Origin of the sequence: Sphingomonas sp. CFBP 13714 (assembly GCF_014842205.1) — a bacterium.
GTDB lineage: Bacteria > Pseudomonadota > Alphaproteobacteria > Sphingomonadales > Sphingomonadaceae > Sphingomonas > Sphingomonas aerolata.
In genome coordinates this window covers 395,484-505,942 of sequence record NZ_JACYVG010000001.1, presented here as the reverse complement: position 1 = coordinate 505,942, position 110,459 = coordinate 395,484, and the positions used below count along the sequence as shown (strand labels likewise).

The 110,459-nt window shown below is 67.4% G+C and carries 118 protein-coding genes and 1 riboswitch (2 of these 119 cut by a window edge); of the genes, 63 read left to right on the top strand and 55 right to left on the bottom strand.

The features are described 5' to 3' along the window. The 4 genes in view from aguB to IFT54_RS02480 are tightly spaced (at most 8 nt apart) and all read right to left on the bottom strand, a layout consistent with a single transcriptional unit that may run on beyond the window. On the bottom strand, positions 1 to 641 hold the 5' portion of the coding sequence (aguB, locus tag IFT54_RS02495) for an N-carbamoylputrescine amidase (RefSeq protein WP_031395228.1). 220 nt of this gene lie to the left of the window's left edge; only the first 641 of its 861 coding nucleotides appear in the window; it begins with the start codon at positions 639 to 641; the stop codon falls past the left edge of the window. An 8-nt stretch (positions 642 to 649) separates the two neighbouring features. Continuing rightward, the gene (locus IFT54_RS02490) at positions 650 to 1,000 is read right to left on the bottom strand and encodes a DUF3147 family protein (protein ID WP_192069466.1); all 351 of its coding nucleotides are present in this window, start codon (positions 998 to 1,000) and stop codon (positions 650 to 652) included. Next, positions 1,000 to 1,968 carry an agmatine deiminase family protein gene (locus tag IFT54_RS02485; protein ID WP_192069465.1) on the bottom strand — a complete coding sequence of 323 codons (969 nt, stop codon included), beginning with the start codon at positions 1,966 to 1,968 and terminating at the stop codon, positions 1,000 to 1,002. Before IFT54_RS02485 ends, IFT54_RS02490 begins: the two co-directional genes overlap by 1 nt. Further along, positions 1,969 to 3,600, bottom strand: a complete 1,632-nt coding sequence (locus IFT54_RS02480; protein ID WP_192069464.1) for a M28 family peptidase — start codon at positions 3,598 to 3,600, stop codon at positions 1,969 to 1,971. Between the two features lie 234 nt (positions 3,601 to 3,834). Here IFT54_RS02480 and IFT54_RS02475 point away from each other — a divergent pair, with 234 nt between their 5' ends. Further along, positions 3,835 to 5,781 carry an alpha/beta hydrolase family protein gene (locus IFT54_RS02475; protein WP_342354747.1) on the top strand — a complete coding sequence of 649 codons (1,947 nt, stop codon included), beginning with the start codon at positions 3,835 to 3,837 and terminating at the stop codon, positions 5,779 to 5,781. A 118-nt stretch (positions 5,782 to 5,899) separates the two neighbouring features. Here IFT54_RS02475 and rpsD read toward each other — a convergent pair whose 3' ends face one another. Further along, a complete protein-coding gene (rpsD, locus tag IFT54_RS02470) occupies positions 5,900 to 6,514 on the bottom strand; it encodes a 30S ribosomal protein S4 (RefSeq protein ID WP_031394942.1) in 615 nt (204 codons plus the stop codon). 192 nt (positions 6,515 to 6,706) lie between these two features. On the opposite strand from rpsD, the gene IFT54_RS02465 reads away from it, so the two are divergent. Next, positions 6,707 to 7,006 (top strand): chorismate mutase, encoded by a 300-nt coding sequence (locus IFT54_RS02465; RefSeq protein ID WP_031394943.1) that lies wholly within the window; start codon positions 6,707 to 6,709, stop codon positions 7,004 to 7,006. 262 nt (positions 7,007 to 7,268) lie between these two features. On the opposite strand, the gene IFT54_RS02460 is transcribed toward IFT54_RS02465, so the two are convergent. The 5 genes from IFT54_RS02460 to rpiB all read right to left on the bottom strand — a co-directional run bounded on the left by IFT54_RS02460 (position 7,269) and on the right by rpiB (position 10,988). After that, entirely contained in the window at positions 7,269 to 8,423 is a 1,155-nt protein-coding gene (locus tag IFT54_RS02460) for a TrmH family RNA methyltransferase (RefSeq protein ID WP_192069462.1), read from the bottom strand. Positions 8,424 to 8,572: 149 nt separating this feature from the next. Continuing rightward, positions 8,573 to 9,037: a transcriptional regulator NrdR gene (gene nrdR, locus IFT54_RS02455; protein WP_031394945.1), complete on the bottom strand. Its 465-nt coding sequence runs from the start codon at positions 9,035 to 9,037 to the stop codon at positions 8,573 to 8,575. Then, a complete protein-coding gene (locus IFT54_RS02450; RefSeq protein WP_031394946.1) occupies positions 9,038 to 9,217 on the bottom strand; it encodes a hypothetical protein in 180 nt (59 codons plus the stop codon). It abuts the gene before it with no gap. A 5-nt stretch (positions 9,218 to 9,222) separates the two neighbouring features. Further along, positions 9,223 to 10,533, bottom strand: a complete 1,311-nt coding sequence (locus tag IFT54_RS02445) for a serine hydroxymethyltransferase (RefSeq protein WP_192069461.1) — start codon at positions 10,531 to 10,533, stop codon at positions 9,223 to 9,225. Then, positions 10,530 to 10,988, bottom strand: coding sequence for a ribose 5-phosphate isomerase B (rpiB, locus tag IFT54_RS02440; RefSeq protein ID WP_037529906.1), 459 nt, complete (start codon positions 10,986 to 10,988; stop codon positions 10,530 to 10,532). The genes IFT54_RS02445 and rpiB overlap by 4 nt, the downstream gene beginning before the upstream one ends. 160 nt (positions 10,989 to 11,148) lie before the next feature. Here rpiB and IFT54_RS02435 point away from each other — a divergent pair, with 160 nt between their 5' ends. The 4 genes from IFT54_RS02435 to IFT54_RS02420 are packed head-to-tail and all read left to right on the top strand — an operon-like array spanning position 11,149 to position 13,333. Beyond that, complete coding sequence (locus IFT54_RS02435) at positions 11,149 to 11,577, top strand: hypothetical protein (protein WP_192069460.1); 429 nt, start codon at positions 11,149 to 11,151, stop codon at positions 11,575 to 11,577. Positions 11,578 to 11,587: 10 nt separating this feature from the next. Next, positions 11,588 to 12,157, top strand: coding sequence for a sigma-70 family RNA polymerase sigma factor (locus IFT54_RS02430; protein ID WP_031441039.1), 570 nt, complete (start codon positions 11,588 to 11,590; stop codon positions 12,155 to 12,157). Next, complete coding sequence (locus IFT54_RS02425) at positions 12,150 to 12,869, top strand: anti-sigma factor (RefSeq protein WP_320481827.1); 720 nt, start codon at positions 12,150 to 12,152, stop codon at positions 12,867 to 12,869. Before IFT54_RS02430 ends, IFT54_RS02425 begins: the two co-directional genes overlap by 8 nt. Continuing rightward, entirely contained in the window at positions 12,869 to 13,333 is a 465-nt protein-coding gene (locus IFT54_RS02420; protein WP_192069459.1) for a DUF3429 domain-containing protein, read from the top strand. Before IFT54_RS02425 ends, IFT54_RS02420 begins: the two co-directional genes overlap by 1 nt. 11 nt (positions 13,334 to 13,344) lie before the next feature. Here IFT54_RS02420 and hemA read toward each other — a convergent pair whose 3' ends face one another. Both hemA and murI read right to left on the bottom strand, forming a co-directional pair. Further along, the gene (hemA, locus tag IFT54_RS02415) at positions 13,345 to 14,607 is read right to left on the bottom strand and encodes a 5-aminolevulinate synthase (RefSeq protein ID WP_192069458.1); all 1,263 of its coding nucleotides are present in this window, start codon (positions 14,605 to 14,607) and stop codon (positions 13,345 to 13,347) included. Positions 14,608 to 14,743: 136 nt separating this feature from the next. After that, positions 14,744 to 15,538 (bottom strand): glutamate racemase, encoded by a 795-nt coding sequence (murI, locus tag IFT54_RS02410; RefSeq protein WP_192069457.1) that lies wholly within the window; start codon positions 15,536 to 15,538, stop codon positions 14,744 to 14,746. A gap of 281 nt (positions 15,539 to 15,819) precedes the next feature. Here murI and plsY point away from each other — a divergent pair, with 281 nt between their 5' ends. Continuing rightward, positions 15,820 to 16,437: a glycerol-3-phosphate 1-O-acyltransferase PlsY gene (plsY, locus tag IFT54_RS02405; RefSeq protein ID WP_244648476.1), complete on the top strand. Its 618-nt coding sequence runs from the start codon at positions 15,820 to 15,822 to the stop codon at positions 16,435 to 16,437. After that, positions 16,430 to 17,566 (top strand): DNA-processing protein DprA, encoded by a 1,137-nt coding sequence (gene dprA / locus IFT54_RS02400; protein WP_192069690.1) that lies wholly within the window; start codon positions 16,430 to 16,432, stop codon positions 17,564 to 17,566. Before plsY ends, dprA begins: the two co-directional genes overlap by 8 nt. Here the strand turns inward: dprA and IFT54_RS02395 are convergent. Next, entirely contained in the window at positions 17,535 to 17,801 is a 267-nt protein-coding gene (locus IFT54_RS02395) for a hypothetical protein (RefSeq protein WP_192069455.1), read from the bottom strand. The genes dprA and IFT54_RS02395 overlap by 32 nt on opposite strands. Before the next feature lie 413 nt (positions 17,802 to 18,214). On the opposite strand from IFT54_RS02395, the gene topA reads away from it, so the two are divergent. Next, the gene (gene topA, locus IFT54_RS02390; protein WP_192069454.1) at positions 18,215 to 20,851 is read left to right on the top strand and encodes a type I DNA topoisomerase; all 2,637 of its coding nucleotides are present in this window, start codon (positions 18,215 to 18,217) and stop codon (positions 20,849 to 20,851) included. A gap of 44 nt (positions 20,852 to 20,895) precedes the next feature. Here the strand turns inward: topA and IFT54_RS02385 are convergent, their stop codons facing one another. Beyond that, the gene (locus IFT54_RS02385; RefSeq protein WP_192069453.1) at positions 20,896 to 21,192 is read right to left on the bottom strand and encodes a sel1 repeat family protein; all 297 of its coding nucleotides are present in this window, start codon (positions 21,190 to 21,192) and stop codon (positions 20,896 to 20,898) included. Between the two features lie 80 nt (positions 21,193 to 21,272). Further along, entirely contained in the window at positions 21,273 to 22,121 is an 849-nt protein-coding gene (gene panC, locus IFT54_RS02380; protein ID WP_192069452.1) for a pantoate--beta-alanine ligase, read from the bottom strand. A gap of 75 nt (positions 22,122 to 22,196) precedes the next feature. Here panC and IFT54_RS02375 point away from each other — a divergent pair, with 75 nt between their 5' ends. From IFT54_RS02375 to IFT54_RS02325, 11 genes are all read left to right on the top strand, one after another. Beyond that, positions 22,197 to 23,051, top strand: a complete 855-nt coding sequence (locus tag IFT54_RS02375; protein ID WP_243845586.1) for a division plane positioning ATPase MipZ — start codon at positions 22,197 to 22,199, stop codon at positions 23,049 to 23,051. Positions 23,052 to 23,085: 34 nt separating this feature from the next. Continuing rightward, the gene (locus tag IFT54_RS02370) at positions 23,086 to 23,340 is read left to right on the top strand and encodes a J domain-containing protein (protein ID WP_192069451.1); all 255 of its coding nucleotides are present in this window, start codon (positions 23,086 to 23,088) and stop codon (positions 23,338 to 23,340) included. 16 nt (positions 23,341 to 23,356) lie between these two features. Next, entirely contained in the window at positions 23,357 to 24,724 is a 1,368-nt protein-coding gene (gene pgmG, locus IFT54_RS02365) for a phosphoglucomutase/phosphomannomutase PgmG (protein WP_192069450.1), read from the top strand. A gap of 67 nt (positions 24,725 to 24,791) precedes the next feature. After that, on the top strand, positions 24,792 to 25,247 hold the full coding sequence (locus IFT54_RS02360) for a PH domain-containing protein (RefSeq protein WP_031440476.1): 456 nt from the start codon (positions 24,792 to 24,794) through the stop codon (positions 25,245 to 25,247). A gap of 66 nt (positions 25,248 to 25,313) precedes the next feature. Further along, positions 25,314 to 26,054: an exonuclease domain-containing protein gene (locus IFT54_RS02355; RefSeq protein WP_031394823.1), complete on the top strand. Its 741-nt coding sequence runs from the start codon at positions 25,314 to 25,316 to the stop codon at positions 26,052 to 26,054. Between the two features lie 110 nt (positions 26,055 to 26,164). Beyond that, positions 26,165 to 26,410 (top strand): hypothetical protein, encoded by a 246-nt coding sequence (locus IFT54_RS02350; protein ID WP_166746465.1) that lies wholly within the window; start codon positions 26,165 to 26,167, stop codon positions 26,408 to 26,410. Between the two features lie 357 nt (positions 26,411 to 26,767). Continuing rightward, entirely contained in the window at positions 26,768 to 27,010 is a 243-nt protein-coding gene (locus IFT54_RS02345; protein ID WP_031394821.1) for a hypothetical protein, read from the top strand. 185 nt (positions 27,011 to 27,195) lie between these two features. Then, a complete protein-coding gene (locus IFT54_RS02340) occupies positions 27,196 to 28,704 on the top strand; it encodes a sensor histidine kinase (protein ID WP_192069449.1) in 1,509 nt (502 codons plus the stop codon). Next, entirely contained in the window at positions 28,701 to 29,144 is a 444-nt protein-coding gene (locus tag IFT54_RS02335) for a response regulator (RefSeq protein ID WP_183936068.1), read from the top strand. Before IFT54_RS02340 ends, IFT54_RS02335 begins: the two co-directional genes overlap by 4 nt. After that, positions 29,145 to 30,176: a sensor histidine kinase gene (locus tag IFT54_RS02330; protein WP_192069448.1), complete on the top strand. Its 1,032-nt coding sequence runs from the start codon at positions 29,145 to 29,147 to the stop codon at positions 30,174 to 30,176. A gap of 111 nt (positions 30,177 to 30,287) precedes the next feature. Beyond that, positions 30,288 to 30,713, top strand: coding sequence for an organic hydroperoxide resistance protein (locus IFT54_RS02325; protein ID WP_192069447.1), 426 nt, complete (start codon positions 30,288 to 30,290; stop codon positions 30,711 to 30,713). A gap of 40 nt (positions 30,714 to 30,753) precedes the next feature. Here IFT54_RS02325 and msrB read toward each other — a convergent pair whose 3' ends face one another. Next, the gene (gene msrB, locus IFT54_RS02320; protein WP_031440471.1) at positions 30,754 to 31,206 is read right to left on the bottom strand and encodes a peptide-methionine (R)-S-oxide reductase MsrB; all 453 of its coding nucleotides are present in this window, start codon (positions 31,204 to 31,206) and stop codon (positions 30,754 to 30,756) included. Positions 31,207 to 31,701: 495 nt separating this feature from the next. Here msrB and IFT54_RS02315 point away from each other — a divergent pair, with 495 nt between their 5' ends. The 5 genes from IFT54_RS02315 to IFT54_RS02295 all read left to right on the top strand — a co-directional run bounded on the left by IFT54_RS02315 (position 31,702) and on the right by IFT54_RS02295 (position 36,915). Beyond that, positions 31,702 to 32,223 carry a Csu type fimbrial protein gene (locus IFT54_RS02315; RefSeq protein WP_183936065.1) on the top strand — a complete coding sequence of 174 codons (522 nt, stop codon included), beginning with the start codon at positions 31,702 to 31,704 and terminating at the stop codon, positions 32,221 to 32,223. A gap of 66 nt (positions 32,224 to 32,289) precedes the next feature. Beyond that, entirely contained in the window at positions 32,290 to 32,979 is a 690-nt protein-coding gene (locus tag IFT54_RS02310) for a fimbrial biogenesis chaperone (protein ID WP_192069446.1), read from the top strand. Continuing rightward, entirely contained in the window at positions 32,939 to 35,293 is a 2,355-nt protein-coding gene (locus IFT54_RS02305; protein WP_192069445.1) for a fimbria/pilus outer membrane usher protein, read from the top strand. Before IFT54_RS02310 ends, IFT54_RS02305 begins: the two co-directional genes overlap by 41 nt. Then, positions 35,281 to 35,739 carry a Csu type fimbrial protein gene (locus IFT54_RS02300; RefSeq protein WP_192069444.1) on the top strand — a complete coding sequence of 153 codons (459 nt, stop codon included), beginning with the start codon at positions 35,281 to 35,283 and terminating at the stop codon, positions 35,737 to 35,739. The genes IFT54_RS02305 and IFT54_RS02300 overlap by 13 nt, the downstream gene beginning before the upstream one ends. 114 nt (positions 35,740 to 35,853) lie before the next feature. After that, positions 35,854 to 36,915: a LuxR C-terminal-related transcriptional regulator gene (locus tag IFT54_RS02295; RefSeq protein ID WP_192069443.1), complete on the top strand. Its 1,062-nt coding sequence runs from the start codon at positions 35,854 to 35,856 to the stop codon at positions 36,913 to 36,915. A 51-nt stretch (positions 36,916 to 36,966) separates the two neighbouring features. On the opposite strand, the gene gyrB is transcribed toward IFT54_RS02295, so the two are convergent. From gyrB to IFT54_RS02265, 6 genes are all read right to left on the bottom strand, one after another. After that, on the bottom strand, positions 36,967 to 39,498 hold the full coding sequence (gene gyrB, locus IFT54_RS02290; protein WP_031440465.1) for a DNA topoisomerase (ATP-hydrolyzing) subunit B: 2,532 nt from the start codon (positions 39,496 to 39,498) through the stop codon (positions 36,967 to 36,969). 389 nt (positions 39,499 to 39,887) lie between these two features. Then, the gene (locus IFT54_RS02285) at positions 39,888 to 40,682 is read right to left on the bottom strand and encodes an OmpA family protein (protein ID WP_192069442.1); all 795 of its coding nucleotides are present in this window, start codon (positions 40,680 to 40,682) and stop codon (positions 39,888 to 39,890) included. A 96-nt stretch (positions 40,683 to 40,778) separates the two neighbouring features. Continuing rightward, a complete protein-coding gene (gene recF, locus IFT54_RS02280) occupies positions 40,779 to 41,903 on the bottom strand; it encodes a DNA replication/repair protein RecF (RefSeq protein ID WP_192069441.1) in 1,125 nt (374 codons plus the stop codon). 125 nt (positions 41,904 to 42,028) lie between these two features. Continuing rightward, positions 42,029 to 42,823, bottom strand: coding sequence for a Coq4 family protein (locus tag IFT54_RS02275; protein WP_192069440.1), 795 nt, complete (start codon positions 42,821 to 42,823; stop codon positions 42,029 to 42,031). Positions 42,824 to 42,933: 110 nt separating this feature from the next. After that, complete coding sequence (gene dnaN, locus IFT54_RS02270; RefSeq protein WP_031395114.1) at positions 42,934 to 44,052, bottom strand: DNA polymerase III subunit beta; 1,119 nt, start codon at positions 44,050 to 44,052, stop codon at positions 42,934 to 42,936. Positions 44,053 to 44,184: 132 nt separating this feature from the next. After that, positions 44,185 to 44,838 (bottom strand): outer membrane protein, encoded by a 654-nt coding sequence (locus IFT54_RS02265; RefSeq protein WP_031395115.1) that lies wholly within the window; start codon positions 44,836 to 44,838, stop codon positions 44,185 to 44,187. A 139-nt stretch (positions 44,839 to 44,977) separates the two neighbouring features. Here IFT54_RS02265 and IFT54_RS02260 point away from each other — a divergent pair, with 139 nt between their 5' ends. From IFT54_RS02260 to IFT54_RS02245, 4 genes are all read left to right on the top strand, one after another. Further along, positions 44,978 to 45,661, top strand: a complete 684-nt coding sequence (locus tag IFT54_RS02260; protein ID WP_192069439.1) for a histidine phosphatase family protein — start codon at positions 44,978 to 44,980, stop codon at positions 45,659 to 45,661. Next, entirely contained in the window at positions 45,658 to 46,131 is a 474-nt protein-coding gene (locus IFT54_RS02255; protein ID WP_192069438.1) for an invasion associated locus B family protein, read from the top strand. The genes IFT54_RS02260 and IFT54_RS02255 overlap by 4 nt, the downstream gene beginning before the upstream one ends. 208 nt (positions 46,132 to 46,339) lie before the next feature. Then, the gene (gene rlmN, locus IFT54_RS02250; protein WP_042466312.1) at positions 46,340 to 47,530 is read left to right on the top strand and encodes a 23S rRNA (adenine(2503)-C(2))-methyltransferase RlmN; all 1,191 of its coding nucleotides are present in this window, start codon (positions 46,340 to 46,342) and stop codon (positions 47,528 to 47,530) included. A 10-nt stretch (positions 47,531 to 47,540) separates the two neighbouring features. Beyond that, positions 47,541 to 48,281, top strand: coding sequence for a sulfite exporter TauE/SafE family protein (locus tag IFT54_RS02245; protein ID WP_342354745.1), 741 nt, complete (start codon positions 47,541 to 47,543; stop codon positions 48,279 to 48,281). 72 nt (positions 48,282 to 48,353) lie between these two features. Here IFT54_RS02245 and IFT54_RS02240 read toward each other — a convergent pair whose 3' ends face one another. Further along, positions 48,354 to 48,971, bottom strand: a complete 618-nt coding sequence (locus IFT54_RS02240; RefSeq protein ID WP_031439120.1) for a flavin reductase family protein — start codon at positions 48,969 to 48,971, stop codon at positions 48,354 to 48,356. 51 nt (positions 48,972 to 49,022) lie between these two features. On the opposite strand from IFT54_RS02240, the gene IFT54_RS02235 reads away from it, so the two are divergent. From IFT54_RS02235 to IFT54_RS02225, 3 genes are read left to right on the top strand one after another with little or no spacing between them, the layout of a single operon-like run. Beyond that, positions 49,023 to 49,799 carry a cytochrome b/b6 domain-containing protein gene (locus tag IFT54_RS02235; RefSeq protein WP_192069437.1) on the top strand — a complete coding sequence of 259 codons (777 nt, stop codon included), beginning with the start codon at positions 49,023 to 49,025 and terminating at the stop codon, positions 49,797 to 49,799. After that, a complete protein-coding gene (locus IFT54_RS02230) occupies positions 49,796 to 50,557 on the top strand; it encodes a molybdopterin-dependent oxidoreductase (protein ID WP_192069436.1) in 762 nt (253 codons plus the stop codon). The genes IFT54_RS02235 and IFT54_RS02230 overlap by 4 nt, the downstream gene beginning before the upstream one ends. Before the next feature lie 50 nt (positions 50,558 to 50,607). Continuing rightward, the gene (locus IFT54_RS02225) at positions 50,608 to 51,834 is read left to right on the top strand and encodes an SAM-dependent methyltransferase (RefSeq protein WP_192069435.1); all 1,227 of its coding nucleotides are present in this window, start codon (positions 50,608 to 50,610) and stop codon (positions 51,832 to 51,834) included. 125 nt (positions 51,835 to 51,959) lie between these two features. Here IFT54_RS02225 and IFT54_RS20860 read toward each other — a convergent pair whose 3' ends face one another. Further along, positions 51,960 to 52,349, bottom strand: coding sequence for an EF-hand domain-containing protein (locus tag IFT54_RS20860; RefSeq protein WP_031396586.1), 390 nt, complete (start codon positions 52,347 to 52,349; stop codon positions 51,960 to 51,962). 149 nt (positions 52,350 to 52,498) lie between these two features. Here IFT54_RS20860 and IFT54_RS02215 point away from each other — a divergent pair, with 149 nt between their 5' ends. Both IFT54_RS02215 and IFT54_RS02210 read left to right on the top strand, forming a co-directional pair. Next, positions 52,499 to 53,746: an argininosuccinate synthase gene (locus IFT54_RS02215; protein ID WP_234387459.1), complete on the top strand. Its 1,248-nt coding sequence runs from the start codon at positions 52,499 to 52,501 to the stop codon at positions 53,744 to 53,746. A 119-nt stretch (positions 53,747 to 53,865) separates the two neighbouring features. Further along, entirely contained in the window at positions 53,866 to 55,458 is a 1,593-nt protein-coding gene (locus IFT54_RS02210; protein WP_192069434.1) for a hypothetical protein, read from the top strand. Here IFT54_RS02210 and IFT54_RS02205 read toward each other — a convergent pair. The 4 genes from IFT54_RS02205 to IFT54_RS02190 are packed head-to-tail and all read right to left on the bottom strand — an operon-like array spanning position 55,421 to position 58,018. Beyond that, positions 55,421 to 56,566 (bottom strand): GNAT family N-acetyltransferase, encoded by a 1,146-nt coding sequence (locus IFT54_RS02205; protein WP_192069433.1) that lies wholly within the window; start codon positions 56,564 to 56,566, stop codon positions 55,421 to 55,423. The two genes, IFT54_RS02210 and IFT54_RS02205, sit on opposite strands and share 38 nt — an antisense overlap. A gap of 46 nt (positions 56,567 to 56,612) precedes the next feature. Next, positions 56,613 to 57,080 carry a RidA family protein gene (locus IFT54_RS02200; RefSeq protein WP_031396590.1) on the bottom strand — a complete coding sequence of 156 codons (468 nt, stop codon included), beginning with the start codon at positions 57,078 to 57,080 and terminating at the stop codon, positions 56,613 to 56,615. Between the two features lie 33 nt (positions 57,081 to 57,113). Beyond that, positions 57,114 to 57,740, bottom strand: coding sequence for a hypothetical protein (locus IFT54_RS02195; RefSeq protein ID WP_107930883.1), 627 nt, complete (start codon positions 57,738 to 57,740; stop codon positions 57,114 to 57,116). Continuing rightward, positions 57,737 to 58,018 (bottom strand): DUF3572 domain-containing protein, encoded by a 282-nt coding sequence (locus tag IFT54_RS02190; RefSeq protein ID WP_031395281.1) that lies wholly within the window; start codon positions 58,016 to 58,018, stop codon positions 57,737 to 57,739. Before IFT54_RS02190 ends, IFT54_RS02195 begins: the two co-directional genes overlap by 4 nt. Before the next feature lie 39 nt (positions 58,019 to 58,057). Between IFT54_RS02190 and IFT54_RS02185 the strand changes: the two genes are divergently transcribed. Continuing rightward, a complete protein-coding gene (locus tag IFT54_RS02185; RefSeq protein ID WP_192069432.1) occupies positions 58,058 to 58,420 on the top strand; it encodes a response regulator in 363 nt (120 codons plus the stop codon). 107 nt (positions 58,421 to 58,527) lie between these two features. Here IFT54_RS02185 and rpmG read toward each other — a convergent pair whose 3' ends face one another. Continuing rightward, positions 58,528 to 58,695 (bottom strand): 50S ribosomal protein L33, encoded by a 168-nt coding sequence (rpmG, locus tag IFT54_RS02180; protein WP_017977469.1) that lies wholly within the window; start codon positions 58,693 to 58,695, stop codon positions 58,528 to 58,530. 205 nt (positions 58,696 to 58,900) lie between these two features. Here rpmG and IFT54_RS02175 point away from each other — a divergent pair, with 205 nt between their 5' ends. The 5 genes from IFT54_RS02175 (at position 58,901) to IFT54_RS02155 (ending at position 62,458) form a co-directional block, all read left to right on the top strand. Next, positions 58,901 to 59,242, top strand: coding sequence for a hypothetical protein (locus tag IFT54_RS02175; RefSeq protein ID WP_042466204.1), 342 nt, complete (start codon positions 58,901 to 58,903; stop codon positions 59,240 to 59,242). A gap of 48 nt (positions 59,243 to 59,290) precedes the next feature. After that, positions 59,291 to 59,845: a TMEM165/GDT1 family protein gene (locus IFT54_RS02170; RefSeq protein ID WP_235188221.1), complete on the top strand. Its 555-nt coding sequence runs from the start codon at positions 59,291 to 59,293 to the stop codon at positions 59,843 to 59,845. A gap of 106 nt (positions 59,846 to 59,951) precedes the next feature. Further along, positions 59,952 to 60,449 carry a Dps family protein gene (locus tag IFT54_RS02165; protein WP_031395539.1) on the top strand — a complete coding sequence of 166 codons (498 nt, stop codon included), beginning with the start codon at positions 59,952 to 59,954 and terminating at the stop codon, positions 60,447 to 60,449. 74 nt (positions 60,450 to 60,523) lie between these two features. Continuing rightward, entirely contained in the window at positions 60,524 to 60,709 is a 186-nt protein-coding gene (locus IFT54_RS02160) for a DUF1328 domain-containing protein (protein WP_031395540.1), read from the top strand. Between the two features lie 138 nt (positions 60,710 to 60,847). Then, positions 60,848 to 62,458, top strand: coding sequence for a cisplatin damage response ATP-dependent DNA ligase (locus IFT54_RS02155; protein ID WP_192069689.1), 1,611 nt, complete (start codon positions 60,848 to 60,850; stop codon positions 62,456 to 62,458). Here the strand turns inward: IFT54_RS02155 and IFT54_RS02150 are convergent. Continuing rightward, entirely contained in the window at positions 62,455 to 63,279 is an 825-nt protein-coding gene (locus tag IFT54_RS02150) for a glutaminyl-peptide cyclotransferase (protein ID WP_192069431.1), read from the bottom strand. The genes IFT54_RS02155 and IFT54_RS02150 overlap by 4 nt on opposite strands. Positions 63,280 to 63,316: 37 nt before the next feature. Further along, positions 63,317 to 64,162 (bottom strand): cold-shock protein, encoded by an 846-nt coding sequence (locus tag IFT54_RS20680; protein ID WP_159511940.1) that lies wholly within the window; start codon positions 64,160 to 64,162, stop codon positions 63,317 to 63,319. 249 nt (positions 64,163 to 64,411) lie between these two features. Between IFT54_RS20680 and IFT54_RS02140 the strand changes: the two genes are divergently transcribed. From IFT54_RS02140 to IFT54_RS02115, 6 genes are all read left to right on the top strand, one after another. Continuing rightward, positions 64,412 to 65,032 (top strand): ribonuclease D, encoded by a 621-nt coding sequence (locus IFT54_RS02140; RefSeq protein WP_031438839.1) that lies wholly within the window; start codon positions 64,412 to 64,414, stop codon positions 65,030 to 65,032. A 7-nt stretch (positions 65,033 to 65,039) separates the two neighbouring features. Then, the gene (gene lptC / locus IFT54_RS02135) at positions 65,040 to 65,699 is read left to right on the top strand and encodes an LPS export ABC transporter periplasmic protein LptC (RefSeq protein WP_192069688.1); all 660 of its coding nucleotides are present in this window, start codon (positions 65,040 to 65,042) and stop codon (positions 65,697 to 65,699) included. Positions 65,700 to 65,704: 5 nt separating this feature from the next. Then, the gene (locus IFT54_RS02130; protein WP_056406775.1) at positions 65,705 to 66,250 is read left to right on the top strand and encodes an LptA/OstA family protein; all 546 of its coding nucleotides are present in this window, start codon (positions 65,705 to 65,707) and stop codon (positions 66,248 to 66,250) included. Between the two features lie 90 nt (positions 66,251 to 66,340). After that, positions 66,341 to 67,135 carry an LPS export ABC transporter ATP-binding protein gene (lptB, locus tag IFT54_RS02125; protein WP_244648472.1) on the top strand — a complete coding sequence of 265 codons (795 nt, stop codon included), beginning with the start codon at positions 66,341 to 66,343 and terminating at the stop codon, positions 67,133 to 67,135. A gap of 4 nt (positions 67,136 to 67,139) precedes the next feature. After that, the gene (rpoN, locus tag IFT54_RS02120; protein WP_192069430.1) at positions 67,140 to 68,669 is read left to right on the top strand and encodes an RNA polymerase factor sigma-54; all 1,530 of its coding nucleotides are present in this window, start codon (positions 67,140 to 67,142) and stop codon (positions 68,667 to 68,669) included. Positions 68,670 to 68,730: 61 nt separating this feature from the next. Further along, complete coding sequence (locus IFT54_RS02115) at positions 68,731 to 70,122, top strand: DUF418 domain-containing protein (RefSeq protein ID WP_244648470.1); 1,392 nt, start codon at positions 68,731 to 68,733, stop codon at positions 70,120 to 70,122. Here the strand turns inward: IFT54_RS02115 and IFT54_RS02110 are convergent. Beyond that, entirely contained in the window at positions 70,119 to 71,117 is a 999-nt protein-coding gene (locus tag IFT54_RS02110) for a ligase-associated DNA damage response exonuclease (protein ID WP_192069686.1), read from the bottom strand. The genes IFT54_RS02115 and IFT54_RS02110 overlap by 4 nt on opposite strands. 68 nt (positions 71,118 to 71,185) lie before the next feature. Further along, a complete protein-coding gene (locus IFT54_RS02105) occupies positions 71,186 to 71,791 on the bottom strand; it encodes a hypothetical protein (RefSeq protein ID WP_192069429.1) in 606 nt (201 codons plus the stop codon). Between the two features lie 92 nt (positions 71,792 to 71,883). Here IFT54_RS02105 and IFT54_RS02100 point away from each other — a divergent pair, with 92 nt between their 5' ends. The 3 genes from IFT54_RS02100 to IFT54_RS02090 all read left to right on the top strand — a co-directional run bounded on the left by IFT54_RS02100 (position 71,884) and on the right by IFT54_RS02090 (position 76,826). Next, entirely contained in the window at positions 71,884 to 74,316 is a 2,433-nt protein-coding gene (locus tag IFT54_RS02100) for a ligase-associated DNA damage response DEXH box helicase (RefSeq protein WP_244648468.1), read from the top strand. 66 nt (positions 74,317 to 74,382) lie between these two features. After that, positions 74,383 to 75,354: an aspartyl protease family protein gene (locus IFT54_RS02095; protein WP_192069428.1), complete on the top strand. Its 972-nt coding sequence runs from the start codon at positions 74,383 to 74,385 to the stop codon at positions 75,352 to 75,354. Positions 75,355 to 75,446: 92 nt separating this feature from the next. Further along, positions 75,447 to 76,826 carry a M20/M25/M40 family metallo-hydrolase gene (locus IFT54_RS02090; RefSeq protein WP_244648466.1) on the top strand — a complete coding sequence of 460 codons (1,380 nt, stop codon included), beginning with the start codon at positions 75,447 to 75,449 and terminating at the stop codon, positions 76,824 to 76,826. Positions 76,827 to 76,985: 159 nt separating this feature from the next. Here the strand turns inward: IFT54_RS02090 and IFT54_RS02085 are convergent, their stop codons facing one another. Further along, positions 76,986 to 78,950, bottom strand: coding sequence for a potassium transporter Kup (locus IFT54_RS02085; RefSeq protein ID WP_042466152.1), 1,965 nt, complete (start codon positions 78,948 to 78,950; stop codon positions 76,986 to 76,988). Between the two features lie 124 nt (positions 78,951 to 79,074). On the opposite strand from IFT54_RS02085, the gene pdeM reads away from it, so the two are divergent. Then, entirely contained in the window at positions 79,075 to 79,770 is a 696-nt protein-coding gene (gene pdeM / locus IFT54_RS02080) for a ligase-associated DNA damage response endonuclease PdeM (RefSeq protein ID WP_192069426.1), read from the top strand. A 15-nt stretch (positions 79,771 to 79,785) separates the two neighbouring features. On the opposite strand, the gene msrA is transcribed toward pdeM, so the two are convergent. The 4 genes from msrA to pabB all read right to left on the bottom strand — a co-directional run bounded on the left by msrA (position 79,786) and on the right by pabB (position 83,889). Continuing rightward, positions 79,786 to 80,445, bottom strand: coding sequence for a peptide-methionine (S)-S-oxide reductase MsrA (msrA, locus tag IFT54_RS02075; RefSeq protein ID WP_192069425.1), 660 nt, complete (start codon positions 80,443 to 80,445; stop codon positions 79,786 to 79,788). 84 nt (positions 80,446 to 80,529) lie between these two features. Then, the gene (locus tag IFT54_RS02070) at positions 80,530 to 80,679 is read right to left on the bottom strand and encodes a hypothetical protein (protein ID WP_192069724.1); all 150 of its coding nucleotides are present in this window, start codon (positions 80,677 to 80,679) and stop codon (positions 80,530 to 80,532) included. A gap of 199 nt (positions 80,680 to 80,878) precedes the next feature. Then, positions 80,879 to 82,078: a pyridoxal phosphate-dependent aminotransferase gene (locus IFT54_RS02065; RefSeq protein ID WP_037529965.1), complete on the bottom strand. Its 1,200-nt coding sequence runs from the start codon at positions 82,076 to 82,078 to the stop codon at positions 80,879 to 80,881. Positions 82,079 to 82,128: 50 nt separating this feature from the next. After that, complete coding sequence (gene pabB / locus IFT54_RS02060) at positions 82,129 to 83,889, bottom strand: aminodeoxychorismate synthase component I (protein WP_192069424.1); 1,761 nt, start codon at positions 83,887 to 83,889, stop codon at positions 82,129 to 82,131. A gap of 80 nt (positions 83,890 to 83,969) precedes the next feature. Here pabB and IFT54_RS02055 point away from each other — a divergent pair, with 80 nt between their 5' ends. After that, a complete protein-coding gene (locus tag IFT54_RS02055) occupies positions 83,970 to 84,638 on the top strand; it encodes an MBL fold metallo-hydrolase (RefSeq protein ID WP_031394761.1) in 669 nt (222 codons plus the stop codon). Positions 84,639 to 84,825: 187 nt separating this feature from the next. Here the strand turns inward: IFT54_RS02055 and IFT54_RS02050 are convergent, their stop codons facing one another. Together IFT54_RS02050 and IFT54_RS02045 are read right to left on the bottom strand one after the other, a co-directional pair. Beyond that, complete coding sequence (locus tag IFT54_RS02050) at positions 84,826 to 86,445, bottom strand: M28 family metallopeptidase (RefSeq protein WP_192069684.1); 1,620 nt, start codon at positions 86,443 to 86,445, stop codon at positions 84,826 to 84,828. Positions 86,446 to 86,483: 38 nt separating this feature from the next. Beyond that, entirely contained in the window at positions 86,484 to 86,927 is a 444-nt protein-coding gene (locus tag IFT54_RS02045) for an MAPEG family protein (RefSeq protein WP_192069423.1), read from the bottom strand. 207 nt (positions 86,928 to 87,134) lie between these two features. Between IFT54_RS02045 and rpmF the strand changes: the two genes are divergently transcribed. From rpmF to IFT54_RS02020, 5 genes are all read left to right on the top strand, one after another. Further along, positions 87,135 to 87,314 (top strand): 50S ribosomal protein L32, encoded by a 180-nt coding sequence (gene rpmF / locus IFT54_RS02040; protein ID WP_031438822.1) that lies wholly within the window; start codon positions 87,135 to 87,137, stop codon positions 87,312 to 87,314. Positions 87,315 to 87,341: 27 nt separating this feature from the next. After that, the gene (plsX, locus tag IFT54_RS02035; RefSeq protein WP_031395324.1) at positions 87,342 to 88,370 is read left to right on the top strand and encodes a phosphate acyltransferase PlsX; all 1,029 of its coding nucleotides are present in this window, start codon (positions 87,342 to 87,344) and stop codon (positions 88,368 to 88,370) included. Beyond that, positions 88,367 to 89,335, top strand: coding sequence for a beta-ketoacyl-ACP synthase III (locus IFT54_RS02030; protein WP_031395325.1), 969 nt, complete (start codon positions 88,367 to 88,369; stop codon positions 89,333 to 89,335). The genes plsX and IFT54_RS02030 overlap by 4 nt, the downstream gene beginning before the upstream one ends. A 94-nt stretch (positions 89,336 to 89,429) precedes the next feature. Continuing rightward, positions 89,430 to 89,729, top strand: a complete 300-nt coding sequence (locus IFT54_RS02025) for an integration host factor subunit alpha (protein WP_031395326.1) — start codon at positions 89,430 to 89,432, stop codon at positions 89,727 to 89,729. A gap of 8 nt (positions 89,730 to 89,737) precedes the next feature. After that, a complete protein-coding gene (locus tag IFT54_RS02020) occupies positions 89,738 to 90,097 on the top strand; it encodes a MerR family transcriptional regulator (RefSeq protein ID WP_192069422.1) in 360 nt (119 codons plus the stop codon). A 61-nt stretch (positions 90,098 to 90,158) separates the two neighbouring features. On the opposite strand, the gene IFT54_RS02015 is transcribed toward IFT54_RS02020, so the two are convergent. The 7 genes from IFT54_RS02015 to rpmI form a co-directional block, all read right to left on the bottom strand. After that, a complete protein-coding gene (locus IFT54_RS02015) occupies positions 90,159 to 91,727 on the bottom strand; it encodes a peptide chain release factor 3 (RefSeq protein WP_192069421.1) in 1,569 nt (522 codons plus the stop codon). A gap of 150 nt (positions 91,728 to 91,877) precedes the next feature. Continuing rightward, positions 91,878 to 92,753: an aldose 1-epimerase family protein gene (locus IFT54_RS02010; RefSeq protein ID WP_192069420.1), complete on the bottom strand. Its 876-nt coding sequence runs from the start codon at positions 92,751 to 92,753 to the stop codon at positions 91,878 to 91,880. 190 nt (positions 92,754 to 92,943) lie between these two features. Further along, positions 92,944 to 95,358, bottom strand: a complete 2,415-nt coding sequence (gene pheT / locus IFT54_RS02005; RefSeq protein WP_192069419.1) for a phenylalanine--tRNA ligase subunit beta — start codon at positions 95,356 to 95,358, stop codon at positions 92,944 to 92,946. Beyond that, positions 95,355 to 96,449: a phenylalanine--tRNA ligase subunit alpha gene (gene pheS / locus IFT54_RS02000; protein WP_031439311.1), complete on the bottom strand. Its 1,095-nt coding sequence runs from the start codon at positions 96,447 to 96,449 to the stop codon at positions 95,355 to 95,357. The genes pheT and pheS overlap by 4 nt, the downstream gene beginning before the upstream one ends. A gap of 22 nt (positions 96,450 to 96,471) precedes the next feature. Further along, positions 96,472 to 96,813 carry a GIY-YIG nuclease family protein gene (locus tag IFT54_RS01995; RefSeq protein WP_031395287.1) on the bottom strand — a complete coding sequence of 114 codons (342 nt, stop codon included), beginning with the start codon at positions 96,811 to 96,813 and terminating at the stop codon, positions 96,472 to 96,474. 285 nt (positions 96,814 to 97,098) lie between these two features. Beyond that, complete coding sequence (rplT, locus tag IFT54_RS01990) at positions 97,099 to 97,464, bottom strand: 50S ribosomal protein L20 (protein ID WP_031395288.1); 366 nt, start codon at positions 97,462 to 97,464, stop codon at positions 97,099 to 97,101. 19 nt (positions 97,465 to 97,483) lie between these two features. Then, positions 97,484 to 97,687, bottom strand: a complete 204-nt coding sequence (rpmI, locus tag IFT54_RS01985) for a 50S ribosomal protein L35 (RefSeq protein ID WP_031395289.1) — start codon at positions 97,685 to 97,687, stop codon at positions 97,484 to 97,486. A gap of 199 nt (positions 97,688 to 97,886) precedes the next feature. Here rpmI and IFT54_RS01980 point away from each other — a divergent pair, with 199 nt between their 5' ends. After that, entirely contained in the window at positions 97,887 to 100,010 is a 2,124-nt protein-coding gene (locus tag IFT54_RS01980) for an AsmA family protein (RefSeq protein WP_192069418.1), read from the top strand. 203 nt (positions 100,011 to 100,213) lie between these two features. Here IFT54_RS01980 and IFT54_RS01975 read toward each other — a convergent pair whose 3' ends face one another. After that, positions 100,214 to 101,044 carry an inositol monophosphatase family protein gene (locus IFT54_RS01975; RefSeq protein WP_192069417.1) on the bottom strand — a complete coding sequence of 277 codons (831 nt, stop codon included), beginning with the start codon at positions 101,042 to 101,044 and terminating at the stop codon, positions 100,214 to 100,216. A gap of 91 nt (positions 101,045 to 101,135) precedes the next feature. Here IFT54_RS01975 and IFT54_RS01970 point away from each other — a divergent pair, with 91 nt between their 5' ends. The 3 genes from IFT54_RS01970 to IFT54_RS20675 all read left to right on the top strand — a co-directional run bounded on the left by IFT54_RS01970 (position 101,136) and on the right by IFT54_RS20675 (position 103,236). Continuing rightward, positions 101,136 to 101,666, top strand: a complete 531-nt coding sequence (locus IFT54_RS01970) for a peroxiredoxin (protein ID WP_056673387.1) — start codon at positions 101,136 to 101,138, stop codon at positions 101,664 to 101,666. 95 nt (positions 101,667 to 101,761) lie between these two features. After that, positions 101,762 to 102,772, top strand: coding sequence for a GGDEF domain-containing protein (locus tag IFT54_RS01965; protein WP_311724103.1), 1,011 nt, complete (start codon positions 101,762 to 101,764; stop codon positions 102,770 to 102,772). A 335-nt stretch (positions 102,773 to 103,107) separates the two neighbouring features. Further along, the gene (locus tag IFT54_RS20675; RefSeq protein ID WP_274604119.1) at positions 103,108 to 103,236 is read left to right on the top strand and encodes a hypothetical protein; all 129 of its coding nucleotides are present in this window, start codon (positions 103,108 to 103,110) and stop codon (positions 103,234 to 103,236) included. Between the two features lie 43 nt (positions 103,237 to 103,279). On the opposite strand, the gene IFT54_RS01960 is transcribed toward IFT54_RS20675, so the two are convergent. Both IFT54_RS01960 and IFT54_RS01955 read right to left on the bottom strand, forming a co-directional pair. Continuing rightward, on the bottom strand, positions 103,280 to 103,918 hold the full coding sequence (locus IFT54_RS01960) for a YbhB/YbcL family Raf kinase inhibitor-like protein (protein ID WP_056673382.1): 639 nt from the start codon (positions 103,916 to 103,918) through the stop codon (positions 103,280 to 103,282). Then, positions 103,911 to 104,459 carry a hypothetical protein gene (locus IFT54_RS01955; protein ID WP_192069416.1) on the bottom strand — a complete coding sequence of 183 codons (549 nt, stop codon included), beginning with the start codon at positions 104,457 to 104,459 and terminating at the stop codon, positions 103,911 to 103,913. The genes IFT54_RS01960 and IFT54_RS01955 overlap by 8 nt, the downstream gene beginning before the upstream one ends. A 168-nt stretch (positions 104,460 to 104,627) precedes the next feature. Between IFT54_RS01955 and IFT54_RS20670 the strand changes: the two genes are divergently transcribed. Next, positions 104,628 to 104,753: a hypothetical protein gene (locus IFT54_RS20670; protein ID WP_260171387.1), complete on the top strand. Its 126-nt coding sequence runs from the start codon at positions 104,628 to 104,630 to the stop codon at positions 104,751 to 104,753. Positions 104,754 to 104,778: 25 nt separating this feature from the next. After that, positions 104,779 to 105,084, top strand: a complete 306-nt coding sequence (locus IFT54_RS01950) for an alkylphosphonate utilization protein (protein ID WP_031439303.1) — start codon at positions 104,779 to 104,781, stop codon at positions 105,082 to 105,084. Positions 105,085 to 105,139: 55 nt separating this feature from the next. Here IFT54_RS01950 and thiC read toward each other — a convergent pair whose 3' ends face one another. From thiC to IFT54_RS20985, 4 genes are all read right to left on the bottom strand, one after another. Then, the gene (gene thiC, locus IFT54_RS01945; protein WP_192069415.1) at positions 105,140 to 107,062 is read right to left on the bottom strand and encodes a phosphomethylpyrimidine synthase ThiC; all 1,923 of its coding nucleotides are present in this window, start codon (positions 107,060 to 107,062) and stop codon (positions 105,140 to 105,142) included. Between the two features lie 39 nt (positions 107,063 to 107,101). Beyond that, positions 107,102 to 107,209: riboswitch (TPP riboswitch) on the bottom strand. Positions 107,210 to 107,297: 88 nt separating this feature from the next. Next, entirely contained in the window at positions 107,298 to 108,161 is an 864-nt protein-coding gene (locus tag IFT54_RS01940) for a MipA/OmpV family protein (protein WP_234387246.1), read from the bottom strand. A 69-nt stretch (positions 108,162 to 108,230) separates the two neighbouring features. After that, positions 108,231 to 108,680 carry a DUF2141 domain-containing protein gene (locus IFT54_RS01935; RefSeq protein ID WP_244648464.1) on the bottom strand — a complete coding sequence of 150 codons (450 nt, stop codon included), beginning with the start codon at positions 108,678 to 108,680 and terminating at the stop codon, positions 108,231 to 108,233. Then, positions 108,586 to 108,816 (bottom strand): sterol desaturase family protein, encoded by a 231-nt coding sequence (locus IFT54_RS20985; RefSeq protein WP_446740656.1) that lies wholly within the window; start codon positions 108,814 to 108,816, stop codon positions 108,586 to 108,588. Before IFT54_RS20985 ends, IFT54_RS01935 begins: the two co-directional genes overlap by 95 nt. Before the next feature lie 480 nt (positions 108,817 to 109,296). Between IFT54_RS20985 and IFT54_RS01925 the strand changes: the two genes are divergently transcribed. After that, positions 109,297 to 110,055: a hypothetical protein gene (locus tag IFT54_RS01925; protein WP_192069413.1), complete on the top strand. Its 759-nt coding sequence runs from the start codon at positions 109,297 to 109,299 to the stop codon at positions 110,053 to 110,055. 16 nt (positions 110,056 to 110,071) lie between these two features. Here the strand turns inward: IFT54_RS01925 and IFT54_RS01920 are convergent, their stop codons facing one another. Next, positions 110,072 to 110,459, bottom strand: partial view of a GNAT family N-acetyltransferase gene (locus IFT54_RS01920; RefSeq protein ID WP_192069412.1) — the 3' portion only. 206 nt of this gene lie beyond the right edge of the window; only the last 388 of its 594 coding nucleotides appear in the window; the start codon falls outside the window, past its right edge — the gene reads right to left on this strand; the stop codon is at positions 110,072 to 110,074.

Below are 110,459 nucleotides of genomic sequence, written 5' to 3'. Positions count from 1 at the left end.
ACGATCGGGACGACGTTGCTGACCGCATGCCCGACCATCGCACGCCGCCACAGCCGCGCGGTGTCGAGGCTGGTGTCGTGCGGCTCGCTGCCGATCGCGGTCGGGTAGAACAGAACTTCGGCGCCCATCAGCATCATCGCGCGCGCGGTCTCGGGATACCATTGGTCCCAGCAGACGCCGACGCCGAGCGTCGAGCGGCCCTGCGCGGCGGCATGCGGCCAGACCTTGAAGCCGGTATTGCCGGGGCGGAAATAGAATTTTTCCTCATAGCCCGGGCCGTCGGGGATGTGGCTCTTGCGATAGACGCCCTGCACCTCGCCGTCGGGACCGATCATCGCGAGGCTGTTATAGTGATGCGGGCCATCGGCCTCGAAGAAGCTGGTCGGGATCGTGACCTTGAGCGCCTCGGCGAGCGCCTGCATCGCGAGCACCGCCTTGTGCTCGCCGACGGGGGCGGCGTTGGCGAACAGGCCCTCGTCCTCGACGCGGCAGAAATATTCGCCCTCGAACAATTCGGGCGGCAGGATCACCTGCGCGCCACGCGCCGCAGCTTCGCGGACCAGCCGCGAGACATTGGCGATGTTCTTGTCGATATCGGCAGTGAAGCCGAGCTGGAGCGCGGCGACGGTGATCTCGGTCATGCGAATTCCTATAGCGTCACGCCGAAGCGCGCCGCGATTGCGACGACCGCGAGATAGAGAAGGATCGTCAGGACGCAACCGGCAGCAAGCGAAACCCAGAAGCCGACGCCGTGCCGCAACAGCACCGGGATCAGCAGGAACATCGGCAGCGAGGGCAGCACGTACCAGAAGGTCGCCTCGGCATGCGCGGCCAGCCGGACACGGTCGCCGGTGTCGTGCCACAGCCAGATCATGCCGAGCACCGACAGCAGCGGCAGCGACGCGACCAGCGCCCCTGCCGCCGGACTCCGCCGGGCAACCAGCGCGATCAGCGCGACGATGATCCCGGACAGGACCGCGCGGACCGCGAAGGCGAGCATCAGCCGGGGATTTGCTGGCTGATGCAGTGGAAGCTGCCGCCGCCGGTCAGGATATGATCCGCACGCTGCCCGACGACCTGACGATCGGGGAAGATCGCCTGGATCGCCGCGACGGCCGCCGCGTCATTCTCCGCGCCGTAGAGCGGCACGACGACGGCGGCATTGCCGATGTAGAAGTTCATGTAGCTGGCCGGGACGATTTCCTCGTCGCGCAGCACGCGGCCGGGCGACGGGATGCCGACCACCGTCAGGCCGGCACGCTCCGCATCGCGCTTCGCCAGCTGATAGACCTGCCAGTTGGGGTCGTTCTCGGCTGCCTCGGGGATCGCGACGCGACCCTCGCCGACGAAGCGCGCGAGATTGTCGACATGGCCGTCGGTATGGTCGTTGACGAGCCCGTCGCCCAGCCACACGACCTGGCTGAAGCCGAGATCGGACTTCAGCCGCGCCTCGATCCCCGCCTTGTCGAGGTCGGGGTTGCGGTTGCGGTTGAGCAGGCACTGCTCGGTCGTGACGACTACGCCGGTGCCATCGCCATCGACCGCGCCACCTTCGAGCACCCAGTCGAACGCCGCGAGCGTCTTGCCGCGGCTCTCGGCCAGACGGCGGCCGATCGTGTCGTCACCGGGCAGGTCGTATTTGCCGCCCCAGCCGTTGAAGACGAACTGGTGCGCGGTGCCGTCGCCGACGATGATCGGCGCGGTGTCGCGCAGCCAGATGTCGCCGAACGGCTCGACCACGACGTCGGCGAACGGCGCGAGCCGGCGTGCGGTCCGCGCCGAGCCCTCGTCCGCGGCGACCAGGATCACCGTCTCGCCGCGGCCGTCGGCATGGACTGCGGACGCAAAGGCGACGACCTCGTCACGCGCGGGTTCGAGATCGTCGAGCCACAGATCGGCATGGCTCGGAAAGCCGATCCACACGGCCTTGTGATGCGCCCATTCGGCGGGCGGGGGGAGTGTCGTCACTTACTTGGCTCCTGCGCGATCTTTGTCGCGGATGTTGCGGAATTCGGCGGTCTTGTACCAGTTCGGCCACAGCGCGGTGTCGTCGGCGAGCTTGCGGCCAAGCCCGTAATAGATCGTCAGATCCTCGACCGCACCCGACCAGTCCCATGTGGCGTCATATTCGTCCGCGGGCTTGTGATAGCGGTTGGCGACATAGTCCTCGCGCGCGGCATGACCCGCCGCAGTGCCGCCGACGACGAGGTCCTCGCCGCTGCCGCCGTCGAGCATCGGCACGCCGAGCTTGGCGAAGCTGAAATGATCCGAGCGGTAATAGCCGCCGCGTTCGGGGTTCGCCTCGACGCCGATCACGCGGCCCTGCGCGGCGACGAACGGCTTGACCAGATCCTCGATCTCCGACTTGCCCGCCCCCGTCAGCACGAAGTCCTTCACGCGGCCGTCGACGTTCAGCACGTCCATGTTCACGCCGCCGACCGTCCGCGCGAGCGGATAGACGGGATGTTCGGCATAATAGCGCGAGCCGAGCAGCCCCGATTCCTCCGCGGTTACCGCGAGGAACGCGATCGAGCGCTTCGCCGGGCCGGCCTTCACATGCGCCTGTGCGAGCGCGATCAGCCCTGCGGTGCCCGTCGCATTGTCCGCTGCGCCGTTGCAGATGTCGTCGCCACCCACCGCATCGCAGCGGCCGAGATGATCCCAATGCCCCGAATACAGCACGTAATCGTCCGGTGCGGTCGTCCCCGGCAGCACGCCGATGACGTTCTTCGACGCCTGGCGCCGGATCGTGTTGGCAAAGCCGGTCGACAGCTTGAGGCCGAGCGGTACCGCCTTGAAGCCCTTGACCTTGGCCGCCGCGGCGAGCGCGGCATAGTCCTTGCCCGCGCTCGCGAACACGCGCTCGGCGGCAGGCTTCTGCATCCAGCCGATCACCTGCGACTGGTCGAGATGATCGCCCTTCTCGTCGAGTTCGAGCTGCGGCCCGGTCCAGGACGACTGCACCACCGCCCAGGGATAGGCCGCGGGTTCGGTGTCGTGGACGATGATCGCCGCAGCCGCGCCGTGCTTGGCCGCATTCTCGAACTTGTACGGCCAGCGACCATACCAGGTCATCGCGCGGCCCTCGAACGGGCCTTCGCGGCCCATCGTCTGCCAGTCGGCGTCGTTGATGAGGATGACGACGGTCTTCCCCTTCACGTCGACGCCCGCATAATCGTCCCAGCCCTTTTCGGGCGCGGTGATCCCGTAGCCGACGAACACGACGTCGCTGTTGGTCACGGTCGCGGTCGGCGCGACGCGGTAGGTGCCCGCGACCATGTCGGTACGATAGGCGAGGCTGACGGGTGCGGTGCCGCCGGTGAAGACGAACGGCCGGACGTCCTTGGCGGTGATCTCGACCATCGGCACGTCCTGCGTCCAGCTGCCCTTGTTGCCGGGTTTCAGCCCCGCGGCCTTCATCTGCGCGACGAGATAGGCGACCGTCTTCGCCTCGCCGGGCGTGGTCGGCGCGCGGCCTTCATAGGCGTCCGATGACAGCGTCTGGGTGACGGTCTTGAGCGTTTCGACCGAGATCGCGGGCGCGGTCTGCGCCGAGGCGGCGGTGCCGAGAAGGAGCAAGGGCAGAAGGGCAGCGCGCATAGGGATCTCCCGAGTAAGTGCCGCGCGTTCTGGCAGCGTGCCCCCCGCCGCGCAAGGCATGCGCCACCCCCGCGGTGGTCGCCTCGGTCCCCGCCCCGGTCTGGTGCAAATTGGACGAAAGTGCGCGTTTGTCATCGCGCGCGGCGTTGCTAGGTTACGTAGCGGGGCTTGGTTCGGGGGATAAGAATGCGGTTGCGATCGATGATGCGCGTGCGCGCGGGCATGGCGCTGTGCGTGGGGATTTCAACGACGGCGGGCGCCGCGGACCCGGCCGGGCCGATGGCGGCGGCGTTCGGCGCGCGCGAGGCGGTCCAGCAGATGAGCCTGTCGCCCGACGGGACGCATGTCGCGATGATCGTACCCGTTCGCGGGCACGGTGCCGCGCTGCGGATCGCGAACATGACCACGGGCGAAGTGGCACAGCCGATCCTGTCCGCGGCGGGGGATCCCGAAACGCTGACCTCCTGTCGATGGGCCACCGACATCCGCGTGATCTGCCAGATCCGGACCGCGTCGAAGAGCAGTTTCGGGCTGATCGGCTTCAGCCGGACGGTCGCGATCAATCGCGACGGCAGCGCGATGAAGATGCTCAGCGCCCGCACCAACGACCGTTCGCTCGGCATGATGCAGGACGGCGGCAGCGTGATCGACTGGACCGCCGACGGCGTCGCCGGCGCTGTGCTGATGACGCGCAGCTTCGTGCCCGAGATGACGACCGGGATGCAGACTGCGAGCAGCGGCGAGGGCCTGGGAGTCGAACGGATCGACAGCGTCACGCTCGCACGGCGGACGATCGAGGCGCCGCGCGGGACGGCGGACGAGTATATCAGCGACGGTCGCGGCATGGTGCGGATCATGGGGCTGCGCAGCCGGAGCAACGCCGGCTACGAAACCGGGCGGACCGACTATCTGTACCGGAAGCCCGGCGATCGCGCCTGGTTGCCGCTGAGCCGGCTGGAGGGCGATCAGAACGGTACCGGGTTCAATCCCTATGCCGTCGATCCGGCGCTGAACATCGCCTATGGCTTTGACGACAAGGATGGCCGCCAGGCGCTGTTCAAAGTCGCTCTGGACGGCACGCTCAAGCGCGAGCTCGTGCTGGCCCACCCCGATGTCGATGTCGACGGCCTGATCCGCATTGGCCGGCAGAGCCGCGTGGTCGGTGCCACCTATGCGACCGATCGGCGCGAGGTGGCGTTCTTCGACCCTGCGCTGCGCGCGCTGGCGGCGTCGCTCAACGCGGCGCTGCCGGGGAAGCCGATCGTGACGTTCATCGATGCCAGTGCGGATGAGAACACGCTGCTGCTGTTCGCGGGCAGCGACGTCGATCCCGGCCGCTATTACCTGCTCGACCGCAAGACCCGGAAAATGGGCGAGGTGATGCCGGCGCGCGCGCAGCTCGCCGGCATCCCGCTCGGCAGCGTCAAGCCGATCAGCTTTCGCTCGGCCGACGGGACAATGATCCCGGGCTATCTGACGCTGCCCGCCGGCAGCAGCGGCAAGGGGTTGCCCGCGATCGTGATGCCGCATGGCGGGCCGGGTGCGCGCGACGAATGGGGGTTCGACTGGCTCCCGCAATTCTTCGCCGCGCGCGGCTTTGCCGTGCTTCAGCCCAATTTCCGCGGCTCGACCGGCTATGGCTCGGCCTGGTTCCAGAAAAACGGCTTCCAGTCGTGGCGCACCGCGATCGGCGATGTCGACGATGCCGGCCGTTGGCTGGTGACACAGGGAATTGCCGCGCCCGCCACGCTGGCGATCGTCGGCTGGTCCTATGGCGGCTATGCCGCGCTGCAATCGGCGGTCACCGAACCCGGGCTGTTCAAGGCGATCGTCGCGGTCGCGCCGGTGACCGATCTCGATGCATTTCGCGAGGAAGCGCGCGGGTTTACCAGTTATACGGTGGTCGACGCCTTTATTGGTCACGGTCCGCACGTTCAGGCGGGATCGCCCGCGCGCCATGCCGACCGGATCACCGCGCCCGTCCTGATGTTCCACGGCGACCGCGACCGAAATGTCGGCATCGACGAATCGCGGCTGATGGCATCGAGGCTGAAGGGGGCGGGCGGCAAGGTCGAGCTCGTCGAATTCCCCGGTCTCGATCACCAGCTGGACGACGATGGTGCGCGTACCCTGATGCTTGCCAAGGCGGATGCATTTCTCCGCAACGCGATGGGGATGTAGCGCAACGAAAAAGGGCGGCCCCGGAGGACCGCCCTTTTCCTTTTTCGAACCGCGCCGTGGCGGGGCCACGTCGTCGGACGTCGCCTGCGCGACGCCGGCCGGTCTCGCGTTGCTCGACTTAGCGCGAATAGAACTCGACGACGAGGTTCGGTTCCATCTTCACCGGGTAGGGCACTTCGTCGAGCGTGGGCACGCGCGTGAAGGTGACCTTGGCGGCGCCGTCGGTGGCGACATAGTCGGGGATCTCGCGCTCGGCGAGGGTCTGTGCTTCCATGACCAGCGCCATCTCCTGCGCCTTGGTGCCCAGCGTGATCTCGTCACCGACGAAGCAGCGACGCGATGCGACGTTGCACTTCACGCCGTTGACGCGGATGTGGCCGTGCGAAACGATCTGGCGGGCCGCGAAGATCGTCGGCGCGAACTTGGCGCGGTAGACGATCATGTCGAGACGCTGCTCGAGCAGGCCGATCAGGTTCTGGCTGGTATCGCCCTTCATGCGTGCGGCTTCGAAATAGCAGGCGCGGAACTGCTTCTCGGTCACGTCGCCGTAATAGCCCTTGAGCTTCTGCTTGGCGCGCAGCTGGATACCGAAGTCGCTGACCTTGCCCTTGCGGCGCTGGCCGTGCTGGCCGGGGCCGTATTCACGCTTGTTGACCGGCGACTTGGGGCGACCCCAGATGTTCTCGCCCATACGGCGATCGAGTTTGTACTTTGCGCTTTGACGCTTCGACATAGTATAACCTTTGCAAATGCAAACAACGTTGGTCCCGGTATCGCTCTGCTGGTCGTCGTGAGACCCAAGGGTCCGGACAAGGCAGGGCCACCGCTTCACCGGGGTGCAGGGCCATTGCGAAGGCGGGCGCCTAGACGCCGCGCCTGCCAGAGTCAAGCTGGACAGCGTGCGGGCCGCTCGGCAAGAGGCGGCATGACCATCCTATCCGGCCCCGACTGCACCACCATGACCGAGGTCCGCGCGGGCGTCGACGCGCTCGACCGCGAGCTCGTCGCGCTGCTGGCCAGACGCTTTGCCTATATGGACGCCGCCGCGCGCATCAAGCCGGAGCGGGGGCATGTGCGCGACGAGGCGCGCAAGACTCAGGTGATCGAGAATGCGCGGGCCGAGGCCGCGCGGCTGGGGTTGCCGGACGCGGCGATCGCGGATCTGTGGGAGGGGCTGGTCGAGGCGTCGATCGCGTATGAGCTGGCGGCGTTCGACCGGCGTTGAGGCTTCCCGCGTACGCCCCCCTGCCCCGTTCGTGCTGAGCGAAGTCGAAGCACCTTCGCTTGGGGCATGCCCTTCGACTTCGCTCAGGGCGAACGGGGGTAGGGGGACGCGACGGGGCCGAGGGCAATGCAACCGCCCCCTCCCCCCCCATCCCGTTCGTGCTGAGCGAAGTCGAAGCACCTTCGCTCGGGGCGCGCCCTTCGACTTCGCTCAGGGCGAACGGGGGTTAGGAGAACGGGCCCGAACGCACCTCTCGCCCCCGTCAGGCCCTGGGCTTCTTCCCCGCCAGCGACGAGAGCACGCCGCGCATCGTGCGGATTTCCTGGCTCGACCAGCCAGGCTTGGTCAGCAGCGTGCGCAGCGTACGGCGCGTCGTCTGGATCTTGTCGGGCGGATAGAAGAAGCCCGCCCCCATCAGCATCGTGTCGAGCTGGCCGATCATCCCGTCGAGCTCTTCCTGCGGTGCGGGTGGCATGATCGGGTTGATCGAGGGCTGGCTGAGCTCGCGCTCGGCAGTCAGCCCCTTCGACCATTCATAGGCGACCAGAATCACCGCCTGGGCGAGGTTGAGCGAGCCGAATTCGGGGTTGATCGGCACGGTGATGATCGTCCGCGCGACCGCGACGTCGTCGGTTTCGAGCCCTGAGCGCTCGGGTCCGAACAGGATGGCGGAGCGGCCGGGCGCGGCGTGGATCTCGGTCGCGGCCTGTTCGGGGGTCACGACAGGCTTGGTGACGCCGCGCTTGCGGACCGTTGTCGCGAAGACCTGTGCGCAGTCGGCGGTGGCGGCGGCGACGCTGTCATAGACCTTGGCGTTCTGCAGGACGATGTCGGCACCGCTGGCGGCGGGGCCGGCCGATGGGTTGGGCCAGCCGTCGCGCGGGGAGACGAGGCGCATCTCGACGAGCCCGAAGTTGAGCATCGCGCGCGCGGCCTTGCCGATGTTTTCGCCGAGTTGGGGGCGGACTAGGATTATGACGGGGGGTGGGGTTGGGTCCGCCACGGTGCTTCGACTTTGCTCAGCACGAACGGGAGAAGCGGGGGGAGCGGAGGGAGCGGGGGTTGCATCAACGGTGACTGGTGGTGAGGCGTCCTCACCCCCCTCCGTTCGCCCTGAGCGAAGTCGAAGGGCACGCTCCCGCGGGGGGATCGCCGCATCGTGCAGATCCGCCCAATCGCCACGCGAGAGCGCCTCTTTCTTGCGCCGCGACCAGCCCTTGACCTGGAACTCGGCCGCGAGCGCTTCCTGCCGGGACGGGAAGTCCTGGCTCCACATCAGCTCGACCGGGCGGCGCGTCTGTGTGTAGCCGGCCACCTCGCCGAGGTTGTGCTGGCCGATCCGGCGTTCGAGATCGTCCGTATGTCCGGTGTAATAACTGTCGTCGGCGCAGCGCACCATATAGGCCCAGAATGTCATGGCCGGGGCTTACGCGGTGGCGTGGTGGTCAAACAAGTCCTTCGACTTCGCTCAGGACGAACGGAGTGGGGGTGGCGTACCTCACCAGCTTTCCGTTCGCCCTGAGCGAAGTCGAAGGGCCCCCGCCAGGGAAACGACCGACGGTCAGATCACTCCGCCCGCCCGACCTCCTCGACACTCCCGGCAAACGCCTCGAAGTCCTTCGCCTCGCTGAAGTCGCGGTACACGCTAGCGAACCGGATATACGCGACCGAATCGAGCCCCTTGAGCCCGTCCATCACCATCTCGCCGATCCGCTTCGACGTGACGTCGTTCTCGCCGAGCGTCTCGAGCCGCCGCTGGATGCCGCTGACGAGCTTGTCGATCCGTCCCGGCTCGATCGCGCGTTTGCGCGTGGCGATCGAGAGCGAGCGGAGCAGTTTCTCGCGGTCGAACGGCTCCCTGCGTCCCTCGCTTTTCAGCACGAACAGTTCGCGCAGCTGGATGCGCTCGAACGTCGTGAAACGCGCGGCGCAGCCTTCGCACTGGCGCCGACGCCGGATCGCCGCCCCGTCTTCGGTGGGGCGGCTGTCCTTGACCTGGCTGTCTTCATGTCCGCAAAAGGGGCAGCGCATTCAGACCTTCTTCTTGCCCTTGTAATAGGCATAGCCCGCGCCCGCGAGTGCGCCGAAGATCGGGCCGATCACCGGCACCGGGATCGCGACGACCGCGCCGAGTGCGCTCCACTTGGCCATGCTCTTGCCGAGACCCGGGGTCGCCTTGATGTCGTTCTGGATGTCATCGATCTTCGACATGCTCGTTATCCTTGATAGATGGGGAAGCGCGCGCACAGCGTGCGAACACGTGCCCGAACGTCCGCCTCGACCTGCGGGTCCCCATGCTCGCCCTTTTTCGCGAGCCCGTCCAGCACGTCGGCGACCATGTTGCCGATCTCGCGGAATTCGGCGGGGCCGAAGCCGCGCGTCGTGCCGGCAGGGGTGCCGACGCGGATGCCGCTGGTCTTCATCGGCGGGAGCGGATCGTTGGGGATGCCGTTCTTGTTGCAGGTGATCCCTGCGCGCTCGAGCGCCTCGTCCGCATCGCGACCGGTGATGCCGAGCGGGGTGAGGTCGATCAGCGCGAGATGCGTGTCGGTGCCGCCCGAGACGACGTCCGAGCCGCGCTCCTTCAGCGTCGCCGCGAGCACCTTCGCATTCTCGACGACCGCGGCGATATAGCTCTTGAAGTCGGGCTGGAGCGCCTCGCCGAACGCGACCGCCTTCGCCGCGATCACGTGCATCAGCGGCCCGCCCTGGAGCCCCGGGAACACCGCCGAGCTGATCTTCTTCGCTACGCCCTCGTCATTCGTCATGATCATGCCGCCGCGCGGACCACGCAGAGTCTTGTGCGTGGTCGTGGTCACGACATGCGCATGGCCGAACGGCGTCGGGTGAAGCCCCGCCGCGACGATCCCAGCGAAATGCGCCATGTCGACCATGAAATAGGCGCCGACCTTGTCCGCGATGGCGCGGAAGCGGGCGAAGTCGATGACGCGCGGATAGGCGGAGCCGCCCGCGATGATCAGCTTCGGCTGATGCTCGACCGCCAGCGCCTCGACCTGGTCATAGTCGATCAGGTGCGTTGTCGCGTCGACGCCGTACTGGATCGCGTTGAACCACTTGCCCGACTGGGCGGGCTTGGCGCCGTGCGTCAGATGGCCGCCCGCGTCGAGGCTCATGCCGAGGATCGTGTCGCCGGGCTTGACCAAAGCGAGCATCACCGCGCCGTTCGCCTGCGCGCCCGAATGCGGCTGGACGTTGACAAAGCCGCAGCCGAAGATCTGCTTGGCGCGCTCGATCGCGAGCGTCTCGACCGTGTCCGACGGCGCGCAGCCCTGGTAGTAGCGCTTGCCCGGATAGCCCTCGGCGTACTTGTTGGTGAAGACCGAGCCCTGCGCCTCGAGCACCGCCTTGGAGACGATGTTCTCGCTCGCGATCAGCTCGATCTGCGTCTGCTCGCGCTCGAGCTCGGCCGCGACGCCGGCGAAGACGGCGGCATCGGCATCGGCAAGGCCGCGGGTGAAGAAGCCGTCCGGCTGGACGTCATGGAGCGTGTTGGGCTGGGTGCTCATGCGGGGACCTTTGCGGAAGTCCGGTCGACGGCGGAGAGCTTGTCGACACGGTGTTGATGACGGCCGCCGGCGAAATCGGCGGACAGGAAGGCTTCGACGCACGCCTTTGCCATTTCTTCGCCGATCAGGCGGGCGCCCATCGCGATGGCATTGGCGTCGTTGTGGATCCGCGCGAGGCTCGCCGACAGCGGCTCGGAGACGAGCGCGCAGCGGCAGGCGGGATTGCGGTTGGCGGCGATCGAGATGCCGATGCCCGAGCCGCACAGCGCGATGCCGCGCTCGGCGCGACCGTCCTCGATCGCGGCGGCCAGCGCATAGCCGTAGTCTGGATAATCGACGCTCGCGGTGCCCTCGGGCCCGAGATCGAGCACGTCGTGCCCGGCCTCGCGCAGCCACGCGGTCAGCACCGCTTTCAACGAAACGGCGGCGTGGTCGGACGCGATGGCGATGCGCACCTGGCGTATTCCTGTGATCGGGATCGGGTGCCCAGCCCTTTACCGAGCCGAGCCGGGATTTGCCACACCTGTTCGTGAGGGCGGCGCATGGAGCCTGACGATCCTTCGCCGCCAGGGGAAGGATTGCAATGACCGCCCTGCCGCCTGCAAAGAGATCCCCATGAAAGCTCTCGCCCTAACCGCCGCCCTCGTCCTCGCCGCCTGTTCCGGACCGGCGCCCGAGACGCGCGGTGACGCGAGCATGACGTCGGCGGGCGCGACCGAGACGACGCGCCCCGAAAAGGTCGTCGCAGAACCGACGCGCGACCTGTCGGGGCGGTGGATCGGCGTCGAGGGCATGGTCCTCGACGTGACGCCGGCGGGCGAACCGGGGCAGTTCCGGCTCGCGATGCAGTGGGATCTCGACCACAAGGGAGTGTTCGACGCGCGCGCGGTCGGCGACACGATCGTCTTCACGCGCGACGGCGTGCGCGAGATCCTGCGGCCGACGAACGGCGACGCGACGGGTCTGAAATATCTGGCCGGCAAGACCGACTGCCTGACGGTCAAGACGGGCGAAGGCTATTGTCGCCGCGGATCAACGCGCTAGTGTCGGTCGCGTGACCCTGTCCAAGCCCCAGGCGGATGCCGCCCGCGCCCATCTCTCGAGTGTCCTGATCCGGACCGGCGAGGAAGACCGTGACGCCTTTCGTGAGCTCTATGCGCTGACCCAGGCGAAGCTTTTCGGGATCACCCTGCGTATCTGTGGCAATGCTCAAGCCGCGGAGGATGTGCTGCACGACGTCTATCTCACGATCTGGAAGCGCGCCGGCGGCTGGGAACCCGGTCGTGCGAGCCCGATCACCTGGCTGGCGACGATCGCGCGCAATCGTGCGATCGACTGGCAGCGCGCACAGGGCGTCCGCCGCGCCTCGCCGATCGACGATGCACCGGACATTGCCGACCCGCAGCCGAGCGCCGAGGCCTTGCTGCTCGACGACGAGGCGACGCGGCGGTTGCACGCCTGTCTCGAGGGTCTGGAGCAGCAGCAGCGCGACGTGATCCGGACCGCGTTCTTCGATGGCGTGACCTATGCCGAGCTCGCGCTGCGTCGCGCGGTGCCGCTCGGGACGATGAAGAGCTGGGTGCGGCGCGGGCTGGCCCGATTGAAGGATTGCCTCGGTGGCTGATCGTGATCCGCTTGCGGGCGAATTCGCCCTCGGCCTGCTCGAGGGCGACGAGCGGGCGGCGGCGGTGCGCCGCCTGCTCGCCGAACCCGGTTTCGCCGCCGATGTGGAATGGTGGCGCACGCAGTTCGCGGCGCTGTTCGACCTGTGGCCCGAGCATGACGCGCCACCGCAGCTCGCGGCGCGGGTCGAGACGAGTCTCGACGCCCTCACCCGCCAATCGGGTCGCACGGCCGACGGCGTGACCACGCTCCGCAGCGGGGCGCGGTCGCCCTGGCCGTGGCTGGCGGCGGCGAGCAGCGCGGTCGCCGCGTGTCTGCTGCTGTTCATCGCGGTCGAACCGCGGTCGGCGCCGCCGGTGTCGCAGCCGATCCCGGCGGCGCGGCCGAGCAGCGTGCTCGTCGCGATGCTGGGCGATGCCAAGTCGCCCGTTGCCGCGGTGTACGACCCCGCGACCGGGGCGCTGCGCGTCGCGGCTGGCCCCGGCGTGCCCGATGCGCGTGTCGCGCAGCTCTGGGTGATCGGCGGCGACGGCGTGCCGCATTCGCTCGGGTTGCTTGCCGCGCGGCCGACGGTGCTGGCACCGCGGGGCGCGGATCGCGGCCGGATCGCGCCGGGCGCGACGCTGGCGATCTCGATCGAACCGCTGGGCGGCTCGCCGACCGGGCTGCCGACCGGTCCGGTCGTCGCGACCGGCGTGGTCGCGCGCGTCTGATGACACCCGCGCCCGCGCCCTCCGGTGGCATTCCGCCGATCGCGCGGCTGCTCGGGCTGTCGGGACTGTTGCCGCAAATCGGCGCGGTCGCGCTGCTGCTCGGCAACGACCCTGCGAGCCGGTTTTCCGCGCTGGCGGTCGCCTATGCCTATGCCGCGCTGATCCTCAGCTTTCTCGGCGGGCTCTGGTGGGGACTGGCCGCGCGCACCGAGGGCGCGCCGCGCTGGCTGTGGTTCGCGAGCGTCGCGCCGTCGCTGATCGCGCTGGTGACCGCCTGGCCGTGGATGGTCGGGCTGCGCTGGCCGGGGCCGTCGCTGGTGGTGCTCGGGATCAGCCTGATCGGCGCGCTGCTCGTTGACCGGGCGCTGGTTCGCGCGGGGATCGCGCCGCCGGGGTGGATGGCGCTGCGCGTGCCGCTGTCGCTGGGGCTCGGTATCCTGACCCTCGCGGCGGCGGCACTATAGGCCGGTCCGGCTCAGGCCGCCTTGCGCAGGTCCAGACGGCTCCAGATCTCGACCAGCGCGTCGGTCAGCTCACGCATCATCACCTCGGTATGCGCGGGGCCGGGCGTGAAGCGCAGCCGCTCGGTGCCGCGCGGCACGGTCGGATAGTTGATCGGCTGGACGTACACGCCGTATTCGGCGAGCAGCACGTCGCTGATCTTCTTCGCCTTGACCGGATCGCCGACCATCAGCGGCACGATATGCGTGTCGCCGATCATCACCGGCAGCCCGGCATCCTTCAGCATCGCCTTCAGCATCGCGGCCGACGCCTGCTGCCCGTCGCGCTCGACGCTCGACGCCTTCAGATGCCGGACGCTGGCGAGCACGCCCGCGACGAGCACGGGCGACAGCGACGTCGTGAAGATGAACCCCGGCGCATAGCTTCGGATCACGTCGACGATCGTGCGATCGGCGGCGATATAGCCCCCCATCACGCCGAACGCCTTGCCGAGCGTCCCCTCGAGGATCGTGATTCGGTGCGCGACCTGATCGCGTTCGGAAATGCCGCCGCCACGTGCGCCGTACATCCCGACCGCATGGACTTCGTCGCAATAGGTCAGCGCGTTGTAGCGATCGGCGAGATCGCAGATCGCCGAGATCGGCGCGATGTCGCCTTCCATCGAATAGACGCTCTCGAACGCGATCAGCTTCGGCGCGCTTGGATCCTCGGCGGCGAGCAGCTCCTCGAGATGCGCGAGGTCGTTGTGCCGGAACACGCGCTTCTCGCAGCCCGAATTGCGGATTCCCGCGATCATCGACGCGTGGTTCAGCTCGTCCGAAAAGATGATGCAGCCCGGCAGCACCTTGGCGAGCGTCGCCAGCGTCGCCTCGTTCGAGACATAGCCGCTGGTGAACAGCAACGCCGCTTCCTTGCCGTGCAGGTCGGCGAGTTCGCCTTCGAGGTCGACATGGTAATGCGTGTTGCCGCCGATGTTGCGCGTGCCGCCGGAGCCCGCACCGACATCGTGCAGCGCCTCTTCCATCGCCGCGATCACCTTGGGATGCTGGCCCATGGCGAGATAGTCGTTCGAACACCAGACGGTGATCGGCTTGGGACCGTTATGCCCGGCAAAGCAGCGCGCGTTCGGAAACGCGCCCTTGTTGCGCAGGATATCGATGAAGACGCGGTAGCGGCCCTCGGCATGGAGGCGGTCGATCGCCTGCGTGAAGACGCGCGAATAATCGACTCGTGGGCCCGCAATGCCGTCGGCCGTCGTGGAGACATCCGTAATCATGACCTGGGGCACTACGCCTCGCTTTCCGTCTAATCCAGCGCAATACCGTTGTTACGGTGATCGCTTTCCTCGTCCTTGTAGGACATTGCCATGCTGCGCGCCTGACGCAAGCGGGCATATTGTCCCAAGCCGCGCGTCAGAGCTGCTCCATCCGGGTGAACCCGTGCCGGGCCATCGCGGGGGCGAGCGCCTGTTCGTCGGGACCGAGTCGCGTGAAGACCGCCACCCCTGCGCCGGCACCGGCCCAGGACTGACCCTGCATCAGGTGGACGATCCGGCGGGCGATGCCGGGGCCGCCATCGACGAAGCGGATGTCCCGCGTCCCGGCGGCGGCGGCCAGCTCGGGAGCGACCAGCGGAAAATGCGTGCAGGCGTTGACGATCACGTCGATCGCCTCGCCGCCCGCTTGCGCGAACAGGCCGTCGAGGACGGCGGCATAGCGATCGGGCGCGACCGCGCGGCCGTGGAGCTTGGCCTCCGCCATCTCGACCAGCGCCGCCGAGCCGTGGCGCAGGACGGTGCAGTCGGCCGCGAACCGCGCCGCGAGATCGTCGACATAGACCTGGCGCACCGTCGCCTCGGTCCCCAGCACGCCGATCGTCCGCGTCACCGACAGCGCGGCGGCGGGCTTGATCGCGGGGACCGTGCCGACCACCGGCAGGTCGAGCGCGGCGCGCACCACCGGCAGCGCGATCGTCGACGCGGTGTTGCACGCGATCACGATCAGCCGCGGCCGATACCGCTCCGCCAGCCGCCCGAGCAGCACCGGCACGCGCGCGGCGATCTCCGCCTCGCTCTTGGTGCCATAGGGAAAGCCGGCCGAGTCGGCGGCATAGACGAACGGCGCGTCCGGCAAGGCGGCGCGCGCGGGGCCGACGATCGACAAGCCGCCGACGCCGGAATCGAAGAATAGGATGGGGCGAACGTCCATCACCGCGCCTTAGGCGGTATCGGTGGCGGGTGACAGCCTGGGGGGAGGGCCGAAGGTTGGCAGGGGTGTCGCCCGTCGCCCGCACGGCGCTTCCGCCGCCCGCGCCCGTACGGTATCCGCCCCCCTTCTTCCGTCATCCTGACGAAAGTCAGGATCCAGAGTTGCGAGCGTCGTCCTGCGTGGCTCTGGATCCTGACTTTCGTCAGGATGACGGCATGGGTGTCGCGCCATTTGCCGTCCGCCCCGGGTCGTTTATAGCGGGGCGGAACGGGGGAGCTTTCTTGCAGACGGACATATTCTGGGTCGCGCCGACGCTGTCGCTGGCGCTCAGCTACCTGCTGGGGTCGATCCCGTTCGGCGTCATCCTGACGCGGCTGGGCGGCGCGGGCGATCTGCGGACGATCGGATCGGGCAATATCGGCGCGACCAACGTGCTGCGGACCGGGCGCAAGGGCCTTGCCGCGGCGACGCTGCTGCTCGACATGGCCAAGGGTCTGGTCGCGGTGCTGCTGGTCGCGCATCTGTTTCCCGGCAACGCGCTGCTCGCGGCGGCCGGCGCCTTTATCGGCCATTGCTACCCGGTCTGGCTGCGGTTCCGCGGCGGCAAGGGCGTCGCGACGCTGATGGGAATCGTCGTCGCGCTCCACTGGCCGCTCGGGCTGGTCTATGCGGCGGTGTGGCTAGGCCTGCTCGGCACGTTGCGGATTTCGTCGGTCGCGGGCATCGCCGCGGCGTTCAGCGCACCGCTCGCCGCCGCGCTGTTCGGGCGCACGGATCTGGTCCTGCTGCTCCTCGCGCTCGCGCTGATCGTCGGGTGGAAGCACCGCGAGAACGTCCAGCGGCTGCTCGCCGGGACCGAGCCGCGGATCGGTGGCACCAACCGGCCGCGCGGTGGCTGACACCGCGGTCGCCAGACTGCGGCTCATCCGTACGACCGGGATCGGACCGGTCAACTATCGCCAGCTGATCGCGCGGTTCGGCAGCGCGCAGGCCGCGATCGACGCACTGCCGACGCTGGCCGCACGTGGCGGCGGGCGCGTCCCGCGGGTCGCGGACCGGACGCTGGTCGACCGCGAAATGGTTGCCACGGCGCGGCTCGGCGCCCGCTACCTCTTTGTCGACGACCCCGATTACCCCCGCCTGCTGGCCGAGACCGAGACTGCGCCGCCCGTCCTGATCCTGCGCGGCGACATCGCGCATGCGACCCGGCCGTGCATCGCGATGGTCGGCGCGCGCAACGCCTCTGCCGCCGCGTGCCGCTTCGCGCGCGAACTCGCGCATGCGCTCGCCGAGGCGGGCACGACGGTGGTGTCGGGCGTCGCCCGCGGGATCGACACTGCCGCGCATGTCGGGGCGCTCGGGAAGAACGGGACGGGGACCGGATCCGGCGGCACGATCGGCGTGATCGCGAGCGGTATCGACATCGCCTATCCGCCGGACAACGCCGCGCTGCAGGACGCGATCGCCGCGCACGGCCTGTTGCTCGCCGAACAGCCGCCCGGGACCGAACCCAAGGCACGCAACTTCCCGTCGCGCAACCGCATCATCGCAGGCCTCTCGATCGGGACGGTGGTGGTCGAGGCGGTGCCCAAATCGGGCTCGCTGATCACCGCGCGACTCGCCGCCGAACAGGGACGCGAAGTGATGGCGGTGCCCGGCAGCCCGCTCGATCCGCGCGCGCAGGGGTGCAATCTGCTGATCCGCGAGGGGGCGACGCTGGTCCAGTCGGCCGCGGATATTCTCGAACAGATCCGCCCGCTCGACAGCCGCTCGGTCCGCTCGCCCGTCGACGCCTATACCGGGCGGGGCGCTGGCGGCGGGCATCTCGACGATGCGAGCGAGGCCGACCGGTGCGCGGTCGCCGACCTGCTCGGCCCCGTCCCCGTCGGGATCGACGAACTCGTCCGCCAGTCGCACCGGGCGCCAGCAATCGTCCAGCTGATCCTGCTCGAACTCGAACTGGCCGGCCGGCTGGAACGGCATGCGGGCGGGCGCGTCAGCCTGATCTGGGCCGGGCCCGCCGGCTAGGCGCGCCGCCGGTGGTCGCCAGCGCCAGCGCGATCGCCGCACGCTGTTTCCGGGCGAGCGCGTCCGCATCGTCGCAGGCCCGCTCGATCGTCGCGATCAATCCGTCGAGCTCGCGCTGGTCGTCCTCGATCAGGAGCGGCGTGGTCGTGCGCAGCGCGGCCCGCCGGAGCGTTGCGATCCGTCGCGCCAGCACCGCGCATTTGCGTTGCGCGAGGACGAGTGCCGCGGGGGTCATGCGACGCCCGCCGGATCCACCCGGACAGTGATCGACGCCGTGGCGCGGTAGGACGCGCTTTCCCGGTCGGGGGCGGCGCAGCGTGGCAGAGGGCCCTGATATGTCATGCAATCCGCCGAAATGAGCGCCGATCGATGCGATCTTACACCAACAATTAACCTGATTTGGATCAACTATCCAGCATATGCTCTATCGACATCACTTCGACCAGTCCCGGGCGGGGACGGCATCCGGCCTGCACGATCCGCGCCCGCGATCGCGCACCGCGATGCCGCCACCGCGCCCGCCCTGCCTCTGACAAACGGGCGCCGGCGCCCTATCTGGCGCACTCATGCCGACCAAGCGCCTGCTTGACGGCACCACCCGAACGCCGTCACCCTCGTACGCGTACACGTAAGGATCCCGGTTTCCCCATGCAGCTTGTCATCGTCGAATCGCCTGCCAAGGCCAAAACCATCGAGAAGTATCTCGGCAGCGACTATCGCGTGCTGGCCAGCTACGGCCATGTCCGCGACCTGCCGCCCAAGGACGGCTCGGTGGATCCCGACGACCAGTTCGCGATGACGTGGGAGAATTACGCCGACAAGTCGAAGCAGCTGAAAGCGATCACCGATCTCGCCAAGACCGCCGACCGCCTGATCCTCGCGACCGATCCGGATCGCGAGGGCGAGGCGATTTCGTGGCACGTCCGCGAGGTACTGCGCGCGCGCAAGGCACTGCCGAAGGAGGTCGAACGCGTCACCTTCAACGCGATCACCAAGGCGACCGTCACCGAGGCGATGAAGAACCCGCGCGAGCTCGACGACGATCTGATCGATGCGTACCGCGCGCGCCGTGCGCTCGATTACCTCGTCGGGTTCACGCTTTCGCCGGTGCTGTGGCGCAAGCTGCCCGGCGCCAAGTCCGCCGGCCGCGTCCAGTCGGTCTCGCTGCGCCTGATCGTTCAGCGCGAGCGCGAGATCGACGTGTTCAAGCCGCAGGAATATTGGTCCGTCACCGCCGAGATGGAGCATGACGGCACCGCCTTCCAGGCGCGCCTGACGCAGTTCGAGGGCAACAAGCTCGACCGCCTGTCGATCGGCAACGAAGGCGACGCGCTGCGCGCCAAACAGGCGGTGCTCGACGGCAATTTCTCGGTCCAGTCGGTCGAGACCAAGCCCGCCACGCGCAACCCGCCGCCGCCGTTCACCACGTCGACGCTCCAGCAGGAAGCCTCGCGCAAGCTCGGCTTCTCCGCCGATCACACGATGCGGATCGCGCAAGGCCTCTACGAGGACGGCGCGATCACCTATATGCGTACCGACGGCGTGCAGATGGACGGCAGCGCGATTTCAGCCGCACGCCTCGCGGTCGCGAACCGCTTCGACGCGAGCTACGTCCCCGACAAGCCGCGCCAGTACCAGTCGAAGGCGAAGAACGCGCAGGAAGCGCATGAGGCGATCCGTCCGACCGATTTCGGCAAGGACAAGGCCGGCGGCGGCGATCATGCGCGGCTCTACGACCTGATCTTCAAGCGCGCGCTTGCCAGCCAGATGGCGTCGGCACGGATGGAGCGCACCACGGTCGAGATGGCCGACGGCACGGGGCGCAACATCCTGCGCGCCACAGGGCAGGTCGTGCTCTTCCCCGGCTATCTCGCCTTGTACGAGGAAGGCGCCGACGACACGCAGGACGAGGACGCACGTCGCCTGCCGCGGATGAAGGAGGGCGATGCCCCCGCCAAGAAGAAGGTCGATGCTGAGCAGCACTTCACGCAGCCGCCGCCGCGCTTCTCGGAGGCCAGCCTCGTCAAGCGGATGGAGGAGCTCGGCATCGGGCGCCCGTCGACCTACGCCTCGATCATCAAGACGCTGAAGGACCGCGCGTACGTCCGGATCGAGAAGAACCGCTTCTTCGCCGAGGAGTCCGGGCGCCTCGTGACGGCGTTCCTCGAGCGCTTCTTCGAGAAATATGTCGGCTACGACTACACCGCCGAGCTCGAGGAGGAACTCGACGACGTCTCGGGCGGCCGCGCGCAGTGGCAGTCGGTGCTCGACGCGTTCTGGCGTGATTTCAAGCCGCGCACGTCCGAAGTGATGGAGCAGCAGCCCAGCGCGATCACCGCCGAACTCGACACCTTCCTCGCGCCCTACCTGTTCCCCGCCAAGGCGGACGGCGGCGATCCGCGGCTCTGCCCGAATTGCGGCGAGGGGCAGCTCGCGCTGCGCGGCGGCAAGTTCGGCGCGTTCATCGCCTGCTCCAACTATCCCGAGTGCAAATATACGCGCCGCTTCGCGCAGCCCGGCGGTGACGCTGAGGCGGATGCGGGTCCGTCGACGCTGGGCACGCATCCCGACACCGGCCAGCCGATCGAGCGCAAGTCGGGACGCTTCGGCCCGTATCTGCAGATCGGCGAGGGCGAGGATCGCAAGATGGCGTCGATCCCGAAGGATATCGGCGAGCTCAACCTCGAATGGGCGGTCAAGCTGCTCTCGCTCCCGCGGACGGTCGGCAACCACCCCGAGACCGGCGAGCCAATCATCGCGACGATCGGCAAGTTCGGGCCGTATCTGAAGCATCAGGGCAAATATGCGCGTCTCACCACCACGGCGGACGTGTTCGAGACGGGCATGAACGCGGCGGTCGTGAAGCTGGCCGAAGCGGCGGCTGGCGGTGGACGCACCGCGCGCGGGGCGCAGGCGCCGCTGAAGGTTCTGGGCAACCATCCGCGCACCGAGGCGGAGATCAAGCTGATGGAGGGGCGTTACGGCCCCTATGTCACCGACGGCACGACCAATGCGACCCTGCCCAAGTCGATCGAGAAGGACCAGCTGACGCTGGAGGAAGCGGCCTCGCTGATCGACGCGCGAGCCGCGGCGGCGCCTGCGACGAAGAAGAAGAAGGCGCCCGCCAAGAAGCCCGCGGCGAAGAAGGCACCGGCCAAGGCCGCGGCGGCCAAGGACGGGGAGGCGAAGGCGGCGACTGTGAAGAAGGCACCGGCGAAGAAGGCGCCGGCCAAGAAGGCGCCTGCGAAAAAGGCAGCGCCCAAGAAGAAGGCCGCAGCCGAATAACGCCCTGATCCTCCCCCGTCAGGGGGAGGATACAGACAGAAGGCTTACGCCGCGCGGCGCTGCGTCAACTGCATCCAGTCGCGCGCGGCGCGCTGCGCCACCGCGATTTCGCGCGGGCTCATGTCCTCGGCGATCTGTGCGCGGCATTCCTGCGCCGCGTGATTGCCCGACACCGCCGCCAGGTTGAACCATTTATGCGCCTCGATCAGGTCGAGCACGACGCCCGCGGTGCCGGTCGAATACACCATCCCGAGTTCGTAACAGGCCCGCCCGTCGCCGCGCGCGGCATCGGCGAGGCGCCGTTCGATCAGGAAATTCTTGGTCTTGAGCCTGCCAGCCATTGTCGGTCCCCGCTGTTCTTGCCGACAGACTGGACCGACTCGGCCTGCACAATGGTTAACGGGGCATTCCGTAGGATTGCCTAGTCGACCGCGATATTGTCGATCAGCCGGGTCGTGCCCATCCGCGCCGCCGCGAGCAGGCGCCGCGGGCGGCCCGCGCCGGGCTGTTCCCCCGTTTGCTCGACGAGAGTCTCGGCATCGGCGAGCGCGACATAGTCGATCGCGAAGCCCGCGCCGACCAGTGCGGTCCGGGCGTCGTCGAGCACGGCGGCGACATCCTCGCCGCGGGCGATCGCGCGCGCGGCGACGCCGAGCGCCCGCGGCAGCGCGACCGCCTGCCGGCGCTGGTCGTCATCGAGATAGATGTTGCGCGACGACATGGCGAGGCCGTCATCGTCGCGCTGCGTCGGCACGCCGACGATCTCGATCGCGAAGTCGAGATCGGTGACCATCCGGCGGATGACAGCGAGCTGCTGGAAGTCCTTTTCACCGAAATAGGCGGCATCCGCGCCGACCTGGTTGAACAGCTTGGCAACGACCGTCGCGACGCCGTCGAAATGGCCGGGACGCGCGGCCCCGTCAAAGCCCTCGCTCACCCCGGCGACGCTGACATTGGTGGCAAAGCCGTCGGGATACATGACCTCGACGCCCGGCGCCCAGAGCAGGTCGCAACCGACCTCGGTCAGCAGCCTGATGTCCGCCATCTCGCGCCGCGGATAGCGCGCGAGATCCTCGTTCGGGCCGAACTGTTTGGGGTTCACGAAGATCGACGCGAGGACCTTCGTTCCCGGGCGTTTCGCCGCCTCGATCAGCGCGACATGGCCGGCGTGGAGCGCCCCCATCGTCGGGACGAGCGCGACGCGCTGGCCGGCCGCGCGGAACGCGGCGACGCTTTCGCGCAGCATATTCAGGTCCCTGACGGTGTCCACGTGAAACTCCCACTCGATAAGTACGGTCGCGGCTTCTATGAAGGGCGTCACTCACGATCAATAAGGAAACGCGCGTTGGCCACGGGCCCGGATTCCCCTCACGCTTCGACGCACGTCATCGTGTTCGCCAACGAGAAGGGCGGCACGGGCAAATCGACGACCGCGGTCCATGTCGCGATCGCGCTGGCCGCCAGGGGCGCGCGCGTCGCCTGTCTCGACCTCGACCACCGCCAGCGCACCGTCGGCCGCTATCTCGACAACCGCGCCGAGACGATCAAGCGCACCGGCTCCGCGCTGCCAATGCCGCGTCACGCGACGCTGTCGGCGCAGACCGAGGACCAGTTCGAGGATCTGTGGCATTCGCTGTGCGCGGACTCGGATTTCCTCGTCGTCGACACGCCCGGCCGCGACGATCCGTTTGCGCGCACCGCCGCCGCGCTGTCGAACACGCTGGTCACGCCGATGAACGACAGCTTCGTCGATTTCGACCTGATCGGGCAGGTCGATCCCGAAACCTTCCAGGTGACGCGGCCGAGTTTCTATTCCGAGCTGATCTGGGACGCGCGCAAGCAGCGTGCCCGCGCGGACGGGACGACGATCGACTGGGTCGTGCTGCGCAACCGCCTCCAGCATATCGAGGCGCGCAACATGCGCCGCGTCTCGGATGCGCTGGTCCAGCTGTCGAAGCGGGTCGGATTCCGGATCATCCCGGGGCTCGGCGAGCGCGTCATCTACCGCGAGATGTTCCCCGCCGGGCTGACGATGATCGATGCGAAGGAATTCGGCGGCATGGGGCTGGCACACGTCGCCGCGCGCCAGGAACTGCGCGAGATGATGGCGGCGCTGCAGCTGCCCGAGCTGGTTGCCGAAACCGCGCCGCGCGCCGCTACGCCGTCGTCGCCCGGCCCCGTGTCGGATGTCGCTGCATGACGGACCGCACCACTGTCCGCCGCAGGGCCGCGGCGTGACGTGGATCGCCACCGCACTGCTGATCTGGCTGGCCTGGCGGTATCTGCGCCCCAAGCCGAAACAGCGCGTGGTGACCGACGAAGCGGAAGCGCGCGCGATCCTGGGGATCGACGCACACGCGGATGCGGACGCGGTCCGCAGCGCGCACCGGCGGCTGATCGCCTCGGTCCATCCCGACCGCGGCGGCTCGACCGACCTGACGCGGCGGGTGAACGCCGCGCGCGACCTGCTGCTCAAACGCACGCGATAAGCCGACACAGAGACGTATGACGCATCAGTTCGACCCCAGCGCGCTGCGCGAATATGACGTTCGCGGGATCGTCGGCAAAAGCCTTGGCCCTGCGGACGCCACCGCGATCGGCCGGGGGTTCGCGACGCGCGTGCGCGGCATCGGCGGCACCCGCGTGGCGGTCGGCTATGACGGCCGCCTGTCCTCCCCCGCGCTCGAGGCGGCGCTGGTCGCCGGGCTGGTCGCGGGCGGCGTCGACGTCGTCCGGATCGGTCTCGGCCCGTCGCCGATGCTCTATTATGCCGAGGCGACGCTAGAAGTGGATGGCGGCATCCACGTAACCGGCAGCCATAATCCCGCCGAGTATAACGGCTTCAAGATGGTATTGCGTCACGCCCCATTTTTCGGTGACGACATCCAGGATCTTGCCGCGCTTGCCGCGTCGGGCGCGTGGAGCGAAGGCGCCGGTATGGTCACCACCGTCGACCTGCGCGACGCCTATGTCGGCCGGCTGATGGCGGGCTATGCCGGCGGCGCCTACAGGATTGGATGGGATACCGGCAACGGCGCCGCGGGCCCGGTGATCGAGGCGCTGGTCAAGCTCCTCCCGGGTGAGCATCATGTGATCTTCGCCGAAGTCGACGGCAATTTTCCCAATCATCATCCAGATCCTACCGAAGAATCGAACCTTGCCGATCTGAAACGGCTCGTCACGAAAAACAACCTCGACTTCGGACTGGCCTTTGACGGCGATGGCGACCGGATCGGTGCGGTCGACGCGCTGGGGCGGGTTATCTGGGGGGATCAGATCCTGTCCATCTTGGTCGAGCCTGCACTGCGCGAGCATCCCGGCGCAGCGATCGTCGCGGACGTGAAGTCGTCCCAGGCGCTGTTCGACCGGATCACCACGCTTGGCGGCGAGGCGGTGATGGCGCCGACCGGGCACAGCTTGATGAAGACCGCGATGACGCGCACCGGCGCCCCGCTCGGCGGCGAGCTGAGCGGGCACCTGTTCTTCGCCGGCGACTATTACGGGTTCGACGACGCCGCCTATGCCGCGGTCCGCCTCATTCGCGCGGTGCATCTGTCGGGACAATCGCTGACCGCGCTGCACGATGCGATGCCGGCGCTGGTCGCGACGCCCGATCTGCGCTTCCCGGTCGACGACGCGGAGAAGTTCGCGGTGGTGGACGCGGTCGTCGCACGGCTGGCGCGCGATGGCGCGGTGGTCGACCTGACCGACGGCGCGCGCGTCACCACGCCCGATGGCTGGTGGCTGCTGCGCGCGTCGAACACGCAGGCGATGCTGACGGTGCGCGCCGAGGCACGCACCGACGACGCGCTTGCCAGCCTGCTCGCCGCGGTCGATGCGCACCTCGCGGCCTGCGGGGTGACGCGAGCCTGATCCGCGTGCCGCGATTGACTCGGGGCCGCGCTACCCTACCCTCCGCCATCATCCCAAGGAGTGCCGCGTGGAGCGACCCATCGACGAATTCCGGTCCAGCACGCGCCGCTGGCTGCTCGGCAGCTTTGCCGGCTGGGGAACGCTGCTGACCTGCCTGGTCGGCGTGGGTTTCGTGCTGATCGGGCTGCGCTGGCTCCGGAACCGGAGCACGACCTTCGAGATCACCGACCAGCGGCTGATCGTGAAGCGCGGCATCCTGTTCAAGACGATCGACGAGATCGAGCTCTACCGGATCAAGGACGTCCGGCTCGGCTATTCGCTGCTCAACCAGATGACCGACATCGGCACGATCGTGCTGACGTCGACCGACCGCACGACTGGCGGCGGCGAATTCGTCCTGCGCGACGTGCCGATGGCGCGCGACCGGCGCGAAGGGCTGCGCACGCTCGTCGACCGTGCGCGCCAGCGGCGCGGCGTGCGCGAGGTAGATATCGACCGCGACGGTGCATACGCGCTGGATTAGCCGCGCTTTTGTCCCCACATGGCGGTCATGGCGCCATCTTATGCAAAGCCCAAGCCCCAACCGCAGATGATCCGGGTCATCGACCTCGAGACCACCGGATCGGCTCCCCCCGCGCACGGCGTGTGCGAGATCGGCTGGCAGGACGTCGCGCTGGGCGAGGACGGACGCTGGGAGATTTACGGCGAGGGCGGCAGCCTGCTCGTCAATCCGGGCCGGCTGATCCCGCCGGTGACCCAGGCGATCCACCATATTCTCGACGAGCATGTCGCCGATGCGCCCTGGTGGCATGATTGCGCGCGCCAAGTGCTCGATCCCTGGCCGCGGCGGCTCGCGCTGGCCGCGCACCGCGCCGATTTCGAACAGAAATTCTGTACTCCCGCGCTGACCCGTGACGCGGAATGGATCTGCACGTGGAAATGCGCGCTGCGGCTGTGGCCCGATTCGCCGAGCTTTTCGAACCAGGTGCTGCGCTATTGGCGCAAGCCCGCGGGGATGGAGCATGAGCGCGGCCTGCCCGCGCATCGTGCCTTTCCCGACGCCTATGTCACCGCCTTCCATCTGCGCGACATGCTCAACGAGGCGAGCCTGGCGCAACTGATCGAATGGTCGCGCGATCCCGGGCTCATCCCGCGCGTGCGCTATGGTCCCGACCGCGGCAAGGAATGGTCCGAACTGGATCACGAGACCCTGATGGCGTTCCTGACCGATCGCGATCCCGATATCCGCTTCACCGCCAATCACGAGATGGATCGGCGCAGTGGTGGCGGCCGTGTCGGCAAGGCGAGCGCGCAGGAACTGTTGCTTTAGCGCGACTTCGCGGCGGATACATATAATACGTACCAAAACATTGCGCACGTTTATATTATTCGTGAATTGAACTATGATCGTGTCTCCTTCGGTGAAGTGGAGACCCCTTCATGCGCAAGTTCATCATCACGGCTGCAGCATTTGCAATCGCTACGATGCCGGCCACCGCGAATGCAGCCACCAACGCAGCGGCGCCATTGTCTGTCGCCAAGTCGGTGCGTGTATCGACGCAGACCGTCAGGAAGACCAAGCTTGCCGGTCCGAGCCTGATCGTCCCCCTGCTGGCAACGGTTGTCATCGTGGGCGGCGCCATTCTGCTCGTCACGAGCGACGACGATGATTCGGACAGCAACTGAGCAAACGGACGGCGTAGCGATGTCATCCGCTCGAACGGCAGCGGTCTCGCCTTGTCGGGCTGGTTAGACGGCCTGCCAAAGTCGAACCATGACGACGATATCACCGGGTCATGATGATCCGTGATCTTGATGGCCGTCCCGATTGATCGTGATTGCGATCTCCGGGTCTCGGCCAATCCCGCGATCGATGCGGCACAGTGGCGACCGCCGCGTTGGCAAGGCCAGCACCCGAAAACTGTTGCCCCAGGGTCACGGTCGGCGACCGATAATTGCCCCCGATCGGTTTAAACGTTGCTTCATTTTTAATACAAACGCCTATACTGTGCGCTCTTCTCATAAAGTTACGGAGTTGTTCTCATGCGTAAGATCCTTCTCACGGCTGCTGCCGTTGCCGTCTCGGCCATGCCCGTCGCGGCAAATGCTGCTGCAAATTCCGCAGCGTCGCTGTCGGTCGCCAAGTCGGTGCGCGCGGCATCGCCGACTGCCAAGAAGAACAAGGTTGCCGGTGCCGGTCTGGTCATCGTCGCCGTCGCTGCCGTCGCCGTGGGCGGCGCACTGTATCTCGCGATCGACGACGACAACAACTCCGACAGCAACTAAGACATAACGGGGTCGGCGCTGGCGCCGGCCCCACCCTGGCGGGCCGGTGTCGATGCCCATCCGGCGCGGCCAGACGCCCCGATCCTCGCAATCGCCGTCGCGCAGCCGCCGGTATCCACCCTCTCCGGCCGCCGTCCGTCAGTATCGCTGGCGTAACGATAGGCGGTATCCTAGACGGGTCGCATATGGCGCGTATCAGCTTGAAACTTCCCCAGTCGGAAGGGCGCATCGCCCGCTGGCTGGTCGCGTTCATGACGCTCGGCTTCGTCGCGCTGGCCGCTGCCGCGGTCGCGATCGGCTGGATCACGGTGCGTAACGCGCGCTACACCGCCGATATTCTCCATACGCAGGACGTCCGCCAGGCGATCGCCACGTTGCAGGTCGAGATGGAGCAGTCGGAAACCGCGCGGCGCGGCTATCTTCTCACCGGCCTGCCCCTGTTCTCGACGGCCTATGAGACGACGGCCCAACGGCTCGCGCCGGCGCTGACGGCGCTGCGCTCCTCGACCCACGACAATCCACGCCAGACCGCGCGGCTCGACCTGATCGAACCGCGGGTGGGCCAGTTGCGCAGCCTGCGGACCCAGTCGATCGCGCTGGTCGACGCGGGCCGGATCGGCGAGGCGCAACGCCGGTTCGCGGTCGATGCGAGCGTCCCGCTGATGCGCAGCATCCGCTACCGGCTGCGGGCGATGGCTGCCGAGGAAGTTCGCCTGCTCGAGATCCGCAGCGATCGCCAGCAACGCTCAAACGCGCTGTTCCTGTCGGTAGCGGGCGTCGCGGCGCTGCTGCTGCTCGTCGTGGCGATCCTCGCGATCCTGGTGATCCAGCGCTACACCGCCGATCTCGGCGCGTCGCGCGACCGGTTGCACCTGCTCAACGAGACGCTCGAGGATCAGGTGGTCGAACGGACCGCGGATCTCAGCCGGGCGAATGACGAGATCCAGCGTTTCGCCTATATCGTCAGCCACGACCTGCGCTCGCCGCTCGTCAACGTGATGGGCTTTACCGCGGAGCTGGCCGAGGCCGCCGCGCCGCTGGCCGCACTGATCGACCGTGCGGAGGCGATCGCCCCGGAGATCGTCACGCCCGAGGCGCGGATCGCCGCGCGGGAGGATCTGCCCGAGGCGATCGGCTTCATCCGCGCCTCGACGCAGAAGATGGACCGGCTGATCAACGCGATCCTGAAGCTGTCGCGCGAGGGGCGGCGGTCGATCACCCCCGAACCGGTCGACCCGGCCGCCGTCGGGGACGCGATCGTCGCGTCGATCCAGCATCTGATCGACGATCGCGGCGCGACCGTCACGATCGACCGCCCGCTGCCCGCACTCGTCACCGACCGGCTCGCGCTCGAACAGATCCTGTCGAACCTGATCGAGAATGCGACCAAATATCTCCAGCCCGGACGGCCGGGCGTGATCCGGCTTGCCGGCACGCGCGAGCGCAACCGCGTGATCCTGTCGGTCATCGACAATGGCCGCGGGATCGCGCCGGGCGATCACCAGCGCGTCTTCGACCTGTTCCGGCGTGCCGGGCCGCAGGATCAGCCCGGCGAGGGCATCGGCCTCGCGCATGTCCGCGCGCTGGCCTATCGGCTGGGCGGGACGATCGACGTGGTCTCGACGCTCGGCGAGGGCGCGACCTTCCGGCTCAACCTTCCCTTCGACCTCAGGTTACAGGATCCCGTGGCATGAACGATCACAAATCCGTCGGCATCGTGATGATCGAGGACGACGAGGGCCATGCGCGCCTTATCGAGAAGAACATCCGTCGTGCGGGCATCCTCAACGATATCCGCCATTTCACCGATGGCACGACCGCGCTCGCCTTCCTGTTCGATGCGGCCGATGGTCCGGCGAAGAGCGGCCCCGCGCTGATCCTGCTCGACCTCAACCTGCCCGACATGAGCGGCACCGACATCCTTGCCCGGATCAAGGCGGAGGGCAGCCCGCTCCGACGCGCGCCCGTCGTCGTGCTGACGACCACCGACGACAAGGTCGAGATCCAGCGCTGCTATGATCTCGGCTGCAACGTCTATATCACCAAGCCGGTGAATTATGAGAGCTTTGCCCAGGCGATCCGCCAGCTCGGCCTGTTCCTGTCGGTGATCCAGGTCCCCTCGGCCGAGAGTTGAATGACCGGCAAACGCGTTCTCTATATCGATGACGATGCGGGTATCCGGCGGCTGGTCGGGCGCGCGATGGAGCGTCGCGGGTATCATATGACGCTGGCCGAGTCGGGCGCGGACGGCATCGCGATGGCGCGCGTCGAAGCGTATGACCTGATCGCGGTCGATCATTACATGCCCGGGATGGACGGGCTCGAGACGCTCAACGTGCTGCGCGCGCTGCCCGATGCGCCGCCGGTCGTCTATGTCACCGGGTCAGACGAGGGACGGATCGCGGTCGCCGCGCTGAAGGCGGGCGCGGCCGACTATGTCGTGAAGACCGTCGGCGAGGAGTTTTTCGAGCTGCTCGATGCGGCGTTCGAACAGGTCGGCGCGCGATCGGTGCTGCAACAGGCCAAGGCCGTCGCCGAGGCCGATCTGCGCGCGACCAATGCGCGGCTCGAGGCGCTGCTCGGCGAGGTGAACCACCGCGTCGCCAATTCGCTGCAGCTGGTCTCGGCGATGGTCAGCCTGCAGGCCGGCGCGCTGACCGACCCGGCCGCGCGCGAGGCGCTCGAGGATACGCAGCGGCGGATCCAGGCGATCGCGCAGGTCCATCGCCGCCTGTATACGAGCAACGATGTCGAGAGCGTCGACATGCGCGAATATCTCGGCGCGCTGGTCGACGAACTGGCGGAGACCTGGTCGAGCGAGGCGCTGCCACGCGCGTTGCGGCTGGTCGCCGAACCGATCCGGCTGGCGACCGACCGGGCGGTGTCGCTGGGCGTCATCGTCACGGAACTCGTCACCAATGCCTGTAAATACGCCTATCCCGCGGGATCGGGCGAGGTCCGCGTGACGCTGTCGCAGACCGATGACGGCCAGTTCCTGCTGGCGGTGGAGGATGATGGCTGCGGCATGCCCGCCGATGCCACCCCGCGCGGTACGGGGCTCGGCACCAAGCTGATCCGCGCGATGGCGCAGAGCCTGCATTCGATCGTCGAATATGACCGCGCGCATCGCGGCGTCCGCGCGACGCTCCGCGCCGAGGTGCGCTGACCGCCGTCAGTTGCGAGCAGGATTGTCGATGGTGGCGCGCACGTGCGGCTCTGGACAGCGCCGACCCGCGCTCCTATTTAGTTATCGCGATAAGCAAATAGGAGATTCAGCATGTCGGTCGATGTGAAATACAGCACCACGGCAACCGCCACTGGCGGTCGTGACGGTGAGGCACGGTCGGAGGACGGCCGGTTCGCGGTGGCCCTGTCGACGCCCAAGGAGCTTGGTGGCGCCGGTGGTAACGGAAGCAACCCGGAACAGCTATTCGCGGCGGGCTATTCGGCCTGCTTCATCGGCGCGCTGAAGGTCGCCGGACAGCAGCTGAAGGTGAAGCTGCCCGACGATGTGTCGGTGACCGCCAAGGTCGGCATCGGTCCGCGCAGTGCGGGCGGGTTCGGCATCACCACCGATCTGACCGTCACGCTGCCGGGTCTCGACCGCGAGCAGGCGCAGAAGCTGGTCGATACCGCGCACCAGATCTGCCCCTATTCGAACGCCACGCGCGGCAATGTCGATGTCGGGCTGACGCTCGCCTGACCTACGGGGTGGCCGGCCGCGCGAGCGGCCGGCCGTTCCGTCACGCCCCTGCGGCGTCGACCTGGTCGAGATAGTCCGCATACCCCTCGGCTTCCATCGCGTCGCGCGGGACGAAGCGGAGTGCGGCCGAGTTGATGCAGTAGCGCAGCCCGCCGCGGTCGCGCGGCCCGTCCTCGAAGACATGCCCCAGATGGCTGTCCGCGCCTGCCGAGCGGACCTCGGTGCGGACCATGCCGTGGCTGCGGTCATGCAGTTCGGCGACATGCGCGGGGGTGATCGGCTTGGTGAAGCTCGGCCAGCCGCAGTGCGAATCGAACTTGTCGGCCGACGCGAACAGTGGCTCGCCCGATACGATGTCGACATAGAGACCGGGTTCGCGGGTGTTGAGATAGGATCCCGTCCCGGGCCGCTCGGTGCCGCTTTCCTGCGTGACGTAATATTGCTCGGGCGTCAGCTTGGCGAGCGCGGCGTCGGTCTTCTTATACTCTGTCATGCTGTCCTCTCACGCGGCGATCCGCGTCGGTTGGCCGGCCGGGATGCGCGAAAGCTGCGTCCGGTCAGCAGGGTGCCGACGGGATATAGGGGGCGTTGGCGCTATAGGAATGGCCACGCGACAGTGATGGTTAGCCTGATGGGCCGTTGCCCGGGCCGCGATCGTCGCAATCCCGGGGCATGTGGCGCCCCTGCGCACGGCACGCCTTGCCATCATTCAGTCTTTCATCTAGTATTAACCATCGAAACTCATTCCGTTTACCATGATGCGTCATGACGTACGGCAATGATCGACGACGATTCCAAGTCAAGACCATGCATGTCCACGTAGATCTACGTGGTAAATATTGTACATTTGTTCAGGTCTTCGCAATGCCATTGGCGTAGAACTGCATCGATGAGGCGGCATGTTTTCAAGAAGCCTCTTGATGACAGATACGGCTCGACATGAGTGGCGCAAGGTATGTCCTGCTGCGCCCAGTCCTGGGAATTACCAATGGCTATCAACAACATGCGCGTCCAATTCGCGCTGGCGTCCGCGCTCGGCCTGACCGCTTTCGTCGGCCTTCCGGCATCGGCGCAGACCACCGGCACGACGATCGCCGCCAACGCTGAAGTCACCGAGAGCTGCGTGGTCACCTCGACCGCCCTGCAGTTCGGCGGCGCCGATGTGACCGATGGCGCCGCGCATGCGGGCACCGGTGGTCTGGACGTCATGTGCACCAGTGGCACGGCCTGGACCGCGACGGCCGATGTCGGCACGGGCACCGGCGCAACGATGGCCTTGCGCGGGATGACCTCGACCGCCGGGGGCGGCCTGCCGCTGAACTACGTCCTGTACAACGACAACACCGCGACCAGCCCATGGGGTGATGGCACGGGCGGCACCTCGCCGATCATCGGCACCGGCACCGGCGTCGTTGTGCCGATCGTGCTGGCCGGCAGCATCCCGCTTGGCCAGACGGGCATACCAGCAGGAACCTATGCGGATCTCGTCCAGGTCACGGTTAACTACTAAGCTCTTCAAGCAATGCGCTTTATAAGCCTCTTGCAGACCGGTCGCCTCACGGCGGCCGGTCTTTGCATGGCCGCCGCCATCGCCCTGCCCGGCGATGCGGTCGCGAGCAACTTCCGCGTCAGCCCGGTCACGCTCACCCTGCCCGCCAACCGCCCGGTCGGATCGCTGACCATCACCAATGGCGAGGATGTACCGGTATCGATCCGGGTGTCCGCCTTTCGCTGGACCCAGGTCGACGGCAAGGACGTCTATACGCCGACCGACGACCTGATCGCGTCGCCCCCCATCTTCACCGCCGCGACGCGGGCGCCGCAACTCGTCCGCATCGGTGTGCGGAACCGCCTGCCCAATGCCGCCTATCGCGTGATGCTGCAGGAGATCCCCGGGCCGGCGACAGCGAACGGCGTGCGCATCGCGGTCAAACTGAACCTGCCGCTCTATATCGTCGCCGATCCGGCCGCCAAGGCCGCCGTCGCCTGGACCGCCTGGCGGCGTCCGGCCGGCGACATCGTGCTCGAGGCGCGCAACACCGGCGGCGCCATCGCGCAGGTCACCGGCATCGCACATCGGACGGGGACGGGGACGGGCGGCACATCGACCGTGTTGAGCAACGCGATGGGCGTCGTCCTGCCGCAGAGCATGCGCCAATGGGAGATCGGCAAGCACCCCGAACTCACGACCGGGACGCCGCTGACGCTCGCGATCCGCACCGCCGATGGCGAGCACGAAGTCACGGCGAATCTGGCCGCGCGCTAGTCTGGCAATCGTGCTTCTGGCCGCGGGTTCGCCCGGCATCGCTGCCGACCCCGCGCCCATCCCGGCTGCGGGGCAGGCTGCGGCGCCGGCGGACCTGCGTCTGGCGTTGCTTGCGATCCGGATTAACGGCATCGATCAGCCCGATCCGGTCTGGGTGCTGTACGATGCGGATGCGCTGTACGTCACCGGAGACGCGGCGCTCGCCTGGCGGCTGGTGCTGAAAGCGGACGACACGCGGCTGTTCGAGGGCGAGACCTATCTTCGGCTCGACACGGCGGAAGGGCTTGTCGCCGGCCTCGACGATGCGACGCAGACATTGTCGATCACCGCGCCGGCGGCATTGTTCATGCCGTCGAGCGCGCTGCTGTCGGGCCGGACCGACGGGCCGATGACGCGCAGCGGGATCGGCGGCTTCCTCAATTACGACCTGTCCGCACAGACCGCGTCAGGCGCGTCCTCGCTCGACGGCCTGTTCGAGCTGGGCGCGTTCAGCGGCGCGGGGACGATGGGGACGGGCTTCATCGCCGGCACGGGGAACAGTGGCGACGGGCGACGCAGCCTCGTCAGGCTGGATACCAACTGGACGATCGACGACCCGGCGCGGCTGCGATCGCTGCGGATCGGCGATGGCGTGACGCGCGGCAGCACCGGGACCGGTGCGCTGCGGTTCGCGGGCCTTCAGCTCGCGACGAATTTCGCGACGCAGCCGGGCTATCTGACGATGGCGCTGCCGACGCTGAACGGCAGCGCCGCCGTTCCCTCGGTCGTCGACCTTTATGTCAACAACATCCTCCAGAACCGCCAGAGCGTCGCGTCCGGACCGTTCGCGCTGACCGACGTCCCGGTGGTCAATGGCAGCGGCGATATCCAGCTGGTGGTGCGCGATGCGCTGGGTCGCGAGACGCGGGTGACGCAATCCTATTATGCCGCGCCGCAGATCCTGCGCCGGGGCCTGCATGATTTCTCGTACGAGATCGGCGTGTTGCGGCGCAATTTCACGCGGGCGAGCTTCGACTATGGCACGCCGATCCTGTCGGCGACGCATCGCTATGGCGTGACCGAGCGGCTGACGGTCGAGGCGCATGGCGAAACCACCCGCAAGATGCAGGCGACCAGCATGCAGGTCAGCGCCTTGTGGCCCGCGGTCGGGATCTTCTCGCTCTCGGCCGCGGGCAGCCATTCGGACCGGGGCGGCGGTGGCCTGTTCGGGATCGGGTTCGAACGCCAGACGCGCGGCCTGTCGCTGGGCGGCAATGGCGAGATCACCACCGCCGACTATGCGACGGTCGGCGATTCGACCGCCTATCGGCGCGCGCGCAGCACGGTGACCGGCTTTATCGGCACGCCCACGCCCTATGGATCGGTCACCGCTTCTCTCCTGTGGCGCCGCAGCCGCGACCAGCGCGGCGATATTCTGTCGGGCAATGCCAATGCGTCGATGCGGCTCCGTCGGATCGGCGCGCTCAGCCTCAATGCGAGCCGGAGCTTTGCCGGTGCGCGCGACACGACGGTGCAGTTCCGCCTCACCGTCCCGTTCGGCCAGCGGACGAGCGCCACCGCCGGCGTGCAGTTGCGCGACGGCGAACTCGGCGCGACGACGACGCTGCAACGCAACCTCCCTTATGGCGACGGCGTCGGATACCGGCTGCAGGCGGAAACTGGGGCGATCGAGCGGCTTGATGCAGAGGTCAATGCCCAGAGCGGCATCGGCCGTATCGATGCGCAGGTGACCCGGCTGAACGGGGCGTCGGGCGGGCGGCTGCAGCTGGTCGGATCGGTCGCGACGGTCGATGGCGCGGTATTCGCCGCGCGTCGGATCGAGCAGAGCTTCGGGACCGTGCGCGTCGGCCCCTACGCCAATGTCCGCGTCTATTCGGACAACCAGCTGGTCGGCCGGACGAACGCTGCGGGTGTGCTGGTCATCCCGCGGCTGCTGCCGTTTCAGGACAATCATATCCGGATCGAGGCCGAGGACCTGCCGCTCGACGCGATCATCGACGAGACCAAGCGTACGGTGCGGCCCTATGATCGCAGCGGCGTCGCGGTACGGTTCGGCGCACGCGCGGCAAGCGATGCGCGGCTCCGGGTGGTCGGTGCGGACGGCAACCCGCTTCCCGCCGGCACCGTGCTTCACCTGAACGGCGCGGGCGAAGCCTTTCTGCTGGCGCCCGGCGGCGACGCCTATCTGACCGGGCTGGCCACGCGCAATCGCGTGTCCGCCACCTTTGCCGGCGGCGGGTGTGCGTTCGCCTTCGACTTTGTCCCTGCCGGACAGACCCAACCCGATCTGGGAACCTTCACATGCACCTCATGATCGGTCGCAGCGCGATCACCGCCGCGTTTGTCTTCGCGCTACTCGCGACCGCGGCGCCGGCAGCGGCTGCCAGTTGCAGCGTCAGTCCGCAGCAACTGAGTCTGGGCCGCTATGATCCGTTCGCATCGGCGCCACAGGATGCCGTCACCAGCATCGCGATCAGCTGCGACGTCGAGACCAGCGTCGTCATCGCGATCGGCCCGGGCAATGGCGACTATGGCGCGCGGACCATGACCGGCGGCGCCCAGGCGCTGCTCTACAATCTCTATGTCGATCCTGCGCACTCCCGGGTCTGGGGCGACGGCACCAATGGCAGCAGCACCGTCAGCAGCACCGCGGTCGCCACCAGCACCGCGATTCCCGTCTATGCCCGTGCGCCGGCCCGCCAGACGCAGCTGAAGCCGGGATCCTACAGCGACATCCTCTGGGTCAGCATCACCTATTGAACGCCCGCGACAGCCCCCTCGAACTCTTAAACTTTACCGTGTAACGCCGAATTTCATCGTCCCGGCCGCGGCACCCTTTTCGGGCCCCTGGCACCGCCACCGACCGGAGCAGCCATGATCCTATACGTCATCGACGACGACAGCGGCACGCGACGGCATCTGCAGGCCTGTCTGAAGCCGTCGGGCATCACGGTCTGGCCCTTTGCCCATGCCGACCTGTTCCTCGAGCAATTGCCGACGCTCAAGCCCGCGCCGATCCTGATCGAGCTGCGGACGCCGCCGGCGCATGGCCTGGGGCTGCTCTCCGCGCTGGCGCTGCGCGACATCCGCTGGCCGGCGATCGCGATCACGGCGCGGACCGATGCGACGGTCACCGTCGAGGCGATGAAACTAGGCGCGACCGAGGTGCTCGACATGCCGCTCAAGCCCGAAACGCTGGCGGCCGCGCTGGACCGCGCGTTCGAACGGGTCGCGACGCTGGTGAACTGGACGGCGCAGCGCGGCGCGGCGCGCGCGCGTCTCGACCTGCTGACCGAGCGCGAGCGCAATGTCGTGCGCGCGATGATCGTCGGCCAGACGAACAAGGCGATCGCGCAGGCGATGGCGATCAGCCCGCGCACGGTCGAGGGGCATCGCGCACAGGCGCTGCGCAAGCTGAACGTCAGCAGCGTGGCGGAGATGGTCTATGTTGCGGTCGACGGCGGGCTTGCGCCCCGCGAACGCTGGCTCGACACGCCCGAACTCGCGCGCAGCCTGCGTGAGGGGTCGCCACTGGCGGACCACGTGCCACAGCTGCCCGACCCGGGCCGGTCCCGCTTCGACAATTTCGCCGCGACCTCTCCCGATGGCATTCTATGTGCGGATCATGACGGCCGGATCATCGTCTGGAACGCGGCGTGCGAGACGCTGTTCGGTTTCAGCACCGACCAAGCGCTGGGTCAGACGATCGCCATCATCGATCCGCGAGAACGGGGTAATGCCCTGAGCCTGCAGCAACTCGCGGCCCGCGGCGCGGCACATCTGGTCGGGACGACCGTCACCCTCGAAGCGACGCACCGCGGCGGGTCGAAACTGGCCGTCACCCTGTCGCTGTCGATGTGGCGCGAGGACGGCCAGACGCATTTCGGCGCGATCATCCGCAAGACCGACGCACCACGCCTTGTCAAACCGGACTGACGCACCCGGATCGGACGATCCCTGCGCGTCGGTCCGGCCAGGCGGCGCGTCCTAGACGTCGAGATTGGCGACGTTGAGCGCGTTGTCCTGGATGAACTCACGCCGCGGTTCGACGACTTCGCCCATCAGCTGCGTGAATATCTCGTTCGCGCTCTCGGCATTGACCGCGGTGACGCGCAGCATCGAGCGGACCGACGGATCGAGCGTGGTTTCCCACAGCTGTTCCGCGTTCATCTCGCCCAGCCCCTTGTAGCGCTGGATCGCGAGACCCTTGCGGCCGGCGGCGAGGATCGCGTCGAGCAAATGGCTCGGGCGCGACACCTGCGTCGAGCCGCGCGTTGCGACCGCGGTGGCGGACCCGATCACGCCGGCACCAGTCTCTGCGGCGTCCTCCGCCTCGGGCTCGTCGGCGTGCGCCGCCTTGCTCGCGGGGACGAGGTTCGAGGTGCGCGCATAGCTGTCCGACTGCTCGGCCGACAAAGCGTGCAGCTTGCGCGCCTCGGCCGAGACGAGGAAGCTCGCCTCGATGATGTGGTGATCGGTCACCCCGCGCCACGCGCGCTGGAAATGGATGCCGCCATCCTGCGTCAGCTCGGCGGTCCAGCGCGCATCGCCGTCGTCGAGTTCGAGGCGACGCGTGACGATCTCAAGCCGCGACGTGCGGTCCGCGACCGACGCCTCGGGATCGAACACGCCGCCCAGCGCCAGCGCCTCGATCATGCCCGCGTCATAGCGCTTGGGGACGTAGCGCATCAGCGTGCGCATCCGCCGCGCGTGATCGACCAGATCCTTCAGGTCGCGACCCGAACGGGCGCCACCGGGCCCTTCAAGGACCATCGACCCGACGCCTGCATCGACCAGATATTCGTCGAGCGCGGCATCGTCCTTCAGGTACATTTCGGACCGGCCCTTGGTCGCCTTGTAGAGCGGCGGCTGCGCAATGTAGAGATAGCCGCCCTCGATGATCTTGGGCATGTGGCGGTAGAACAGCGTCAGCAACAGCGTGCGGATGTGCGCGCCATCGACGTCTGCGTCGGTCATGATGACGATCTTGTGGTAGCGCAGCTTGTCCGCGTTGAAGTCGTCGCGGATGCCGGTGCCCATCGCGGTGATGAGCGTGCCGATCTCGCGGCTCGACAACATGCGATCCTCGCGCGCGCGCTCGGTGTTCAGGATCTTGCCGCGCAACGGGAGGATCGCCTGGAAATGGCGGTCGCGGCCCTGCTTGGCCGAACCGCCTGCCGAGTCACCCTCGACCAGGAACAGCTCGGACTTGGCGGGATCGCGCTCCTGGCAGTCGGCGAGCTTGCCGGGCAGCGAGGCGATGTCCATCACGCCCTTGCGGCGCGTCAGTTCGCGCGCGCGCTTGGCGGCTTCGCGCGCGGCGGCGGCGTCGATGATCTTGGCGACGATCGCCTTGCCGTGCGCGGGGTTCTCTTCGAGCCATTCGGCCATCTTGTCGGCCATCAGGCTTTCCAAGGGCTGGCGGACCTCGGACGAGACGAGCTTGTCCTTGGTCTGGCTGCTGAACTTCGGATCGGGCAGCTTGACCGAGACGATCGCGGTGAGACCCTCGCGCATGTCCTCGCCGGTGAGCTGAACCTTTTCCTTCTTCAACAGGCCCGACTTCTCGGCATAATTGTTGAGCGTGCGGGTCAGCGCGGCGCGGAACGCGGCCATGTGCGTGCCGCCGTCGCGCTGCGGGATGTTGTTCGTGAAGGCGAGGACGTTCTCGTAATAAGAGTCGTTCCACTGGAGCGCGACGTCCATCGTGACGTCGTCGCGCGTACCCGAAATCGCGACCGGCTCGGGCATCAGCGGCAGCTTGGCGCGATCGAGATACTTCACGAACGCGGCAATCCCGCCCTCGTAATAGAGCTCGACGGTCTTCAGTTCCTCGTGGCGCGCGTCGGTCAGGAACAGGCGCACGCCCGAATTGAGGAAGGCAAGCTCGCGGTAGCGATGTTCGAGCTTGTCGAAGTCGAAATCGGTGATCTTGAAGGTCGCGGGCGACGGGAAGAAGGTGACGCGCGTGCCCTTCTGGCCCTCGGCCGCGTCGCCGACGATCTTGAGCGGGAGCACCGCGTCGCCGAACGCGAAGCGCATGTAATGCTCCTTGCCGTCGCGCCAGATCGTCAGGTCAAGCCATTCGCTGAGCGCGTTGACGACCGAGACGCCGACGCCGTGCAGGCCACCCGAGACCTTATAGGCGTTCTCGTCACTGGTGTTCTCGAACTTACCGCCGGCGTGGAGCTGGGTCATGATGACCTCGGCTGCGGACACGCCTTCCTCGGTATGGATGCCGGTCGGGATGCCGCGGCCATTGTCGGTGACGCTGACCGAACCGTCGGCGTTCAGGACGATGTCGATCCGGTCGCAATGCCCGGCAAGCGCCTCGTCGATCGCGTTGTCGCTGACCTCGAACACCATGTGGTGGAGGCCCGACCCGTCGTCGGTGTCGCCGATATACATGCCGGGGCGCTTGCGGACCGCGTCGAGGCCCTTGAGGACCTTGATCGAGTCTGCGCCATAGTCGCCCTGGTTGGGCAGGTTGGGATTGTTGGATTCAGGGTTGGATGCCATGCCCAGCATATAGGCATCGCACGCCCGAAACGGAAGCGAAATGGCCTGCGGGGCCGGGGGTCGGGTCGTGAGGCGTAGGACAGCGTTCGGCTCTGGCCTTGCTCCAAACACGTCGCCTCCCCGGCGGAGGCCGGGGCCCAGTTGTGAAGGCGGTCGTAACGCAGCGACCCCTTCCGTCTGAGACGTCCCCCACCTGGGCCCCGGCCTTTGCCGGGGTGGTAGAGGCGGGCCTGCCCCTCTCCCCTCGGGGGAGAGGGAGGGAGGCGCCGCAGGCGACGGAAGGGTGAGGGGCTTTGGCGCGCGCTCCCGAGCCTCACTTGCCCTCACCCTTCCCACGGCAAGGGCCGCGGGCCCCTTCCCTCTCCCCCAACGGGAGAGGGAGTTTGCGCTCAGAAACGGTCGGCGCGCTGGCCGAGCAGGGTCACTTCGACGCGGCGGTTGAGGCGCATGCCGGCGGCGGTGCCGTTGGTCGCGACCGGCTGGCGCTCGCCATGGCCGACGACGCTGAAGCGTGCGCGGACGACGTCCATGTCGTCGAACGCCTGGCGGACGCTCGCCGCGCGGCGCTCGGACAGATCCTGGTTGTGCGCATCGGACCCGCGCGAATCGGTGAAACCGTCGATCGCGACGCGGACACCCGGATTGCCGCGCAGATAGCGCGCGAGCGGGCGCAGCTTCTCGATCGCGCCGGGGCGCAGCACCGCGCTGTCGGTGCGGAACAGCACGTCCTCCTGCAGGGTCAGCGTCGCGCCGCGCGGCGTCTGGCGGAAACCATAGTTGCGCATCGCGCCGCGGTCCCACGTCGTGGTGGTCTCGACCACAGTGGTGCCGCCGCCGCGGTCGCCGCGATAGCCTCCGGGGTCGCGGCCATAGGCGGCCCAGTCGAACCGGTCGCGACGCGGCCCGGCGATGCGGGCGAATTCGCGGTTGGCGTCGTCGGCTTCCTGCCGGTTGATCCGACCATCGCCGTTCGCGTCGAAATTGGGCATCACGAACGCACGGCCCCGCGCGGTATTGCGGAGTTCGGGGAACAGTATCGGCACGCCGGCACCCGCCAGCCTGTAACCGGGGCGCGACCAGGGCGGGTTGCTCATGTCATAGCGCGCCTGCGCGAATGCCGGTGCGGTGGTTGCCGCGATCATGACCAGTCCGAATGCGGCGCGTGTGATAGTCGTCTTCATCATGTCTCTCCGTCGCCCCCGCTATGGACCGGGGCGCGATGGACCGGGATTTGCCCGCGCCCGCTTGAACCCCTCGTGACGCGCATCGACAGCGCGCGTTCAGCCAGGCCCGACCGCGATCCGCGTCGCCTGCGCGTCGATCGCATCGAACAGTGCGTCCTCAGTGCCGGTCATCCACACCTGCCCGCGCCCCGCCAGCCGATCGAACAGCGCCGCGCGGCGGGCCGGATCGAGATGCGCGGCGACCTCGTCGAGCAGCAGGACCGGGGGCTGGCCGGTCCGCTCGGCGACCAGCTCGGCATGCGCGAGGACGATGCCGAGCAGCAGCGCCTTCTGCTCGCCGGTCGAGGCGAGCGACGCGGCGCGCGCCTTGTCGTGGTGCGTGACGATCAGGTCGACACGGTGCGGCCCGACCAGGGTCCGCCCGGCAGCGGCGTCACGCGCGCGACCCTGGGCGAGCGCGACCGCGAGCGGCGCGGCATCGCCGGCCCAGCCGTCGAGCGCGAGGCCCGCCCGCGGAAATGCGCCGTCCGTCTCGCCCGCCAGCCGCGCGCCGAGCAGATCGACCGTTTCGCGGCGCGCGGCATCGAGCGCGTCGCCATGGTCGGCCATCTGCGCCTCGAGCGCGGACAGCCAGTCGCCATCGGGACGGCCTTCGTCGCCAAGCAGCCGGTTGCGCGCGCGCATCGCCGCCTCGTAGCGCGCGGCATGATGCGCGTGCCCGGGTGCGAGCGCGAGCGTCAGCCGGTCGAGAAAGCCGCGGCGTTCGCCCGCGGGGGCGACGAACAGCCGGTCCATCGCGGGGGTGAGCCACAGCACCGTCAGCCATTCGGCGAGCGTATTGGCGGTGGTGGTCGCACCCTGGACGCGGACGATGCGGCGCTCAGGCGCCGATGTCAGCGCGCCGGTCGCTATATCGACATCGCCGATGTGGCTACCGGCGTCGGCATGTTGGTCGCGTTCGGCCCCAGCTACGGAAGTCTCACCTCGCGCGGAGGGGCAGAGCGTTGCCGCGACGCCGAAACCGCCCGCACCGCCCTGCCGCGCCATCTCGCCGAGCGCCGCCCGGCGCAGCCCCCGGCCGGGGGCGAGCAGCGAAACCGCCTCGAGGATATTGGTCTTGCCCGCGCCGTTCGCGCCGGTCAGCACCACGAACCCCGCCCCCGGCTGGAGCGTCAGGTCGGCATGATTGCGGAAATCGGTGAGGACGAGGCGCGACAGCATCGCACCGGCCTTAAAGGAGTTTTGCAGCCGAGTGCATCGCCCTTTTCCGTTCGCCCTGAGCGAAGTCGGCGATCGGTCTGGTCAGGACCGCCCGCGACAGACCCGGTGCGCTGTCAGCCTTCGCGTCAGGCGGCGATCCGCTCGGGCCCGGTGCCCGCCCCCGCCTTCTGCGCGCTCAGATAGGAGGCGAGCACGGGACCGAGTTCGCGCTGCGCGTGCAAATAGGCGACCGGCGTCGCGATCCCAAGCCGCGCGCGTGCCGCATCGAGCGGCTCGTGCAGCAGGGTCAGATAATCCTCGCCCGAAATCCACTCTGCCTTGCGGCCATTGCGATAGCCTTCCCAGACCGCCTTGGCGAACAAGGCGTTGCCGGTGACGCGGAGGCTCTTGAGCGCCGCCGCCGACCCGATCAGCGCCCAGCCGAGGCCGCCGACCTGCGCATAGCTGAACGCGACGAGCGCCGCCTCACCGAGACTCTCGTCCGCCTTGTAGCCGGTCAGCACGTGCCAGATGTCATGCGTGTCGCGCACCCGCCGGCCGAACCACGCATAGGGATGCGCCAGATCGTCCTCGCTCGGCACCAGCCGCGACACCTCGACGAGCCCGTCCGCCGAATAACCCGTGGTCTCGAGGAAATGGCGATAGCCCGCGCCGACCGTGCCGGGCGCAAAGCTCGCGACGAACGCCGGATCGGAGAAGCGCCGCGCCAGCTCGACCTGATCATAGGCGATCCGCCCGCCCCGCTCGGTCGCGATCAGCCGCGCATAGTTCATCGGCGCGTTGCCGACGTTCAGCGCGCGCATGATCCGGAACACCTGAGTCGTGTCGTCGCCATTGGCGAGGAGCTTCCGGATCGCATCCATCGCGGTCCGCCAGTCGCGACGACCGGTCGTACCAGGAAAGGGAGGAAGCTTCGCCATCGAGTCGACTCCTTACTAACAGCAATGTCAGTATCAGATCCGCTCTAGCCTTCAAACGAAAAAGGCCACCCCGCAGGATGGCCTTTCACGCGATCGCCGGCGTGCGCCGGTCAGACGCGCATCGGCATCAGCACGTAGAGCGCGGGCGACTTGTCGTTTTCGCGGATCAGCGTCGGGGCGGCGGCGTCGGCGAGGTGGACCTCGACCATGTCGCCATCGATCTGCGCGAGGATGTCCATCAGATAGCGGCTGTTGAAGCCGATCTCGAACGGGAGCGCGACATAATCGCCGGGAACTTCCTCGGCGGCGGTGCCGTTTTCGGGCGAGGTCACCGACAGCGTGATCTTGTCGCGGTCGAGCGCCATCTTGACGGCACGGGTCTTCTCGGTGGCGATGGTCGACACGCGGTCGACGCCTTCCATGAAGCTCTTGGGGTCGATCTTGAGGATCTTGTCGTTGCCGGTCGGGATCACGCGGCTGTAATCGGGGAAGGTACCGTCGATCAGCTTCGAGGTCAGGATCGCCTGGCCGAGGTCGAAGCGGATCTTGGTGGGCGACAGCGACACGCCGACCGAGCCGTCGACCTCGTCGAGCAGTTTGCGGAGCTCGGCGATGCATTTGCGCGGCACGATCACGTCAGGCATCGATTCGGCGCCCTCGGGCCGCGGCAGCGTGACGCGCGCGAGGCGGTGACCGTCGGTCGCGGCGGCCTTCAGCACCGGGTTCGCGCTGTCGCCGTCCGCGACGTGGAGGAAGATGCCGTTGAGATAATAGCGCGTCTCTTCGGTCGAGATCGCAAAGCGCGTCTTGTCGATGATCTGCTTCAAGGTCTCGGCAGGCAGTTCGAACTGGGTCGGCAGTTCGCCTTCCGCGATCACCGGGAAATCGTCGCGCGGCAGCGTGCCGAGCGAGAAGCGTGCGCGGCCCGCGATGATGCTCATCCGGCCTTCCGAGGCGGCGAGCTGGACCTGGCTGCCCTCGGGCAGTTTGCGCGCGATGTCGAACAGCGTGTGCGCGGACACGGTGGTCGCCCCGGGCTGATCGACCGCGGCTGCAATCGATTCGTTGATCTGCAGATCCAGATCGGTCGCCATCAGCTTCAGCGTGCCCTCGGCGGTCGCCTCGATCAGCACGTTCGACAGGATGGGGATGGTGTTGCGCCGTTCCACCACGGACTGGACATGGCTCAGCCCCTTGAGGAGCGTTGCGCGTTCGATCGTCGCCTTCATCAAAATTCCCCCGGCCTCCACAGCCGGATTCGGGGCTGGGGGCAATCCGCAGATGGCTTACCCAACAATAAAGGGTCGGAGCAAGCGCCCCGACCCTTCTTTGATCACGGTAAACGTCGCGTTAGACCGCAATCAGAAGCGGAAGCCATAGCTGGCGACGACCTGATGACGATCGGTGTCGACGTCGAATCGGCCGCTGGTGCCGCCGGTCGCGTAGTCGATGTTGCTGCGCTCATAGTTCGAATAGCGATATTCGAGCTTGGCATAGCTGTTCGGGCCGACCGCATGCTCGGCACCCGCGCCGATCCGCCAACCGTCGAGGTTGAAGTCGGTGTCGGTGGTCTGGTTGGTGTCGCCCGCCAGCACGTTCAGCTTGGCGTTGGTGTAGCCGCCCTTCGCGTAGATCATGGTTGTCGGCGCGACGACATAGCCGACGCGACCACCGACATAGATGTCGCGGCCCTGCTTGACGCGACCGAAGCCGAAGTCGCTGGTATAGTCGTTGCGGTCGCTCTTCGCGGTCGAACCGGTCAGTTCGGCCTCGGCGCCGAGCACGATGTTGCTCGAGGTCGCGATGTCATAGCCGATGCCGCCGCCGTACAGCAGGCCGTCGATCTTCTGGTCGTCGCGCCCGTTGTTGTTGGACACGCTGCTGCCGGCGCCGGTGTGGTCGTAGCCGAGCGTGGCCTCGACGCGCGGGCCGGTGAAGGTCGGGTTGGTCTGTGCCAGCGCGGGGGCGGCAATGGCGGTGGTCGCGAACAGCGATGCGGCGATAAGCTTACGCATTGGGATACTCCATTGATCTTCGTCACCCCCGAACGCGGGGTGGATGGCTCCAATGGACCAATCCGACAGGCGTTGCATGAACCCCAGATAAACACGGAAATCCGTTGCTTTTGCGCAACAGGGGGTTGAAATGCGGGCCATGATTCCAAGCCCTCGGCAACGTGCAGCGGACCTCGGTCCAACCGGCAAACCGCCCGTCAGGCTTGGCCGGGATTTCGTCGCGCGGCACGGCGAAACCGTGTTCAACGCCGCGCACCGGTTGCAGGGTAATGCCGCGCACACGCCGCTGACGCGCGCCGGATTCGCGCAGGCCGACGAGCTTGGCCGTGCGTTGCGGGATCTGCTCGGGGCCAGGCCTGCGCTGACGCTGTGGTCGTCGCCGACCGGGCGTGCGCTGCAGACGCTGGCGGTGATCTGCGAGCATCTCGAGCTCGACTGGCACGATGCGCGCACCGACCCACGGCTGGTCGAGATCGACATGGGGTCGTGGGGCGGCCGCTATTATGCCGATGTGGTCGACGAGGTCGGCCCGGTGATGATGCCTGGCGGCACGCTGAAGCCCGCGCGCGATGGCGAGACCTACCCGCAGATCGCCGCACGGGTCGGCGGTTGGCTGGCGGACACCGCGCAGGATCCGGGCGACCGGCTGGTGATCATGCACGGGATTTCGAGCCGGGTGATGCTGGGCGCGATGACGGGTGCGCCGGTCGATCCGGTGCTTGGCGCCGCGGTTGCGCCCGGGTTGCCGCAGGGGTCGGTGACATTGGTCGAGCAGGGCCGCGCGACGGTTCCGCACCGCGGCACCGGCTTCGCCCCCGCGTGAGGCTGGCGATCCTGCTGGCCTTCGCGGTCGCGACACCCGCGACGGCGCGTGACACGATCGGCATCTACCGGGGATGGGGCGCGTTCCGCGACACAGCGCCGCCGCGCTGCTACGCGATCGCGCGGCCGGTGATGGCGGGCGGGCGCACGACGGGTTTTGCGACCATCGCGACCTGGCCGAAACGCGGCCTGCGCGCCTCGTTGTACATCCGCCTCAGCCGCGAGCGCGATCGCTCCGCCGGGGTGACGCTGACGGTCGGCGAACGCCGGTTCGCGCTGGTCGCGAACGGGCTGGACGCGTGGGCGAGCGATGCCCCCAGCGACCGCGCGATCGTCGCCGCGCTGCGATCGGGGCGGAGCATGAGCGTCGAGGCGGTCGGCGTCGGCGGGCGGCCGTTCGCGGATGTCTATGCGCTGTCGGGCGCGGCGACCGCGATCGATGCCGCGGTGCTGGCGTGTCGCGGGGGGTAGCCTCCCTTCTCTCTACCTCCCCGGCGAAGGCCGGGGGCCAGGTGGTTGTAACGACGGACTAACCGTCCTTACCTCCGTCCCCCAACTGGGCCCCGGCCTCCGCCGGGGAGGTGTTATCGTGTGGGGCTACGCATGGTGTTCATGGCGGCAACGCTTCGCTCGACGCAGCCTGTAGAAAAATCGGCAAAATTCCGCTAAGGGCCGCCCCATGCAGACCGCCGCGAACCTCATGCCCATCCCCGGGCACATCGATCCCGTGCCCGTTCCCCGCAGCTTCGTGCCGCGCAGCGACGGGCGTATCGACCTGCTCGGGCTGTCGCTCGCCGATCTGCGCATGGCGCTGGAGACGTCGCAGCTCGAGGAGAAACAGGCCAAGCTGCGCGCAAAGCAGCTGTGGCACTGGATCTACAATCGCGGCGCGACCGAGTTTTCGGCGATGACCGACATTTCGAAGACGATGCACCCGTGGCTCGAGCAGCGCTTCGTGATCAGCCGGCCCAATGTGGTCGAGGCGCAGGTGTCGACCGACGGCACGCGCAAATGGCTGCTGCGCAGCGACGACGCGCAGGATTACGAGATGGTCTTCATCCCCGACGCGGATCGCGGCACGTTGTGCGTGTCGAGCCAGGTCGGCTGCACGCTCAACTGCACCTTTTGCCACACCGGCACGATGCGGCTGGTGCGCAACCTGACGCCCGCCGAGATCGTCGGCCAGGTGATGCTCGCGCGCGATTCGCTCGGCGAATGGCCGAGCCAGCCCGAGGGGCGGATGCTCACCAACATCGTGATGATGGGGATGGGCGAGCCGCTGTATAATTTCGAGAATGTCCGCGATGCGCTGAAGCTGGTGATGGACGGTGCGGGGCTCGCGCTCAGCCGACGCCGGATCACGCTGTCGACCAGCGGGGTGGTGCCGATGATGGCGCGCGCGGGTGCTGAGATCGGCGTGAACCTCGCGGTGTCGCTCCACGCGGTGACCAAGGAGGTGCGCGACGAGATCGTCCCGCTCAACCGCAAATACGGCATCGAGGAACTGCTCCAGGCCTGCGCGGACTATCCCGGCACCAACAATGCGCGCCGGATCACGTTCGAATATGTGATGCTGAAGGACAAGAATGATTCGGACGCCGACGCGCACGAACTCGTCCGGCTGCTGCGCAAATACGAGCTGCCCGCCAAGGTGAACCTGATCCCGTTCAACCCGTGGCCGGGTGCGGCCTATGAATGCTCGACGCCCGAGCGGATCAAGTCGTTCTCGAGCATCGTGTTCGGGGCGGGCATTTCGGCGCCGGTGCGCACCCCGCGCGGGCGCGACATCGATGCGGCGTGCGGGCAGCTGAAGACCGCGTCGGAGAAGAAGAGCCGCGCGCAACTCGATCGCGAAGCCGCGCTTGCCTGATTTGGGTGTGGTGGCACTGGCGGCGGGTGCGGGGTTGCTGGGCGGCGCGATGAACGCGCTGGCGGGTGGCGGCAGTTTCGCGACGATGCCCGCGCTGATCGGGCTGGGCGTGCCGTCGACCTTCGCCAATGCGACGAGCAACGTCTCGCTCCAGCCCGGCGCGATGGCGAGCGCGTGGACCTATCGGCACGGGCTGGAGCCGGTGTCGGGCGTCGGCATGCGGACGATGGCGGGGATCACCTTCGTCGGCGGGCTCGTCGGCAGCCTTTTACTCGTCGCGACCTCGGCACGCGCGTTCGACCTGATCGTGCCGTGGCTGCTGCTGTTCGCGACGCTGGCGATCGCGTTCGGCACGCAGGCGTCGCTCTGGCTGCGGTCACGCGTCGAGATCGGGCCGAAATCGCTGGTCGCGGTGCAGGCGATGCTGGGCGTCTATGGCGGCTATTTCGGCGGCGGGGTCGGGCTGATGCTGACCGCCGCCTGGGGGCTGTTGTCGGGCGCGACGCCCGCCATGCTTGCCGCACCGCGCACGCTGATGCTCGCGGTCGCCAATCTCGCGGCAACGATCATCTTCATCGCCACCGGCATGGTCTATTGGGCGCTGTGCATACCGATGCTCCTCGGCGGGATCGTCGGCGGGCATTTCGGGGCGAAGCTCGGGCTGGTGCTGCCCGCCAAGGTCATTCGGGTGTGGACGCTGCTGGTGACGATCGCGACGACGATCGTGTTCTTCTGGCGAGCGTATGGCTGAGACGTGTGTCCCCGCGAAGGCGGGGACACACGTCTGGGCACCCGCCTTCGCGGGTGAACAAACCTCCTCAGGTCAACCCGGTCGGCGCATCTTGAAGAGCGACTCCTCGGTGATCGCGAAATAATCCGCAGGACCGCCGCCGCGCAGGATCGGTTCGCCGCGCGCGGTCTGGTACACGCCGTCGTCGAGCATCGCCGGGTCGATATGGATCGCGACCGCCTCGCCGAGCACCAGCCACTGGTCGAGTTCGCGCCCCTCCTTGGTTTCCAGCCGGACGATCTGCGTCACCTTGCATTCGAACTGCGCGCGGCTCGCGGCGACGCGCGGCGGCTTCACGTGCAGCGAGGCGAGCGTCTCGAGCCCGGCGAGTGCGAATTCGTCGACGTCCGCTGCGACATTGGCCGCGGTCGCGTTCATCGCCTCGCCCAGATCGCGACTGACGAGGTTCCAGACGAACTCGCCCGTCGCGGCGATGTTCGCGACGCTGTCCTTCCACCCCATTGACGAGAAGCCGATCAGCGGGGGGGTGTAGTTGAACAGGTTGAAGAAGCTGTAGGGCGCGAGATTTGGTACGCCGTCCGCGGACAGCGTGCTCACCCAGCCGATCGGGCGCGGCGCGACGATCGCGTTGAGCGGATCATGCGGCAGGCGATGGCCGCTCGCCGGTTCGTAAGAATGCCATTCGGTCATACGCGTATCCCTGCTATGGTCGGAGCTTGTCGCCTAAAGCGAAGGCCAAGCATGAACGATCCCGCCCGCCCTATCGCCACCGCCCCTGTCACCGTCATCAAACGCCACCGGATCGCAACGCGGCTGTGGCACTGGAGCACCGCGGTGGCGATGTTCATCATGATCGGCAGCGGGATCGGCATCTTGAAGGCGCATCCGCGATTCTACTGGGGGCGTTACGGCGCGAACTTCGACCAGGCGTGGACGACGCTCGACCAATGGCCGGGCTGGGTGGTGACGCTGATCAACCTGCTGACGATCCCGGCGAGCTACAATCTCGCCATTTCGCGACGCTGGCACCTGTTCTTCGCGCTGGTCCTGTCGTTCGCGTTGCTCGGCTTCATGATCGTCAGCCTGTTCAACCGGCATTTCCAGCGCGACCTCCGCGTCCGGGCGGGCGAGCTTGCCCCGCGCGAGGTGGCGCATGACGTGCGCGAGCATCTGGCGCTGCGCTTCCACGATCCGAAGCGGCCCGCCGCGTACAACATCCTGCAGAAGCTGTCCTATGTCGCGACGATCTTCATCCTGCTGCCGGTGATGATCCTCACCGGGCTGGCGATGTCGCCGGCGATGGATGCCGCGTGGCCGTGGCTGCTCGAGATCTTCGGCGGGCGGCAGTCGGCGCGGTCGATCCACTTCATCGCTATGGTCGCGCTCGTGCTGTTCATCATCGCCCATCTCGCGCTCGTGATTCTGGCGGGCGCGTGGAACGAGGTGCGGTCGATGATCACCGGACGCTTTACCGTTCCGGGGCACGTCCCCGCGCATACCGGGGAGGATGCCGCATGAGCACCATCATCACCCGCCGCTCGCTGGTCGCCGGCGCGGCGGTCGGCGCCGGCGCGCTGCTCACCGGGTGCGACAAGATCATCCAGCATCCCGAGGCGCGCAAGATCCTGTTCATGGGCGAGGAGATGCAGCGCGGGCTGCAACGCGCGCTGACCAACCGCAACGCGCTCGTCCCCGAGTTCAGCCCGGCGCAGATGTCGCCGATCTTCCGCTCGAACGGCACGCGCAACCCGGGCACCCCGGCCTATACCGAGCTGCTGGTGAACAACTTCGCGGACTATCGGTTGCGCGTACGCGGGCTGGTCGACCGGCCGCTGTCGCTCTCGCTGCCGCAGCTCCGCCAGATGCCCGCGCGCGCGCAGATCACGCGGCACGACTGTGTCGAGGGCTGGTCGGCGATCGCCAAGTGGCAGGGTCCGAAGCTTGCCACGCTGTTGAAGGCTGCGGGAATCCGCGACACCGCGCGCTACATCGTCTTCACCTGCGCCGACCTGTACCGGGGCACGCCCTATTACGAGTCGATCGACCTGATCGACGCATTCCACCCACAGACGATCCTCGCCTGGGCGTTGAATGACCAGATTCTCGACGTCGCGCACGGCGCCCCCGTCCGGCTGCGCGTCGAACGTCAGCTTGGCTACAAACATGCCAAATATATCATGGCGATAGACGCCGTCGCCAGCCTGGCCGGGATCGGCAAGGGCAAGGGCGGCTATTGGGAAGATAACGTGGATTATGATTGGTATGCGGGAATCTGACGACGCCCGGGGGGTGGCGCATTTCCGTACCAGTCATTAGCTAACGCGACATGGCCCTATTCGATCGCTTTCTCGCCCGGCAGGTAAAAACCGGCGAACTCACGCTGATCCACGCGGACGGTACCACCAAGCAATTCGGCACGCCCGACCCTGCCTACAACCCCGTCACGATCCGCCTTACCGCCCCCGGTGTCGCGGGCGCGATCGTCCGCCACCCGGCGCTGGGCGCGGCGGAAGCGTTCATGGACGGCCGCCTGGTGATCGAGCGTGGCGACATCCGTGACCTCGTCAACCTGCTCAAGGGCAACAGCCCTTGGGAACGCGGCGGCGGGCTCAATCCCTCGCTGCCGATCAAGCTGCTCGACAAGGTCGTCCACCGCGTCGACCGGGTGAACATGGCACGCCGGTCGAAGAAGAACGTCGCGCATCATTACGACCTGTCGGACCGGCTCTACGATCTGTTCCTCGACGCCGATCGCCAATATTCGTGCGCGTACTTCACCGATGCCGGCAACAGCCTGGAACAGGCGCAGGACGACAAGAAGGCGCATATCGCCGCGAAGCTCGCGATCCAGCCCGGCATGCGCGTGCTCGACATCGGCTGCGGCTGGGGCGGCATGGCGCTGTACCTGCACGCCAAGACCGGGGCGGAGGTCCTGGGCGTCACGCTGAGCGAGGAACAGCTGAAGGTCGCGCGGCGGCGTGCCGAGGAGGCCGGCGTCGCGGACAAAGTGAAATTCGAGCTGATCGACTATCGCGCGCTGACGGGTACGTTCGACCGCATCGTGTCGGTCGGCATGTTCGAGCATGTCGGCCCGCCGCAGTACAAGACGTTCTTCCGCAAGTGCCGCGACCTGCTGAGCGCGGACGGGGTGATGCTGCTCCACACGATCGGCCGCATGGGCGGGCCCGGCGTGACCGACACCTTCACGACCAAATATATCTTCCCCGGCGGCTACAACCCCGCGCTGTCGGAGATCGTCCGCGGCTATGAGGGGCTGAAGTTCTTCCCGACCGATATCGAGGTGCTGCGCGTCCATTACGCGCTGACGATCGACCATTGGTACGACCGGACGGTGGCGGCGAAGGACGCGATCGTCGCGCTGTATGACGAGCGCTTCTACCGGATGTGGACCTTCTACCTCGCGGGCGCGGCGGCGGCGTTCCGGACCGGGGGGATGGTCAATTACCAGATCCAGCTGTCGAAGAGCCGGATGACGTTGCCGCTGACGCGCGACTATATGATCGAGGGCGAACGGGCGTTGCGCGCGAGGTGATTTCCCGCCGTTCGTCATTCCCGCGGAGGCGGGAATCCAGACTGGCAGGCTCCGGTGATGGAGCCGAAAAGCCAGCCGGTCTGGATCCCCGCCTCCGCGGGGATGACGATACTATAAAGGTGGCCTCAGCGGCTGCCCTGCATCTGCGATTTCGCGGCCGACCGCTCATCGCCGCCGATCTTGCCGTCCTTGTTCGCGTCATATTTCGCAAAGGTCGCGGCGAGCAGTGCCTGTGCCTCGGGCTGCGTAACCTTGCCGTCCTTGTTGGTGTCGGCGCTGCTGAACCACAGCTCGGCGAGCCGCTTGGCGTGGACCGGATCCGGGCGCCCCGGCCCGACCTTCATCTGGCTGATCCCCGCCTGGACCTCGGCGCGCGTCAGGACGCCGTCCTTGTTGGTGTCGCGCGCAGCGAACTCGGCCTTGAACTTGGCGGAAACGGAGGCGCGGGTCTCCTGCGCCAGCGCGGGCGTCGCGAGGCCGGCGAGGACGAACAGGGTAAGCGTTTGACGTAGCACGGTCGGGACACTCCAAATAATCTGGGGGCGCACGTAGCGCGGGTTGGTTGTACGCGCCATGAATGCGCCCGGTTGCATGCTCCGGTTGCATGCAGGGCGTCCAGCGCATAGGGGCGCGGGCATTGGATATTGCCCAAAGGATCTTGCCCGTGACCGATCAGATCAACCGCGCCGCCGGCGACGCCGGCATCAATCGGGTCGTCCTCGCCTATTCGGGCGGCCTCGACACCAGCGTGATCCTGAAATGGCTCCAGCAGACCTACAACTGCGAAGTCGTCACCTTCACCGCGGATCTGGGCCAGGGCGAGGAACTCGAGCCCGCGCGCGCGAAGGCCGAGATGATGGGCGTCAAGCCCGAGCACATCTTCGTCGACGACCTGCGCGAGGAATTCGTGCGCGATTACGTGTTCCCGATGATGCGCTCGAACGCGCTGTACGAAGGGCTGTACCTGCTCGGCACGTCGATCGCGCGCCCGCTGATCGCCAAGCGCCAGATCGAGATCGCCCGGATGGTCGGCGCCGACGCGGTGAGCCACGGCGCGACCGGCAAGGGCAACGACCAGGTCCGCTTCGAGCTCGGCTATTATGCGCTGTCGCCCGACATCAAGGTGATCGCACCGTGGCGCGAATGGGACCTGACCAGCCGCACCAGGCTGATTGAGTTCGCCGAACAGCACCAGATCCCGGTCAGCAAGGACAAGCGCGGCGAGGCGCCCTTCTCGACCGATGCGAACATGCTCCACACCTCGTCCGAAGGCCTGGTGCTCGAGAATCCGTGGGACGAGGTGCCGGACTATGTCTATTCGCGCACGGTGAACCCCGAGGACGCGCCCGACGTCCCCGAGTACATCACGATCGATTTCGAGCGTGGCGACGGCGTCGCGATCAACGGCGAGGGGATGAGCCCGGCGACCCTGCTGTCGACTCTCAACGACTATGGCCGCCGTCACGGCATCGGCCGTCTCGACCTGGTCGAGAACCGCTTCGTCGGCATGAAGAGCCGCGGCATGTACGAGACACCGGGCGGCACGATCTATCACCTCGCGCATCGCGGTATCGAGCAGCTGACGCTCGACCGCGGCGCGGCGCATCTGAAGGACGAGCTCGCGCCGCGCTATGCCGAGCTGCTGTACAACGGCTTCTGGTTCTCGCCCGAGCGCGAGATGCTGCAGGCCGCGATCGATCACAGCCAGGAGAAGGTCTCGGGCACCGTCCGGCTGAAGCTCTACAAGGGCGGCGTGTATGTGGTCGGCCGCAAGTCGCCCAACTCGCTCTATTCGGAAAAGGTCGTGACGTTCGAGGACGATCAGGGCGCCTATGACCAGCGCGACGCGGCCGGCTTCATCAAGTTGAACGCGCTGCGCCTGCGCCTGCTGGGCCGCCGCGACCAGGTGTGAGCGATACCGGCTCCCGTCCCCCGACGCTCGGGGGCCGGGAGCCCTGGCGGTGTATTCCGTCGCAATGCGGCGCGGTCGGCGCTTGTCGAATGCCCCCCTGCGGCGCTAGGCGTCGAGGGATGGCGCGGGGGACAACAACGGAACTTCACTGGTGGCAGACGCGCACGTTCGTCGCGTGCGTCGCGCTGGCATCGATCATCCCGCTGCTGTGGCCGGAGGTGCCGCCGCTGGTCGATCTGCCCGGGCATATGGGGCGCTACCGCGTCCAGCTCGCGATCGGCGACAATCCCTGGCTCAGCCAATGGTATGATTTCCGCTGGCAGCTGATCGGCAATCTTGGCATCGACCTGTTGATCGTGCCGCTTGCGCCGATCTTCGGGTTGCAGCTCGCGGTGAAGCTGATCGTAATGGCGATCCCCGCGCTTACCGTCACCGGACTGCTCTGGATCGCGCGCGAAGTGCATGGCCGGATCCCGGCGACCGCGCTGTTCGCGCTGCCGCTCGCCTATAGCTATCCGTTCCAGTTCGGCTTCGTGAACTTCGCGCTGGCGATGGCGCTCGCGCTCAACATGTTCGCGCTGTGGCTCCGCCTCGGGCGGCTCGAGCGGCTGCGGCTGCGCACGATCCTGTTCGTGCCCGGATCCTGCCTGCTCTGGCTGTGCCATACCTTCGGCTGGGGCGTGCTCGGCGTGCTCGCCTTCTCCGCCGAGCTGATCCGCCAGCACGACATCCGCAAGACCGGGGTGCGCGGCGAAGGCGCGATCAAGGGCTGGATCGGCGCGTTCATCCGCGCCGGGCTAAGCTGCGTCCCGCTGGCGCTGCCGATGGTGATGATGGTGCTGTGGCGGTCGGGCGACCACGTCACCGGCAAGACGCAGGACTGGTTCAACTGGCGCTGGAAGATGAACTGGATCACGATGGTCCTGCGCGATCGCTGGATGGCGTTCGACATCGCGTCGGTCACCGTGCTGTTCGTGATCCTGTTCCGCGGCGTGCGCGACCAGACGATCGAATATTCGCGCAACCTCGCGCTGTCCGCGCTGTTCCTGGCTTTGGTCTATATCCTGTTGCCGCGCATCGTATTCGGCTCGGCCTATGCCGACATGCGGCTCGCGCCGTTCATGCTGGCGTTCGCGATCATCGCGCTGCGCCCGCGCAACCGCCTGTCGCTGCGAGGCGCCGCCACGCTGGCGGTACTGGGGTTCAGCTTCTTCGCGGTCCGGCTGGCGGGCACCACGATCAGCTTCCTGATCTATGACCGCAGCTACGACCAGGCGATCGCCGCGATCGACACCGTACCCGAGCGGGCGCGCGTGGTCTCGTTCGTCGGGCGGCGCTGTCGCGACGACTGGGCCTATTCGCGGCTCGAGCATGTCCCGGCGCTGCTGCTCGAGCGGCGGCTGGCCTTCACCAACGACCAATGGTCGATGGCGGGCGGACAGCTGATGACGACGCGCTATCCCATCGCGCGCGGCTTCGCGCATGATCCGTCCGAAATCGTTACGGATATCCGGTGTCGTGGCCAGTTCTGGCGGCCGATCGCGATGGCGCTGGAGCATTTCCCCCGCGACGCGTTCGATTATGTCTGGCTGATCCACCCGCCGGCGTTCGACCCCGCGCTGATCCGCGACCTGACCCCGATCCGCCGCGACGGCACCAGCGTCCTGTACAAGGTCAACCGGTCGGCGGTTCCGCCCGCCGAAACGGAGTAAGCTCGCCGAGATACTCGCGGTCGGAGGCGACTGCCTCGCGCTCACGGACGAGGAAGTCGGCGATCGCGCGACGGAAGCCCAGATCCGGGATGTAATGCGCGGAATAGGTCGCGACCGGCGCATAGCCGCGCGCGAGCTTGTGTTCGCCCTGTGCGCCCGCCTCGACCGTCGTCAGCCCGCGCGCGATCGCCGCGTCGATCGCCTGATAATAGCAGAGCTCGAAATGGAGGAACGGCACCTCCTGGGTCGCGCCCCAATAGCGGCCATAAAGCGTGTCCGCCCCGATCAGGTTGAGCGCCCCCGCGATCGGCACACCATCGCGCTCGGCGAGGATCAGCAGGACGCGGTCGCCCATCGTCTGGCTGATCTCATCGAAAAAGGCGCGCGTCAGATAGGGCTGGCCCCATTTGCGGCTGCCCGTGTCCTGGTAGAAGACCCAGAATGCGTCCCAGTGCGCCGGCGTGATCTCCGCGCCCGTCAGATGCCGGATCGTCAGTCCCTCGACCGCAGCGGCGCGCTCCTTGCGGATCGCCTTGCGCTTGCGGCTGGCGAGGGCGGCGAGGAAATCGTCGAAGCTCGCATAGCCGTCATTGGTCCAGTGGAACTGCGTGCCCTGACGGATCAGCCATCCGGCGGCCTCGAACAGCGCGACTTCGGCGGGGGCGATGAAGGTCGCATGCGCGGAGGACAGCCCGCTCTGGTCGGTCACCGCCTCGAGCGCGGCGATCAGCGCGGGCGCAACCACCGGGTCGCGCAGGAGCAGCCGTGGGCCGGGCACCGGGCTGAACGGCGCCGCAATCTGCAATTTGGGGTAATATTGCCCCCCTGCCCGCTCCCACGCATCGGCCCAGCCCTGGTCGAAGACATATTCGCCCTGGCTGTGGCTCTTGGCATAGGCGGGCGCGATCCCGGCCGGCCTGCCGTCGTCGCCATCGACGACCACCGGCAGCGCCTGCCACCCCGATCGTCCACCGACGCTTTTCGAGGCCTCGAGCGCGGCGAGGAAGGCGTGGCCGACGAACGGATTCGCGTCGCCGGCGCAGGCGTCCCAGTCCTCCGCCGCGATCGAGGTAACGCCTTGGGCGATGCGGGCGGTGATGGCTGTCATGCGCTCCTAAAATAGGCGCGCAGGCGTCAGGCTCAAGCGGCTGGGCTCAAGCGGCCGAGACCTGGACGATCGCATCGATCTCGACCGCGGCACCCAGCGGCAGCACGGGAACGCCGACGGCCGAGCGGGCATGCTTGCCGGCCTCGCCGAACAGCTGGACCATCAGGTCGGATGCGCCGTTCGCGACCTTGGGCTGATCGGTGAAGTCGCCGTGCGAATTGACGAACACGCCGAGCTTCACGATCCGCTCGACGCGGCCGAGCGAGCCGAGCGCCGCCTTCATCTGCGCGACCAGCATCAGCGCGCAGCGTTGCGCCGCGTCCTGCCCGTCCTCGAGCGACACGCCGTCACCGAGGCGACCGGTGACGATCTGGCCGTCCTTGAACGGCAACTGGCCCGAAATGTGGAGCAGCCCGTTCGCCTCGACGGCGGGAACATAGGATGCGACGGGGGCGGCGGCCTGCGGCAGCGTCAGGCCAAGCTCTTCGAGCTTGCGGTCGATACGATCGGTCATGTGCGCGGTCTCACCACAGCCACGGGGGGCGGGTCAAGCGTCCGCGGGCACCCCCGCGGCGAACCGCGCGGCGATCCAGGCCTGCGCCTCGCGCCAGTCGTCGATCCGGGCATGCGCGGCGGGCGCCCTGGGCACCGCCCCCGCCAGCGTCGGCTCGGACACCATGTGCAGCCGGTGGACGCCCGGCGCATGCCGCGCGACCGATTCGTGATGCACCGCAAGGTCGTCGACGAACACCGTGACGGGGTTGCCATATTCGGCGACCAGCCGCGCGACGGGGTCGCCCTTGCCGCCCTGGTTGCACTCGACACGGTGGGCGATGTCGAACGCGGCGAGCTGCTCGATCCGCGGCAGGCGACATTCGTCCTGCAAATTGGTCAGGATCACGATGTCCGCGATCTCGGCGAGCGACACGAGCGCCTCGCGGGCATGCGGTACCAGCGTCTGGCGGTGCATCTCTGCGGGAAAGAACCCGCCGAGCAGCGCCCACATGTCCTCGCGCGTGGGCGCGGGCCCGCCGTCGCGGCGCGTCATGCTGTTGGCGAAATCGCCGTGGCCAATCTCGAAATCGATATCATGCGCCTCGTCGAGCCAGGTGCCGAAATGCTTGACCATGTGGAGCAGCACTTCGTCGCAATCGCTGATCAGCAGCGGCTTCATGCCTCGAACCCCGGATCGAGCGTCATCCGCGCGCGGACGAGCGCCTCGGGCCTGATGCCGAGCGTTTCGGCGCAGGCGACAAGATCGGGTTCATGCGATTCGAGGAAACCGAGTACCGCCGCGAGTACGGCGGGCTCCCCGGCCCGGGTGCGCAGGTCGGCAGGGTCGAGTCCGGTCACCGACAACAGGCGCATCGCTCGGTCCGGCTCGCTCAGCGTCCATACCAGGGCTTGCAGTGCCAAGGCCTCAGCGTCTTCATTTGTAACGGCGCCGCGCATTGCCTATTGTCATCCTTCTTGAAACGAATGGTGGCTCGCGTGGCAAAGAAGGTGCTCGTTGTCGAGGACAACGAACTCAACCTGAAACTATTCTGCGACCTTTTGCGGGCGCATGATTACCTTGCTGAACCTGTACGCGACGGGCGCGAGGCGGTGATGCGGGCGCGCGAATTCGCCCCCGACCTGATCATCATGGACATCCAGATGCCACACGTCACCGGCTATGAGATCATCCTCGAACTCAAGGCCGACGACGTGCTCAGCGCGATCCCGGTGATGGCGGTCACCGCCTATGCAGGTCGCGAGGACGAGGACCGGATCCGTGCCGCGGGCGCGGACGCCTATATCTCGAAACCGATCAGCCTCGCCCGCTTCATGGAAGCGGTGCGCGCGTTCGTCTGAGCGAACCGCGAAGCCCGCGGCGCAGGAACGCCAAAGGCCGCGGGTATCGCTACCCGCGGCCTTGCGATCGCATCGTAAACGCGCGACGGCATCGCCGCCGCGTCGACTTACTTGATCTTGGCTTCCTTGAACTCGACATGCTTGCGCACGACGGGATCATACTTGCTGAACGAGAGCTTCTCGGTCTTCGTGCGGGGATTCTTCTTGGTGACGTAGAAGAAGCCGGTGTCCGCGGTGCTGACGAGCTTGATCTTGACGGTAGTCGGCTTGGCCATGAGCCCAATCCTTAAGGCTGAAAATGCTAGGGCGGCAGCACGCATGCCACCGCCCGATCTGTCGCGGCGTATGGCGCATGCTGCCGGCCAAGTCAACCATATCACCCCATATTCGCCCCGGAATCCCGCATCACAGGGTGTTTAACCGCATCTTTATCGGCATGGGCGCATGATGCATCCGATAAGAAAGACAGGAGGCGGGATCATGGGGCAGGTTGCCGAGCGAGTCGCGGAATTCCAGGATCTGGCGCTGGTAAAGGCCGAGCTTGCGGCCCGGATCGCCGCGATCGACGTCCGCGCGCCCTACACCCGCGCGACCGATCTCGCGCCCGATATCGACGCGATCCGCCTGATCGCGCATCGCAACGGGATGAATCCCGCGGTGACCGTCACGCACTTCATCGATTCGGCACTGTCGCGCGGCGAACATGGCGCGCTCGTCCATGGCTGGCTGATGACGCTCAGCGACGCGATCTACAGCGAGCGGCAGGACGTCCAGGCCTGCCATGTCTTTGCCGCCGCTTGTTCGGTGCGGCTCGCGGGATGACCCGCGCGTGACGCCCGACCGCGCGACCCGCTAGCGATGGATGCGCTGATGGCGGCGCTCGTAGCCGCCGCGCTGGCGCAGGTCGGCGATCGAACCGCGTGGCTCGCCGCGATCCTGTCCGATCGGTATCGCAAGCCCCGGCTGGTGATCCTCGCGGCGGCGCTCGCGCTGTTGCTCGCCGGCAGCCTGGCGGTCGCGGGCGGGATCGCGGTCGCGCCGCTGCTGACCCCCAATGCGCGCCAGCTGATGCTGGCGCTGGCGCTGATCCTCCAGGGCGGTGGTGCGCTGCTGCCGGTCAAGGCGCCCGATCCGCTGCGCGGCTGGCGCACCGGCGCGATCGCCACCACGATGCTCGGACTGTTCATCCTCGCGTTCGGCGACGGCATACAGTTCATCGTGGCCGCCCTCGCGCTTCGCAGCGCCGTGCCGATGCTGGCGGCGGTCGGCGCGACGATCGGATCGCTGGTGGTGATCGTCCCCGCGGCGATGATGGGTGAAGCCGCGTGGCGCCGATGGCCGCTCGCCCGACTGCGCACCGGCATCGGGCTGATATTCGTGCTCCTGGGGGTCATTCTGGGCCTGAGCGCTGCGCGATTGATCTAGCGGGACGATCACTCAGATGAGGAATGGCGCATGCGCGACGGGAGCATTTCGGCTATCGCTTCGTTGACGCAACGATCCACAGACATTCCCATGCATGGAGTTTTCGATGCCCGCCACCAACCCCGCACTCGACACGCCCACCGATCTCGTCAGCAACAGCACGAAGACGGTTGCCGAAGCGCTCAATGCCTCGCTCGCCGATTGCTATGCCTTGTACCTGAAGACCAAGAACTTTCACTGGCACATGTCGGGTCCGCATTTCCGTGACTATCATCTGTTGCTCGATGACCAGGCGGCACAGATCCTGGGCGTGACCGATGCGATCGCCGAGCGCGTCCGCAAGACCGGCAATACGACACTTCGCTCGATCGGCGACATTTCGCGCCGCCAGAGCATCCCGGACAACGACAAGGATTTCGTCGGACCGACCGAAATGCTCGCCGAGCTGCGCGAAGACAATCTGAAGCTCGTCGAACAGTTCCGGATCGTCAAGGACGCCGCCGACGAGGCCAAGGACAATGCCACCAGCGGCATCGTCGACGAGTGGACCGATCAGGCCGAGGAGCGCGCCTGGTTCCTGTTCGAAGCCAGCCGCAAGGCCTGAACCCGGGCGCCCGTCCTTCCCGTGTCGGAACCGACATGGGCGGGACGGGTTCTGTCAGGAACAGGAGAATGCCCATGTTGAAGCTCGCCATCACTTTCTTGATCATCGGCCTCGTGCTGGCCCTGCTCGGATTTGGCGGCGTCGGCGGGGCATTCATCGGCATCGCCAAGGTGCTGTTCTTCATCGCGATCGCGCTGTTCGTGATCTTCCTGGTGCTCGGTCTGCTGGCCGGCAAGGGAATCAAGAACGCGATCGACTGACGCGACGAGATCGCATCGGCCCTCGCCGATGCCAAGATAAGGCCCTCGCCGGGAACGGCCGGGGCCTTTTTGATGTAGCGCCCGCAGCGACGTGGACGCCGGCCCGGAGCCGAGTGCCGGGCGGCGCGTTGTCGGATGATGCATGCTTTCGCCGCGCTCCTCGATGCCCTCACCTATACGCGGTCGCGCAATGCGAAGCTGAAGCTGATCGGCGATTATCTGCGCGTTACGCCGGACCCCGATCGCGGCTGGGCGATGGCGGCGCTGACCGGCGACCTTGATCTGCCGGGCGTCAAATCGGCGGTCATCCGCGGGTTGATCGAGGACCGGGTCGATCCGGTCCTCTTCCGGATGAGCCGCGATTATGTCGGCGATACCGCCGAGACCGTCGCCCTGCTGTGGCCCGAGCCCGAGCCCTTGGGCCCGGATCCAGTGCCGCCCGAACCGCTGTCGATCTCGCAGGTGGTCGACCGGCTGATGACGCTCTCGCGCGCCGAGGCGCCGGCGGCGCTAGCCGCGATGCTCGATCGCTCGGATGCGGAGGAGCGCTTCGCCCTGCTCAAGATGGCGACCGGCGGGCTGCGGATCGGCGTTTCGTCGCGCCTGGCGAAGACCGCGCTGGCGGATGCCTTCGGGCTCGACGTCGATGCGGTCGAGGAGGTCTGGCATGGCCTGGCAGCCCCCTATCCGACGCTGTTCGCCTGGGCGGAGGGGCATGGCGCGCAACCGACACCCGCCAACGTCCCCGTCTTCCGTCCCTTCATGCTCGCCCATGGTCTGGAGGATCTGCGCGTCGACCTCGCCGACTATGCAGCGGAATGGAAATGGGACGGGATCCGCGTGCAGATCGTGCATGTCGCGGGTGAAACGCGACTCTATAGCCGGACCGGCGACGACGTGACCGCGAGCTTTCCGGAAATCGCCGCCGCCTTCGTCACGCCGGGGACGGTCGACGGCGAATTGCTGGTCAAGGGCGAGCATCAGGGCGGCACGCTGGAGGAGGGCGGCGGGGCAGCCAGCTTCAATGCGCTGCAGCAGCGGCTGGGGCGCAAGACCGTGTCGGCGAAGATGCTGGCCGAGTATCCGGCCTTTGTCCGCCTCTATGACCTGTTGATCGATGGCGACGAGGATCTGCGCGCGCTGCCCTGGACCGAGCGACGCGCGCGGCTCGAGGCGTTCATGCCGCAGCTCGATGCCGAGCGCTTCGACCTGAGCCAGGTGATCGACGCCGCGGACTTCACCGCGCTCGAGGCGGTGCGCGCGGGTGCGCGCGACTCGGCGATCGAGGGCGTGATGCTCAAGCGCCGCGATTCGCCCTATGTCGGCGGGCGCCGCGTCGGGCTGTGGTATAAATGGAAGCGCGACCCGCTCACCGCGGATTGCGTGATGATGTACGCGCAGCGGGGCAGCGGCCGGCGGTCCTCCTATTATTCGGACTATACCTTTGGCTGCTGGACCGAAGAGGGCGAGTTGCTGCCGGTCGGCAAGGCCTATTCGGGGATTACCGACGAGGAGCTGCGGATGCTCGATTCGTTCGTCCGCAAGAACACGCTCAACCGGTTCGGGCCGGTGCGCGAGGTCGCCAAGACGATGGTGCTCGAGATCGCGTTCGACGCGCTGCAGGAGTCGAAGCGGCACAAGTCGGGGATTGCGATGCGGTTTCCAAGGATCGCGCGGATCCGGACGGACAAGCCCGCGGCCGAGGCCGACCGGATCGACACGCTCCGCCGAATGATCCCCGCGCCCTAGCCGTTGATCCGGATCTCGAACAGCGTCGGCCAGAGCTTGCCGGTGACGAACAGCCGCTTTTTCGCGGCATCCCAGGCGATGCCGTTGAGTACCGCGTCGCGGTCGCGGGCGCCGATCTCGGCGACCAGCGGACGCAGGTCGATGATCGCGGTGACGCGGCCGGTGCCGGGGGCGATGCGGACGAGATATCCCGTCTGCCAGACATTGGCGAGGATCGCGCCGTCGACATATTCGAGTTCGTTGAGCTGCGTCAGCGGACGCCCGTCGATCGTCACGCCGATCCGGCGACGTTCGGCGAGTGTCCTGGGATCGCGCAGGATCAACGACGCGCTGCCGTCGGACTGGATCAGGCCGTCCTTGTCGCTCGTCAGGCCCCAGCCCTCCCCCGCATAGCGGTTGGTGCCGGTCGGCTTGAGCGTGCGGGCGTCCCAGCGGTGCGCGATGCCGTCATGCCAGGTCAGGCTGATCAGCTCGTTCTTCCACAGGCCGAGCCCCTCGCCGAACTGTGCCGGATCGATCCGGCGGCGCGCGACGATACGACCATCGAGAAGCGTGACGCGGCGGACGTCGGACTGCCCCTCCTTGCCCGTGCTCTCGTAGAGCGCGCCATCGTGCCACAACAGGCCTTCGGTAAACGCCGTCGCATCGTGCGGATAGCGGGCCACGATGCTGACCGACAGGATCGGCACGGCTGGCGCTGTCGCAGGAGCGGGCAATGGGCGCGTGGCAGGCTGGGGCGCCGCTGCGCCCTGCGCCAGAACGGCAACGGCCGGCCCCGCAAGTGCGAGACCGGCCGCTATCAGGCTGTGTCCGATCGTCATGTTGGTTCGAAAAACCCCGATGACCGGACGGACGGGATTAGCCGCCTGCGCTCAGGTTGACCGCTGCATACTTGCCGCGACGATCGACTTCGAGCTCGAACTCGAGCTTGTCGCCCTCGTTCAGCGTGGCCATGCCGGCACGCTCGACGGCCGAAATGTGCACGAACGCGTCAGGCTGGCCATCATCGCGCTGAATGAAGCCGAAGCCCTTCATCGCGTTGAAGAACTTGACCGTACCCGTTGCCTTCTCACCGGTCAGCTGGCGCTGCGGGGCGCCGCCTGCACCACGATCGGCACCGCCACGGGGTGCACCCGGGCCGGCATCGCGATCACGCGGAGGACCACGATCGGTCACGGCCATCGGCTCGCCATCGATCTTGAGATCGGTTGCCGAGATGCGGCCGCCGCGATCGACGAGCGTGAAGCCGAGCGGCTGACCCTCGGCGAGAGCGACCATGCCGGCCTGCTCGACTGCGCTGATGTGCACGAACACGTCCTCGCCGCCGTCATCGCGAACGACGAAGCCGAAGCCCTTCTGCGCGTTGAAGAACTTTACGACGCCGGTGCCTTCACCAACGACCTGGGGGGGCATGCCGCGCCCGGCGCCACCGCCGCCGCTGAAGCCGCCGCCACCGCCGCCGCCGCGGTAACCACCGCCGCCACCGCCGCCGCCGCCGAAGCGATCACCGCCGCCGCCGAAGCTGCTGCCGCCGCCGTAGCTGCTGCCACCGCCACCATAGCTGCTGCCGCCGCCGCCGAACCGGTCACCGCCGCCGCCGAAGCTGCTGCCGCCACCGAAATCGTCGCTGCCGCCGCCGAAGCTGTCGCGCTTGTCGCGGCCACGCCCGCCACGGTTCCCGCGGCCACCTTTATCGAAACCCATAAGCCCTGATCGTCTTCCCGGTTCGCCCGCAAAATCTCTCCAAAAGCCGGCGTGTCCGGACGACGAACGCGGGCCCTCGGGCGCGAAACCTTTTGCGCCTTGGGGAAGGGCATAGCGCAAAAATCAAGCTATCGCGAACAGAATCTTGTCCGCTTGCTCCATTGGCGATGATCGCGGCAAAAGCATGGCGCACCCGCGTCATCGCGGAGGACCATTGAGCAAGGCGCCCCCGACCGCTAGGGCCACCGCATGACAGTGTATCTTCATGAAGGCGACATCCCGTCCGGGATCTTCGCACCGGGCGCCTCGATCGCCGTCGACACCGAGACCATGGGCCTCATCACGCCGCGCGACCGGCTCTGCGTCGTGCAGCTTTCGGATGGCGGCGCGGACGAACATCTCGTCCGGTTCGCGGCCGACAGCGACTATGCGGCGCCCAACCTCAAGGCGCTGCTCGCGGATCCGGAGCGGCTGAAACTCTACCATTTCGGACGATTCGATATCGCCGCGGTCCAGCATTATCTTGGCGTCGTCGCGGCGCCGGCCTATTGCACCAAGATCGCGTCGCGACTGGTCCGGACCTATACCGACCGGCACGGGCTCAAGGAGCTGGTCCGCGAACTGCTGGGCCAGGACGTGTCGAAGCAGCAGCAATCCTCCGACTGGGGGAGCCCGAATCTCAGCGAGGCGCAGAAGGACTATGCGGCGTCCGACGTCCGCTTCCTGCACCGGATGAAGGAAGAGCTCGACAAGCGGCTGATTCGCGAAGGCCGCATGGAGCTCGCGCAGAAATGCTTCGACTTCCTGCCGACCCGGGCCGCGCTCGATCTCGCCGGATGGCCCGAGATCGACATCTTCGCGCACGCCTGACATGACCATGGCGCCCCCGTCCGAGGCATCGGCGAAGACGATCCGGCAGGCCCGCTCGCCGCGTCAGGTCTGGGCGGCGCCGGGCAGCCGCCACGACCGCGTCGTCGGGCTGGCGCGACTCGGCCTGCCGACCGCGATCGGCGTGCTGACCGCATTCCTGGTGATGGCGCCGCTGACCGCGGGCGGCGACGTATCGTTCGTGCTCGACAAGAACAAGGTCGAGGTCGCGCAGGAGCGCATGAAGCTGCAGGCCGCGCAATATCGCGGGCAGGATTCGAAGGGGCAGGCGTTCACGCTCGACGCCCGCTCGGCGATCCAGAAGAGTTCGGCCGAACCGATCGTGCAGCTCAATACGCTCAGCGCGCAGCTCCAGCTCGCCGACGGCCCCGCCAACATCAGGGCGAATTCCGGGCGCTACGACATGGATACCGAGAAGGTGCAGCTGAACGGGCCGCTCAACGTCACCGGGCCCAACGGCTATGACCTGAAAACCACCAACGCGACGCTCGACATGCGGGCGCGGACGATGGATAGCGGCGGTGCGGTGACGGGAACCGTGCCGCAGGGCGTCTTCAGCGCAAACAAGCTGCATGCCGATCTGGAAGGCCGCACCGTCAGGCTTGACGGCAATGCGCGCTTGCGGATCGTGCCGCGAGGGCCGAAATAGCCGCCATGCGCCTCATACCAAGCTCCGTCCTCCTGATGCTCTCCGCGCTCGCGGCGACCGGCGTCTCCGCGCAACGTGCGCACAACTCGAACGCGCCGATCGATTTCGGCGCCGACCATATCGAGCTGCAGGACAAGGCGAACCGCGCGGTGCTGAGCGGGGGCGTGTCGGTCAAGCAGGCGGACATGACGCTGAATTCCGCGCGGATGACGGTGGCCTATACCGGCGAAGTGGTCGGCGGGAACCCGCAGGTGTCGCGCCTCGACGCGTCGGGCGGCGTGACGGTGCGCCGGCCGGACCAGACCGCGAAGAGCCAATATGCGATCTACGACCTCAACCGGCGGGTGATCACGATGCTCGGCGCGGTGACGCTGACCCAGGGCGGCAACACCGTGAATGGCGGGCGGCTGACGATGAACCTCGACACCGGTCGCGCGGTGATCGACGGATCGTCGGTCCGCGGCAGCGGCGGCGCGACGGCCAGCGGCGGCACCGTGACCCAGACGGGCGGGCGCGTGACGGGCACCTTCTCGGTTCCCAAGCGCAACTGATCCGATGACCGCACCGCTGGCCATCCGCGAAAGTTGCCAGCCGACCGCCCGACGCTTTTACCCGCCCGCCCTCAGCAAGGCCAAAGCCTGATGGATGCCCCCACGCTGCCCCCGATCGAAACCCACGGCCCGCACGGCGACGCGATCGTCGAAGCGCCGACGACCAACGGCCTTCAGGTCGTGTCGATCGCCAAGTCCTATGACAAGCGCACCGTCCTGACCGATGTGTCGGTGTCGGTCGGGCGTGGCGAGGTGGTCGGGCTGCTCGGGCCGAACGGCGCCGGCAAGACGACGTGCTTCTATTCCGTCATGGGGCTGGTGAAGCCCGATTCGGGCCGGATCATGCTCGACGGCGACGATATCACGCGCCTGCCCATGTATCGGCGCGCGATCCTGGGTCTTGGCTATCTGCCGCAGGAAACGTCGATCTTCCGCGGGCTGACGATCGAGAAGAACATCCTGACGGTGCTCGAGCTGTCCGAGCCCGACAAGGCGGTGCGCGAGCGCAAGCTCGACACGCTGCTCGAGGAGTTCGGGCTGACCCGGCTGCGCGCCGCGCCCGCGATGGCGCTGTCGGGCGGCGAGCGGCGCCGGGCGGAGATCGCCCGCGCGCTGGCCGCCGAGCCGTCGATCATGCTGCTCGACGAGCCGTTTGCGGGCATCGATCCGATCTCGATCGCCGACATTCGCGACCTCGTGAAGGATCTCAAGCGCCGCGATATCGGCGTGCTGATCACCGACCACAATGTCCGCGAGACGCTCGACATCGTCGACCGCGCCTACATCATCTACGATGGCCGCGTGCTGTTCTCGGGCAGCCCGGCCGAACTGGTTGCCGACGCGAACGTCCGCCGCCTCTATCTGGGCGAGGGCTTCTCGCTCTAGTGTCATGAGCCTCGCGCCTCGCCTCGACCTTCGCCAATCGCAGTCGCTGGTGATGACCCCGCAATTGCAGCAGGCGATCAAGCTGCTGGCGCTGTCGAACCTGGAGATCGAGGGGTTCATCGCCGAGGAGATCGAGCGCAATCCGCTGCTCGAGGCGGGCGCTGCGGACGATGGCGACAGACCCGACCGCGACGCCGGACCGGAACCGGACGCCGCCCCCCGCGACGCCCCCCGTGACGAACGCGTCGCCGCCGACGAGCTGGTGAGCGGCAGTGTCGGCAGCGACGAGCCCGCGCTCGACATCGACTATGCGACCGAGAGCCATCACCAGGACAGCGTCGCCGACGGTGGCAGCGGCACCGACGGCGCGCTGTCGATGAGCGGGGCCGGCGCGGGCGGTGGCAGCGATGGCGACGGGAACGGTCTCGATCTGGACGGCTTTGCCGATACCGGGCTCAGCCTTGCCGATCATCTGCTGGCGCAGGCGGGCCCCGCGATCGCCGCGGATGATGCGTTCATCGCGGCGCATCTGATCGACCAGATCGATGAGGCGGGGTATCTGACCGTACCGCTGCTCGAGATCGCCAACCGGCTGGGCGTCGCGCTCGCCCGGGTCGAGCATGTCCTGGCGGTGATCCAGACCTTCGACCCGACCGGGGTGGGCGCGCGCGACCTGGCCGAATGCCTGACGATCCAGGCGCAGGAGGCGGATCGCTATGATCCGTGCATGGCGCGGCTGATCGACAATCTCGACCTGCTGGCGCGGGGCGAGATCGGACGCCTGAAACGGCTGTGTCAGGTCGACGACGAGGACATGGCGGACATGATCCGCGAGCTGCGCGGCTATGATCCGAAGCCCGGATGCCGGTTCGGCGGCGAGCCGAGCCGCGCGGTCGTGCCCGACCTGTTCGTCGCGCGGACCAAGACGGGCTGGAGCATCGAGATCAACACCGCAACGCTGCCGCGCATCCTCGTCAACCGCAGCTATTACACCGAACTGGCGCGGGGAGAGCAGGACAAGGCGTCGAAGGCGTGGCTCAGCGAGTGCCTCGCCAGCGCGAACTGGCTGGTCAAGGCGCTCGACCAGCGGCAGCGCACGATCATCAAGGTCGCGACCGAGATCGTGAAGCAGCAGGAGGCGTTCTTCCTCCACGGAGTCGCACATCTGCGGCCGATGACGCTGCGGATGGTCGCCGACGCGATCGAGATGCACGAATCGACCGTCAGCCGCGTGACCAGCAACAAATATGTCTCGTGCGGGCGCGGGCTCTACGAGCTGAAATATTTCTTCACCTCGGCGATCCAGTCGGCGGATGGCGGCGACGCGGTTTCGGCGCAGGCCGTCAAGAGCGCGATCAAGGCGCTGATCGCGAACGAGGGTGCCAAGATCCTGTCCGACGATACTTTGGTGGAATTGCTCGACGGCAAGGGCTTCGACATTGCCCGGCGCACCGTTGCCAAATATCGCGAGGCGCTCGGCATCGGCAGTTCGGTACAACGCCGCCGGGCGCGCGCGCTCGAGGGTACGGGCTGAAGCTTGCCTTCGCACCGGATCGGCGTAGCGTCCGGCTTGCATCACGGGGGGGCCCAGACCGATGAACGACCTTTCCGCCAGCCGTGATGGCGACGCCGAGCGCGTCGCGACCTCCCCACCGATGATCGCGGCCGAGCCCGATGGCGCGCCACGCATCGCGGTGCTCGATATCCTGCGCGGGATCGCGATCCTGGGCATCCTGTTCATGAACATCAACGACATGGGCGGGTCGCTCTACGCGTCGTTCGACGATATCCGGCATTTCGGCTGGACCACACAGGACCAGATCGCCTGGTGGCTGCGCGAGGTGATCGCTAACGGCACCGCGCGCTGCATGCTCGAGATGCTGTTCGGCGCCGGGATGGTGATCCTGACCGACCGCGCCGCGCAGCTGGCGGGGACGCGCGTGGTGATGAAGCGCTATTATGCGCGCAACCTGCTGCTGTTCGCGTTCGGCGTGGTGCACATCCTCATCCTGCTGTGGCCGGGCGACATCCTCCACACCTATGGCCTCGCGGCGCTGATCGCCTTCCTGTTTCGCGGGCTGCGACCCCGCCTGCTTCTGACCATCGGCCTGTCGGCGGCGGCGCTGCAGTTCGCGGGTGGCACCTATGGCTATATGTCCACGGCGCAGACCCAGGCGCAGGTCGCCGCGATCGAAAGCGCGCAGCGCGCCGGGCGACCGGTCACCGCCGCGGACCGCACGCTGCTGACCAAGGTCGCCGAGGGAGCTGCAAGACGCGCTAAAACCAAAGCCGAGGATGCTGCGCGGATCGCCGCCGAGGACAAGGCGCGGACGGGCAGCTTCATGACCTGGGCGGCGTATCAGTGGAGCGTCATCGCCTATCTGCAGAGCCGTGGGCTCGAGCTGGTGTTCGTGTGGGAAGCGGCGGGCGTGATGCTGATCGGCGCGGCGCTGTACAGGCTCGGCATCCTGCAGGGCGGACGATCGCGCGCCTTCTACGTACGGATGACGCTGGTCGCTTACGGGACCGCGATCCCGCTGCGGATGATCGGCGCGGCGGAGCAGATGCGCTTCGACACTGCGCCGAAGACGCTCTGGGCGACCGCGGAGGTCAGCCGGCTGGCGATGACGCTCGGCCATGTCGGCGCCGTCCATCTGCTGGTCGGGACGATCGTCGGCGCGCGGCTGTTGCGCCCCTTCGCCGCCGCCGGCCGGACCGCGCTGTCGCTCTACGTGCTGCAGACGATCATCGGCCTGTGGATCCTGTTCCCGCCCTTTGCGCTCGGGCTGTACGGCCAGTCCGGCTGGGCCGCACTGATGGGAATCGCACTGGTGATCAATATCGGCCTGGTGTGGCTCGCCAATGCCTATCTGCGCGCGTTCAGCATCGCGCCGGTCGAATGGGCGTGGCGGTCGCTGCTCGAGCGGCGCCGGCTGCCGTGGCGCAAAACGCGGATCACCCCCGCGATGCGGACGGCATCCGCCTAGTCATCCTCGTCCTCGAACCCGACCAGCGCCAGCGCGCGCGCCTTGATCTGGCGGGTCATGCACCAGTGGACGAGCGCGTCCTCACGGCCGTGCGTGACCCATACTTCGCGCGGTGCGATCTCGGCGAGCGTGTCGATCAGCTCGTCCCAGTCGGCATGGTCGCTCAGGATCAGCGGCAATTCGACATTCTTCTGCCGCGCGCGCCCGCGGACGCGCATCCAGCCGCTCGCCATCGCGGTGATCGGGTCGGGCAGGCGCCGCGACCAGCGATCGTTGAGCGCGCCGGGCGGGCACATCACGACATGCCCCGCCATGTCGGCCTTCTTGGCGTCCGCAACCGGCAGCAGGGTGCCCAAACGGACGCCGTGATCGGCGTAGAGGTCGCACAGACGCTGGAGCGCACCATGGATGTAGATCGGCGCCTCGTGCCCGCGCGCGCGAAGTTCGGCGATCACGCGCTGCGCCTTGCCGAGCGCATAGGCCCCGACGAGCACGCAGCGGTCGGGATTGGCGTGCAATGCGGCGATCAGCTTGTCGATCTCGTCGCCGGTATCGGGGTGGCGGAAGACCGGCAGGCCAAAGGTCGCCTCGGTGACGAACACGTCGCATTTGACGGGCTCGAACGGCGTGCAGGTCGGATCGCTCCGCCGCTTGTAGTCGCCCGAAACGACGATCCGTTCGCCGCGATAGTCGAGCACGATCTGCGCCGAGCCCAGGACATGGCCGGCGGGGACGAACCCGATATCGACCTCGCCCATGCGGATCGTCTCGCCATAGGCGACCGGATGACCCGATTGCGGACCATAGCGGGCGTCCATGATCGCCAGCGTCTCGGGCGTCGCCCAGACCGCGGCATGGCCGCCGCGCGCATGATCCGCATGGCCGTGCGTGACGAGCGCCCTTTCGCTCGGGATCGACGGATCGATCCACGCGTCGATCGGCTTGACGAGGATGCCGTGCGGGTGCGGTTCGAGCCAGTCGCCGAGTTTTGCCATCACGCTACTACGCCCGAGCCATGGCTGCGGTGCCACGCGCGACGGCGGAGCGACACCGGCGCGGCCGCCTAGCGCCGCCGCCCGACCTTGACCGTCTTCAGGATCGCATCCATCCGCGCCGCGGCGACCGCCTGGGTCGGTGCATTGCGCGGCGGCAGCGATCCCGCCTTGGCCGCATAGGTGATCCGGTCGACCGCGTAGCAGGTGCCGCCGATTACGCTGCGCAGCGTGAGCGCGCGGACCTCTTGGCTCATCCCGGCATCGCCCGTCTCATAGGTCGTCCAGCGCTGGCCGCCGAGCGTGCGGTCGGCGAGGCGGCGGCTGTTCGCCGATGTCAGCCCGTCGGTGGTGCAGCGCGCGATCACCGCCGTGCTCCGGCTGAAGCCGACCTGGATCATCTCGGTCACCTGCCCCTGCCCGTCGGTCGGCTTTGCGACCTGCCAGAACCGGACGATGCCGACGCCCCGCCCGGGCAGCGTGCCGTCCCACATCGTCCGCCAGCCGCTGGTCATCAACGCGCGGCCTGCAAAGTTGCGTGTCGGGGTCAGGGTCGACGGATAGGCGAGGCGAACCGTGCCGCCTGCGCCGACGAACTTCTGCGTCGCCGCCGTCGCATTGGCAAAGGGCAACAGTGCGATCAGGGACAGCGGCGCGAGATGGCGAAGAATCGACAAGGTTGGTCTTTCACAGGCTAAACAGATCGATGGTCCGACAAATTGCCGACCGGGTGAGCGCCGTCCATGGCGTTGCGGCATAGTGCACCCATATGACGACCATGCGTGAACAGGCCGTGAGCGACCTTCCCCCCCAACTTGATGACTGGTTTGCGACACGGGGCTGGCGGCCGCGCCGGCATCAGACCGACATGCTGGCGCAGGGACGCGCCGGGCACCACGCGCTGCTGGTCGCGGCGACGGGGGCGGGCAAGACGCTCGCCGGCTTCCTGCCGACGCTCGCCGAGTTGATCGAGGAGCCGACCAGCGGGCTCCACACGCTCTACGTCTCGCCGCTGAAAGCGCTCGCGGTCGACGTCCAGCGCAACCTGCTGACGCCGATCGAGGAGATGGGCGTCGACATCCGCGTCGAGACGCGCACCGGCGACACGCCGTCGGACCGCAAGGCACGGCAACGCGTGAAACCGCCGCAGATCCTGCTGACGACGCCCGAATCGCTCTCGCTGCTGCTCAGCTATCCTGACAGCATCACGATGTTCGAGGGGATCCGCACGATCGTGATCGACGAGGTCCATGCGTTTGCGACCGGCAAGCGCGGCGACCTGCTCTCGCTGTGCATGGCGCGGTTGCAGACAATCTCGCCGGGGATGCGGCGCGTCGCGCTGTCGGCGACGGTCGCGGATGCCGACGGCTATCGCGCGTGGCTCGCCCCCGACGGCGATATCGACCAGGTCGCGATGGTGCAGGGCGAGGCGGGCGCGGATCCGGACATCGCGATCCTGCTGCCCGAGGGGCGCATTCCGTGGTCGGGCCATTCGGGCCGCTATGCCGCCGAGCAGGTGATGGCGGAGATCGAGAAACATGCGACGACGATCGTGTTCTGCAACACGCGCAGCCTCGCCGAGCTGATCTTCCAGGATCTGTGGAAGGTGAACGCCAATACGCTGCCGATCGGCGTCCATCACGGCAGCCTCGCGCGCGAGGCACGACGCAAGGTCGAGGGCGCGATGGCGGAGGGCAAGCTGCGCGCGCTGGTCGCGACCGCGAGCCTCGACCTGGGCGTTGACTGGGGCAATGTCGACTGCGTGATCCAGATGGGCGCACCCAAGGGTTCGTCGCGGCTGCTCCAGCGGATCGGCCGCGCCAATCACCGGCTCGACGAGGCGAGCAAGGCGATCCTCGTCCCCGGCAACCGGTTCGAATATCTCGAGGCACGCGCCGCGCTCGACGCGGTCGAGGCGGGCGAGCTCGATCCCGACCTGTTCCGCGTCGGCGCGCTCGACGTGCTGGCGCAGCATGTCATGGCCTGCGCCTGCGCCGCGCCGTTCCGCGAGGAGGACCTGCTCGACGAGGTCCGCTCGGCCCTCCCTTATTCCGCGCTGCCGGCCGAGACCTTCTCGCGCGTGCTCGGCTTCATCAGCGACGGCGGCTATGCGCTCAAGGCCTATGACCGGTTCAAGCGGCTGACGCAGGATGCGGACGGCACATGGCGGATCAGCCATCCCAAGTGCATCGGCCAGCACCGGCTGAACGCCGGGATCATCGTCGAGGCGACGATGCTCAACGTCCGGTTCGGCAATGGCCGCGCGCTCGGCCGCGTCGAGGAAGGCTTCGCGGCGCAGCTCAGCCCCGGCGACACCTTCTTCTTCGCCGGCCTCAGCCTTGAGGTCATCAAGATGGACACCGAGGACCTCGTCGTCCGCGCGACGTCCAAGCCGGCGCGGATCCCGACCTATGGCGGCAGCCGGATGCCGCTGTCGACCAACCTCGCCGACCGCGTCCGCGGGTTCCTGGCGCATCCCGGCGAATGGGCGCGCTTCCCCGACGACGTGCGCGAATGGCTTGAATATCAACGGTTGCGCTCGGTCCTGCCCGAACCCGGTCAGCTGCTCGTCGAGACCTTCCCGCGCGAGGGGCGGCATTACATGGTCGCCTACAGCTTCGAGGGGTGGAACGCGCACCAGTCGCTGGGCATGCTGATCACCCGGCGGATGGAGACGCAGGGGCTCAAACCGCTCGGCTTCGTCGCGAACGACTATGCGCTGGCGGTGTACGGGATCGACAAGATCACCGACCCGGCCTCGCTGTTCTCCGCCGATATTCTCGAACATGAGTTCGTCGACTGGGTGCAGCAATCGCATCTGCTCAAACGCGCGTTTCGCGAGGTCGCGGTGATCGGCGGGCTGGTCGAGCGGCAGCATCCCGGCAAGCGCAAGACCGGGCGTCAGGTCACCTTCTCGACCGACCTGATCTATGACGTGCTGCGCAAATACGAGCCGACGCATCTGCTGCTCGAGGCCGCCTGGGCGGATGCGCGGGCGCGGATGACCGATGTCGGGCGACTGGCCGGGCTGCTCGACCGTGCGGCGGAAACGATGCTGCATGTCGATCTCGAGCGCGTGACGCCGCTCGCGGTGCCGATCCTGACGCTGATCGGGCGTGAGAAGGTCGCTACCAACACGTCCGACGACGCCCTGCTGATCGAGGCGGAGGCGCTGGCGGCCGAGGCGATGCGGATCGACTGAACGGACCCGAGACGAACCAGGGACGAACGACTTGTCGTCCGTCGGTTTCGGGCGCAGCATCGGGTCATGCGCAGGTGGTCAGGCCCGGTGTTGCTCATCATTGCTGCCCCGGCTGCGGCCCAGCAGTCTGCCCCCGACCCTATCCCGCAAGCCGCCGCCCCGCCCGCTTATGCTGCACCGGTCGATGATGCAGCATCTGCAGCAAACACGGTGATGCTGTTCGGGCAGGACGAGAGCCGGATGACGGTGCCCGTGTCGATCGCGGGCACCAGTCCGCAGAAGTTCGTCGTCGATACCGGCGCGCAACGCACCGTGATCTCACGCGAGCTTGCGGCGGTGTTGCGGCTTGCGCCCGGCCGGATCGTCCGCGTCACGGGCATGACCGGATCGGACAGCGTCGCGACCGTGATCATCCCGGCGCTGCGGGTCGGCACGATCGACAGCCCGGCAATCGAAGCGCCCGCAATCGCCGCGCAGAATCTGGGCGCGCTGGGGCTGCTGGGGATCGACACGCTGCAGGGACGTGCGGTGGGGATCGATTTCGACACCCGCACGATGACCGTGACGCCCGCGCGCCGGCGCAACCGCCGCGAGCGGACCGAGCGGGGCGAGATCGTCGTCCGGGCACGCAGCCTGTTCGGCCAGCTCGTCGTCACCGACGCCTATTGCAATGGCGTCCGGATCCGCGTGATCATCGATACCGGGTCATCGGTCAGCATGGGCAATGCCGCGTTGCGCCGCAAGCTGTTGCGCAAGCCGGTCCGGTCGCAATCGATCGCGCTGACCGGTGTTACCGGACAGACGGTGATGGCGGACTATTCGACGATCGATCGCGTCATGATCGGCAGCCTGACGATCACCAGCCTGCCGATCGCGCTGACGGCCGTCGACGCCCCGCCCTTTCGCCAGTTCGGGCTGGCGGAACGGCCCGCGATCCTGCTCGGCATGGATGCGCTGACGCTGTTCCGCCGCGTCGACATCGACTTTGCCAATCGCGAGGTGCGGCTTGCCCTGCCGCGCAATGTTACGCCGCGTTGAGGTTGCGTGATCGATCATTCGCTGCAACGCTGCTGCAATAAACGATCAAGGGGACGACGATGCGCGCAGTAAGCAGGGTCATGGCGGGAGTGATGCTGACGGCCAGTGTCGTCAGCATGCCCGGTACGGGATTTGCGCAAAGCCGCCCCGACCAGAAGGCGTTTTTCGGACTCTACAAGGAGCTGGTCGAGACCAACACGACGCTGTCCTCGGGCAGCTGCACCCAGGCCGCCGCGCAGATCGGCGCACGGCTGAAAAGCGCGGGCTATGCCGATGCCGACATCACCTATTTCTCGGTTCCCGAGCATCCCAAGGATGGCGGGCTGGTCGCGGTGCTGAAGGGGTCGGACGCATCGATCAAGCCGATGCTGCTGCTCGGGCATCTCGACGTCGTCGAGGCCAAGCGCGAGGACTGGGTGCGCGATCCGTTCACGCTGATCGAGGAGGGCGGCTATTATTACGCGCGCGGCACCGTCGACGACAAGGCGCAGGCGGCGATCTGGTCCGACGCGATGATCCGCTTCAAGACGTCGGCCTACACGCCGAAGCGGACGATCAAGCTCGCGCTGACCTGTGGCGAGGAGACGACCTTCGCGTGGAACGGCGCGCAATATCTGGCCGCGAGCAAGCCGGACCTGATCGCCGCCGAATTCGCGTTGAACGAGGGCGGCGGCGGGCGGCTCGACGATACTGGCAAGCGCCAGCTGCTGGCGATCCAGGTCGGTGAGAAGGCTGCGCAGAATTACACTTTCACCGCAACCAACCCCGGCGGGCACAGCTCCCAGCCGACGCCCGACAATGCGATCTACGAACTCGCTGACGCGGTGAAGGCGGTGCAGGGCCATGAATTCCCCGTGACCTTCACCGACACGACGCGCGCCTTCTTCGCCGCAAGTGCAAAAGCGATGCCGGGCACGATGGGCGACGCGATCACGCGGCTGCTCGCCAATCCGCAGGACAAGGCGGCCGACGCGATCGTCAGCCGCGACAAGGCGATGCATTCGACGCTGCGCACAACCTGTGTCGCGACGTTGCTGAGTGCGGGCCATGCCGAAAACGCGCTGCCGCAGCGCGCGACCGCGAATGTGAACTGCCGGATCTTTCCCGGCGAGACGGTCGACGGCACGCTCGCCAAGCTGAAGTCGCTCGCCGGTACCAAGGTGAGCGTGACCGCGAACCAGCCAGTCCGGCCGACCGCGATCCCGCCGACGCTCGATCCCAAGATCATGGGCCCGGTGACCAAGGTCGCGGCCAAGCACTTCCCCGGCCTGCCGATCCTGCCGCTGATGTCGACCGGCGCGACCGACGGCATCTTCTTCGAGGCGATCGGCATTCCGGTCTACGGCGCGCCGGGCGTGTTCATCGACAAGGACATGGGCGGGATCCACGGCCTGAACGAACGGATCCGGATCGCGTCGCTCTATGACGGCCGCGACTATCTGTACGATCTGGTCAAGGCGTTCGCGGGATGACGCTGAACCCCTCTCCCCTTGGGGGAGAGGGAGGGAGGAGCCGCGCGCGACGGAAGGGTGAGGGGTATTGGGTCGGGGTCCCTAGCCACACGCCCCTCACCCTTCCCACCCGGCTTCGCCGTGCGGGCCCCTTCCCTCTCCCCCTAGGGGAGAGGGAGTCTAGACCGTCACCTGCTCGCCGAGTTCGAGCACCTTGCCGGGCGGGATCCGCAGGAAATCGGTCGGATCGCTCGCGTTGCGCTGCAGGAACATGAAGATCCGGTCCTGCCAGGGCGGCATGCCCTTTTCCGCGTCGGGCTTGAGCGTGTTGCGGCCGATGAAGAACGACGTCCGCATCGGGTCGAGGCCGAGCTGCTCGGTCTTCGCGCCGACACCAAGATCGCGCGGCACGTCGGGGGATTCCATGAAGCCGTAGGTCAGCACGACGATCGAGAAATTGTCATCGACCCGCTCGACCTTGGCGCGGCCTGCCTGATCGACGAACGGGCGATCCGCGGTGCGGATGCTGACGATCAGGTTGCGCTCGTGCAGAACCTTGTTGTGCTTCAAATTGTGAAGCAGCGCGCCGGGCGTGGCGTGCGGATTGGCGGTGAGAAACACCGCGGTCCCCGACACGCGCTCGGGCGGGCGCTTCTCGAGCGCGGCGGCGAGATCGCTGAGCGGGATGCTCTGCCGCTTCTCGAACGCGCTGACGATCTTCTTGCCGCGCACCCAGGTGAAGATGATCAGCCCGATCGACGCCGCGATCACCAGTGGCACCCAGCCGCCCTCGATCACGCGCAGGATGTTCGCGCCGAAGAAGATCAGGTCGAGCGTCAGGAACGGCAGGATCGCGGCGAGCGCCAGCGGCCGCGACCAGTTCCAGCGGTGACGCACGACGATATAGGCGAGCAGCGTGGTGACGACCATCGTGCCGGTCACGGCGATACCATACGCCGCGGCCATCGCCGACGAGGTCTTGAACTGGATCACCAGCACCAGCACGCCGATCAGCAACAGCCAGTTGATCGCGGGCAGGTAGATCTGCCCGGCGAACACCGCCGATGTCTGGCGGATGCGCAGCCGCGGCAGCAGGCCGAGCTGGATCGCCTGCTGCGTCAGGCTGAACGCGCCGGTGATCACCGCCTGGCTGGCGATGACCGTCGCGAAGCCCGCGAGGATGATCAGCGCGGGGCGCAGCGATTCGGGTGCCATCAGGAAGAACCAGTCCTGATTGACGAACGGGACGCCCCGACGCGCGGCATCCTCGAGCTGCGACAGCGCGAACGCGCCCTGCCCGAGATAGTTGAGCGCGAGCGCCGGAAAGACCAGGAAGAACCAGCCGATCCGGATCGGCATCTTGCCGAAATGGCCCATGTCCGCGGTCAGCGCTTCCGCTCCGGTGACGGTCAGGAACACCGCGCCGAGCACGAACAGCCCGGTGACGCCGTGGGTCGCGAGAAACGCGACGCCGTAGGTCGGCGAGAAGACGCGGACGATCGAGGGCTCGTCGGCAATATGCCACACGCCCAGCGCACCGATCGCGACGAACCAGACGATGCAGACCGGACCGAACAGCTTCGAGACATGCGCGGTGCCACGCGACTGGATCACGAACAGGACGATGAGAATGGCGATCGTCAACGCGCGCACCACGCCTTCGTTGAAGATGTGCGCCGCGCTGGGGATCGTGCGCAGCCCTTCCATCGCCGAGAGGACGGACAGGGCCGGCGTGATGATCGCATCGCCGTAGAACAGCGACGCGCCGGCGGCCCCCAGCACGATCGCGATCTTCGACCGCACCCCCAGCGCCCGCCTTGCGAGCGCTGCGAGTGCAAGCACGCCGCCCTCGCCCTGATTGTCCGCGCGCATCAGGAAGATGACGTATTTCACGGTGACGACGAGGAACAGCGACCACAGCGCCAGGCTGAGCACGCCGAGAATCTCGCTCGGATCGATCCCGCCCGCAGCGCTCTGGCCAAGCGCTTCGCGGAAGGCATAGAGCGGGCTGGTGCCGATATCGCCGAACACCACGCCGATCGCCCCCACGGTCAGCGCGGCGAGCGCCGGATGCGGGTGAAGATGCGCCGCCGACAGATCGGTGGACGTTTCAGCGGGCTGGGGTGTTCCGGCGACGGACGACATGGCGCGAAAAGCGCTCCTCCTGATGGGACGGCGCGCTTTACGCCGATTGCAGCCATGCGCAAGTGTTCGACGCTGCGCCGCACAATCGCTTGATTCGAACGTCGACCGACGGCATGGCCACCTGATGGTTCCCTTTTCGTTCGGCGGACACACGCTTTCGGCGCTGGCGGCAGGTGCGGTTTACTGGCCCGCGCGACACGCCTTGCTGGTCGCCGACCTGCATTTCGAGAAGGCGAGCTGGTTCGCCAGCCGTGGCCAGATGCTGCCACCTTATGATTCGATCGCGACCTTGACCGAACTCGCCGCCGTGCTCGACGCGACCCGCGCGACCGAGATCTGGTGTCTCGGCGACAGTTTCCACGACAGCGACGGCTGCGACCGGCTGCCGCAGCGCGCGCAGGACATGTTGCGCGCCATGACGCAGAAGACCCACTGGACCTGGATTACCGGCAATCATGACCCGATGATCCTCGACCGGTGCGGTGGCACAGTCGTCGACGAGGCCTGTGTCGATGGCCTGGTGCTGCGCCACGAGGCCGATCCGCGCGAGACCCGGCCCGAACTCTCGGGCCATTTCCATCCCAAATTGCGCCTTCGGCTGCGCGGCAAGCAGGTCGCGCGGCGGTGTTTCGTCGCGACCGAGACCAAGCTGATCCTGCCCGCCTTCGGATCGCTGACGGGCGGGCTGGACGTCGACCATCCCGAGATCATCCGCGCCGTGGGCAATGGTGCGCAGGCGCTGTTGCCGGTCGCGGACCGGATGCTGCGCTTTCCGGTCGCCCCTCAGCGACCGGACACGCGGATCGCCGTCTCCGCCTGAGCCGCTCAGCCGGCGTTAGCTGGCGATCGTCGGGAAGGCCTTGCGGAACGCCGCGAGCTTCGGCTTGTCCCAGGCGACGATGTAGGGATGCGTCGGATTCCGGTCGAAAAAGTCCTGGTGATAGGCTTCGGCAGGATAGAATCTGCCGGTTTCGAGCGTCGTGACGATCGGCCGCGCGAACGCCCGCGTCTGACCGAGTTGTGAGATATAGGCGCGTGCGACCTGCGCCTGCTGCGGGGACTGCGGGAAGATCGCGGAGCGATAGCTGGTGCCGCTGTCGGGGCCCTGCCGGTTCAGCTGCGTCGGATCATGCGCGATCGAAAAATAGACGCGCAGCAGCGTGGCATAGCTCACGACGCGGGGATCATAGCTGATCCGCACCGCCTCGGCATGCCGCGTGGTTTCGCTCGACACCTGCTCGTAATTCGCGGTCGCCTTCGTCCCGCCGGCATAGCCTGCGGTCACGCCCTTGACGCCGCGGACATGCTCGAACACCGCCTCGAGGCCCCAGAAACAGCCGCCCGCCAGCACCGCGGTCTGCAGGCCGCCCGTCCGCGGGACGTCGACGGTCGCGGCCGGGATGATGACCGCGCGCTCTGCCTGCGCAGAACCGGTGGCGATGACCGCACCGGCTAGTCCGACGGCGGCGAGCGTTGCGAAAAGGGGCGTGTGCATGTTGATCATGTGGGGCGTCTCGATGACGTTTCCAGCCCCGGCGCGGAATGCCTTTCGGCGACCGATCACCGGGATCCAGCAGGCTCAGCGCTGGGCGGGAGCGGCGTGCACGGGCGCGCCATACACCGGCTGCGTTGCCTCGGCGGGCTGGAACGCAAGGAGACCCAGCGCACCCAGAACAAAACCGCCAGTAAACTGCCAGAGAAAGCTCGACTTGATAAGATTGCGCATCATGCGCTCCTGTTGAAATCAGACTTGGCGTGATCCCGGTGGATCACGTCAGCTACGACCCAGCATGTCGTGGGGATGCCGCGTCTTCACAATGCCGTTTTATGAAACGGTCGATTAACGCGATGTGGCCAATCCGTTCATCCGCCAGCAGGGTTGCTGGCGGATGTCCGGGCATGTCCGCGATGTTGCCGGGCGTGCCGGATCAGCGCAGCGCGGCGCAGGCGGTCTGGATCCGCGTGCAAGCCTCGCGCAGCAGCGTGTCCGACGTGGCATAGCTGATCCGGAACGCGGGGCTGAGGCCGAATGCCGCGCCCTGCACGACCGCGACCTTGGCATCGTCGAGAAGATAGCCGACCATCGCCTCGTCGGTGTCGATCAGCCGACCGTTCGGCGTCGACTTGCCGATCAGCGCGGCGAACGACGGATAGACATAGAACGCACCCTCGGGCGTCGGGCATTCCATGCCGTCGATTTCGTTCAGCATCGACACGACCAGATCGCGGCGGCCCTGGAAGGCGGTGTTGCGCTCGGCGAGGAACGACTGGTCGCCGTTCAGTGCGGCGACCGCGGCGGCCTGCGCGATCGAGCACGGGTTCGAGGTCGACTGCGACTGGAGCTTGGCCATCGCCTTGATCAGCCAGCTTGCGCCGCCCGCATAGCCGATCCGCCAGCCGGTCATCGCATAGGCCTTCGAACAGCCATTGACGGTCAGCGTGCGCTCGAACAGCTCGGGGCACGCCTCGGCGATCGTCGCGAACCTGAAGCCGTCATAGACGATATGCTCGTACATATCGTCGGCGAAGATCCAGACATGCGGGTGCTTCGCGAGCACCGCGCCCAGAGCCTTCAGCTCGTCGATCGTGTAGCCGGCGCCGGTCGGGTTCGACGGCGAGTTGAGGATCACCCACTTGGTCTTGGGCGTGATCGCCGCGTCGAGCGCCTCGGGTGCGAGCTTATAGCCGACCTCGGGGCCGGCCTTGACGATCACCGGTACGCCGCCGGCGAACTGCACGACGTCGGGATAGCTGACCCAATAGGGTGCGGGGATCACGACCTCGTCACCCGGATCGATCGTCGCGACCATCGCGTTGAACAGGGTGTGCTTGCCGCCCACGTTCACGCTGATCTGGTCGGTCGCATAGGTCAGGCCGTTGTCGCGCGCGAACTTGGCGGCGATCGCCTGCTTCAGCTCGATCGTACCGTCGACATTGGTGTATTTCGTCTTGCCGTCGCGAATCGCCTGGATCGCGGCCTCCTTGACGAAATCGGGCGTGTCGAAATCAGGCTCGCCCGCCCCCAGCCCGATCACGTCGACGCCGGCGCGCTTCAGTTCGAGCACACGCGACGTGATCGCGAGGGTCGGCGAAGGGCTGATGCGGCCAAGGGCGGCGGATGCGTGCATGGTGAAACCTCTGCGGTTGACCGCAGCGGCGCCTGCGGAATTCGCGCGGGCTATACGCCGCGATCGCCTGATTTCGCAACCGCAACAACGGCCGGAACGAGCCCACGTACTGCATTTCCCATACGGAACCCGTTGGCGAGGTCGGCGCGCGTCAACCGTCCCTCGACCGCCTGGCCGCTGGCGAGCAGATCGGCGCGCAGCACGCCGGGGATCAGCGCGCCTACAGGCGGGGTCACCAGCACCCCGTCGCGCGGCACGAACAGCGAGGTGAAGCTGCCCTCCGTCAGGAAGCCGTCGGGCCCCTCGAATACCACTTCGGTGGTGCCCGCGGCACGCCGCGCGTCGTCGTAAAAGGCGCGGTCGCTGGTCTTGTGGCGCAGCCGGATATCGGCGGGCGCGACGGGCAGCGGGACGATCGCGACCGTCATCTGCGCGGGCGTGACCGGCATCGGACCGACCTGGATCGCGACCGCGCCCGATGCCGCGACGACCAGCCGGATCCGCCGCGGACCGCGCAACCGGAAGGTCGCCGCCTGCAGCTCGTTCCGAACGGCGTGACGATCGAAGCTGAACCCCAGCGCCGCCGCGCTCGCGGTCAGCCGGGCGAGATGCAGTTCGAGCCGCATCACCCCGTGTTCGGGATCGAACGCCATCGTCTCGATCAGGTCCAGCTTGCGCTGTCCGGCGGTGACGAAGGCCGCCTTGTCCGCGCATTCCTGCCATTCCTGGTCGGCGACGCTGTCCGCGACGATCCCCGAGCCGAGTCCCATCACCGCGTCACCGTCGCGCACCGTCAGCGTGCGGATCGCGACGTTCAGCGCGGCGTCACCACCCGGATCGAACCGGCCGATCGCACCGGTATAGAGGCCGCGGGGGCGGGCCTGCTCGACCTCTGCGATGACCTCCATCGCGCGCTGCTTGGGTGCGCCGGTGATCGAGCCGCAGGGGAACAGCGCGGCGAGCGCATCGATCGCATCGCGACCTGGGGTCAGCCGCGCTGCCACCGTCGAGGTCATCTGGTGGACGGTCGGATAGGTCTCCACCGTGAACAGGTCGGGGACCGAGACACCCTGCGCGACCTGCGACAGATCGTTGCGCATCAGGTCGACGATCATCAGATTTTCCGCGCGCTGCTTCGGATCGGCGGCCAGCTCCTGGGCAAGGCGGCGGTCGACATCGGGCGTGGCGCCGCGCGGCGCGGTGCCCTTCATCGGCCGACAGGTCAGCCGATCGCCCTCGAGCGTGAAGAACAGTTCGGGCGACAGCGACAGACAGGTCTCGTCGCCCGTGTCGATCAGCGCGCCATAGCCGGCGCGCGCCTGGTGTCTGAGGCGGGCATAGAGCGCGCGGGGATCGCCGATGAACGGCACGGTCGCGGCAAAGGTCAGATTGGCCTGATAGATGTCGCCCGCCGCGATCAGCGCGAGCAGCCGTGCGATTCGCGCATCATAGGCCTCGCGGTCGATCTGCGGCTGCGGCGGCCCGACCCAGATTCCGGCAGGATCGGGCAACAGCGCGGGCAGCGCCGCCGCGGGGATCGTTTCGTAGCGCTCGAACAGGCCGAACCACAGCAACGGGCCGTCCGGCGGGCCGGCCTCGACCGCACGCGACGCGAACGTCATCCCCGCCTCATAGGCCAGCATCCCCGCGGCGTGCAGCCCCTCGGCCAGTCCGCGGCGGATCTCGGCAAGTGCCGGTTGCACGGCATCGGGGGTGTCCGCGCGAACGACCCGGACAGGCCGATCGTACAGGCGCGCGGGGGCCCCCGCCTCCCGGGCATCATCAAGCAGCACGAAGGGCGCAGTCCACATCGTGCCGACTGATGCACGGGGCGGCAGGCAAACCGCAAGCGGCGATTGCCCGAAACCGCCCGCCGCCCTATTTTGCCGGAATGACAAAGACCTCCCTGCCGCCGCTGCGTGCCGCGATCATCCCCGTCACGCCGATCCAGCAGAACTGCACGTTGCTGTGGTGCACCGCGACGATGAAGGCGGCGGTGGTCGATCCCGGCGGCGACCTGCCGCGAATCAAGGCGGCGATCGCGGAGGCGGGCGTGACGGTCGAGAAGATCCTGCTGACGCACGGGCATATCGACCATGCCGGCGAGGCGAAGGCGCTAGCCGACGATCTGGCGGTGCCGATCGAGGGGCCGCACGAGGCCGACCGTTTCTGGCTCCAGCGGCTTGACCAGGACGGGCCGAAATACGGGATCGCCGGCGTCAATTTCGAACCCGACCGGTGGCTGGTCGAGGGCGACCGGGTGTCGGTCGGCGATCTCGTCCTCGATGTCTACGAAACGCCGGGGCATACCGAAGGCCATGTGATCTTCCATCACGCGCCGTCAAAATTCGCGCAGGTCGGCGACGTGCTGTTCCAGGGGTCGGTCGGACGATCGGACATGCCCGGCGGCAATCACCGGGTGCTGCTGTCGTCGATCGTCGAGAAGCTGTGGCCGCTGGGCAGCGACACGAGCTTCATCCCGGGTCACGGCCCCGCGAGCACGTTCGCGCATGAGCGCGCGACGAACCTGTTCGTGAGCGATCGGGCGCTGGCGGCGTAGGTCCCTGTTCCCCCGCGGAGGCGGGAGAACACCGGGAAGCAGACGTCCAACGCGCCAATCACCCCACCCCGGCGAAGGCCGGGGCCCAGTTGGGGGACCAAGATTGGCGGAGGTAGCGCGCCGTTACTGCAACCTTCCCAACTGGACCCCGGCCTTCGCCGGGGTGGTAGCGAATGTGGGTTGAATCCTACTTCCGCTCCCCCGCGCTTTCAGCCCGAACCGACTTGAATTCGGAGTCGTCGCGCCACTCCGGCCAGAGCCGGCTGTTCGCCAGCTTCGTGCCTATCGTCCGGAACAGACCGACATCCTGCGCCGCGCCGCGCAGATCCCAGTCCGCACTCCACGCGTCGCACGTCTGGTGATAGCATTTCATGTAACCGTCGAGCCACGCCTGCCCCGCTGGGCGCCCGCCCGTCACGAGGTCGGACGCACCGCTGATCGCCATCAGCAACAGCGTCGGCACGCCGCGCCGCGCGACCGAGAAATGATCCGCGCGGTAGAACAGCCCCCGTTCGGGGAGCGCTTCGGGGGTTACGACACGGCCCTGCGCCTTCGCCGCATCGCCCAGCATATCCTCCAGGCTGTTCTGGCCCGCGCCGACCAGCAGGACGTCGCGCGCCGGCCCCGCCGTCTGAAGAATGTCGAGCGTCAGGTTGGCGACCGTCTTGGCCGCGGGATAGACCGGTTTCACCGCATAGGTTTCCGACCCGAGCAGCCCCCGCTCCTCCCCGCTCCACAGCGCGAAGACGAGGCTGCGATCGGTGCGCGGCGCGGCGGCAAAGCTGCGGGCGAGGCCGAGCACACCCGCGACGCCGAGCGCGTCGTCATTGGCACCCGGGCGGATCGTGCGCCCCTGCGCATCGGGCGCGCCGACGCCATACGCATCCCAATGCGCCCCGAACATCACCACTTCGTCGGGACGGGTCTTGCCGGGCAGCATCGCCAGCACGTTGCGACTCTCCGCCGTGTCATGACGGACGGGAAGGTCGGTCGTGAACCGCTGCTTCAGCGCGACGGGGCGGAAATCGCTGCGTCGCGCGGCCTTGCGCAACGTGGCGAGGTCCTGACCGGAGGCGGCAAAGAGCCGGGTTGCGGCGGCCCCTTCGATCCACCCCTGCAGCAGCACGCGCGAGGTCGGATCCTCGCGCACGATGTCGTAATTCTCGCCCGCGGGTGCGGTGACCGTCGCCCAGCCATAGCCGGCACCCGGCGTGTCGTGGACGATCAGCGCCGCCACCGCACCGCGCCGCGCGGCCTCCTCGAACTTATAGGTCCAGCGTCCATAATAGGTCATGCGCCGATCGCCGAACCGGCCCTTGGCATCATCGCCCGCCACTGCCTCGAAATCGGGGTCGTTGACCAGGAAGACCGCGACCTTGCCCTTCAGGTCGAGACCCTTGAAGTCGTCCCAGCCACGTTCGGGCGCGGTGACGCCGTAGCCGACAAAGACCATCGGCGCGTCGGCGATCGCGACGCGGTCGACCCCGCGCACCGTGCTGAGATAGACGTCGCGGCCCTGGACCAGTGGCGTTGCCCCGGCACGCACGCTGCCCTGCCCCAGCCGCGTGTGGACCAGCGGCACCGCCTGCGTCCAGCTGCCGTCCGGCCCGCCCGGCGACAGCTTCATCGCCTTGAACTGCGCGATGAGCCAGTCGATCGTCGTGGTTTCGCCCGCGGTTCCCGGTGCCCGGCCCTCGAACGCGTCCGACGCCAGCGTCCTGACGTCAGCGGACAGATGCTCGGGCGAGATGGCGTCCTGCGCCGGGCCGTCCTTCGCAAGGCCGGGCGTCGCGACCGCGAACAGCATCGGCGTGGCGAGGAGGGCGGCGACATTCCGGACGATGCTCATGCGCGACCCTCGATCGGTGCCGTCTGGAACGTCGTGACCGACGGCGTGGCACCGGCCTGATAGGCGATCGCGAGTGCCCAGCCCGCGAGCAGCGCCATCAGCGCCCAGGTCGCGAGTGCGCCACCGGCGCGCGGCAGGTTCGACGTCGTCTTGTCCATGCCGAAGGCGTGCGCGATTCGCGCGACGACGAAAACGACCCCGGCGATCCACAACCAGCGGGGAGATCCGCCGCCCAGCTCGATCAGCGCGAACAGGATCAGGATGAAGGGCGCATATTCGACCAAGTTCGCCTGCGCGCGCATCCGCCCCTGCAGGACCGGATTGCCATTGTCGCCCAGCAGGACATTGTCCTTGAGGCGAGTCGGCACGATCCGGAAGGCCAGCCAGAGATTGATGACCGCGGCCGCGGCGGCGATCGTCAGGGTTACGGGCAGGATCATGCAGCTTATTCCTCGATGTTTCCGGTGTCCGCGGGTCGTGCCACTGTGCCACCATGCTTGCAACGCAGGCGATTATCGCTATAGCGCCACGCTTCGCGATGCGTCAGGCCGTATGGTAGCTCACGCGGCCGACCTTAACAGTCGGTTGCCGACTCCTTCGTCCGGGCCTATCGGAGCCCCGACCTTTATAAAGAACAAGGTGCCGAAATGGCCGTCCCCAAGAGAAAAACCTCGCCCTCCAAGCGCGGCATGCGCCGTGGCCACGATTCGCTGACGATCGCGGCATTTCAGGAGTGCCCGAACTGTGGCGAACTCAAGCGCCCGCACAACCTCTGCACGTCTTGCGGCCATTACAACGGTCGCGAAATCCTTTCGGTCGAGGGCTGAGCCCTTACCTGAGCGAAGGACGTGAGCATGCCCGACAGCGCCTGGATCGCCGTCGATGCGATGGGTGGCGATGACGGGCTGGCGGTAATGCTGGCGGGTGTCGCGCGTGCGCGACGCCAGTTTGACGGCATGCATTTCCTGCTGGTCGGTGACGAAACCGCGATTCGCGACGGGCTGAAAGCCCATCCGAATCTCGAACTCAACTCCGAGATCGTCCACGCCCCCGAGGTGGTTGGCTCGAGCGACAAGCCGAGCCAGGCGATTCGTCGCGCCAAGACGACATCGATGGGCATCGCCATCGATCTCGTCAAAAAGGGGCGTGCCGCAGCCGCGGTCTCGAGCGGCAACACCGGTGCGCTAATGGCGATGGCCAAGCTGTCGCTCAGGACCCTGCCGGGCATTGATCGGCCCGCGCTCGCCGCGCGCCTTCCGACGCTTGGCGACACCGACATGGTGATGCTCGACCTCGGTGCGAATACCGAGTGCGACGCGCGCAACCTCGTCCAGTTCGCGATCATGGGCGGCGCCTATGCACGGACCGCGCTTGATATCGCCCATCCGCGTGTCGCGTTGCTCAATATCGGCAGCGAGGACATGAAAGGCACCGACGAGATTCGCGAGGCCGCCGCCATGCTGCGCGCGACGCCGAAGCTCGACATGGATTTCACCGGCTTCATCGAAGGCGACCGCCTGTCGCGCGGCGATGTCGACGTCGTCGTATGCGACGGCTTTTCGGGCAATATCGCGCTCAAGACCGCCGAGGGCACCGCGCGATTCGTCGCCGACCTGCTCAAGCGCGCATTTCGCAGCTCGGTCCGGTCGAAGCTCGGCTTTCTGATTTCGAAGCCCGCGACCGAACTGCTGCGCGATCATCTCGATCCCAATAATCATAACGGTGCGGTGTTTCTCGGGCTCAACGGCATCGTCGTCAAAAGCCATGGCGGCGCCAATGAGCGCGGCGTGGCGACGGCGATCGGCAATGCCGCCAAGATGGTGAGAAACGACCTCGTCCGCCGGATCAGCGACGATCTGGGCAACGTCAAGGAAGCCGCATGATCCGTTCGGTCATTACCGGCACCGGATCGGCCCTGCCGGTCCGTCGCGTCTCGAATGCGCAGCTGGCGGAACAGGTCGACACCAGCGACGAATGGATCGTCGAGCGCACCGGCATCCGGTTCCGCCATATCGCCGGCGAAGGCGAGACGACCGCGACTCTGGCCGCTGACGCCTGCCGCGCGGCTCTCGCTGCAGCAGGCGTGGACGCGCAGGACATCGACCTGATCGTGCTCGCCACCGCGACGCCCGACCAGACCTTCCCCGCCAGCGCGACCAAGGTGCAGGCGATGCTCGGGATCGACGACTGCGTCGCGTTCGACGTCGCCGCGGTCTGCTCGGGCTTTCTCTACGCGGTCCAGGTCGTCGACAGCATGATCCGCAGCGGCGTCGCCAAGCGCGCGCTGGTGATCGGCGCCGAGACGTTCAGCCGGATTCTCGACTGGGAGGATCGCACGACCTGCGTCCTGTTCGGCGACGGTGCGGGCGCGATCGTGCTCGAGGCGCAGGATACCGCCGATGCGGACGGACGCGGGATCCTGACCACCAAGCTGCACGCCGACGGGCGGCACAATCAGCTTCTCTATGTCGATGGCGGCGTCTCGACCACCGGGACGGTCGGCAAGCTCAGGATGAAGGGCCGCGAGGTGTTTCGTCACGCGGTGACCAACCTCGCCGCCGTCATGACCGAATCACTGGCGATGGCGGGCTTGTCCGCGGACCAGGTCGACTGGGTCGTGCCGCACCAAGCGAATGCCCGGATCCTCGACGCGACCGCGCGCAAGCTGGGCCTTGCCCCCGAGCGCGTCGTCGTCACCGTCGACCAGCATGCCAACACCTCCGCGGCGTCGGTACCGCTCGCGCTCGACGTGGCAGTCCGTGACGGACGGATCCAGCAGGGCCAGATCGTCGTGCTCGAGGCGATGGGTGGCGGCTTTACTTGGGGTGCGGCGGTCATCCGCTTCTAAACGCAACTGAAAGCCAGTTGCAATTTGTCCGATAAAGCTCTTCCGATGATCACGCTGCTTGTGTAGGTACCGCAATGGGTGTGGGAGTTTCGGAATGACAATGACGGGTACGCTGACACGAGCCGATCTAGCCGAATCGCTTCATCGCGAAATCGGACTTTCGCGATCGGATGCTTCAAAAGTCGTCGAACAGATCCTGACCGAGATGTGCGAAGCACTGACCAGCGGGCAGAATGTCAAGATTTCGGGCTTTGGTACGTTCGTTCTGCGCGACAAGGGCGAGCGCATCGGTCGCAACCCCAAGACTGGCGTCGAGGTGCCGATCGCACCGCGCCGCGTGCTGACGTTCCGCGCAAGCCAGATGATGCGCGAACGCATCGTCGGCGCAGGCTGAGGCACGCGATGCCGGACACTTCCGGCAAGGCCAGTACCGCATTCCGGACCATCGGCGAACTGTCGAACGATACCGGCTTGCCACAGCATATCCTGCGCTATTGGGAAACGCGTTTTCCCCAGCTCCGACCGCTCCAGCGTGCCGGGAATCGTCGCTATTATCGCGTCGAGGACGTCGCGCTGGTGCGCCGGATCGACCAGCTGCTCAATCGCGACGGCTATACCGTGCGCGGCGTCCAGCAGCTGCTGGCCGCCGAAAAGGGCGCACCGCCCGCGGTCGCTCCCGAGATCGTTGCGCCCGCCGAGACGCCGATCACGGCACTGCGCGCGATCCGCGACATGCTTGCCGAGGCCCTGGCCGCGGATTGATCCGCATGCCTGCCGGTTCGTCATACTCGCGCGGGCGGGGATGACGATCGATGGCGGTCCCTTACCGTTCGCGGGTCGCGGCGAAGCGGATCTTCGCATAGCGGTCGGCGATGTAGTTCACCTCCCACGCGCTCTTGGCGAGGAACACCGGGTTCCCGTCGCGATCCTTCGCCATCGCGCCGCGGTTGATCTCGGCGAAGGTCTTGAGCTCCTGCGGGTCCTCCGCCGATATCCAGCGCGCGGTCTCGTACGGCGCAGGCTCTAGCCCGGCCGCGACCTTGTACTCCGCGTCGAGACGCGAGAGCAGCACTTCGAGCTGAAGCTGCCCCACCACGCCGATGATCCAGTTCGAGCCGATGTCGGGGTAGAAGACCTGAGTCACCCCCTCCTCGGCCATGTCGTCGAGCGCTTTCCGCAATTGCTTGGTCTTGGTGAAATCCTTCAGCACGACGCGGCGCAGGATTTCGGGCGCGAAGTTCGGCAGGCCGGTGAAGCGGATCGCGGCGCGTTCGCTCAGCGTATCGCCGACGCGCAGCGTGCCGTGGTTGGGGATGCCGATGATGTCGCCGGGGAACGCCTCGTCCGCCAGCTCTCGGTTCTGCGCGAAGAACAGGATCGGCGAGTGGACCGCGATCGGCTTGCCGTGGCCCGTGGGCGTCAGCTTCATGCCGCGCTTGAACACGCCCGAGCACAGCCGCATGAACGCGATCCGGTCGCGGTGGTTGGGATCCATGTTCGCCTGCACCTTGAACACGAAGCCGGTGACTTCGGGCTCGTCGGGGGAGATGGGGGCGGGCTCGGCAGGCTGCGCGCGCGGGGGTGGCGCATAGTCGGCGAGCGCGGCGATCAGCTCGGCGACGCCGAAATCCTTGAGTGCCGAGCCGAAATAGACCGGCGTCAGATTGCCTGCGCGATAGGCGTCGCCGTCGAAGCTCGAATAGCCGCCCTGTGCGAGTTCGGCCTCGTCGGAGAGGCGGACGATCCCTTCGGGGCTGAGGATCTCGGCGAGCTTGGGGTCGTCGATACCGGCGAACGGGATCGCCTTGCCCATGAATTCGCGGCTGTCGCCTTCAGGGCGGCTCAGCGTGTTGGCGTAGAGATCGTACACGCCCTCGAACTCGCCGCCCATGCCGACCGGCCAGCTCATCGGGCAGACGTCGAGCTGAAGCATCTCCGCCACCTCGTCGAGCAGCGAGAACGGGTCGCGCCCCTCGCGATCGACCTTGTTGACGAAGGTGATGATCGGCACGTTGCGCAGGCGGCAGACCTCGAACAGCTTGCGCGTCTGCGGCTCGATGCCCTTGGCGGCGTCGATCACCATGACGGCCGAGTCGACCGCGGTCAGCGTGCGGTAGGTGTCCTCGGAGAAGTCCTCATGGCCCGGCGTGTCGAGCAGGTTGAAGGTGATTCCCTGGCGTTCGAACGTCATTACCGACGACGTGACCGAGATGCCGCGCTGCTGCTCGATCTTCATCCAGTCGGATCGCGCGCGCCGGTTCTGGCCGCGCGCCTTCACCTCGCCCGCAAGATGGATCGCGCCGCCAAAATAGAGCAGCTTCTCGGTCAGCGTGGTCTTGCCGGCATCGGGATGCGAGATGATCGCGAAGGTGCGGCGGGGAAATTGGGTCATGGCGTGGGTCCGGGGAGCCTGTCGCGGCTCGCAAAGAAGGTTGGGCCGGGAGTCCGGCGGTCATGCTGCCGCTCTTGGCAGATGCGGGGGCCGGAGGACAGGGGGCCGTCGCGGCGATAGCTGCTCCCCTCCCCTGAAGGGGAGGGGCTTTTAGCGGAGCAGCGTTACGCGGAGTGCGATGCTCTTTGTGGCGCCTGCAGCGATCTCGAACACGCCGGGCTTGGCGCGGAAGTCGCCGTCATAGCCCTCGGGGTCGGCGATGCCGTGCCACGGCTCGACACAGACATAGGCCGCGCCGGGCTTGGTCCAGAGGCCGAGCATCGGCGTGTCGGGGAAATCGATCCGCAGCTGCGGGCCGGTCTCGGCGCCGTAGGTGACCGAGTCGGACCGGACCGAATCCCAGACCAGCGCATCCTTGGCGAACAGCGCATCGTGCAGAGGCAGCGTCCGTCCCTCCAGCGGCGAGGGCCGCTCCCCCTCCGCGATCGTGCCGTCGTCGGCGATCATGCGCAGCGTGTCGGGCTCGTCGGCCGAGAAGACGATGCGGTGGTCGGCGCGATCCTCCCCGTAAGGCAGCGGCCAGGCGAAGGCGGGGTGGAAACCGAAGCTCGCCGGAAGCGGCTGCGCGGCGGGGTTGGTGATCGCGACGTCGACGCTCAGCGTCGCGTCGACCAGCGCGAACGTCACCGTCAGCCGGAAATCGAACGGATAGACCACACGCGTCTCGGGCGTCGCCTCGAGCGTGAAGGCGACCGATCCCGGCTGCTGCTCGGATACCGCGAACGCCATGCGGCGGGCGAAGCCGTGCTGCTTCATCGAATATTCGGTGCCGTCGACGCGGATCGTGTCGCGGTAGGGGCGACCGACGACGGGGAAGAGGATCGGCGCGTGGCCGGTCCAATAGGCCGGGTCGGCGTCGGTCATCAGCTCGCGGCCGTCTGAGTACTTGAGCGACGTGAGCTCGGCACCCAGTGGGTTGATCTGCGCGGTGAGGTGGTCGTTGGCGATCGTGATCAGGTCGGTCATTGGGGTCCTTCCTTCGTGGTCGAACGCGCGGGTCTTCAAAACGCTCATCGGACAGCCCGCCGGCCCCACCCCGGCGAAGGCCGGGGTCCAGTTGGAAAGGTGGAAGTAACGAGGGACTGTCCGCCGTTACTCCCGTTCCCCAGCTGGGCCCCGGCCTTCGCCGGGGTGGTGTTGGAGGGTGAGGAGACGCTCAGACGCGCAGGCTCGCGCCTTGTTTAGCCGCTGCCGCGACGACCTTGTCCGCGACCGCCTTCAGCTCCTCGTCGGTGAAGCTCTTGGCGGTGGGTTGCAGGACGATCTCGACCGCTACCGACTTGTGGCCGTCCTCGACGCCCTGCCCGGTGAACACGTCGAACACGCGCGCCGAGACGATCGCAGCCTTGTCGGCGCCCTTGACCGCACGGACCAGCGCGTCGGTCGCGAGCGCCGCCGGCACGAGGAACGCGAAGTCGCGGCGGACCGCCTGCAACGCCGGCGGCGTGTAGGCCGGGCGGGCGAAGCCAGAGGCGCGCTTGGGCGGGATCGCGTCGAGATAGACTTCGACCGCAGCGACCGCGCCGTCGAGGTCGAACGCCTTCAGCACCAGCGGATGCAGCATGCCGAAGCTTGCCAGCACCGTCTTCGGCCCAAGCCGGAGCGTGCCCGACTGGCCCGGATGCCAGGCACCACCCGCCTCCCCCATGACCTGGAGATTGTCGACCGGTGCGCCCGAGGCGGCGAGCAGTGCGAGCGCTTCGGCCTTCGCATCATAGGCGTCGAAGCTCGCGGCCTTGCCGTCACGCCAGCCGCGCGGGCGGCGGTCGCCCGCCAGCACCACGCCCAATGTCGCGCGTTCGGCGTCGGCGAGGTAGCGGCGGCCGATCTCGAACAGGCGGACGCTCTGCTGGCCGCGCTTGAGGTTGCGCCCCGTCGCGGCGAGCAGGCCGGGGAGCAGCGAGGGGCGCATGACCTTCAGGTCTTCGCTGATCGGGTTGGCGAGCGTCCAGGCGCCGCCACCGAACGGGGCTGCCTCGGCCTCCGAGAGGAAGCTCCACGTCACCGCTTCGTCGAGGCCGCGGGCGGCAGCGGCGCGACGCGCGCGGCGTTCGAGCTTCTGCTCGGGGGTCGCGGTCGGCTTGGCGACGCCGGGCAGGCGCGGCAGCGGAGTCGAGGGGATGCTGTCGATGCCCTCGATCCGGACGACTTCCTCGACGAGATCGGCGGGGCCGTCGACGTCGCGGCGCCAGCTCGGGACCGTGACCGGCCATTTGCCTTCGATCGTCGAGAACAGCGCGTCGCTGAACGCATCCGCGCTCTTGATCGCACCGATCGTGAAGCCGAGCGACAGCAGCGTACGCGCCTGGCGTTCGGGGGCCACGTGGAGACCGCCGAGGTCTGCACTGAGGCGGGGGTCGTAATGGATCACGCGCGGCTCCGACGGTGCTTCGCCCGAGCGCGTGACGTCACTCGCGGTGCCGCCGCATACGTGGAGCACGAGCGCGGTGGCGATCGCCAGGCCGTCGTCGAGGAACGCCGGATCGACGCCGCGTTCGAAACGGCTGCGCGCGTCGGAGGTGAGCGTGAGCTTCTGGCCGGTGCGCGCGATATGGTCGGGATCGAAATAGGCGCACTCGATCAGCACGTCGGTGGTGTCGGCCGAGACGCCCGAATGCTCGCCGCCCATGATGCCGCCGATGTCGTGCACGGCCACGTCGTCGGCGATGACGGTCATGCTGGCGTCGAGCGTGTAGGTCTTGCCGTTGAGCGCGACGACCTGTTCGCCGTCCTTCGCTTTCCGCGCGACGAGGCCGCCCGACAGCTTGGCGCGGTCATAGACGTGCAGCGGCCGGCCGAGGTCGATCATCAGGTAGTTGGTGATGTCGACAAGTGCGGAGATCGGCTTCTGGCCGATCGCGAGCAGGCTGCGGCGCATCCAGTCGGGAGACTCGCCGTTGGTCACGCCGGTGACGGTCTGAGCGAAAAAGGCGGGGCAGCCTGCGGTGTCGTCGGTGCGGACCGATGGCCCTGCCCCGTCGGTGACGATCGGATCGAAGATCAGCGGCGTGAGCGTGCCCATGCCGGCAGCGGCAAGGTCTCGCGCGATGCCGCGGACGCCCATGCAGTCCTGGCGGTTGGGCGTGATCGCGACATCGATGACGGGGTCGGTCAGCCCGGCATAATCGGGGTACGGCGTGCCGATCGGCGCGTCCTCGGGCAGCTCGATGATGCCGTCATGATCCTCGCCGAGCTCCAGCTCGCGCGTCGAGCACATCATGCCGTTCGATTCGACCCCGCGGATGCTCGCGAGCTTGAGCGTCACGTCGAGGCCGGGGACGTACGCACCCGGCGCCCCGAACACGCCGACCAGCCCGGCGCGCGCGTTTGGCGCACCGCAGACGACCTGGAGCGGGCCGTCACCGGCGTCGACCGAGAGGATCTGCAGCTTGTCGGCCTGCGGATGGCGTTCGGCGCTGAGCACCTTGGCGATTCTGAACGCGGCGAGCTTCTCGCCGGGATTCTCGACGCCTTCGACCTCGAGGCCGATACGCGTGAGCGCGTCGACGATCTGGTCGAGCGTGGCGGTGGTCTCGAGGTGCTGCTTGAGCCAGCTGAGCGTGAACTTCATGCGCCGACTCCTGCCGACAAAGTGGGGACGTCGAGGCTCGAGAAACCATAATGTTTCAGCCAGCGGATATCGCCGTCGAAGAATGGGCGGAGGTCGTCCATGCCGTATTTGAGCATCGCGAGCCGGTCGATGCCGCAGCCGAACGCAAAGCCCTGCCACTCGTCGGGATCGAGCCCGCAGGCCTCGATCACCTTGCGGTGGACCATCCCCGAGCCGAGGATCTCGAGCCAGCCATCGGGCTCCGCGCCGCCGACGACGCGCTTGCCCTTGACCAGCGTGTAGCCGACGTCGATCTCGACCGAGGGTTCGGTGAACGGGAAATAGCTCGGGCGCATTCTGAGGACGATGTCGTCACGCTCGAAGAACGCCTTCACGAACGTCTCGAGCGTCCATTTCAGGTGGCCGAGCGTGATGCCCTTGTCGATCACGAGGCCTTCGACCTGGTGGAACATCGGCGTGTGCGTGGCGTCCGAGTCCGAGCGGTAGGTGCGGCCCGGCGCGATGATGCGGATCGGCGGCTTCTGGCTCAGCATCGTGCGGATCTGGACGGGCGAGGTGTGCGTGCGGAGCAGCGAGAAGGTCGTCTTCTCGTCGGCGGTGCCCGCGGCCTTCGCGTCGATCCCCTGCTGGAGATAGAAGGTGTCATGCATCGCGCGCGCCGGATGCGTCTCGGGGATGTTGAGCGCGGAGAAATTATGCCAGTCGGTCTCGATCTCGGGCCCGGTCGCGACCGCAAAGCCCAGGTCGGCGAAGATCTCGGCGAGTTCGTCCATGACCTGGCTGACCGGGTGGATCGTGCCGGGCATGGGCGCGTCGGCGGGCAGCGTCATGTCGAGCGTTTCGCTGGCGAGCCGCGCGTCGAGCGCGGCGCGTTCGAGCGTCGCTTTGCGCTCTGCGATGCCATTGGCGACGGCTTCGCGAAGACCCTGGATCATCGGGCCCTGCACGAGCCGCTCGTCGGGGGTCATCTTGCCGAGCGTCTTCAGCAGCGCGGTGATCGTGCCCTGCTTGCCGAGCGCCTCGACCCGGCACGCCTCCAGCGCGTCGAGGCCGGATGCCGCGGCGATCGCCGCCAACATGTGTTCGCGCATCTGGTTCAGGTCTTGCGTCACGTCATACTCCCAGGGCGGGTTCGGTCGGCAGATCGGGTAGGCGGGGCAGCCCCAGACCGATACCCAGATCGTCCCAATTTTCGTTGCGCGCTTCGATCAGTTCGATCTTCCACGCTCTTCGCCACTCCTTCAGCCGCTTCTCGCGAACGATCGCGGCCTCCATCGTGTCGAACATCTCGTAATAGGCGAGACGCCTGATGCCGTACCGGTGAGTGAAGCCGGGGATCAACCCCTCGCGGTGCTGAACCAGCCGCGCGAGCAGATTTGAGGTGACGCCGACATAGAGCGTTCCGTGGCGGCGGGAGGCGAGGATGTAGACGCAGGGCTGGAAGGTTTCGCGCATTTCTGGTGCTCCCCCGTTTGCGCCCGCCTCTGGCGTCCTTAGCTCCGTCATCCCGGCGGACGCCGGGACCCATGGTTGCGGGCCGGGTGATGGTAGCACGTTATCGCCGGGTCCGCCGTAACCGTGGGTCCCGGCGTTCGCCGGGATGACGGAAGGGAGGCGTTCGCCGGGATGACGGAGGGGGCGGGTGCTCCGCATCGTTGAATTGCGCTCCGCCCCAGACGCGAAAAAGGGCGCCGGTGGTTTCCCACCGGCGCCCTTTTCAAACCTAACCTCAGTCGCGAATTACGCGGCCTGGGGAAGTGCTGCCTTCGCCTGTGCGACGATCGCGCTGAAGGCTGCGCCCTCGTGCATGGCGATGTCGGCCAGGACCTTCCGGTCGAGTTCGATACCCGCCAGCTTCACGCCGTGCATGAACTGCGAATAGGTCAGACCCTCGGCGCGGACGCCGGCGTTGATGCGCTGGATCCACAGGCCACGGAAGGTGCGCTTCTTAACCTTGCGGTCACGATATGCGTACTGTCCGGCCTTTTCGACGGCCTGACGGGCGATGCGGATGGTGTTCTTGCGACGGCCATAATAGCCCTTCGCCTGAACCAAAATACGCTTGTGCTTGGCGCGGGTGGTAACACCCCGTTTTACGCGTGCCATTGTCTAATTCCTTCTCAGCTCAACGCAGGCCGTAAGGCGCCCAGGCCTTCACTGCTGCGGTATCGGCCTTGGACAGCAGCTTGGTGCCGCGGTTCTGACGGATGTACTTGCCGTTGTGATGCGCCAGACGGTGACGCTTGCCGGCGACGCCGTGCTTGAGCAGGCCGGTGGCGGTGAGCTTGAAGCGCTTCTTGACGCCGCTCTTGGTCTTCAGCTTGGGCATTTTTATCCTTTCGGTTACGAAGGAAAACGCTGAAATCGCCGCGGCAGCCCACACTGGCCGGGCGATTCGTCGAACGCGCATCCCTTCGAGGAAGCGGGGCCGATACCCGCATCGGTCCGAAATCTCAAGTCGCATTCCCGGATTAATGCGGCATCCGACCATAGTGGAACCGCTACGCCCGCCATGCGATAGGCTTATCATGGACGCCAGCCCGACGCAGCCGATCGACGCCCCCCCGCCCGCCGCGGCGCAGAAGAGGCGCAAACGGCGGATCCTGCGCAACATTCTGATCGGGATCGTCGCGGTGATCGCCGCCATCTGGCTGGTACTCTACATCACCAAGGGTCGCTTCCTGAAGCATCCGTTCGAGCGGATCGTCGGGTCGATGACCCACCGGACGGTGACCGTCGGCGGCGATTTCCAGCTCTATTTCGCGCCGTTCCGAATCAAATTCTATGCCGAGCGCTTCACGCTCTCCAACTCCGACTGGGCGAGCCGGCCCAACCTGTTCCAGGCGGACAAGCTCGACACGCGGATCGCGCCGCTGTCGCTGATCTTCGGCAAGCGGCGGCTCTACTGGCTCGATCTGGTCAACGGCGCGGTCGATCTCGAATGGAATGCCGCGCATACCGCCAACAGCTGGACGTTCAGCGACAAGAAGGGCGGCGAGCCGCTCGAATTCCCGCGGATCGACGTGGCGACGGTGACGGGGACGAGCGTGCGCTATCTCGACCCGCGGATGCGCGTGCTCGCCAATCTCGACGTCGCCGACATCCGCTCGGTCGATGCGACGATCGGCCGCGCGGTCGGCCTCAAGGGCACCGGCCGGCTGCGCGAGACGCCGTTCACGGTGACCGCGCAGCTGCTGTCGCCCGACGCGACCGCCAATCGGGGACAGAACAAGCTGGTCGCGCGGATGCGCGCGGCGGGCAACGTGATCGACGTCGCCGGCACGCTGCCGAGCATCGCGGACGTCGAGAACGTGCCGCTCGCGGTGACCGCGCGCGGCGCCAACCTGTCGACCCTGCTCGGCGTGATCGACGTCGCGATCCCGAACACACGCACCTATCGGCTGCGCGGGCAGCTCGTGAAACAGGGCGAGGAATATCATTTCACGCGGATCACCGGCGTGGCGGGGAAGACCGATCTGGCGGGCAAGCTGACGATCACCAATGGCGAACGCATCCATCTCGATTCGGTGCTGGCGACCAAGAGCCTCGACATCGTCGATGCCGCGCCGTTCATCGGCTACAATCCCGACATCGTCGAAAGCCGCGGCGCGGTGGCGGCCGCCGCTGCGACCGGCGCGGGCGCGCAACGCCTGTTGCCCGATGGGAATTTCCCGGTAGAGACGATGCAGATCTTCGATGCCGACCTGAAATGGACGATCGGCGTGGTCCGGTCGAAGAACATTCCGATCTCGAACGTCGACCTGACGCTCGACCTCGAGCGCGGGCGGCTGGCGCTGTCGCCGCTGACGTTTGCGATGGCGCGCGGCAATGTCGCCTCCGACGCAGTCTTCGACACGCGATCGCGGCCGAGCGCGGTGTCCTACGACATTCGCCTCGCACCGACGCCTATGGGGCGGTTGCTCAAGGGCTATGGGCTTGCCGAGGCGGGGACGACCGGGACGATCAAGGGGCGGATCAAGCTCGACGGGCGCGGCGATTCGATCCATGATTCGCTAGCCTCGTCACGCGGCCGGATCGCGTTCGTGATGCCGTCGGGCGCACTGTCGGTGCGCAACGTCCAGCTCGCCGAGCTCGACATCGGCACGTTCGCGCAGCGCATGTTCCAGGGCAAGCTCGACGAGCCGGTCCAGGTCAATTGCGGCCTGATCGGCTTTACCGTGCGCGGCGGCGTGGCGGCGGCGGACCCGATCCTGATCGACACGAAGAAGAACGTGATCGTCGGGCGCGGCGGGTTCAGCTTCCGCAACGAGGCAGTTGACCTCGCCTTCCGCGCCGATTCGAAGAAGTTCAGCCTGTTTGCGGGCCAGTCGCCGGTCGGGTTCGGCGGCGTGTTCGCGGCACCGAAGATGAGCGTGGTGTCGAAGGACCTGCTCGCCCGCGTCGGCACCGGGCTGGGCCTCGCGCTGGTGGCGACGCCGGTCGCGGGTGTGCTCGCGTTCGTCGATGTCGGCGATGCGAAGGCCACCGCGTGCGGCCCGGTGCTGGCCGGCGCGACCGCCAAGGCGCAGCGGACGACCAAGGGCGAGACGCGCGACGATGTCGGCCGCGGGACGACCGCCAAGGGCGAGGACGGCAAGGCGTCCGAGGCGGAGAAGAAGGGGCAGAAGAAGAAGTTTCTGGGGATCTTCTAAGGGCGGCGGCTTTGGTCGCAGCCGCGCCGCGCACCCCACCTTGCCGGCCCCAACCCTCCCGTCACCCCGGCGAACGCCGGGGCCCATGGTTTCGGCCAGCGCGGTTAGCGACCGTTCCGTGTCCGTGGGTCCCGGCTTTCGCCGGGATGACGGATATCAGGCTGGGTGCGAGGCGTAACGCCCGCCTTCCCACCAAGACGCTCTCAGTGGTCGTGACCGCCATGGTCATGCGCATCACCCGCGATCCGGTGCATCGCCTCGAGCACGTCGTCCAGCCGCGCCGGATCGCCGATCGCGAGCACATGGCCTTCGCTCGCCGCGGTCAGCGGGTCGCCGTTCCAGTCGCACATCATCCCGCCGGCGCCTTCGACGACCGGGACCAGCGCAGCGAAATCGTAGAGCTGGAGACCCGATTCGCAGACGACGTCGAGATGCCCGCTCGCGAGCAGCCCGTAATTATAGCAGTCGCCGCCATAGACCGGCCCCTGGCGCGGATTGCCGCCCGAGATAGCCGCGACGAGCGCTAGGTAATGCGGGACGTCAGCCTCGCCGAACAGATGCGGGCTGGTCGTCGCGATCGTCGATCCCGCAAGCTCGCGGCAGACCCGGGTGCGCACCGGCACGCCGTTCAGAGTTGTCGAACGCCCCGCGACGCCGACCCAGCGTTCGCGCTGGACCGGCTGGTCGATGATCCCGAGCACCGGCCAGCCATCCTCGACCAGCGCGATCAGCGTGCCGAAGATCGCGCGGCCGACGGTGAAGCTGCGCGTGCCGTCGATCGGGTCGAGCACCCATTTGCGGTTGGTGACACCGGTCTTCTCGCCAAATTCCTCGCCGACGATGCCGTCGCCCGAGCGTTCGGCGTCGAGCAGCCGGCGCATCGCCGATTCGGCCTCGCGGTCGGCGCGGGTGACGGGGGACTGGTCGTCCTTGATCTCGACGCCGTGCTCGTGGCGGAAATAGGGTCGGATGACGTGGCCCGCGGCATCCGCGAGGCGGTGCGCGAGGTCGATATCGGCTTGGGTCACTGGCATGTGCCCTGCCTATCGAGCCTGTACGGCGCGGGCAATGGACGGATGCCGCGAGCGGGCGTACGTCATTGCGATCATACCGGAGTATAGCCCCATGCGCCTCGTCCCGACCCTTGCCGCCCTCCTCCTCGCCACCCCCGCAGTCGCGGCGCTCGCGCCCGGCGCCAAGGCGCCCGACTTCACCACGCGCGGCGCGATCGCCGGCAAGGTGTTCACGGTCCACCTCGCCGAACAGCTGAAGAAGGGCCCCGTCGTGCTCTACTTCTTCCCCGCGGCCTATACCGGTGGCTGCAATGCCGAGGCGCATGCCTTTGCCGAGGCGGTCCCCGCGTTCAAGAAGGCCGGCGCGACGGTGATCGGCATGTCGGCGGACAACGTCGAGACGCTGAGCAAATTCTCGGCGGAGAAATGCGCGGGCAAGTTCGCGGTCGCAAGTGCAGGGCCGAAGGTCGTCGCGGGCTATGACGTCGCGCTCGGCAAGCAAGTGATGGGACGCAATGTCACGAAGCGCACCAGTTACGTGATCGGCCGCGACGGCCGGGTCGCCTTTGTTCACGACGACATGAACCCGGCCGAGCATGTTAGTTCGACGCTGGCCGCAGTCGAGACGCTTAACCGCCGATAGGCTTGCAAATCGTCACGCGTTGCTAACCTTTGTCGTTCTATTCCGGGGGCGAAACGGGGGCAAATGACATGCGGGACGCGCAGGGCGCACAACAGGTGAGCACGGAGGACCTGTTCGACCAGATCGGCCGATTCCTCCGTAAGCACCGGTTGCGTCCGGATCCGTCGCATTATGCGTTCGCGCATGCCGTGCTGTCGGCACCCGACGGCCCGCTCGCGGCGCAGGTTGCGCAATTGACCGAGGGCGGCGTCCGGCTGCTGCGCAGGGATATCGAGGCGCTTGGCGGACAGGTCACCGAGCCCTCTGCGGTGGTCGATCACGACGGCCCGTGCGATCCCGCGCAACGCGAAGGGCAGGCGGACCGGCTGGTCGCCGAGACGCAGGAGTATGTCGACGGGTTCGCGACGATCATGCACAGCATCCACGCCGAGACCCGCGGCTTCGGCCATGACCTGGCGGAAAGCGCGGCAGCGATCACGACCTCGCCGGGACTAGCCGAGATCGACGAGATCACGCGGATCACCACCGCGATGATCGGCCGGATCCGTGAGTCGGAGGTGCGGCTGGCCAAGGCGAAGCACGAGACCGACGTCCTGCGCGCCAAGCTGATCGAAGCGCGCGACAGCGCACGACGCGACACGCTGACCGGCCTGCCCAACCGACGCGCGTTCGACGAGGCGTTCGGCGCACGCGACGCGGACAAGGGCCCCTATTGCCTGGCGGTATGCGACGTCGACCGGTTCAAGCGAGTCAACGACGCGTTCGGCCACGGCGTCGGCGACCGGGTGCTGACCGCGATCGGCCAGATGATCGCGGCGGGGTGCGAGGGGCATCTCGTCGTGCGGCACGGCGGCGAGGAGTTTGCGGTGCTGTTGTGCGGCGTCAGCCTGAGCGACGCCGCGCGCCTGCTCGATTCGGTCCGCGCAATCGTCGCCGCCAAACGCTTCCGCAACCGCGAGACCGATTCGCCGCTCGGCCAGATCACCTTCTCTGCAGGCGTAACCGCGATCCACGCGGACGAAGCCGCCGAGAGCGCGTTCGCCCGCGCCGACCGGCTCCTCTACACTGCCAAGGGCGACGGGCGCGACCGGATCTGCGCCGCCTGATCCTCGCGGCGGTCCGCGGCACCGATCCTTGGCGCCGTTCACCGGATAAGTGTGGCGCAAAATCCCAACTGCTGCGTGCCTGCAGCGAAAAACCGCGCTAATTCAGCCGGATACGGAACTGGCACGGGGTGTGCAAAGCAGGGGATATCGGCAGCCGGATGGTCCGGACGCCGCCATCACCGAAGGGAAGCCACCATGTCCTCGATCCATTTCGAATCCGCCAAGCGCATCCTCCTCTCGTTCGCCGGGGCGCTGGTCTTCGCCGGCATCGCGATCAGCGCAGCGACGCCGATCATCCCGATCGCGTGATCTGGCCTGACTGCGGAGACTGCATCATGCTTCGTCATCTCCATCTCGCCCAATCGCGGCCCGATCGGGCGCGGGACCCCGGCCTGCTCGTCTGCATCGTCGCCTTCTCGACCACCGTCCTGCTGATCGCGACCCACGCCGCAGCGTTCGCCTGACCGGCAGCGTGGCGGATCCCTGCCCGCCAGGCGCGGATCGCGGTCAGGCCGGCATGGCCGATGAAGCAGGGCCGACGGGCGCGGCCTCCTCGCGCGAATAGGTCCCGATCAGCAACCCCGCCGCGAGCACATGTCCCGACATCGCCTCGACCAGCGCGGTGCGGCCCGGTGACACGCCTGGATCGCCCAGCGCCGCATCGAGCGCGAAAAGCTGGAAGGCATAACGATGTTCGCCATGCCCGGTCGGCGGATCGGGCGGCAGCCAGCCTTCGCGTAGATAGGAATTGCGCCCGACATCGCCGTCGGGCGTCCCTGCGCCGTCGGCCGTGATCGCGCCCTCGGCCAGTCGCAGCCGATCGGCAGCGATATGCCAGACAATCGCGTGAACCAGCGGTTGCGGCGTCGGCGCATCCGCATCCTCGACGATCAGCGCGAGTGCGGCGGTGCCCGCAGGCGGCGCGCTCCAGAGGAGCGGCGGCGACACCCCGTCACCATCGGCGGTGAACCGGGGCGGCAACCGCCCCTCATGCGCAAAGGCGGGGCTGGTCAGGTCGAGCGTCGCGAACCCCGTGCCGGCCTGCGCGCCCGACCCGAGACCGGACCGGGCGATCACCAACGCGTCGGCACCAGCGCGCAATCCTTTAAGTGCGTGGCCGAGCCAGGCAGGCATGTGTTCAAGCATTGTTACCCTCCGAAGGACAGGCGCCAGGGCGCAGGACCGGTGCGCCATCGGCATACCAGCGGCTCTGATCGCGCATCGTGCCGGCATCGTGATAACAGGCCTGCGCTGTCCCACCCGCCGGATCGATCGCGACCATCCAGTTGTGATCGCCGCAGTTATGCGCCTCGCACCCCCAGGAGGCGATGCGCCTGCCCCGTTGGAAGATCGGCGTCTGCGGCCCCGAACGCCCACGGATCAGCAACCGCAGCCGGGCATCGTCGACCACCGCGAGCAACCCGCCGGCCACCTCGGTGCGATCGAAGAAATCGACGCCATCGACCGCGTCATGCGGATATTTGCCGACATAGGCGGTGAGCGGCGTGGTCTGCGCCTGCCCCGCCACGGGGGTCGGCGTCCGCGTGGCAGGCGGCGTGAAATTCGTAACCGCAGCGGTCTGCTGGGAATCGTCGCCCGCACTGCAGCCTGACAGGGCCATGGCAAGCATTGCCATCCCCGCACGCAGCGACAGGGTAATCGGCGCAGCCCCGGATCCGATATGCATCGCAGCCCCCTCATGCTCTTTTCATCCCAACGCGCCGACTGGGCCGAGGTTGCCCGCGATGCCCGCACTGCCGGGGCGACTCGATGATCCGAATCTACGGGTATGCGCGAGCGCAAGCGTGTATCGTCGCCGTCCCGGGGCGCTCCGCCCCGCCGGAAGGGCAGCATCATGGCCAAGAGCCAGAAGAAATCGAACAAGGAAGTCCGCAAGCCCAAGGCCGAGAAGGAGCCCAAGGCGAACGCGTCGAACCCGACGACCAAGGGCAAGCCCGTCGAGATGACGACGCTCAAGTGATCCGGCACGAAACAGGACGATGACGATGGCGGACGACGATTACGTCTATGACGAGGCCAGCGGCGAATGGGTCGCCGCCGACGCCGCATCCACGACCCGCGCGGCGGACGACGACACGGTCGTGGTCCGCGACTCGGTCGGCAACGTGCTGGCGGACGGCGACCAGGTGACGCTGATCAAGGACCTGACCGTCAAGGGCGCGGGCCAGACGCTCAAGCGCGGCACGCTGATCAAGGCGATCCGCCTGACCGGTGACGCGCAGGAGATCGACTGTCGCTACGAGGGGATCAAGGGTCTGGTGCTGCGCGCGGAGTTCGTGCGCAAGCGGTAACGGGCGTACCCCCTGATCCTCCCCCGCCAGGGGGAGGAGTTCGGGATGTGGCGGATCAGACGTCCGCGGGGAGGTAGATCTCGCTGCCCTTCTCGCGGAACCTCTCGCTCATCTCCGCCATGCCCTTTTCCGCGTCGGCATGCGCGCCCTTGGCGAAGATCGCGCGGTTGGCGTCGGTCTGATCGACATCGGCTGCGAGGAACGTGTCGGCCGGGCCATTCTGTTTCGCGGCGAAGTCGCGCACCTCCTGCGTGATCTTCATCGAACAGAATTTGGGACCGCACATCGAGCAGAAATGCGCGGTCTTGGCGCCTTCTGCGGGGAGCGTCTGGTCGTGATATTGCTCGGCCGTATCGGGGTCGAGGCTCAGGTTGAACTGATCGCGCCAGCGGAATTCGAAGCGCGCGCGGGACAGCGCATCGTCGCGCATCTGCGCGGCAGGGTGACCCTTGGCGAGGTCGGCGGCGTGCGCGGCGAGCTTGTAGGTGACGACGCCGACCTTCACGTCGTCGCGGTCGGGCAAGCCCAGATGCTCCTTGGGCGTCACGTAGCAAAGCATTGCGGTGCCGTACCAGCCGATCTGCGCCGCGCCGATGCCGCTGGTGATATGGTCATAACCCGGCGCGATGTCGGTGGTGAGCGGCCCCAAGGTATAGAAGGGCGCCTCGCCGCAAACCTCGAGCTGCTTTTCCATGTTTTCCTTGATCTTGTGCATCGGCACATGGCCGGGGCCCTCGATCATCACCTGAACGTCGCTCTTCCATGCGCGGTGGGTGAGTTCGCCGAGCGTGTAGAGCTCGCTGAACTGCGCCTCGTCGTTCGCGTCGGCGATGCTGCCGGGGCGCAGCCCGTCGCCGAGCGAATAGGCGATGTCATACGCCTTCATGATCTCGGTGATCTCGTCGAAGCGCTCGTAGAGGAAGCTCTCCTTGTGGTGGCTGAGGCACCATTTCGCCATGATCGAGCCGCCGCGCGAGACGATGCCGGTGACCCGCTTGGCGGTCATCGGGATATAGGCGAGGCGAACGCCGGCGTGGATTGTGAAGTAATCCACGCCCTGCTCCGCCTGTTCGATCAGCGTGTCACGGAAGATTTCCCAGGTCAGATCCTCGGCAATGCCGCCGACCTTTTCGAGCGCCTGGTAGATCGGCACGGTGCCGATCGGCACGGGGCTGTTGCGCAGGATCCATTCGCGCGTGTCGTGGATGTTGCGGCCGGTGCTGAGGTCCATCACCGTGTCGGCGCCCCAGCGGATCGACCAGACGAGCTTGTCGACCTCGGCGGCGACGTTCGACGCAACCGCGGAGTTGCCGATATTGGCGTTGATCTTGACCAGGAAGTTGCGGCCGATCGCCATCGGCTCGGATTCGGGGTGGTTGACGTTGTTGGGGATGATCGCGCGGCCGCGCGCGACCTCGTCGCGGACGAATTCGGGGGTGACGAAGTCGGGGATCGACGCACCGAAGCTCTCGCCGTCGCGCTTATACTCTTTCAGCATCGCGCGGCCGAGATTCTCGCGGGTCGCGACATATTCCATCTCGGGCGTGATGATGCCGCGGCGGGCATAGTGCATCTGGCTGACATTGGCGCCGGCCCTGGCGCGCAACGGGCGCTTGATGCTGCCGGGGAATTGCGGGACGCCGCCCGAGCGGTCGGGGCCGAGCTGGCCATTATCCTCGGGCCGGATCTCACGCGCGTCGTAACTTTCGACGTCGCCCCGCGCCTCGATCCACTGGCGGCGAAGTTGCGGCAGGCCGGCGTTGATGTCGATCGTGGCGCGCGGGTCGGTGTACGGACCGCTGGTGTCGTAGACGCGCAAGGGCGGCTCGGAACAGCTCGGGTCGAGCACGATCTCGCGCATCGCGACGCGGACGTCGGGGCTGGAGGGCACCGCGACATGGATCTTGCGCGAGCCGCGGATCGGGCCGGTGGTAACGCCGATGTCGGCGGTCGGGATGCGGGGATCGTAATCGGCCATGCGCTTGCTCCTAAAGGTCTCGGAGCAAGGCATACGGTTCTGTGGCGACCGCTCCCTCCCTCCGCCGGTATCAACCGGATCAGGTTCAGCGGGTCGAAGGCTCCTGCCTTCCTCTCAAGCGCGGATCGGCGCTCCCCCGGGGTAGGGCGAGCATAGGCGCAACGGACGGGGGCGCAAACGAAAAACCCCGCACGGTCGGGCCGCACGGGGTTTCGGGTCGATCGGCGGGTTGCAATCAGAAGGTGTAGGTCAGGCCCACCGCGCCGAGCCACTGGTCGGCATCGCCGACGTCCGCGACGATCGGGCTGTCCTTGTACTTGCCGAGCATGCGACCGTAGAGCACGCCCGCGCCGACGCCGAACCCACGGCGCAGATCGCCCGACAGGCTCTGCAGCGCGAAGGCGGAGACGTTGACCCGGCGGAAACCGCTGTCGTTGATGTCATAGGTGCGCAGACCGCTGTTGATCGTGCCGATCGGCGTGACCGCCGCATAGGTCCGGCCAAAGCCCTTGCCCGCATAATCCGCCGACAGGCCGAAGGCGACCAGGGTGCGGACCGACAGCGGCGTGGTGTAGTTGACCTGCGGGGTGATCACATAGCTGTCGTGCGTGCCCGACACGTCGTGGATATAGGCGACGCGCGCGGTCAGCGTGTCGTAATCGCTGGTGATGACACCGGTCTTGCCGATGCCGACAAAGCCGCCGACTTCATAGGCCGTGTCGATCTTGCCGAGCGCGCGGACCTGCCGGTTGTCGACCCGGCCCGTGCGATCGGTACGCACCGCGGCGATGACACCGACTTCGTAGTTGATCCCGACCGATCCGGTATTGGGGATCAGGTTCACGTAGAGCTGCGTACCGCGCGTGAAGAAGTCATGCCCGCGGACCGTACCGATCGCGACCGCGCCGGGCGTGAAGCTGTTGCTGTCCGCACCCTCGTAATCAGGAAGCGACGCGACGCCGAGTCCCAGCGTGATGCGGTTGTTGTCGGCGGGATCGGTGATTGGCGGGGTCGGATTGGGATCCGTCTGCGCAAGTGCCGGCGTGGCGAGGGCGACGGCCGCGGTTGCGGCAGTCAGAACGAGTGAGAATGCGCGCAAGGACGGGCTCCGGACAAAAAGGTTCCACCGCGCAACGCTGGGCAACCCCATTCGGTCCGTTGCAATCCGTCAGAAGATGTAACGCATCCTGACCTGTTGCATTTCAGCATCACCGGCGAGCATGAACCGTGCCGCGGAAAAGCGCGGCGGTCCGAAGCGTACCGCCGCGTTGTTCGAGAAACCATAGCCCTCGCGCGGGATACCCGCGATCGTGTCGAGCTTGGAGTTGCTGTTCTCGTCATGGATGATCGCCAGCGCATAGCCGCGCTGCGGCAGACCCGGAAAGCTCGTCGTCCGGACCGCGGCGGGGAGCGTCCGGGTCAGTGCCTTGGCATCGTCGACACAGGCGGGGAAATTATCGGGGTCGGCGGTCAGGCAGATACGGATCAACCCCTTGGCCGAGCGGAGATTGTCGACCTCGACGTCAAGCCGCGTGACCGGGCTCGCCGCCGCCAGAACGGCCCAGACCGCGGCCGCCGCCAGCACGCGCGGCAACCTTGGCATGCGATCTGCCCGCATCGCCGTGCTCCCGGTCGGTGCCGCAGAGCCGATCCCAGAACCGGAAAATGAGCTCATAATTGCACCTGTATCGTTCATGATGTGGCTGATGGTGGCTGGCCGTGATCAGCCATGTCCCCAATGCTCCCCTCCACATGAACCGGGGAAAAACCTCCCGGCCCATCGGATTGGCCCCCTTCATAACGGTCATGACCGTCAGAGCCAAACCGAGCGCACCGCCGGGGTCGGAATCGCGACGACCCGTAGCGGAATTATCACAGCAACGGCAGCGCCTAGATTGGAGCGAACGCCTTTGCAGCACACGCGGTCGGCGGGCGCACCCGGTAAAACGTCAATCGCAGACAAGGAGATGACGAGCGTGATCGTCATGCCGCGCTCACAAGCATCTGCGCGTGCCGGGTGATGGCCGCTTGTACACCGCGCGATCGGGAAGATGACCGCGCGCGCATCCCGCAGAAGGTCGTTGTCGCCGGATCGCGACTTTCATAGCATCCTCCGCACGACATAATCGGGGACCACAATAGTGATTTTACTCGCAATACTGCTGCAATCGGCCCAGCCCGTGCCGACCGCCGCTCCGCGACAATTGCCTCCGCTTCACGGTGGGCCTGCAGAAATGACCTGCCCGGTGGGCGGCGAGACGTTCTCGGCATGGCAGCCCGCGATGTTCAGCACCTATGGCGAGCGCCCCGACGGCAAGCCGTACAGCTATTTGCCCTTTCCGTTTCCGCTTCCTGAATGCCCGAGCAACAAGTTGGTCGTTTTCGACAAGGTCTCGACCCAGGACGCGGAAAACCTCGCGCGGCTGATCGGCACCGCCGATTATAAACGGCTGATCGGCTCGGAGACGACCTATTACCGGGCCTATTGGCTCGCCGGAAAGCTGGGCCGGCCGGAGATTCTGCGTCTCGGACTTTTGCTGTCGGCCATCTGGCAGGTGACGCCCGATCCGAGGTCCCAAATCAGCACCGACGCGCAGAATAGCCAGTTCCAGCGATATCAGACATTGTTCATCCGTGGCGTTCGGGCATTGGGCCCTGCAACGCCCGTCGCGGACCGGCTATGGCTGGAGGCACGGGCCGCGAACGCTGCCCGGCAGATGGGTCGGTTCGACGAGGCAGCGAGGCTGATCGATATGGCCGATCGATCGCTCACGCTCGTTACCGACAAGCGCGGGTGGGATACCTATCTTGCCAAATTGCGCGCCGTCATCGCGCGCAAGGATGCTGGCGTCGAACCGCTCGACATGATCCCGGAGCAAGAGGTCGCCTTCACCTGCCTGCGCCGGCCGCCATCGACCAGCTTCGACAAAGCCACGTGCACGAGCCCGGAGGTCGTCGCACGGATGGCGACGCTCAACGCCAAGCCGAAATAGCCGCCTCGAACCCAGGTCAGGCGCGCCGGTCGAGGATCAGGATCGGCGCGTCACGATAACGACCCTCGATGCGCAGGCGGTAGCCGAGGCGCTCGGCGAGGCGGAGCGAGGGCGCGTTGCGGGGGTCGATGATGCAGGTCGTCGCGGCGATGCGCGGGTCGGCCCAGGCCAGGACCGCCGCCATCGCCTCCGACGCATAACCCTGTCCCTGCGCGTCGCCGGTCAGCGTCCAGCCCATTTCGGGGCCGATCGCACCGGGACCGTCGATCGGCGGCAGGATCGCGCGCCGCGCTTCGATCAGACCCATCTCGCCGATCAGCCGGCCGGTCACAGTCTCGCGCACGATCCAGCTGCCATAGCCGAACACGGTCCACTGCCCGATCGAGCGGAGCAACCGGATCCAC

Bases quoted from the DNA above. Each gene is read 5' to 3' on its own strand.
- IFT54_RS02300 (WP_192069444.1), top strand. From the start codon at position 35,281: ATGCACCTCATGATCGGTCGCAGCGCGATCACCGCCGCGTTTGTCTTC.
- IFT54_RS02480 (WP_192069464.1), bottom strand. From the start codon at position 3,600: ATGCGCGCTGCCCTTCTGCCCTTGCTCCTTCTCGGCACCGCCGCCTCG.
- IFT54_RS02450 (WP_031394946.1), bottom strand. From the start codon at position 9,217: ATGTCGAAGATCGATGACATCCAGAACGACATCAAGGCGACCCCGGGT.
- rplT (WP_031395288.1), bottom strand. From the start codon at position 97,464: ATGGCACGCGTAAAACGGGGTGTTACCACCCGCGCCAAGCACAAGCGT.
- IFT54_RS02175 (WP_042466204.1), top strand. From the start codon at position 58,901: ATGGGGCAGGTTGCCGAGCGAGTCGCGGAATTCCAGGATCTGGCGCTG.
- lptB (WP_244648472.1), top strand. From the start codon at position 66,341: ATGGATGCCCCCACGCTGCCCCCGATCGAAACCCACGGCCCGCACGGC.
- IFT54_RS02020 (WP_192069422.1), top strand. From the start codon at position 89,738: ATGCCGGACACTTCCGGCAAGGCCAGTACCGCATTCCGGACCATCGGC.
- IFT54_RS02305 (WP_192069445.1), top strand. From the start codon at position 32,939: ATGGCGAGCACGAAGTCACGGCGAATCTGGCCGCGCGCTAGTCTGGCA.
- topA (WP_192069454.1), top strand. From the start codon at position 18,215: ATGCAGCTTGTCATCGTCGAATCGCCTGCCAAGGCCAAAACCATCGAG.
- IFT54_RS02050 (WP_192069684.1), bottom strand. From the start codon at position 86,445: ATGCTGTTCGCGGTCGCGACGCCCGGCCTTGCGAAGGACGGCCCGGCG.
- gyrB (WP_031440465.1), bottom strand. From the start codon at position 39,498: ATGGCATCCAACCCTGAATCCAACAATCCCAACCTGCCCAACCAGGGC.
- IFT54_RS02235 (WP_192069437.1), top strand. From the start codon at position 49,023: ATGAACGATCCCGCCCGCCCTATCGCCACCGCCCCTGTCACCGTCATC.
- IFT54_RS02100 (WP_244648468.1), top strand. From the start codon at position 71,884: ATGACGACCATGCGTGAACAGGCCGTGAGCGACCTTCCCCCCCAACTT.
- IFT54_RS01950 (WP_031439303.1), top strand. From the start codon at position 104,779: ATGGCGGACGACGATTACGTCTATGACGAGGCCAGCGGCGAATGGGTC.
- IFT54_RS01960 (WP_056673382.1), bottom strand. From the start codon at position 103,918: ATGCTTGAACACATGCCTGCCTGGCTCGGCCACGCACTTAAAGGATTG.
- nrdR (WP_031394945.1), bottom strand. From the start codon at position 9,037: ATGCGCTGCCCCTTTTGCGGACATGAAGACAGCCAGGTCAAGGACAGC.
- IFT54_RS02045 (WP_192069423.1), bottom strand. From the start codon at position 86,927: ATGATCCTGCCCGTAACCCTGACGATCGCCGCCGCGGCCGCGGTCATC.
- IFT54_RS02095 (WP_192069428.1), top strand. From the start codon at position 74,383: ATGCGCAGGTGGTCAGGCCCGGTGTTGCTCATCATTGCTGCCCCGGCT.
- IFT54_RS02260 (WP_192069439.1), top strand. From the start codon at position 44,978: ATGATTCCAAGCCCTCGGCAACGTGCAGCGGACCTCGGTCCAACCGGC.
- IFT54_RS02090 (WP_244648466.1), top strand. From the start codon at position 75,447: ATGCTGACGGCCAGTGTCGTCAGCATGCCCGGTACGGGATTTGCGCAA.
- IFT54_RS02465 (WP_031394943.1), top strand. From the start codon at position 6,707: ATGACCATCCTATCCGGCCCCGACTGCACCACCATGACCGAGGTCCGC.
- pabB (WP_192069424.1), bottom strand. From the start codon at position 83,889: ATGTGGACTGCGCCCTTCGTGCTGCTTGATGATGCCCGGGAGGCGGGG.
- IFT54_RS01980 (WP_192069418.1), top strand. From the start codon at position 97,887: ATGGACGCCAGCCCGACGCAGCCGATCGACGCCCCCCCGCCCGCCGCG.
- IFT54_RS02385 (WP_192069453.1), bottom strand. From the start codon at position 21,192: ATGGCTGGCAGGCTCAAGACCAAGAATTTCCTGATCGAACGGCGCCTC.
- IFT54_RS20680 (WP_159511940.1), bottom strand. From the start codon at position 64,162: ATGGGTTTCGATAAAGGTGGCCGCGGGAACCGTGGCGGGCGTGGCCGC.
- IFT54_RS02115 (WP_244648470.1), top strand. From the start codon at position 68,731: ATGAACGACCTTTCCGCCAGCCGTGATGGCGACGCCGAGCGCGTCGCG.
- IFT54_RS02395 (WP_192069455.1), bottom strand. From the start codon at position 17,801: ATGACCCCCGCGGCACTCGTCCTCGCGCAACGCAAATGCGCGGTGCTG.
- IFT54_RS02295 (WP_192069443.1), top strand. From the start codon at position 35,854: ATGATCCTATACGTCATCGACGACGACAGCGGCACGCGACGGCATCTG.
- rpoN (WP_192069430.1), top strand. From the start codon at position 67,140: ATGAGCCTCGCGCCTCGCCTCGACCTTCGCCAATCGCAGTCGCTGGTG.
- IFT54_RS02275 (WP_192069440.1), bottom strand. From the start codon at position 42,823: ATGGCGAAGCTTCCTCCCTTTCCTGGTACGACCGGTCGTCGCGACTGG.
- IFT54_RS20985 (WP_446740656.1), bottom strand. From the start codon at position 108,816: ATGTGGAGGGGAGCATTGGGGACATGGCTGATCACGGCCAGCCACCAT.
- IFT54_RS02170 (WP_235188221.1), top strand. From the start codon at position 59,291: ATGGCGGCGCTCGTAGCCGCCGCGCTGGCGCAGGTCGGCGATCGAACC.
- IFT54_RS02490 (WP_192069466.1), bottom strand. From the start codon at position 1,000: ATGCTCGCCTTCGCGGTCCGCGCGGTCCTGTCCGGGATCATCGTCGCG.
- IFT54_RS02140 (WP_031438839.1), top strand. From the start codon at position 64,412: ATGACAGTGTATCTTCATGAAGGCGACATCCCGTCCGGGATCTTCGCA.
- IFT54_RS02160 (WP_031395540.1), top strand. From the start codon at position 60,524: ATGTTGAAGCTCGCCATCACTTTCTTGATCATCGGCCTCGTGCTGGCC.
- IFT54_RS02150 (WP_192069431.1), bottom strand. From the start codon at position 63,279: ATGACGATCGGACACAGCCTGATAGCGGCCGGTCTCGCACTTGCGGGG.
- IFT54_RS02155 (WP_192069689.1), top strand. From the start codon at position 60,848: ATGCATGCTTTCGCCGCGCTCCTCGATGCCCTCACCTATACGCGGTCG.
- IFT54_RS02325 (WP_192069447.1), top strand. From the start codon at position 30,288: ATGTCGGTCGATGTGAAATACAGCACCACGGCAACCGCCACTGGCGGT.
- rpmG (WP_017977469.1), bottom strand. From the start codon at position 58,695: ATGGCCAAGCCGACTACCGTCAAGATCAAGCTCGTCAGCACCGCGGAC.
- dnaN (WP_031395114.1), bottom strand. From the start codon at position 44,052: ATGAAGGCGACGATCGAACGCGCAACGCTCCTCAAGGGGCTGAGCCAT.
- IFT54_RS01975 (WP_192069417.1), bottom strand. From the start codon at position 101,044: ATGCCAGTGACCCAAGCCGATATCGACCTCGCGCACCGCCTCGCGGAT.
- pgmG (WP_192069450.1), top strand. From the start codon at position 23,357: ATGACGCATCAGTTCGACCCCAGCGCGCTGCGCGAATATGACGTTCGC.
- IFT54_RS02345 (WP_031394821.1), top strand. From the start codon at position 26,768: ATGCGTAAGATCCTTCTCACGGCTGCTGCCGTTGCCGTCTCGGCCATG.
- IFT54_RS01970 (WP_056673387.1), top strand. From the start codon at position 101,136: ATGCGCCTCGTCCCGACCCTTGCCGCCCTCCTCCTCGCCACCCCCGCA.
- IFT54_RS20670 (WP_260171387.1), top strand. From the start codon at position 104,628: ATGGCCAAGAGCCAGAAGAAATCGAACAAGGAAGTCCGCAAGCCCAAG.
- IFT54_RS02055 (WP_031394761.1), top strand. From the start codon at position 83,970: ATGACAAAGACCTCCCTGCCGCCGCTGCGTGCCGCGATCATCCCCGTC.
- IFT54_RS20675 (WP_274604119.1), top strand. From the start codon at position 103,108: ATGCTTCGTCATCTCCATCTCGCCCAATCGCGGCCCGATCGGGCGCGG.
- IFT54_RS02165 (WP_031395539.1), top strand. From the start codon at position 59,952: ATGCCCGCCACCAACCCCGCACTCGACACGCCCACCGATCTCGTCAGC.
- thiC (WP_192069415.1), bottom strand. From the start codon at position 107,062: ATGGCCGATTACGATCCCCGCATCCCGACCGCCGACATCGGCGTTACC.
- IFT54_RS01995 (WP_031395287.1), bottom strand. From the start codon at position 96,813: ATGCGCGAAACCTTCCAGCCCTGCGTCTACATCCTCGCCTCCCGCCGC.
- rpmF (WP_031438822.1), top strand. From the start codon at position 87,135: ATGGCCGTCCCCAAGAGAAAAACCTCGCCCTCCAAGCGCGGCATGCGC.
- pheT (WP_192069419.1), bottom strand. From the start codon at position 95,358: ATGAAGTTCACGCTCAGCTGGCTCAAGCAGCACCTCGAGACCACCGCC.
- rlmN (WP_042466312.1), top strand. From the start codon at position 46,340: ATGCAGACCGCCGCGAACCTCATGCCCATCCCCGGGCACATCGATCCC.
- IFT54_RS02190 (WP_031395281.1), bottom strand. From the start codon at position 58,018: ATGCGCGGCGCCGTTACAAATGAAGACGCTGAGGCCTTGGCACTGCAA.
- IFT54_RS02030 (WP_031395325.1), top strand. From the start codon at position 88,367: ATGATCCGTTCGGTCATTACCGGCACCGGATCGGCCCTGCCGGTCCGT.
- IFT54_RS02230 (WP_192069436.1), top strand. From the start codon at position 49,796: ATGAGCACCATCATCACCCGCCGCTCGCTGGTCGCCGGCGCGGCGGTC.
- lptC (WP_192069688.1), top strand. From the start codon at position 65,040: ATGGCGCCCCCGTCCGAGGCATCGGCGAAGACGATCCGGCAGGCCCGC.
- IFT54_RS02210 (WP_192069434.1), top strand. From the start codon at position 53,866: ATGGCGCGGGGGACAACAACGGAACTTCACTGGTGGCAGACGCGCACG.
- IFT54_RS02355 (WP_031394823.1), top strand. From the start codon at position 25,314: ATGATCCGGGTCATCGACCTCGAGACCACCGGATCGGCTCCCCCCGCG.
- IFT54_RS02445 (WP_192069461.1), bottom strand. From the start codon at position 10,533: ATGAGCACCCAGCCCAACACGCTCCATGACGTCCAGCCGGACGGCTTC.
- IFT54_RS02010 (WP_192069420.1), bottom strand. From the start codon at position 92,753: ATGACCGACCTGATCACGATCGCCAACGACCACCTCACCGCGCAGATC.
- IFT54_RS02285 (WP_192069442.1), bottom strand. From the start codon at position 40,682: ATGATGAAGACGACTATCACACGCGCCGCATTCGGACTGGTCATGATC.
- IFT54_RS02240 (WP_031439120.1), bottom strand. From the start codon at position 48,971: ATGACCGAATGGCATTCTTACGAACCGGCGAGCGGCCATCGCCTGCCG.
- msrA (WP_192069425.1), bottom strand. From the start codon at position 80,445: ATGCACACGCCCCTTTTCGCAACGCTCGCCGCCGTCGGACTAGCCGGT.
- IFT54_RS02460 (WP_192069462.1), bottom strand. From the start codon at position 8,423: ATGACATTCTGGGCCTATATGGTGCGCTGCGCCGACGACAGTTATTAC.
- IFT54_RS02065 (WP_037529965.1), bottom strand. From the start codon at position 82,078: ATGCACGCATCCGCCGCCCTTGGCCGCATCAGCCCTTCGCCGACCCTC.
- IFT54_RS01955 (WP_192069416.1), bottom strand. From the start codon at position 104,459: ATGCATATCGGATCCGGGGCTGCGCCGATTACCCTGTCGCTGCGTGCG.
- IFT54_RS02225 (WP_192069435.1), top strand. From the start codon at position 50,608: ATGGCCCTATTCGATCGCTTTCTCGCCCGGCAGGTAAAAACCGGCGAA.
- murI (WP_192069457.1), bottom strand. From the start codon at position 15,538: ATGGACGTTCGCCCCATCCTATTCTTCGATTCCGGCGTCGGCGGCTTG.
- plsX (WP_031395324.1), top strand. From the start codon at position 87,342: ATGCCCGACAGCGCCTGGATCGCCGTCGATGCGATGGGTGGCGATGAC.
- IFT54_RS02335 (WP_183936068.1), top strand. From the start codon at position 28,701: ATGAACGATCACAAATCCGTCGGCATCGTGATGATCGAGGACGACGAG.
- IFT54_RS02025 (WP_031395326.1), top strand. From the start codon at position 89,430: ATGACAATGACGGGTACGCTGACACGAGCCGATCTAGCCGAATCGCTT.
- IFT54_RS02200 (WP_031396590.1), bottom strand. From the start codon at position 57,080: ATGACCGATCGTATCGACCGCAAGCTCGAAGAGCTTGGCCTGACGCTG.
- IFT54_RS02330 (WP_192069448.1), top strand. From the start codon at position 29,145: ATGACCGGCAAACGCGTTCTCTATATCGATGACGATGCGGGTATCCGG.
- IFT54_RS02420 (WP_192069459.1), top strand. From the start codon at position 12,869: ATGACACCCGCGCCCGCGCCCTCCGGTGGCATTCCGCCGATCGCGCGG.
- rpmI (WP_031395289.1), bottom strand. From the start codon at position 97,687: ATGCCCAAGCTGAAGACCAAGAGCGGCGTCAAGAAGCGCTTCAAGCTC.
- recF (WP_192069441.1), bottom strand. From the start codon at position 41,903: ATGCTGTCGCGCCTCGTCCTCACCGATTTCCGCAATCATGCCGACCTG.
- msrB (WP_031440471.1), bottom strand. From the start codon at position 31,206: ATGACAGAGTATAAGAAGACCGACGCCGCGCTCGCCAAGCTGACGCCC.
- IFT54_RS02110 (WP_192069686.1), bottom strand. From the start codon at position 71,117: ATGGCAAAACTCGGCGACTGGCTCGAACCGCACCCGCACGGCATCCTC.
- IFT54_RS02340 (WP_192069449.1), top strand. From the start codon at position 27,196: ATGGCGCGTATCAGCTTGAAACTTCCCCAGTCGGAAGGGCGCATCGCC.
- hemA (WP_192069458.1), bottom strand. From the start codon at position 14,607: ATGATTACGGATGTCTCCACGACGGCCGACGGCATTGCGGGCCCACGA.
- IFT54_RS02310 (WP_192069446.1), top strand. From the start codon at position 32,290: ATGGCCGCCGCCATCGCCCTGCCCGGCGATGCGGTCGCGAGCAACTTC.
- pheS (WP_031439311.1), bottom strand. From the start codon at position 96,449: ATGCGCGAACACATGTTGGCGGCGATCGCCGCGGCATCCGGCCTCGAC.
- IFT54_RS02195 (WP_107930883.1), bottom strand. From the start codon at position 57,740: ATGAAGCCGCTGCTGATCAGCGATTGCGACGAAGTGCTGCTCCACATG.
- IFT54_RS02205 (WP_192069433.1), bottom strand. From the start codon at position 56,566: ATGACAGCCATCACCGCCCGCATCGCCCAAGGCGTTACCTCGATCGCG.
- rpsD (WP_031394942.1), bottom strand. From the start codon at position 6,514: ATGTCGAAGCGTCAAAGCGCAAAGTACAAACTCGATCGCCGTATGGGC.
- IFT54_RS01925 (WP_192069413.1), top strand. From the start codon at position 109,297: ATGACCTGCCCGGTGGGCGGCGAGACGTTCTCGGCATGGCAGCCCGCG.
- IFT54_RS02130 (WP_056406775.1), top strand. From the start codon at position 65,705: ATGCGCCTCATACCAAGCTCCGTCCTCCTGATGCTCTCCGCGCTCGCG.
- IFT54_RS02265 (WP_031395115.1), bottom strand. From the start codon at position 44,838: ATGCGTAAGCTTATCGCCGCATCGCTGTTCGCGACCACCGCCATTGCC.
- IFT54_RS02015 (WP_192069421.1), bottom strand. From the start codon at position 91,727: ATGACCCAATTTCCCCGCCGCACCTTCGCGATCATCTCGCATCCCGAT.
- IFT54_RS02435 (WP_192069460.1), top strand. From the start codon at position 11,149: ATGAAAGCTCTCGCCCTAACCGCCGCCCTCGTCCTCGCCGCCTGTTCC.
- IFT54_RS02315 (WP_183936065.1), top strand. From the start codon at position 31,702: ATGGCTATCAACAACATGCGCGTCCAATTCGCGCTGGCGTCCGCGCTC.
- IFT54_RS02085 (WP_042466152.1), bottom strand. From the start codon at position 78,950: ATGTCGTCCGTCGCCGGAACACCCCAGCCCGCTGAAACGTCCACCGAT.
- IFT54_RS02350 (WP_166746465.1), top strand. From the start codon at position 26,165: ATGCGCAAGTTCATCATCACGGCTGCAGCATTTGCAATCGCTACGATG.
- IFT54_RS01935 (WP_244648464.1), bottom strand. From the start codon at position 108,680: ATGCGGGCAGATCGCATGCCAAGGTTGCCGCGCGTGCTGGCGGCGGCC.
- pdeM (WP_192069426.1), top strand. From the start codon at position 79,075: ATGGTTCCCTTTTCGTTCGGCGGACACACGCTTTCGGCGCTGGCGGCA.
- IFT54_RS02070 (WP_192069724.1), bottom strand. From the start codon at position 80,679: ATGATGCGCAATCTTATCAAGTCGAGCTTTCTCTGGCAGTTTACTGGC.